Origin of the sequence: Mycobacterium kiyosense, assembly GCA_021654635.1 — a bacterium.
GTDB classification, from domain to species: domain Bacteria; phylum Actinomycetota; class Actinomycetes; order Mycobacteriales; family Mycobacteriaceae; genus Mycobacterium; species Mycobacterium kiyosense.
The window spans coordinates 4,084,869-4,200,211 of record AP025179.1; the positions used below are offsets into that span (position 1 = coordinate 4,084,869).

Here is a 115,343-nt window from a genome sequence, read left to right on the forward strand (position 1 = left end):
TAGATCCCGATCGCGATGACGGCCAGCCAGGCCAGTTCCCGCGTCGCCGAGCGCTTCTTGGCCTGCTCCGGCTCCGGTTTGGGATCCTCGGCCGGTGTGTCAGCGTCGCGGGCCGCAGTCGGCTCCGACTGAGCAGCCTCCGCAAGCAGAAACCTCCGCAGAAGAGTCTTCCGACGGAGAGTCTTCGGTGTCAGTCACGAGATCAGCGTAGCCAGCTCACGGGTTGCGTATGCGACACGGCCACGCGGGCCGCACGGCGCGCCCGCACCCGCTCCGGGATCAGCGCTTCTCCTTGATCTTGGCCTTCTTGCCACGGAGTTCACGCAGGTAGTAGAGCTTGGCGCGGCGCACATCGCCACGGGTCACCACCTCGATGTGGTCGATGTTCGGCGAGTGCACCGGGAAGGTCCGCTCGACGCCGACGCCGTAGCTCTCCTTGCGCACGGTGAACGTCTCGCGGACGCCACCACCGGACCGGCGGATCACCACACCCTTGAACACCTGGATGCGTTCCTTGGCGCCCTCGATAACCTTGACGTGCACGTTGATCGTGTCGCCCGGGTTGAAGGCGGGGATGTCGTCGCGCAGCGACGCCTGGTCGACGAAGTCCAGCCTGTTCATTGGAAAGACACTTCCTCAAGGTTCGCGGTCCGATAACCCCCGCACAGGACTGTGCGGCGGTCACCAAGCCGATGGGTACGGGCTCAAGAGTCGCATCTCGCAACAGGCGGCAGGCAGGAAGCCGGCCAACGACCGCTGGAGACAACCGCTCAATTGTGCCAGATGGTCCGCGTGCAGCGAAAATCACAGGAATCTGTGGTGGTTCACGCCCGCCCTAAACCGCCTGCAAGTGGTACATATGAACGGGGTTCGAACCGCCCCCGCACCCAACAGGCCGCGGCCTGCCCAGCGCCGAACCGGATGCCGGAAGGAGAGCCGATGCGAGCCCGACCGCTGACCATGCTCTCCGCGGTGGCCGCCGTGGCGATGGCGGTGGTCGCGGGTTGCGAGGCGACGGTGCACGCCAAGGCCACCAACCCCGCCGAGCAGCGGCCCGCCGAGCAGCAGCAACAGCCGCAGCCGCAGCTGGTCGAGTTGCTACTCCGGTCGATCACGCCGAACGGCGCCCCGATGCCCGTACCGACTCGGCAGGTCAGCAGCCTGGCCGGAGTGCAGGAGCGGGTCCAGCGGGCCACCGAGCAGGCCGCGGCGGCCGGCGCGACACTGGCGGTGGCCATCCTGGACCGCGCCACCCACCAACTGGTCTCCAACGGCAACAACCAGATCATCGCCACCGCATCGGTGGCGAAACTGTTCATCGCCGACGAACTGCTGCTGCGGGAGGCCGAGGGTCAGGCCGTGCTGTCCGCCGACGACCATCAGGCCCTCGACGTGATGCTGCAGTCGTCCGACGACGGCGCCGCCGAGCGATTCTGGGGTGAGGACGGCGGCGACGCGATCATCACGCGGGTCGCCGGCCGGTACGGGCTGACCTCGACCGCGCCCCCCAGCGACGGGCGGTGGTGGAACACCATCAGCTCAGCCGAAGACCTGATCCACTACTACGAGGGGCTGCTCGACGGATCGGGTGGTCTTCCCCGCGATCGTTCCCGCCTGATCGTCGACGACCTGGCGCAGTCCACCCCCACCGGGATCGACGGCTACCCGCAGCGGTTCGGCATCCCCGAGGGGCTCTACGCCGAACCCGTTGCGGTCAAACAGGGTTGGATGTGCTGCATCGGGGCTGACTGGATGCACCTGTCCACCGGCGTGATCGGCGCCGACCGCCGCTACATCATGGTCATCGAGTCGCTGCAGCCCTCCGACGACGCGACCGCGCGCGAGACCATCACCCAGGCCGTGCGGACCATCTTCCCCACCGGCCGCATCTGAGCTGTTACTGCAGCAGCTCCGGGCGGCGTTCCCGGGTGCGCTGCAGCGACACCTCGCGGCGCCACGCAGCGATCTTCGCGTGGTCACCCGACAACAGGACCTGCGGGACGTCCAGGCCACGCCAGCTCGCCGGCCGCGTGTAACTCGGCCCCTCCAGCAATCCGTCCAGGGCCGGTGAATGCGAATCATGTTGGTGTGACGCGGGATTGCCCAGCACACCGGTCAGCAGCCGCAACACCGCCTCGATCATCACCACCGCCGCGGACTCGCCGCCGGGCAACACGTAGTCGCCGATCGACACCTCCTCGACGCGCATCCGGCGCGCCGAGTCCTCGATCACCCGCTGGTCGATGCCCTCGTAGCGGCCGCAGGCGAACACCAGGTGACCTTCGGCGCTCCAGCGTCGCGCGGTGGCCTGGTCGAACAGCCGGCCCGCCGGCGTCGGAACCACCAATAATGTTTTGGCCGAACAGATCTCGTCGAGCGCGTCGCCCCACACCGGTGCCCGCATCACCATGCCCGGACCGCCCCCGTAGGGCGTGTCGTCCACCGAGTGGTGCACGTCGTGCGTCCACCGCCGCAGGTCGTGCACCTGCAAATCGACCAGACCGGAGGCAATCGCCTTGCCCGGCAACGATTGTCGCAACGGATCCAGAAAAGCCGGGAAGATCGTGATCACGTCTATCTTCATGGGCTGCGCACGGCTAACCGTCCAGATCCAACAGACCGTCGGGTGGCTCGATCAGCAGGGTGCCGTCGTCCAGCGACACCGAGGTGACGATTGCGCCGACGAACGGCACCAGTACCTCGCCGGAGTCGCCCTTGACGGCCAGCAACTCCCCGCCCGGAGTGTGCAGCACCTCGGTGACGACGCCGACCTGCCGGCCCGCCGTGGTCGATACCCTAAGTCCTTCCAACTGGTGGTCGTAATAGGTGTCCGGCTCGTCGATCGGGGGCAGCTCGTCGGAGTCGATCACGAACAGGGCGCCGCGCAGTGCGTCGGCGCCGTCCCGGTCGGTCACGCCGGTCAGCCGGACCAGCAGCCGGGCGCCGTGCGGGCGGACGCCCTCGACAACGTAGCTGCGCGCCGGGCTCCCGTCGCGCGGCTTGCGCGCGCGCAACGTGGCGCCCGGCGCGAACCGGGCGTCGGGGTCGTCGGTGCGGATGTCGACGACGAGTTCGCCGGCGATGCCGTGGGCCTTGGCCACCCGCCCGACGATCAGCTCCATGCGAGCGTTACTGGTCGGTGTCCACCACGTCGACGCGGATACCGCGGCCGCCGATGCCGGCGACCAGGGTGCGCAGCGCGGTGGCGGTGCGTCCCCCGCGACCGATGACCTTGCCCAGGTCGTCGGGGTGCACGTGTACCTCGACGGTCCGGCCGCGGCGGCTGGTCACCAGGTCGACCCGCACGTCGTCGGGATTGTCGACGATGCCCCGGACCAAGTGCTCGACGGCGTCGACCACAACGGTGCTCATGGTGCCCGTCAGCTTTCGGTCGACTCGGCGCCGCTTGCGGCGGCCTCGGCAGCGGGCTCAGCGGCCTGGGTGGCCTCGGCGGCGGCCTCTTCGGAGTCGCCCTTGGCCGCCTTCTTCGGTGCCGCCTTCTTCTTCGGCTTGGTGGCCTCGGTGGTGGGGCCGCCGTCGGCGGCAGCCAGCGCGGCGTTGAACAGTTCGAGCTTGCTGGGCTTGGCCGGCTTGACCTTCAGGCGGCCCTCGGCGCCGGGCAGGCCCTTGAATTTCTGCCAGTCGCCGGTGATCTTGAGCAGCTTGAGGACGGGCTCGGTGGGCTGGGCGCCCACCGACAGCCAGTACTGCGCGCGCTCGGAGTCGATCTCGATCAGGCTCGGGTCTTCCTTGGGGTGGTAGCGGCCGATGACCTCGATGGAGCGGCCGTCGCGGCGGGTGCGCGCGTCGGCGACGGCGATGCGGTACTGGGGATTGCGGATTTTGCCAAGCCGGGTGAGCTTGATCTTGACAGCCATAGTGGAACTCCTGTGTGTGTCACGCTGCAATTCAGCGACCGGGGCGGGATGCCCGGGTCCGGTTTTGCCTCGCGTGTGTGACCGACGGGCGATCGTGATCGCGGGCCGGACAGCGGCCCATTGTGCCAGATCGAGGCCCGGCGAACGAAATTCGCCCTTACGCCACAGGCCTCGAAATGGCGGTTGTGGGGGCGTTTTACCGTACATATGGGGCCGCTCGCGAGGGGAAAAGCCACCCGGCGCTCAGTCGTCGATATGTGCCGGCGGGTCGGCGAACGCGGGATCGCCCGGGCGCTGATCCGGACCCATCACGTCGCAGTGCTGATCGGGCATCACATAGGAACTGGCCCCGTTGGGCACCCACTTGGCGAAGGCCACGCAACGTTGCCAGGTGCCATCGGGCTGAACAGGCCCGTCGCACTTGCCGAGGATGCCGGGTCCGCCGTACACGCAGCCGGCGTGCGCCGGCGGTGCCACGGCGATGAGCCCGCCGGCCATCAGCACGGCAGCCGCGGCCGCCCCGGCGATGCGGTGCTTCATGAGCGTCCACGCTACCGCCGGTCGCCGCTGGTCTACATGACTTTCTGGAAGGTCTTGGTCTCCACCCGGCGGGTCATCCGCCAGCCGGCCGCGGTACGCACGAACTCGTCGTCGTACCAGAGCCCGCAGAACAGGATCTGTTCCTTGTCGCCGCCGAGCACCATCGGGTTGAAGCAGATCACCCGCGAGGATGCCGTGTCGCCGTCGACGCGGACCGAGAAGTTGCCCAGCATGTGCGCGTACACCGGGAAGTTCGGCAGCACCTCCGACAGCCACTTCTTGACGTCGGGATACTGACCGGCGATGCCGCCCAGCGCCGTGTAGTCGATGAAGGCGTCCGGGGTGAAGATCTGGTCCAGGTCATCGAACCGGCGCTGGTCGATCGCGGTCGAATAGTCGACGAGCAGCTGCTGGATCTCGAGGCGGTCGGAAATCTCTGCCAGGCTCAACATGCCTCGATTCAACACCGCAGCGGTATCGCGGAATAGCCGACCCGCAGGCTGCGGCGTTAAACTCTGCGCCCATGCGAAAGCTCATCGCCGCAGCCGCCGCGCTGCTCACGATCCCGCTGGTCGCGGCGCCCGGCGCGGCAGCCGACACCGATGTGCAGCAGGCGGCGGGATCGGTGCCGGTCCCGGACGGCCCGGCGCAGACCTGGATCGTCGCCGACATGGACACCGGACAGGTGCTGGCCGGCCGTGACCAGAACGTCGCGCATCCGCCCGCGAGCACCATCAAGGTGTTGCTGGCGCTGGTGGTGCTCGACGAGCTGGACCTGAATTCCTCGGTGGTCGCCGACGCCGCCGACACCGCCGTCGAATGTAACTGCGTCGGGGTCAAGGCGGGCCGCAGCTACACCGCGCGCCAACTGCTGGACGGCCTGCTGCTGGTGTCGGGCAACGACGCCGCCAACACCCTGGCCCACATGCTGGGCGGCCAGGGCGCCGCGGTGAGCAAGATGAACGCCAAGGCCGCCTCGCTGGGCGCGAACAACACCCACGCGTCGACCCCGTCCGGACTGGACGGGCCCGACGGCCCCGGTGCGTCGACGGCGCACGACCTTGCGGTCATCTTCCGCGCGGCGATGGCCAACCCGACGTTCGCCCACATCACCGCCGAGCCGTCGGCGATGTTTCCCGGCGACAACGGCGATCAACCGATCCTCAACCAGGACGAGTTGCTGTCCCGCTATCCGGGTGCGATCGGCGGCAAGACCGGCTTCACCGACGCCGCCCGCAAGACGTTCGTGGGAGCGGCTGCCCGAGGCGGCCGGCGGCTGGTGATCTCGATGATGTACGGCCTGGTCAGGGCGGGTGGCCCGACGTACTGGGACCAGGCGGGCAACTTGTTCGACTGGGGTTTCGCGCAGGGTTCGCAGCCGGGTATCGGCTCGCTCTAGGAATCGCGCGGCCACGCCGCGCCCAGCAATCCGGCCAGCACCGGAATGCGCCGCTCGGCGATCTCGGGCTGCGGCAGTACGCCTTCCACCACGGCGGCACCGTCGAAGACATTGGTCAGCAACGCCACCACGACCGGGAATGTGTCGTCGGGGAACGAATCCGCCCCGGGCATCTCCCGCGCGGCGTCGTACATCTTCGACCGGTATTGCCAAAGCTCGTGTTGCAGAGTGACTTTCAGCTTCTCATCGGTACGGGCGGCGATCAGCAGCTCGTAGAGCACGGCGTTGGCCGGGCCGGCGGTGATGTCCCGCAGAATCGTCAGCGCCGACTGCAGCGCGGGCCGGTCGGCGGGTATCTCGGCGACCTGCTTGGTGAACGTCTCGATCTGACGGCGCAACACCTCGGACGCGGTGGCGGCCATGAAGTCGCCCATGGTGTCGAAGTGGCGGAACAGCGCGCCCACCGACACCCCGGCGCGCTTGGTGATCACCGCCGCCGAAGCCCGCGCGTAGCCGACCTCGACGATGGTGTCGATGCAGGCCTGCAGGAGCCGCCCGACAGTCTCCTCGCGGCGCTGCTGCTGGGTCCTGGCCATCTCAGGCCGGCACGCTCACGGCGTGCCGGGCACCCGCGCGCAGGTAACGGCCGGACTTCACGGTCGAACCGTAGCCGTCGCGGAACTCGCCGCCGCGGAAGACCACGACACCGCCCACCCCGGTGGCGACCACCGTGGCGTCGTTGCGGTTGACCATGCGGCGCAGCCCGCCGTAGAAGGGCACCGCGGCTTCGTTGTAGCTGTCCACCGAGTCGTCTAGGTGCGCGGGGTCGATCACCACGAAGTCTGCCCGGTCACCCTCGCGCAGCGTGCCGGCGTCGATGCCGAACCACTCGGCCACCTCGGCGGTCAGCCGGTAGATCGCCCGCTGCACGCTCAGGAACGGGGCGCCTGCCCGTTCAGCGTCCCGGGTCCGCTTGAGCAGTCGCAGAGCGAAGTTGTAGAAGGCCATATTGCGCAGGTGCGCCCCGGCGTCGGAGAAGCCCATGTGCACGCTCGGGTCGGCGGCCAGTTTGTCCAGCAGCTTGGGCCGGTGGTTGGCGACGGTGGTGGTCCAGCGCACGTTGCGCTCGCCGTTCTCGACCAGGATGTCCAGGAACGCGTCCAGCGGGTGCAGCCCACGCTCGTCGGCGATGGCACCAAAGCTCTTGCCTACCAACGACTTATCCGGGCACTCCACGATAACCGCGTCGTGGAAATCGCGGTGCCACAAAGACGGGCCGAGCTTCTTGCGGTCGAATTGGCGCCGGAAGCGGCGGCGGTACGCCTCGTCGGCCAGCAGTTCGTTGCGCTGCAGCTGGTCACGCAGGTGCAGGGCCGCCGTGCCCGCACCGAACTCCTCGAACACCGGCAGATCGATTCCGTCGGAATACAACTCGAACGGAACCGGCAGGTGCTGGAACCGCACACTGGATGCGAGCACCTTGTTCAGCAGGCGGGTGCCGCGCCCGAACACGTGTACTGCCAACGGCATCGACTTGGCGTCCGCCGATACCAGCATGCTCATTCGAACACCCTTGCGGCGGTTCAGGATTCGACTACTGGTGAGGAAGAACATGAGGGGGGACAGCGGGCTGTTGACGTTGGGGGCGCTCTGCAGGATCCGGCCACGCTTGCGCAGCACCTCGATCAGCCGCCGGCGTTCGCGCCAGGTCGCGAAGGTCGACGGCAGCGCGCGCGAGCGGAAGCGCTCCCCGTCGAGCTTGTCGATCGGCGCGTCCATGCCGGACATGCCCAGCATTCCGGCTTCCAGTGCGTCGTCGAGTAGTCGCGCCATCTTTTCCAGCTCGGCGTCGCTGGGACGCACCGCGGCGTCGGTGGCGCGGTCGAGGCCCAGCACCGCGGTGCGCAGGTCCGAATGACCAAGCATCGAGCTGATATTCGGGCCGAGTGGCAGTGCGTCGATGGCCTCGATGTACTCCTGCGGTGTGGACCAGGTGCGGTTGTCTTCGAGTGCGCCGAGCACGAAGTTGCGCGGCACCGCCTCGACCCGGCTGAACAGGTCGGCGGCGTCCTGCGAGTCGGCGTAGACCGTCGACAGCGAGCAGTTGCCCAGCAGCAGCGTGGTGACGCCGTGCCGAACCGACTCGCGCAACCCCGGGTCGAGCAGGATCTCGGCGTCGTAGTGGGTGTGCACGTCGATGAAGCCGGGCGCGATCCACTTGCCGGCCGCGTCGATGACCTCGGGGCAGCCGGTCTCATCGAGCGGGCTGGCCGAGACGGTGGCCACCACCCCGTCCCGGATGCCCAGGGTGCGGGTCTGCGGTTGGGCGCCGGTGCCGTCGAACCACAGTCCGTCGCGGATGATCACGTCGTAGGTCACAGGTCCTCCAGGGTCGCGGGCTGACCGTGAACCTAACATAGATAGCGATCACTCGCAATCTTTCATCTGGCCCGGAGGTCAGCCGGGTCGGAACACCCTCCCGCGCAAAATCACCAGGTCGGGACGGTTCAGCACCGCCGGTCCGCGCCGCGGGTCCTCGGCGTAGCACAACAGGTCAGCCGACGCCCCATGGTCCAGACCCGGCCGGCCCAGCCACCGCCTGGCGTCCCAGCACGCCGCGCCCAGCGCTTCGTCGCCGGTCATGCCAATGCCCTTGAGGGCTTCGACCTCGTCGGCGATCCGCCCATGCGCGATCATGCCGCCGGCATCCGTGCCGGCGTACACCGGCACCCCGGCCTCATGCGCCGCCGCCACCCGCGGATAGGCGCGCTCGTACAGGTCGCGCATGTGCGCCGCGTAGGTCGGGTAACGCGTCGCCGCGTCGGCGATGCCCGGGAAGTTCTCCACGTTGATCAGCGTGGGCACCAGCGCGGTGCCGTGCTCGACCATGAGTGCGATGGTGTCGTCGGTCAGCCCGGTGCCGTGCTCGATGCAGTCGATGCCCGCCTTGATCAGGCCGGGCAGCGCGTCCTCGCCGAAGACGTGGGCGGTGACCCGGGCACCGTTGGCGTGCGCGGCGTCGATGGCGGCCTTGAGGACGTCGTCGGACCACAGCGGCGCGAGATCGCCTATCCCCCGATCGATCCAGTCGCCGACCAGCTTGACCCAGCCGTCGCCGCGGCGAGCCTGCTCGGCCACCGCATCCGGAAGTTGCGACTCGTCCTCGAGGTCCGCGGCCAACCCGGGGATGTAGCGCTTGGGCCTGGCCAGGTGCCGTCCGGCGCGGATGATCCGGGGCAGGTCCGCATGGTGGTCGAGGCTACGGGTGTCGATCGGCGAGCCGCAGTCCCGCAGCAGCAGCGCGCCGGCCTCCCGTTCGGCCTCGGCCTGGGCGATCGCCTCGTCGAGTTCGACGCCGCCGTCCTTACCGAGCCCGACGTGACAGTGCGCGTCGACCAGCCCGGGCAGAATCCAGCCCGTGTCGAAGACGGTGTCGGCGCCCGCCACCGGTTCGGTGCTGAGGCGGCCATCGACGATCCACAGGTCGGTGGCGACCTCACCGGGCAGGCTCAGCCCGCGCACGTGCAAACGCACGGCGCGGCTATTTCTGCCCGGGGAACTTGAGCTTGGACAGGTCGAAATCGGCCAGGCCGGGCGGCAATTCGTTGAGGCCCTCCGGCATCTGGGACAGATCCGGGAAGCCCGCCGGCATGCCCGGCATCCCGGCGCCGAACGGACTCCTGACCTTCGGCGGCGTCGGGCCGCGCGCCCCCTTCTTGCCCTTCTTTCCCTTGGCGCTCTTGGACTTCCGCGTCGCCGACTTGCGGCCCATCCCGGGGATGCCCATGCCGCCGAGCATCGACGACATCATCTTGCGGGCCTCGAAGAAGCGGTCCACCAGCTGGTTGACCTCGGAGACGGTGACGCCGGAGCCGTTGGCGATGCGCAACCGGCGGGAGGCGTTGATGATCTTCGGGTCGGCGCGCTCCTGCGGGGTCATGCCGCGGATGATGGCCTGGATCCGGTCCAGCGACTTGTCGTCGACCTCGGCCAGCGCGTCCTTCATCTGCGCGCCACCGGGCAGCATGCCCAGCAGGTTGCCGATCGGGCCCATCTTGCGCACCGCGAGCATCTGCTCGAGGAAGTCCTCCAGGGGTGAGCTCGCCGGCCCCGATCTTGGCGGCGGCCGCCTCGGCCTGCTGGGCGTCGAAGACCTGCTCGGCCTGTTCGATCAGGCTCAGCACGTCGCCCATGCCCAAAATGCGGCTGGCCATCCGGTCCGGGTGGAAGACGTCGAAGTCTTCGAACTTCTCCCCGGTGGAGGCGAAAAGGATTGGCACACCGGTGACTTCACGCACCGACAGCGCGGCGCCACCGCGGGCGTCGCCGTCCAGCTTGGTCAGTACCACGCCGGTGAAGCCGACGCCGTCGCCGAACGCCTGGGCGGTGGCGACCGCGTCCTGGCCGATCATCGCGTCCAGGACGAACAGCACTTCGTCGGGGTCGACGGCGTCGCGGATGGCGGCGGCCTGCGCCATCAGCTCCTCGTCGATGCCCAGGCGCCCCGCGGTGTCGACGATGACGAAGTCGAAGTGCTTGGCCTTGGCCTCGGCGATGCCGGCGGCCGCGACGGCGACCGGGTCGCCCGGGCCGGACTCTGGTGAGGCGCCGGGGTGCGGCGCGAACACCGGTACTCCGGCGCGCTGCCCAACGACCTGCAGCTGGTTGACCGCGGCCGGCCGCTGCAGGTCACAGGCCACCAGCAGCGGCGTGTGCCCCTGGTTCTTGAGCCGGTAGGCGAGCTTGCCGGCCAGCGTCGTCTTGCCGGAGCCCTGTAGGCCGGCGAGCATGATCACCGTCGGCGGGTTCTTGGCGTAGTGCAGCTCGCGGGTCTGCCCGCCGAGGATGCCGATCAGCTCCTCGTTGACGATCTTGACCACCTGCTGCGCGGGGTTTAGCGCGCCGGACACCTCGTGACCGCGGGCGCGTTCCTTGATACGGGCGACGAACGCCCGCACCACGGGCAGCGAGACGTCGGCTTCCAGCAGCGCGAGCCGGATTTCGCGGGTGGTGGCCTCGATATCGGCGTCGGTGAGGCGGCCCTTGCCGCGCAGCCCCGCCAGGGCACCGGTCAACCGGTCGGACAGCGATTCAAACACGTGGGCCAGCCTAATGGCTGCCGTGGGTCCGGCGCCGCCGGGCGCGATCTGCCGTCGCGAACTCGCAGCACCCAGCGCCGGCCGGGTTACACGGTTTTACGGCCGCGATCGTCCGCGACAGCCCAGCGCCCCGGTTGCAGATTCCCGGCATTGCGCGCCGCTGTTTCGTCACCGCCAGCAAGCAGCCGGATTTATCATTCGCAGATGCCGGACACGTCCGGGGTCGACCTGCACGCGCGGCCTCGCTGGATGCGGACGGGGTACCGGTACTTCCCGTATGCGGCGCGACAATCTGGGCAGTGGTGGGTGCTGCGAGTCAACTACGACTTTCCCGCACACGACCTCTACACGCTGTTCATCGACGGGACCGCCGTCGGCGACGTCACCGGCGATCCCGACCATCCGGCCCCGTTGATCGCCGGCATCGGCTCGCTGAAGTGGGCCGACAGGCTCGCCGACGAGCCGGCGCTCGATCCCGCCACCGCAGCAGCCGTCGTCGGCACCGTCGCGCAGTACGCCGATTACGGCAGCGAGCGCGGCGATCCCTGCATCTTCTGCGACGGCAACGACGGACTGGAAAAGAACGACGGACCGGCAAGCGATTGATAAAGGGAAGGGAAACGGACGCACCCTGATGCTGGAGATGATCGAGAAAGGCTCCCCGGACGCCCAGCCGCTGCTGTTCGTGCACGGCGGCTGGCACGGCGCGTGGTGCTGGGAGAATTTTCTGAACTACTTCGCCGATGCGGGCTACCGGGCCGTGGCGATGAGCTTGCGCGGACACGGCGCCAGCGCCACCGCCAAGCCACTGAACCGCTGCTCGATGGCCGACTACATCGACGACGTCGGGACGGCCGTGGACATCCTCGGTGGCCAGCCGGTACTGATCGGGCACTCCCTGGGCGGTTTCACCGTGCAGCGCTACCTGGAGACCCATCGCGCGCCGGGGGCGGTGCTGGTGGGGTCGGTGCCGCCGAAGGGCTATCTGCGGCTGGCCACGCGCGTCTGGCGCAAGCACCCGCTGATCGCGATCCGGGGCTTCACCGGTGGCACACTGCTGGAATTCGTCGACACCCCGCAACTGGCGCGCGACTACCTGTTCTGTGCCCAGACGCCAGCGGCGATCGTCGAATCGTGCCGATCGCAAGCCGGACCCGAGAGCCTGCGCGCGGCGGCCGTCGACCCGATGATTCGTGGCGTCAAGACCAAGCTGATTACGACGCCGATGCTGGTGCTCGGCGCCGAGCACGACGGCTTCGTCAGCACCGGGGACGTCCGGGCCACCGCGCGCGCCTACCGGACCGAGCCGGAATTCTTCGACATGGGCCACAACATGATGCTCGAACCCGGGTGGCCCGACGTCGCCGCACGTATCCGGTCTTGGCTCGAATCTCGCGACGCGCCGCGCTAAGCTGACCTCGCGAGCGCGCCCGAAAAGCGTTGCCATGCTATGTTTTACAGCCCAGCACCGACCACGCATGGTGCCTCAGCTCAGCCAGTTATGGGGGAACTGTTGTCGTTGCAGCCGGTCGGGCACTTCCCCGCTGACACGACGCGAGCATTGCGCGGCTGGCAGCGTCGCGCGTTGGTCAAGTACCTGGGCACCGAGCCACGCGACTTCCTGGCCGTCGCCACCCCCGGGTCGGGCAAGACGGCGTTCGCACTGCGCATCGCCGGTGAGCTGATCGCCCATCGGGCCGTCGAGCAACTCACCGTCGTCGTCCCCACCGAGCACCTGAAGATCCAGTGGGCGCAGGCCGCGTCCCGGCAGGGGCTGTCGCTGGACCCGAAGTTCTCCAACTCCAACCCGCAGACCTCGCCGGAGTTCCACGGGGTGGTCGTCACCTACGCGCAGGTGGCCGCGCACCCGACACTGCACCGGGTGCGCACCGAGCAGCGCAAGACGCTGGTCGTCTTCGACGAGATCCACCACGGCGGGGACGCCAAGACCTGGGGTGACGCCATCCGCGAGGCGTTCAGCGACGCCACCCGCCGGCTTGCGCTGACCGGCACGCCGTTCCGCAGCGACGACTGCCCCATTCCCTACGTCGAGTACGAGCCCGACGCCGAGGGCGTGCTGCGCTCGCGGGCCGACCATACCTACGGCTACGCCGAGGCGCTGGCCGACGGCGTGGTCCGCCCTGTGGTGTTCATGGCCTATTCCGGGCAGGCGCGGTGGCGGGACAGCGCGGGCGAAGAGCACGAGGCCCGGCTGGGTGAGCCGCTGTCGGCCGAGCAGACGGCCCGGGCGTGGCGCACCGCGCTGGATCCGGCCGGCGAGTGGATGCCGGCGGTCATCACCGCGGCCGATCGCCGGTTGCGCCAGCTGCGCGAGCACGTCCCGGACGCGGGCGGCATGATCATCGCCTCCGACCAGACCGCGGCCCGCGCCTACGCCGCGCTGCTGAAAAAGCTGACCGGTGAAGACCCGACCGTGGTGCTGTCCGACGACCCGAAATCGTCGGCCCGCATCAGCGAGTTCTCCGCCGGCACCAGCCGGTGGCTGGTCGCGGTGCGCATGGTCTCCGAGGGGGTGGACGTGCCGCGGCTCTCGGTCGGCATCTACGCCACCAGCGCGTCGACCCCGTTGTTCTTCGCCCAGGCCATCGGGCGGTTCGTGCGCTCCCGCCGGCCCGGGGAGACGGCCAGCATCTTCCTGCCGTCGGTGCCCAATCTGTTGCAGTTGGCCAGCGAGCTGGAGGCCCAGCGCGACCACGTGCTGGGCAAACCGCACCGCGAATCGCTCGAGGATCCGCTGCTCGACGATCCGGCCGTCAAGGAGCAGAACGAGCCGGGCGAACCCGACAAGGGTTTCGTCTCACTGGGCGCCGATGCCGAGCTGGATCAGGTCATCTTCGACGGTTCGTCGTTCGGCACCGCCACCCCCGCCGGCAGCGACGAAGAGGCCGACTACCTGGGCATCCCCGGATTGCTCGACGCCGAACAGATGCGGGCGCTGCTGCACCGCCGCCAGGACGAGCAGCTGCAGAAGCGAGCCGCGACCGGGCAGGGAGCGGCCGTGCCGATCACCACCCACGGGCAGCTGCGCGAGCTGCGCCGCGAGCTCAACGCGCTGGTGTCGATCGCGCATCACCGCACCGGCAAGCCGCACGGCTGGATCCACAACGAGCTGCGCCGCCGCTGCGGCGGCCCGCCGATCGCGGCCGCGACGCGAGATCAGCTCAAGGAGCGCATCGACGCGGTGCGGCGGCTCAACGCCGAGCAGTCCTGACCCCGCCCGACCGCGCCCCCAGTGTGAAACTGCCGACGCTCCACCGGGGCGTGTCCCGTCGTGAAGTCCACAGTCGGGGCGGGGCAAAGAGGGCCCCCACCGGCTCGTCGACCATCACCACAGCCGGGGCGCCCAACACCTCCAGCAGGTTCCTCTCCACCGCGGCGCGCGCATTGACCTCGGGCGGGACCGTCACGCAGAACACGTCGGCCGCCGTCGAGCCGAAGGTGTTGACCTTCGCCCAGACGATGTCGGTGTGCGCCCGCTCCAGCGCCCCGGTCAACAGTGCGAGCAGGCCCACCCGGTCCATCGCGCGCACTTCCAGGATCAGTTGGCCCGGGGTGTCGGTGTCCAGCCACAGGATGCGCGGCGGCGCCGTCGAGCGCGTCACCGGCACCCCGACCTGTACTTCACCGGCGCGGGCGGTCGCCGAACTGGTGGCCTCGACATCGCGTTTCTCCACCGCCGAGAGCACGTCGACGTCACCGCGCAGGGCACCCACAAAGGCTTGCCGCAACAGGTCTGCCGCCGGCGGCGAGCCGAACAGCGGCGACACCACGAACTCGGTGATCGCGACGCCTTCGTGCACATTGACCGACGCCGAATGCACGCGCAGCGAGTTCAGCGCCAGTACCGCAGCGGCCTTGGAGACCAGTCCGCGCTCGTCCGGCGCGACCATCACCGCGTGCAGGCGCTCGCCGTCCCCCGCGTTGATCTCGACATGCACGCCTCGCTGCGCCGCGAGCGAAAGGTATTGCGGCGCAGTCGGTTCGGCTTGCGGCAGCGGTTCGCCGGCCATCTCCAGCCGGCAGCGTCGCACCAGATCGGCGACCAGGGAGGCCTTCCAGTCGCTCCACACCCCGGGCCCGGTGGCCTTCGAGTCGGCCTCGGACAGGGCGTGCATCAGCTCGAGCAGTTGCGGATCCCCGCCCAGCGCCTCGGAGACGGCCGTGATGGTCTTGGGATCGTTCAGGTCGCTACGGGTAGCGGTGATGGGCAGCAGCAGGTGGTGCCGGACCATCTGGGACAAGGTGTTGATGTCGGCGGGCGGCAGGCCCAGCCGCTCGCCGATCGGGACCACCAAATCGGCGCCGAGCACACAGTGGTCCACGCCCCTGCCCTTGCCGATGTCGTGCAGCAGCGCGCCGAGCGCCAGCAGGTCCGGGCGGGCCACGTTGGTGGTCAGCGGCGCGGCATTGACCGCGCACTCCACCACGTGGCGGTCCACCGTCCACTTGTGCGACACGTCGCGCGGCGGCAGGTCCCGGATCGAATCCCACTCCGGGAGCAGCTGGCCCCACAACCCGGTGCGGTCGAGGGCTTCGATGGTCTGTAGGGCGGTGGGTCCGGCCAGCAGCACCACCAGCAGGTCGTCCAGCGCCTCGCGCGGCCACGGCGTCGGCAACGGGGGCGCGGTGTCGGCCAGCCGGCTCAGCGTCGCCGCGCCGATCGGCACGCCGGTGTCGGCCGAGGCCGCCGCCACCCGCAGCACCAGGCCGGGGTCGTGTTCGGGCTGGGCTTCGCGGGCCAGCACGATCTCACCGGCGTACTCGACCACACCCTCGTCCAGCGGTCGCCGCTTGGGCCGGCGCACCAGCGCGGCCAGCCCCCGCTTCGGCAGGGCGTTGGCGGCGGTGCGCAGGCCGGTGACAGCGTGGTAGGCGATGGTGCGGCCGGCGCTGGACAGCATGCGGGCCAGGTCGAAACGGTCGCCGACGCCCAGCGCGGCGCTGATCTCGTCGGCGAATTGCGCCAGCACCTGGTCGCGGCCGCGGCGCGACACCACATGCAGCTCGGTGCGCACGTCGAGCAGGGTCAGATAGGCGTCGTCCAGCGACCCGGCCGGGTTGTCGGCCCGCGACATGCTGTGTCTGTCGATGAGCTGGGCCAGCGCCAGCGCGTTGATCATCTGGACGTCGCGCAGGCCGCCGCGACCCGACTTCAGGTCCGGCTCGGCGCGATGCGCGATGCGGCCCAGGCGCAGCCAGCGGGCGTGCGTCATCTCCACGAGTTCGTCCATGCGGGAACGGATTCCGGTGCGCCACTGCCGTCGCACGCCGTCGATCAGTTCGGCCGACAACCGCTCCTCGCCGGCGATGTGGCGGGCCTCCAGCATGCCCAGGGCGGCCGTCATGTCGGCATTGGCGGTGCTCAGCGCCTCGCTGACGGTCCGCACGCTGTGGTCGAGCCGGACGTTGGCGTCCCACAGCGGGTACCAGAGCTTGTCAGCAACCGGGCCCAGCACGTCGGCAGGTTTGCCGTCGTGCAGCAACACCAGGTCCAGGTCCGAATACGGCAGCAGTTCACGCCGGCCCAGGCCGCCGACACCCACCAGCGCAAAGCCGCTGTCGCCGGTGATACCGATCTCGGCGGCTTTGCGGGTCAGCCAGGTTTCGTGCAGGTCCAGCACCGCTTTGCGCAGCTCGGCGGGCGCCATGCCGGTGAGGTCGCCAGACAGCAGTTCGCGCCGCGCGGCAGCCAGATCGACTGCCGCGACGGCGCTTCCTGCTTGCGTTACTTCCGATTCCGAGGTTCCCGGCGGGTCGGGTGTCACACCCGCCCGGCCCGTCTTGGCTGCATCGTCACAACGCGTCGGGACCGCGTTCGCCGGTGCGGACCCGCACGATGGTGTCCACCGGGCTGACCCAGACCTTGCCGTCGCCGATCTTGCCGGTCCGTGCGGCCCGGACGATGCTGTCCACGACCTTGTCGACGATGGAGTCGTCGACGACGACCTCGATCCGGACCTTCGGCACGAAGTCGACCGAGTACTCCGCACCCCGGTAGACCTCGGTGTGGCCCTTCTGTCGCCCGTAGCCCTGGATCTCGCTGACCGTCATGCCCAGGACACCGGCGTCCTCCAGGCTGGTCTTGACGTCGTCGAGGGTGAACGGCTTGACGATCGCGGTGATCAGCTTCATTTCTATTCCGCCTCCACTTTCTCGGCCAAACGCGCGTCGAGGCCGTTCGGGGTGTCCGGCAGGCTGGCGCGGGGCAGAACCGAACCGCTGGCAACTGCGAAGTCGTAGCCACTCTCAGCGTGCTCGGCCTCGTCGATGCCGGTCGATTCCTGCTCTGCACCCAAACGCAACCCGATGGTGTACTTCAGGATAAGGGCCAGGATCAGCGTGACGATGCCCGAGTAGGCCAGAACAGCAAACGCACCGACCGCCTGGCGTTCCAGCTGATCGAAACCACCGCCGTAGAACAGGCCCTTCGACACACCTGTGACGCCGTTGATCGCGACGCTCTCCGGCGCGGCCAGCAGGCCGACCATCAGCGTGCCGGCCAGACCGCCGACCAGGTGCACACCTACCACGTCGAGCGAGTCGTCGAAGCCGAGCTTGAACTTCAGCCCGACCGCCAGCGCGCACAGCACCCCGGCGACCACGCCGATCACCAGCGCTCCCAGCACGTTGACCGACGAGCAGGACGGCGTGATCGCGACCAGCCCGGCGACGATGCCCGACGCCGCGCCCAGCGTCGTCGCGTGCCCGTCGCGGATGCGCTCGGTGAGCAGCCAGCCCAGCATCGCCGCGGCCGTCGCGACCGTGGTGGCGATGAAGGTCGACCCGGCGGCACCGTTGGAGCTGGTGGCCGAACCGGCGTTGAACCCGTACCAGCCGAACCACAGCAGTCCGGCGCCGAGCATCACGAACGGCAGGTTGTGCGGGCGGAACAGCGTGGTGGGCCAGCCTTTGCGCTTGCCCAGCACGATCGCCAGCACCAGGCCGGCCACACCGGCGTTGATGTGCACCGCGGTGCCGCCGGCGAAGTCGATCGCATGAAGTTTGTTGGCGATCCAGCCACCCTTCTCCGAGGCGAAGCCGTCGAAGGCGAACACCCAGTGCGCGACCGGGAAGTAGACCAGGGTGGCCCACAGGCCGGAGAACACCATCCAGGCGCTGAACTTGAGGCGGTCGGCGACCGCGCCCGAGATCAGGGCGACGGTGATGATCGCGAACATCAGCTGGAAGGCGACGAAGACGGTGGCGGGCAGGGTGCCGGCCAGCGGGATATCCGTCGCCGAGACGGGCGGGGTCTTGGTCGGATCGGCCGCGACCGCATTGCCGCCGATGAGACCCTTCAGTCCCCAGTATTCGGTCGGGCTGCCGACGACGTTGCCGGTGTCGGTGCCGAATGCCATGGAGTAGCCGTAGAGCACCCACAGCACGGTGACGACGCCCATTGCGCTGATGCTCATCATGATCATGTTGAGCACGCTCTTGGCACGCACCATGCCGCCGTAGAAGAACGCCAAGCCCGGCGTCATCAACAAAACGAGCGCGGAACTCGCCAGCATCCAGGCGGTATCGCCCGTATTGGGCTGGCCCATCATCGGGAAACTCACTCGCTATCACCTCCAGTCAGCGTCGGGAGGGCCCCAGATGGATTGACTGGTGACCTGATCCAGAACCATGCGCATAAGTTGTTGCGCGGATGGGGCAGCGATGTTTCGTGGAAATTAACGTAGAAACTGGTGTGTAAGAAGTGCTAACCGAGCAGGGCGTCGACGAATGCGGCCGGCTCGAAGGGCGCCAGATCGTCGGGGCCCTCACCCAGTCCGACCAGCTTCACCGGTACCCCGAGTTCCTGTTGGACCCGGAACACGATGCCGCCCTTGGCCGTTCCGTCCAGCTTGGTCAGCACCGCGCCGGTGATGTCGACGACTTCGGCGAACACCTTGGCCTGGGCGAGTCCGTTCTGGCCGATCGTGGCGTCGAGCACCAGCAGCACCTCGTCCACGGCGGCGCGGCGGGTGACCACCCGCTTGACCTTGCCCAGCTCGTCCATCAGGCCAACCTTGGTGTGCAGCCGGCCGGCGGTGTCGATCAGGACGACGTCGGCGCCGGCGGCGATGCCCTTGTCGACGGCGTCGAACGCCACCGAGGCCGGGTCGGCGCCCTCGGCGCCGCGGACCACTTCCGCGCCGACCCGAGACGCCCAGGTTTGCAGCTGGTCGGCGGCCGCGGCCCGGAAGGTGTCGGCGGCCCCCAGTACCACGCGGCGGCCGTCGGCCACCAGCACCCGGGCCAGCTTGCCGACGGTGGTGGTCTTCCCGGTGCCGTTGACGCCGACGACCAGCAGCACCGACGGGTGGTCGGCGTGCGGTAGCGCACGGATGGAGCGGTCCATGTCCGGGTGCAGCTCTTTGATCAGCACGTCGCGCAGCACCGCGCGGGCGTCGGCCTCGGTGCGCACGTTGCCGCTGGCCAGCCGGGCGCGTAGCTGGGTGACCACCGACTCGGTAACCACCGGTCCCAGATCGGCGACCAGCAGGGTGTCCTCGACGTCCTGCCAGGAGTCCTCGTCCAGGTCGCCGCCGCCGAGCAGGCCCAGCATGCTGCGCCCGAGCGCGTTCTGCGAGCGGGCCAGCCGGCCGCGCAGGCGTTCCAGCCGTCCCTCGGTCGGCGCGATCTCCTCGACCGCGGGCGCCTCGGGCTGGGTTTGGGCCGCCTCGGGTTTCTCGGGCTTCTCGGGCTTCTCGGGCTTCTCGGGTTTCTCGGGCTGGGGCGGCTCGGGTGTCTCCGGCTCGAGGACCTCGAGGATGTCCAGGCCCTCGGGGGTGTCCGGCACCTCCGGCACCGCCGGCACCTCCGGCGGCGCGGTGGGCGGCACCTCGATGTCGGGCTCGACGGCGGGCAGCTGGACCTCGGAGATCGGCCGCTTGGGTGCGTCCCGCGGAATGGTCGCGTCGTCGCCGACGGCGGGCAGCCCGGTGGCGTCCAGGGTGGGTGTCTGGCTGAACGTGATGCCGGAGGAGGCGGTGTAACCGCCGGAGCGGTCGATGGCCTCGGTGTGCGGTTTGGCCAGGCTGATCTGGCGTCTGCGGTAGCGGACCAGTCCCACGACCAGCGCCACGATGATGAGCAGGGCGGCAACGACCGCGATGGCGATCCACAGACCTTCGGACACGCTGACAATCCTTCCAGCCGGGGGCATCCGGCACTCGGCGGGTTGAGGGGATCAGCGGGCGGGGTCAGCGACGGCTTGCCGGGACAGCGTCAGCGGGGATCGCCCATCGGCGCGCCTCTCCCGCGCATCCCGGACGACGAGCGTGCAGCCCGGCCGTTGAGTGTGAAACCTGGGCGTCGGCGGTGCAGTCCGGGCGGGAAAATCGTTGCAGTCCCGCCGCCGGTACACAGTCGACGCCCTGCCTTCACCCGCAACGCCCTCGGTTCACCCTCAAGGCCACCTTGTACCCGCGCAACGCCACCAGTACCCGCGGCGGGCCGAAGTGACTCAGCCCGCTGCCGCGCCCAGCCGATCCACCTGCTGGCCGCGGATGCGTTGCGAGATGACGGCGGTGATGCCGTCGCCCTGCATCGTCACGCCGTAGAGCGCGTCGGCAACCTCCATGGTGGGCTTTTGATGGGTGATGATGATCAGCTGCGAGCGATCCCGCAGCATCTCGAACAAGCTGATCAGCCGGCGCAGGTTGGTGTCGTCCAGCGCGGCTTCCACCTCGTCCATGATGTAGAACGGCGAGGGCCGGGCGCGGAAGATCGCGACCAGCATCGCCACCGCCGTCAGCGCCTTCTCGCCGCCAGACAGCAAAGAAAGCCGGGTGACCTTTTTGCCCGGCGGGCGCGCCTCCACCTCGATCCCGGTGGTGAGCATGTCGTCGGGCTGGGTCAGCCGCAACCGGCCTTCGCCGCCGGGGAACAGCGCGGTGAACACCGTCTGGAATTCGCGTTCCACGTCGAAAAATGCGTCGCTGAACACCTGCAGGATGCGCGCGTCGACCTCGGCGACGACGTCCAGCAGATCCTTGCGGGCGGCCTTGACGTCCTCGAGCTGGGTGGACAGGAAGTTGTAGCGTTCTTCCAGCGCAGCAAACTCTTCGAGGGCTAGCGGGTTAACCCGGCCGAGCTCGGCGAGTTCCCGCTCGGCCCGTTTCGCGCGCCGTTCCTGGGTGGTGCGATCGAACGGCATCGACGCGGGTGCGACCACCTGTTCACCCCGTTCGCGGGCCTGCTCGAACTCGGCGATCTCCAGGTCGGTGGGCGGCAGCGGGACGTCGGGGCCGTACTCGGCGATCAGGTCGGCCGGCGCCATCCCGAACTGCTCGAGCACCATCTGCTCGAGTTGTTCGATGCGCATCGCCGCCTGCGCGTTGGCAACCTCGTCGCGATGCAGCGAATCGGTGAGGGCGGCCACCCGCGCGCTCAAGGTGTTGGTCTCCTCGCGCACCGCGGCCAGCGCGACCGACCGCTGCTGACGTTCGGCCGGCTGATCGCGGCGGCGCGCCGCCGCATCCACCACCCCGTTGAGCCGCGCCGCCAGCAGCCGCCCGGATTCCGCGACCGCGGCGGCTATCCCGGCGGCGCGCACCCGGGCGGCGCGCGCCTGCTCGGCCCGCACCCGGGCCTCGCGTTCGGCCGCGGCGGCACGGCGCAGCGAATCGGCGCGCCCGCGCACCGCGTTGGCCCGCTCCTCGGCGGTGCGCACCGCCAGCCGGGCCTCCACCTCGAAGCTGCGCGCGTTGTCGGCCGCGGCGGCGATCGCCTGCCGGGCTTCGGCCGGGTTGGCCTCGGCCTCGCTGACCAGCTCGATCTGCTGCGCGTTGCGCAACCGGGTCTCGAGTTCGACGACTTCCGCCACGGTGCGGGCGCGCCCGGTCTCCAACTCCTCGCGCTGGCGCAGCAACTTGTTCCACTCGTCCTCGGCGGCCCGGGCGTCCTGGCCCAGCCGGCCGAGCTGGTCGTACATCGCCGAGATCGCAGTGTCGGACTCGTTGAGCGCGGCCAGTGCATGCTCGGCGGCGTCCTGGCGGGCGGTCTGCTCGGCCTGCGCGCCGGACAGTGCGGCGCTGAGCTGCGCGACCTGTTCCTCGGCGGCGGCGAGTTCGTCGCGCGCCTTGTCGATCTCGGACGCGACCTCCAGCGTGGACAACTTGCGGTCGGATCCTCCGCTGAGCCGACCGGCGCCCACCAGGTCGCCGTCCAGGGTGACCGCGCGCAGCTGCGGCCTATTGGCTACCAGGTCCAGCGCCGCACCCAGGTCGTCGACCACCACGACCCCGGACAGCATGGCGACCATCGCGCCGCGCAGCCGCGGCGGCGCCTCGATCAGGTCCAGCGCCCACGCCGCCCCGTCGGGCAGCGCGACCGGATGCGGCGCGTCAGCTGGCGCGGGCCAGTCGCTGAGCACCAGGGCGGCCCGGCCGCCGTCGGCGTGCTTGAGCGCGGCGACCGCGCTGCGGGCAGCACCCAGGCTGTCGGCGGCCAGCGCGTCGGCGGCCGAACCCAGCGCCGCGGCCAGCGCCGCCTCGTACCCGGAGCGCACCTTGACCAACTGCGCTACCGAACCCGAAATCCCTGCACCACTGTGATGTTCGGCGATCCAGGCCGCGCCGTCCTTGCGTTCCAGGCTCACCGACAGCGCATCGATGCGGGCCCGCAGCGACGCCACCTGACGTTCGGCGCCGCGTTCGGCGGCCTGCAGCTCGGCCAGCCGCGTCTCGGCCTGCCGCAACGCCGTCATCGTCCGTTCGTGATGCTCGTCGAGGCCGACCTCGCCCTGGTCGAGTTCGCCGACGCGGCTCTGCACGCCCTCGAACTCCGCGCGGGTCTGCTGGGCGCGGGCGGCGGCCTCTTCGATGCGCTCGGTGAGCCGCGCGACGCTGTCGTCGATCGACTCGACGCGCGCACGCATGGTCTCGACCTGCCCGGCCAGCCGCGCCAGCCCTTCGCGCCGGTCGGCTTCGGCCCGCACGGCCGCCAGGTGGGCCTTTTCGGCCTCGACGGCACGGCGTTCCCATTCGGCCAACTCGGCGCGGGCGGCATCCAGCCGGGTGCCCGCCTCCGCCAGTTCCTCGAGCAACTGACGCTCGAACGAGGCGATCTCGTCGGCCTCGGCCTCCAGCGCGTCGGGGTCGGTGTCGCTGGCGCGCAGCGGCTCGGTGTCGAGGTGCTGGGCACGTTCGGTGGCGATCCGCACCGTCGCGCCGACCCGCTCGGCCAGCGCCGACAGCCGAAACCAGGTCTGCTGGATCGCCTCGCCACGCTGCGAGAGCTCGGCCAGCGCCTGTTCGTGGACGGCCAGCTCCTCCGCGGCCACCGCCAGCCGGGCGGCGGCCTCGTCGTGGTCGCGGCGCATGGTGGTCTCGGCGTCGAAGATCGCCTGCCGCTCGGTACGACGGCTGACCAGGTCGTCGGCGGCCAGCCGCAGCCGGGCGTCGCGCAGGTCGGCCTGGATGGTCTGGGCACGACGCGCCACCTCGGCCTGGCGGCCCAGCGGTTTGAGCTGCCGGCGCAACTCGGTGGTCAGGTCGGTCAGCCGGGCCAGGTTGGCCGCCATCGCGTCGAGCTTGCGCAGCGCCTTTTCCTTGCGCTTGCGGTGCTTGAGCACGCCCGCGGCTTCCTCGATGAACGCGCGGCGGTCCTCGGGGCGCGACTGCAGGATCTCGTCGAGCTTGCCCTGCCCGACGATCACGTGCATCTCGCGGCCGATGCCCGAGTCGCTCAACAACTCCTGCACATCCATCAAACGGCAACTGCTGCCGTTGATTTCGTACTCGCTGGCACCGTCGCGGAACATCCGGCGGGTGATCGAGACCTCGGAGTAGTCGATCGGCAGCGCATTGTCGGAGTTGTCGATGGTGACGGTGACCTCGGCGCGGCCCAACGGCGCGCGCGAGGACGTGCCGGCGAAGATGACGTCCTCCATCTTGCCGCCCCGCAGCGTCTTGGCGCCCTGCTCGCCCATCACCCAGGCCAGGGCGTCGACCACGTTGGACTTACCCGATCCGTTGGGCCCGACGACGGCGGTGATGCCCGGTTCGAAGCGCAGAGTCGTCGGCGCGGCGAAGGACTTGAAGCCCTTCAGCGTCAGACTCTTGAGGTACACGAGGGGCCAGATTACCGCTCGACGAATCCGCTGAACTGCTCCGTGGGCTCGGACCAGTCGGCGACAACCTTATCCACCCGGCCCGGTGTGCCGCCGCCGCGCAGCAGCTCCAGCAGCCGCTCGGCTGCCGGCCGCGGACCGTGGGCGACCACCAGCACCCGCCCGTCGGCCTGGTTGGCCGCATATCCGGTCAGCCCCTGTTCCAGCGCCCGGCACCGGGTCCACCAGCGGAAACCGACACCCTGGACACGTCCGTGCACCCACGCGGTCAACCGCACCTGGTCAGGCGCCGACATCGGCGACCTCGAAGTTGACCGTGGTGCCCGATTTCAGCGTTCGACCGACCGTGCACACCGCGTCGACGGCCCGTTCCACGACGGTGAGCACGCGTTGCTTGTCCTGCGCGCTCAGGCCGGACAGGTCCAGTTCCAGCGTCTCCTCGAGCAGCGGATAGCGCTCCTGCTCGCGGTCGGCCACCCCGGACACCCGGACGGTCGCGCGGTATTCGTCGCCGAGCCGGCGGGCCAGCGGCTGGTCACTGGACATCCCGCTGCAGGCGGCCAGCGCGATCTTGAGCAACTCGCCCGGGGTGAACACGCCCTCGACGTCCTCGCTGCCGATCAGGACCTGCGCTCCCCGCGAGCTGTGTCCGGTGTAGCGCCGGGTGCCGGTGCGTTCGACCCAGAGTTCGGTCATGGTTCCCTTTCTATCGATCTACCGACGCGGCCGGGGCTGGCATTTCGGACAGTAGAACGACGACCGGTTCATGAACTTCTCGCGGCGCATCACCGTCCCGCAGCGACGACAGGGTTCGCCTTCGCGACCGTACGCGTCCAGCGACCGGTCGAAGTAACCCGACTCGCCGTTGACGTTGACATACAGCGAATCGAACGACGTGCCGCCCTTGGCCAGTGCTTCGCGCATCACCTCGGCGGCGGCGTCCAATACCGCGGTGAGCTGACGACGGGACAGCGTGTCGGCCACCCGCGCGCCGTTGACCCTGGCCCGCCACAGTGCCTCGTCGGCGTAGATGTTGCCGATGCCCGAGACCACCTGCTGGTCCAGTAGCTGGCGCTTGATCTCGGAATGCTTGCGCCGCAACACTTTCACCACCGATTCGGCGTCGAACCGAGGGTCCAGCGGATCACGCGCGAGATGCGCCACGGGCGCCGGCAGCACGCTGCCGTCCACCTCGACCAGGTCGGCCAGCAGCCACCCGCCGAAGGTCCGCTGGTCGGCGAAGCTGAGCACGGTGCCGTCGTCGAGCAGCGCCGAAATGCGCACGTGCTCGGCGCGCGGCACCTTGCCCAGCAACATCTGCCCGCTCATGCCGAGGTGGACGACCAGGGCCATGTCGGGGTCGGCGGGCTTGTCCAGCAGCAGCCACAGGTACTTGCCGCGCCGATCGGTCCCGGTGATCCGGGCGTCGAGCAACCGCGCGGTCAGATCGGCCGGGCCGGCCTCGTGGCGGCGCACCGCACGGGGATGGTGGACGCGGACCGCGGTGATCGCCTTGTCGACGACGTGCGCCTGCAGTCCGCGCCGCACCACCTCGACTTCGGGCAGCTCGGGCATTCAGCGGGCCCCCTTCAGTGCCGAGCGTGAAGCCTGCGACGCGACCCGCCGCACGGCAGGCGGAAAGTTCACAGTCGGCGGCGCGGCCGGGCCGGCGCCCGGCGGGGGCCGCGGGTCCAGCGGGTCATCAGGCGGTCGATTTCCCCGCCGAACCGAGCACCTCGGCCGCCTCGAGCGCCTTGTAGGCGGCCGATGCCGCCTTCTGCTCGGCTTCTTTCTTGGAACGGCCCATCCCCGACCCGTACTCGGTTTCCATCACCAGCACGACCGCGGTGAATTCCTTATCGTGATCCGGCCCGGTCGACGTGACCTGGTACGACGGCGTGCCCAGCGCGCGCGCCGCGGTGAGCTCCTGCAGACTGGTCTTCCAGTCCAGCCCCGCACCAAGGGTCGGGGCCGCGTCCAGCAACGGACCGAACAACCGCAGGATCGCCTCGCGCGCCACCTCGATGCCGTGATGCAGGTAGATCGCGCCCAGCAGCGATTCCATGCTGTCGGCCAGGATGCTGGCCTTGTCGGCACCGCCGGTGTTGGCCTCGCCGCGGCCCAGCAGCACGTAGACGCCCAGCCCTTGCTCCGTGAGGTTGCGGGCGACGTCGGCGAGCGCCTGGGTGTTGACCACGCTGGCCCGCAGTTTGGCCAGGTCCCCTTCGGAGCGGTCGGGATGGCGGTGGTAGAGCTCGTCGGTGATGGTCAGCCCCAGCACCGCGTCCCCCAGAAATTCCAGCCGTTCGTTGGTGGGCAGACCGCCGTTCTCGTAGGCGTAGCTGCGGTGGGTCAGCGCCAGCGAGAGCAGTTCGTCGGGCAAGTCGACACCGAGCGCATCGAGCAGCGGCTGCGGCGACGGACTCACCGTTGTTCGCCTTCCGGCGGGGGCAGCATCGCGGCCAGCTTGGCCCACCTCGGGTCGATCTGGTCGTGGTGGTGGCCGGGTTCGGCGGCCAGCGACACCCCACACTGCGGGCATAGACCCGGGCAGTCGGGCGAGCACACCGGAGAGAACGGCAGTTCCAGGCCTACCGCGTCGATGATCGGTTGCTCGAGGTCGATCCTCTGGTCGACGACGTGGCCCACCTCGTCTTCTTCAGTGGTCGCCTCGGTGGCACTGTCCGGGTAGGCGAACAGCTCGGTCAGCCCGACCTGCACCCGTCCTTCGATCGGCGACAGGCAGCGGGAGCACTCGCCGGCGGTCGGCGCGGCCACCGTCCCGGTCACCAGCACACCTTCGGACACCGATTCCAGCCGCAGATCCAGCTCGAGCGGTGCGCCGGACTGGATCGCGATCAGCTCCACACCGATGCGCAATGGACTGTCCACGGTCTGGCGCACCGTGAACGTGCCGCCGGGGCGTCGGCCCAACCGGGCGATATCGATCGCCATCGGCCCGGTTGCGGGTCGATGGGTGGTCTGGCTGTGCCGCTTGGCCATACCGGAATCCTACGGCTCCCGGCCGAGGGCTCCACGACATGCGTGGATGTACGCGGCCTACCGCGTCACGTAGTCGTGCGTGCCGGCCGCGGTGCGCAGTTGGTGACGACCGCGCCCGACCGAACGCAGGGTGCCGTTGAGGAACTCCTCGAATTCGGCGAGCTTGTTGTCGACGTAGATGTCGCATTCGCCGCGCAGCCGGTCGGCTTCGGCGTGCGCGGTGTCGATCAGACGGGTGGATTCGGCGTGCGCAGCCTGGACCACCTCATTCTGCGACACCAGGCGCTGCTGCTCCTTGATGCCTTCCTGCACGGCCTTCTCATAGGAGAGGTTGCCGTTCTCGATCAGCCGGTCGCATTCGGACTTCGCGCGGCTGATACTGGCCTCGTACTCGCGCTTGGCCGACGCGGCGATCCGGATGGCTTCCTCGCGCGCCTCCCCGACCATCCGCTCGCTGTGCTGGCGCGCTTCGCTGACCATCCGGTCGGCCTGGGCCTTGGCGTCGGACAGTAGCCGGTCGGCCTCGGCGCGGGCGTGGTTGATCATCGACTCGGCCTCGGTGGTGGCCGACGACACCATCGAGTCGGCATGCGACTTGGCGTCGTGCAGCATCGAATCGCGGGCGTCCAGCACGTCCTGGGCGTCGTCGAGTTCGCCGGGGATGGCGTCCTTGATGTCGTCGATCAGCTCCAGCACATCGCCGCGAGGCACCACGCAGCCCGCCGTCATCGGCACGCCACGGGCTTCTTCGACGATGGCGCTCAATTCGTCGAGCGCTTCAAAGACTCGGTACACGGCCACACCCTCCTGGCGTCCTGCAAACAATCCTGGTTGTTACCAGTGTGCCTGGTGTTACGTCTGTGACGGCGGTGGTGACGCCGGTGTGTCGGGCTCGAATTTCGGTTGCGGTCCCGCAGACCACTCGCAAGCACGTGGTTTGCTACCAGCCTATCGCCGCCGGCGTGTCGGCGGCGCATCGTCGACAAGCTCCACCCGCCGCGCAGCACGCGGGCGGGTGGACTGGGCAATGGCGCAGGCTGGAGCAAGCGCATCAGGGCTCGCTGATCCCCGTCGCGCGACTCTCACCCGGCCCGCTTGACCTATACCCCTATGGGGTATAGGTTGCTGATGTCCCGTTGCCGACCGGGCGGAGGTTCCCGCGATGGACAAGGTGTTATCGGCGGTCGGCCACGCGTTGGCGCTCACCGGTTCGATGACGTGGGAGATCCTCTGGGCGCTGATCCTCGGCTTCGCCCTCTCGGCGGTGGTCCAGGCGGTGGTGCGTCGTTCGACCATCGTGGCGCTGCTGGGCGACGACCGGCCGCGGACCCTGGCGGTGGCGGCCGGCCTGGGCGCAGCATCGTCGTCCTGCTCGTACGCCGCGGTCGCCCTGGCCCGATCGCTGTTCCGCAAGGGCGCGAACTTCACTGCCGCGATGGCCTTCGAGATCGGTTCGACGAACCTCGTGATTGAGCTGGGCATCATCCTGGCGCTGCTGATGGGCTGGCAGTTCACCGCCGCCGAGTTCGTGGGCGGACCGCTGATGATCCTCGTGCTCGCCGTGTTGTTTCGGATCTTCGTGCGCTCGCGGCTCGTCGAAGCCGCCCGCGAGCAGGCCGACAAGGGTATCGCCGGATCCATGGAAGGCCATGCGGCAATGGACATGTCGATCAAGGGTGAGGGTTCCTTCTGGCGCCGCCTGTTTTCGGGACAGGGGCTCACCTCGGTGTCGCACGTCTTCGTGATGGAGTGGCTCGCGATCCTGCGCGATCTGGTCATCGGTCTGTTCATTGCGGGCGCGATCGCGGCGTGGGTGCCCGAAACCTTTTGGCAGAACTTCTTTTTGACGAATCATCCGACCTGGTCAGCGATTTGGGGACCGCTCGTCGGGCCGTTCGTGGCGATCGTGTCGTTCGTCTGCTCGATTGGCAATGTGCCGTTGGCCGCGGTGCTGTGGAACGGCGGGATCAGCTTCGGCGGGGTCATCGCGTTCATCTTCGCCGACCTGCTGATCCTGCCGATCCTGAACATCTACCGTAAGTACTACGGCACCCGGATGATGCTGACCCTGCTGGCTACGTTCTACGCCGCGATGGTGGTGGCCGGTTACGTAGTCGAATTGGCTTTCGGCGCAGCCGGTCTCATACCGAGTCAGCGCAATGCGATGGTCATGTCGGCCGGGATCTCGTGGAACTACACGACGTGGTTGAACATCGCCTTTCTGGTTGTTGCGGCGGTGTTGGTTGTGCGGTTCTTCACCAGCGGTGGACTACCGATGCTGAAAATGATGGGCGGCTCCCCGGATGCCGAGCACAGTGGGCACGAGTGCTACTGACGGGGTACGGAAATTCTTGACCGTATAGCGGTCCCAAGGGATTAGACGCACCGAGGTCGCGTTGGGTTCCATTCTCGAAAGTTCTTGCCTGGCTTTGTCTTCGGCGTCCTTGCTGGCCCCGGGTTGTCGGTGGGTGTTCGTAGAATCCGAGGCATGACAGCCAGCACGCGTGCGGAGATCGTCGAGGTCCTCGACGCGTGCGATGCGGCCGTCGAGCGGTTGTGCGAGTCGAGCTTTGAGGTACTCACCACCCCGGAGCGGATGGCGATCCTGGAGCGCTTGGAGACGGTGGCGCGGCGGTTGCCGGTGCCGCAGCATCAGCTGCTCAACCAGTTGGGCACCGCCACCAAAGAGGAGCTGGGCGACACCCTGCGCAATACGCTGGCCGACCGGCTGCGCATCACCCGCGCCCAGGCCAGCCGGCGCATCGCCGACGCCGCCGACCTCGGTCCCCGGATGTCGCTGACGGGGGAGCCGCTGCCCCCGAAGCTGGAAGCCACCGCCGCCGCCCAACGCCGCGGCCGCATCGGCAGTGAGCACGTGGCGGAGATCCGCGACTTCTTCACACACCTGCCCGCCGACGTCGACGCCGGTACCCGCGAACACGCCGAAGCCGACCTGGCCGACCAAGCCGCCAGCACCCGCCCCGACGAGGTCGCCGACTACGCCACCGCACTACTGACCTACCTGCACCCCGACGGGGAATTCTCCGACGACGAACGCGCCCGCAAGCGCGGCCTGAGTCTGGGCAAACAAGACCCCGACGGCATGTCCAAACTCACCGGCTGGATCACCCCCGCGCTGCGCGCCGCCCTGCAAGCCGCCTGGGCCAAACTGGCCGCCCCCGGCATCGCCAACCCCGACGACCACCTGCCCCACATCGACGAGGGCGAGCCCGACCCCGAGGCGGTCCGCCGCGACACCCGCACCACGGCTCAGCGTCAGCACGATGGGCTGCAGGCCGGGCTGCTGGCGCTGCTGGCCTGCGGCAAACTCGGCCACCATAACGGGTTGCCGGTCACCCTGATCGTCACCACCACCCTGACCGAATTGGAAGCCGGCACCGGCACAGCCCGCACCGGCGGCGGCAGTTTAGTGCCGATGTCCGATGTGATCCGCTGGTCGGGCGCCGCGCACCCCTACCTCGCCCTGTTCGACGGCGCCACACCGCTGGCGCTCTACCACACCAAGCGGCTGGCCAACCCGGCACAGCGGCTGATCCTGTATGCCCGCGATCGCGGTTGCACCCGCCCCGGCTGCACCACCCCGGCCTACCACTGCCAGGTCCATCACCTCACCGCCTGGCAAACCTGCCACAGCACCCACATCACCAACCTCGCCCTGGCCTGCGGCATCCACAACCGCCTCGCCGAACACGGCTGGACCACCCACACCACCAGCCGCGGCCTCACCCAATGGCTACCCCCACCCACCTCGACCACGGCCAACCCCGCATCAACACCTTCCACCACCCCGAACGCCGCTACCCACCCGCCGAAGACGACGAGCCCGAGTAGCTTCAGCCCAGCACGCCCAACCGCTGCATCATCGCGAGGTTGTCGGCGATGCCCACCGTTCGGCGGTGGGCCGTTATATCCTGGCCAGCGAATTTTCCGCAACGGCCTTGCAGAAGGAGCTCCTAATCGCGAATACCGCGACGCCGAACGAGGCGGGCAGCTTCGCCCAGCGGCCCGCCGGCCCCCGCCGCCCGCCGACATCGGGCGGCTGCTGCTGCGCTGCGACGACCACCCCGGGATCATCGCCGCTGTCAGCACCTTCCTGACTCAGGCCGGCGCCAACATCATCTCCCTGGACCAGCATTCCACCGCCCCCGAAGACGGAACCTTCTTGCAGCGGGCCATCTTTCACCTGCCCGGGCTGACCGCCGCGCTCGACGGACTGGAAAACGAATTCGCCACTGCGGTCGCCGACAGGTTCGCCATGGACTACCGGTTCACCGAGGCCGCCAAACCCAAGCGGGTCGCCATCATGGCCTCCAAGGACGACCACTGCCTGTTGGACCTGTTGTGGCGCAATCGTCGCGGCGAACTGCAGATGTCGATCGCGATGGTCATCGCCAACCATCCCGACCTCGCCGAACGCGTCCGCCCGTTCGGAGTGCCGTTCATCCACATCCCCGCGACCCGCGACACCCGCGCCGAGGCCGAGCAACGTCAGCTCCAATTACTCACCGGCAACGTCGATTTGGTGGTACTGGCCCGCTACATGCAAATCCTCACCCCGGAGTTCCTCGACGCCGTCGGGTGCCCGCTGATCAACATCCACCACTCGTTCCTGCCGGCCTTCATCGGTGCGGCGCCCTACAAGCGGGCCCGCGAGCGCGGCGTGAAACTGATCGGTGCGACCGCCCACTACGTCACCGAGGTGCTCGACGAAGGCCCGATCATCGAGCAGGATGTGGTGCGCGTGAACCACACTCATACCGTCGACGACCTGGTGCGGCTCGGGGCCGACGTCGAACGCGCCGTGCTCTCGCGTGCGGTGCTATGGCACTGTCAGGACCGCGTCATCGTGCATGACAATCAGACAATCGTCTTCTGACTGACCCGACGAGCTATTCGGCGCCAGCCGTGTCGACCGCCACCTCACCGAACCTGGCTCGTAGCGCACCCCACACGTCCGCGTGCGTTCTGGGCGACTTGCGATATGCCCCTTGACGTTTGACGAACTGATGCGCCATGGGTGCGATGACCCGCCGCGGGTAGCGCATCCAGCCGGCCCGATCCCGTATCTCGGCGAGCATGTCGGGCCACGAATAGTGCTGGAATTTCAGCAACTGCTGCGCGCGGGCGGTGTCCATCCAGTCGTTGGGATACCAGTCGTCGTCGCTGTCCGGGTTCCCCGGCAGACCGGCCGGCATCGCGCCGGGCATTCCGTGTGCGGCCGCCAGGGCTGAGCCGATCCCGCCCTGCAGCAGCCGGTGCGAATCGTCGCCGGCGATCAACAGCGTCTCCCCAACCACATCGGCTTCCGTGGCCGCCGCGAAAGCGGTTGCCACGTCCCGGCTATCGATGCAATGCACCCGGCCGTCGGCTGGCATGGCGCTGCCGAAATACAGGGTGTCCTTGGTGAACGGGGTGGCCGAGAGGTCGACGCTGAGCACACCGCCGAGGCGCATCATCACCCAGTCCAGGTTCGACGCCCGCACCAGTTGTTCGGCTTCCAGTTTCTGACCGCCGTACAGCTCGCACGGACGCGTGGGCGTGTCCGCGGTGACCGGTTCGGGATGCCGATGAGGGTTTCGCGACCCGTACACCGAACCGCTGGACGCATGCACGAATCGCGGCGGATTCGGTAATCGTTCCGCGGCCTGCAGTAGTGCGGCGGTGGCGTCGACGTTCACCCGGCGGCCGAGGCGACCGTTGTAATAGATCAGCGGCGGGATGACTGCGGCGAGGTGAACGATGACGTCCGAGGAAACCTCGGCGACCACCCGTTGAACCTGGTCGGCGTCGGTCAGATCGACCTGCACGGGTTCCGCGCCGGCAGGCAGCGCGGCCACGGTGCGATGAGCGGTCGCAACCACCCGCCAACCGTCGAGCGCGAATCGCCGGACAACCTCGGAACCGACCAGGCCGAAGGCCCCGGTGATCAGCACGGTCTCCGCCACAGAGGGACCGTAACCCACGTGATGAAGACCGCGCTAGACCTCGAGCAGCGCCGCGACCGTCGGTTGCCACCTATCCGCGCGGTGAACACCCGCAACAGCGGCCTAACGATGTTGTGCGCCAACAGGTATCGGACCTGCGCGAGAGCGACGGTGTCGGTCCTAGGCCAGCCGAACCCAGGTGCGAAGATCGGTTCATGCAGGGTTACGACATCATCGGCGACATCCACGGCTGTGCCGGCCAATTGGAGCGGCTACTGGCCAAGCTCGACTATCGGGCCGGCGATGGCGCCTACCTGCATCCGGAGCGCCAGGCGATCTTCGTCGGCGACCTGGTCGATCGCGGGACCGAGCAACTGCGCGTGCTGCAGATCGTCAAGGCGATGGTCGAGGCCGGTAGCGCGCAGGTCGTGATGGGCAACCACGAGTTCAACGCGATCTGCTACTCCATCGAATATCCTTCCGGCAGCGGGAAATACTTACGCCCGCAGAACGAGAAGAACACCAACCAGCACCGGGAGTTTCTCGACCAGCTCACCGACGGGCAGCGCACCTACTACCTGGACTGGTTCGCCACGCTGCCGCTGTGGCTCGACCTCGGCGACATCCGGGTGGTTCACGCGTGCTGGCATGAAGTGTCCATGAAATACGTTGAAAGCCAACTAGGTTCGGATCGGTTCAACTCGCTGGATCAGTTCGTGCGATCCTCGACGCCCGGTGACGAACTGTTCACGGCGGTCGAGATCCTGCTCAAGGGTCCGGAGATCAGCCTGGTGAAACACGGCCAACCGCCGTTCAAAGACAAAGACGGCCATGTTCGCCGCCAAGCGAGGATCCGCTGGTGGGACGCCACTGCCGCGACACTGCGCGAAATAGCGGAAATGGCAACGGGTTTGACCACCGACACCGACGAGCCGTATCCCACGCTGCCCGACATAGAGGTGGCGGCCGACGAGCGTTCGTACGTCTACACCGACACCGTGCCGGTGTTCTTCGGCCACTACTGGCGCAAGGGTGACCCGAAGCAGCTGCGCGACTGGACCCAGCACTGCGCGTGCGTGGACTTCAGCGCGGCCAAGGATGGAAAACTGACCGCCTACCGATGGTCCGGCGAGGCCACCGTCGACCCGGACAACTACCTGCAGCTCACCGATTGATCCGCTCCCGCAGCCGGCGGTTCACCGGCTCGGGCAGCAGTGCGGTCACATCGCCACCGAGCATGGCGACCTCCTTGGCCAGCGACGACGACACGAACGAATACTCCGGTGCGGTCGCCACGAAGAACGTGTCGACGCCGGCGACGTGCTTGTTCATCTGCGCCATCTGCAGCTCGTACTCGAAGTCGGTGCCGGTGCGCAGACCCTTGACGATCGCGTTCATCCCCTGCGAGCGGACGAAGTCGACCACCAGGCCCTGACCGGCCTCGACCCGCAGGTTCGGCAGGTGGACCGTGGACTCCTCGATCATCGCGATCCGCTCGTCCAGGTCGAACATGCCCTTCTTGGCGGGATTGACCAGGATGGCCACCACCACCTCGTCGAACTGGGCCGCGGCGCGCTCGAAAACGTCGATGTGACCCAACGTGACCGGGTCGAACGACCCCGGGCATACCGCGCCACTCATGGGAGATGACGCTACACGCCGGCTCAGACCCGCTCGGCCAGCTCCAACCGGGTGTCGCCGTAAACCCGTTCCGGCCATACCGCCCAGCCCTCCGGCCAGGTCAGCGGCGCACTGCCGACGCCGCGTTCCACCACCGCCACCGTTCCCTCCCTGGTCCAGTCGTGCAGCGCCGACAACACGGCGTTGACGTCGGAGGTCTCCACTTCATAAGGCGGATCGGCAAGCACCAGGTCCACCGGCGACCGCGGCTCAGCCGCGAGCACGGCCGCCACCGCACCTCGACGCACCGTCGCACCGGGCAGGCCCACCGCGTCGATATTGCGCGCCAGCACGGCCGCGGTCCGGGCGTCGGCTTCCACGAACAGCCCCGACGCCGCGCCGCGCGACAAGGCTTCCAATCCGAGCGCACCCGATCCGGCGTAGAGGTCCAGCACCGCCAGACCGGTCAGGTCGATGCGTGCGGTCAGGATGTTGAACAGGGACTCGCGGACCCGGTCGGTGGTCGGTCTCGTCCCCCGCGGCGGCACGACCAGGCGTCTGCCCCGCGCTACGCCACCGATGATGCGGGTCAAGAGTCACCGACCGGACGAACTCAGCACCAGCAGCAGGTCGCCGCCCTCCACCTGCGCGGTGCTCGACACGGCCACCCGTTCCACCGTGCCGTCGTCGGGCGCGGTGATCGGCGCCTCCATCTTCATCGCCTCGATGGTGGCGATGGTCTCCCCCGCACTGACCTTGTCCCCTTCGGATACCGAGACGGTGACCACCCCGGCGAACGGAGCGGCGACGTGCCCGGCGTTGCCGCGATCGGCCTTCTCGGCGGCCGGCACCGCGCTGGCAATGCCGCGGTCGCGCACCAGCACCGGTCGCAGCTGGCCGTTGATGATGCACATCACCGTCCGCATGCCACGCTCGTCGGGTTCGGAGATGGCTTCCAGCCCGATCAGCAGCTCCACCCCGCGTTCCAGCTTCACCCGATGCTCTTCGCCCTGCCGCAGGCCGTAGAAGAACTGGTTGGCCGACAACTGGGAGGTGTCGCCATAGAGTTCCCGATGGTCTTCGAATTCCTTTGTCGGGCCGGGAAACAGAAGCCGGTTGAGGGTCGCCTGGCGGTCGGGGCCGGGCACCGACAGCGCGGCCCGGTCGTCGGCGGTCAACTCCGGGGCCGGCTTGGCCGACGCGCGCCCTTCCAGCGCCCGCGACCGCAGCGGCTCCGGCCACCCGCCTGCCGGGTCGCCCAGCTCACCGCGCAGAAAGCCCAGCACCGAATCCGGGATGTCGAATCGGGCTGGATCGGAGGCGAATTCGTCGGCCGTAAGCCCCGAGCCGACCAGCGCCAACGCCAGGTCGCCGACCACCTTCGACGACGGGGTGACCTTGATCAGTCGGCCCAGCACCCGGTCAGCGCCCGCGTAGGCCTCCTCGATCTCCTCGAACCGGTCACCGAGCCCCAGCGCGATCGCCTGCTGGCGCAGATTCGACAGCTGCCCGCCCGGGATCTCGTGACGATACACCCGCCCGGTCGGGCCGGGAAGCCCGGATTCGAAGGGCGCGTACACCTTTCGCAACGCCTCCCAGTACGGCTCCAGCGCGCATACCGCCGACAGCGACAGTCCGGTGTCGTAGTCGGTGTGCGCCGCGGCCGCCACGATCGAACTCAGCGCCGGCTGGCTGGTGGTCCCGGCCATCGGCGCCGCGGCCCCGTCGACCGCGTCGGCGCCGGCCTGCCAGGCGGCCACATAGCTGCCCAGTTGCCCGCCCGGGGTGTCGTGGGTGTGCACGTGGATAGGCAGGTCGAAGCGACTGCGCAACGCCGAAACCAGGGTGTGCGCCGCCGGCGCGCGCAGCAGCCCGGCCATGTCCTTGATCGCCAGCACGTGCGCACCGGCCGCCACTATCGACTCGGCCAACCGCAGGTAGTAGTCGAGCGTATAGAGCCGCTCGCCCGGGTCGGACAGGTCGCCGGTATAGCACATCGCGACTTCGGCTATCGCAGAACCGGTTTCGCGCACGGCGTCGATGGCCGGACGCATCGAGTCCAGGTTGTTGAGCGCGTCGAAAATCCGGAAGATGTCGATGCCGGTGGCCGTCGCCTCCTCGATGAACGACGACGTGACGATCTCCGGATACGGCGTGTAACCCACCGTGTTGCGGCCCCGCAGCAGCATCTGCAGGCAGATGTTGGGGATCGCCTCGCGCAGCGCGGCCAGCCGCTCCCACGGGTCCTCCTTCAGGAACCGCAGCGCCACATCGTAAGTCGCGCCGCCCCAGCACTCCACCGACAACAGCTGCGGCACCGTGCGCGCCAGGTGCGGCGCCACCATCATCAGCCCGCTGGTGCGCACCCGGGTCGCGAGCAACGACTGGTGGGCATCGCGGAACGTCGTGTCCGTCACGCCCACCGCTTTTGACTCGCGCAGCCAGCGCGCGAACCCCTCCGGACCCAGTTCCAGCAGCCGCTGTCGCGACCCGTGCGGCGGTTCGGCCTCCCGATCGATCTCGGGCAACTTGTTCTGCGGGTACACCTTCGACGGCCGGGCGCCGTGCGGCTGGTTGACGGTGACGTCGGCCAGATAGTTCAGGATCTTGGTGCCGCGGTCGGCCGACGTGCGGGCAGTCAGCAGCCGGGGCCGCTCGTCGATGAACGACGTGGTGATCCGGCCGGCCTGGAAATCGGGATCATCCCAGAACCGCTTGCAGGAACGGAATATTCGTCGATACCCCGCGAATCCTGAACTCCGCCATGGCCCGTCGGGCACGGTTGACCGCAGTCTTGAAATCGCGGCCACGACAGGTCAGCTTGACCAGCATGGAGTCGAAGTGCGCACTGATCTCCGCGCCCAGGTTGGTGCTGCCGTCCAACCGGATGCCGGCCCCGCCGGGGGGTGCGCAGCGCGCTGATCCGGCCGGTGTCGGGACGGAATCCGTTGGCCGGATCCTCGGTGGTGATGCGGCACTGCAGCGCCGCGCCGTGCGGACGGACGCCGTCCTGGGTCAGCCCCAGGTCCTGCAACGTCTCACCGGCCGCGATCCGCAACTGGCTGGATACCAGGTCGACGTCGGTGATCTCCTCGGTGACGGTGTGCTCCACCTGAATTCGCGGGTTCATCTCGATGAAGACGTACTCGCCGTTCTCGTCCAGCAGGAACTCGACCGTGCCCGCACAGCTGTATCCGATGTGCCGGGCGAACGCGACCGCGTCCGCGCACATCTTCGCGCGCAGCTCGTCCGGCAGGTTCGGCGCCGGCGCCAGCTCGATCACCTTCTGGTGGCGGCGCTGCACGCTGCAGTCGCGCTCGTAGAGATGGATCACGTTGCCCTGGGTGTCCGCCAGGATCTGCACCTCGATATGGCGCGGGCGCAGCACCGCCTGCTCCAGATAGACCGTCGGGTCGCCGAACGCCGACTCGGCTTCGCGGCTGGCGGCCTCGACCGCCTCTGGCAGCGCGGACTTTTCGGTCACCCGGCGCATCCCGCGGCCGCCGCCACCGGCAACCGCCTTGACGAACAAGGGAAATCGCATATCGTCGGCAGCCGCCACCAGATCGGCCACCGCGGCCGACGGCGCGCAGGACTGCAGTACCGGCAGGCCCGCCTCCCGCGCCGCCTCGATCGCCCGCGACTTGTTGCCCGTCAGCTTGAGCACCTCGGCGTCCGGCCCCACGAAGGTGATGCCCGCCGCTGCGCACGCAGCGGCCAATTGCGGGTTCTCCGAAAGGAATCCGTAACCGGGGTAGACCGCGTCCGCACCGCAACGCTGCGCTGTCTCGACGATCGCGTCGACCGACAGGTAGGCCCGCACCGGATGTCCCGGCTCGCCGATCTGATAGGACTCGTCAGCCTTCAAGCGGTGCAGCGAATTGCGGTCCTCGTAGGAGTAGACGGCGACGGTGCCGACACCCAGTTCGTAGGCGGCGCGGAAGGCGCGGATCGCGATTTCGCCGCGGTTGGCCACCAACACTTTGGAGATCACGCCCGACCCTAACTCAGATGAGCGTCGACCAATAATTCCAGAACCGGACCATGATCAGCAGGAACACGGCGGTGAACCAGAACGTCACCAGTGACCACCGCCAGCCGAAAAGCAACCGCGGCACGGCACCCGAGTCGGCGCGCGGACGCGCCAGGATCGACAGCACCACCACCAGCAACGTCACGGTGACCGCCCAGACCACCATGCAATAGGGGCACAGCGCCCCGATGCGGTACAGACTCTGGAAGATCAGCCAGTGCACCAGGCCCGTGCCGACCAGCAGCCCGGCCGCCAGTCCACTCCAATACCATTGCGGCAGCGATACTTTCGCGACGGCCAGTACCCCGGTAACCACTACGACGGTGAATCCCGCGATGCCCAGCAGCGGGTTGGGGAAACCCAGCAGCGAAGCCTGCGGTGTCACCATCACCGAACCGCACGACAGGATCGGGTTGATGTTGCAGGACGGCACGTACGAAGAATTGCGCAGCAGCTCGATCTTCTCGATCGTCAGCGTGACCGAGGCGATCAACCCGATCACACCGCCGATCAGCACCCACCACGCGCTGAGCACGGGCACGAAAAGCGCCGGCCCACCGGTTACCTCAGCTGGTGCGGCTGGTTCTTCGGACACGGTCCTCAGGATTTCGCCGCCGCGGCGACCTCGTCGATACCGGGAACGTTGCCGACGATTCCCTTGATCTTGTCGACCAGCGCCGCCGGCGTCGACCATTGGTACTCGGTGCCGTTGATCCTGACCGTCGGCGTTCCCTGAATGTTGTTGGCGGCCGCCAAACCGGTCACCTTGGAGATGTACTTGCCGCTGTTGATGCAGTCCGGCACCTTGCCCGACACGCCGGCCTGGCGGGCGATCTCGATCAACCGCGCGTTGTCGGGGAACTTCGTGCCCGTCTCGGACGGCTGGATGTCCTGGCTGTACAGCGCCTCATGGAACCGGCGGAACGCTTCGATGGACTCGTCGGCGACGCAGTAGCCGGCCGCGGCCGCCCGCGACGAATAGTTCTGGGTGTGCGCACTGTCCAGGATGGTGACCATGGTGTAGTCGGCGGCGATCGCGCCGATGTCAATCAGCTTGGAGACGGTGGGCCCGAAGCTGCGCTCGAAGTTGCCGCACGCCGGGCACAGGAAGTCTTCGAAAAACTGGATCTCGGCCTTGGGTTTGCCGTTGTCGGTGACCAGCTTGCTCGAGGTGACGACGACGGCGCCGTTGGCGTCGACCGGCCCGTTTTTGTGCTGCTTGGAGATGACGATGTAGGAGACCAGGGCCACCGCGAAGATCACCACGATCGCGGTGCCGGCGATCTGGATGAGGCGGCCGGATTTGCCGTCGGCGGACTTCAGGTCGAGTCGCGCGGGGCGCTTTGGTTTGTCGGCCACAGGTTCCTCACGTTCGTTGGCGGCACCCGCTGAGCGGGCGCTTCTAGAGTACCGACGCGGCTGCCGGCACAGGTCAGGACCGGCTCAGGTGTGCTCGCAGCGCCGAGATCAGTTCCGTCGTGGCCGCGGAACTGTCACCGCCGAGCTGGAACAGGTTGGCGAAGCCGTGCGTCAGCGAACCCAGGTAGCGCAGGTCCACCGGGGTTCCGGCGGCACGCAACGCGGCGGCGTAGTCCTGACCCTCGTCTCGCAGCGGGTCGAATCCGGCGACCGCGATCAACGCGGGCGCCAGCCCGGACAGCGACTCGGCCCGCGCCGGCGATACCCGCGGATCCGTCGGGTCGATGCCGGAGTTGCGCAGGTACTGCGCGGTGAACCAGTCGATGTCGCGTCTGGTCAGCAGGAAGCCGCGCGCGAACAGGCTCAGCGAGCGGGTCTGCGCGGTGAAATCGGTCCGCGGATAGATCAGCCACTGCAGCACCGGGGCAGGTTCGCCGTTGTCCCGGGCCAGCCGGGCTGACCACGGCGGCCAGATTGCCGCCGGCGCTGTCCCCGCCCACCGCCACCCGCCCGGGGATGGCGCCGAGTTGTTCGGCGTGCTCCCAGGCCCACCGGAACGCGGCGTAGACGTCGTCGATCGCGGCCGGCGCCGCATGCTCCGGTGCCAGCCGATAGTCGACCGACAGGACGTGGATGCCCGCGTCGCGACAGGTCAGCCGGCACAGGCCGTCGTGGGTGTCCAGGTCGCCGAGGGCGAAGCCACCGCCGTGGTAGAAGACCAGCAGCGGGGTCGGCGCGTCCGACGGCGGGCGGTAGTGCCGCGCCGGGATAGCCCCGGCCGGACCGGGCAGCGTGATGTCTTCGACCTCGACGTGAATCTGCGGACCCGGCATGTCGGCCATGCTTTGGCGCATGAATGCCCGCGAGGCAGCGACGTCGTCGTCGACCACGAGGCCGTCGACGCCGACGGCCCGCAACCCGGTCAGCATCAGCTGCAGGGTCGGGTCCAGGGTGTTGCCGTCGATGATGACCGAGCGACCGCGGGTCAGCAGCCGCTTGGCACCGACCGGAATCCACGGGATGACCTTGACGCCCGCGGCGGTGACGGTGTGCTGCACCCGACCTATCCAGCCGTTCTGTTCGCCGGTAGCTCCCGGATGGAGGTCCGGCGCGCCTGGCAGACTCTTGGTCATCGGCCACTCCCTCGAAAATTGGCTTACCCGCCCTCGGGTCCCGTACCCCGCGACAACTGTACGGACACGTAGCGACGCATTGGTTAGGTGGCGTATTCAACTCGGTAGTATGTGGTGCCCGAGTCGGCCACCAGTGCAACGCCGTCTTGGTCTAGATCTGAAAAACCGTCAATTTTCATAGGTTCGAATTCAATAGGTAGGTGATGACGTTGACTGGCGAGTCGGGCGCCGCTTCGATCCCCTCGATAGCCCTCAATGACGAGAACACCATGCCGGTGCTCGGTCTTGGTACCGCGGAGCTGTCGGAGGACGAGACCGAACGCGCGGTGTCCGCGGCGCTGGAGGTGGGCTGCCGGCTCATCGACACCGCGGCCGCCTACGGCAACGAGGCTGCGGTGGGCCGCGCGATCGCGGCCTCGGGCATTCCGCGCGCCGAGTTGTTCGTCACCACCAAGCTGGCCACCGCCGAACAGGGTTTCCAGAGCTCGCAGGACGCCTGCCTGCGCAGCCTGGAACGGCTCGGCCTGGACTACGTCGACCTCTACCTGATTCACTGGCCGGCCGCATCGCTGGGCAAATATGTGGACTCCTTCGGCGGGCTCATCCAGTCCCGCGGCAACGAGCACGCCCGCTCGATCGGGGTCTCCAACTTCACCGCCGAGCATTTGTCGATGGTCATCGACCTGACGTTCGTCACGCCGGCCGTCAACCAGATCGAGCTGCACCCGCTGCTCAACCAGCAGGAGCTGCGCGGCTCGAATGCCGAGCACGAGGTGGTGACGCAGTCCTACACGCCGCTGGCCCTGGGCAAGCTGAACGACAACCCGACGGTCACCTCGATCGCGGCCGAGTACGGCAAGACACCGTCTCAGGTGTTGTTGCGGTGGAACGTGCAGCTGGGCAATTCGGTTGTTTTCCGGTCGGCCAAGCCCGAGCACATCGCCAGCAATCTGGACGTGTTCGGATTCGAACTGGCCACCGAGCACATGGACGCGTTGAACGGGCTGGACGACGGCACCCGGTTCCGTCCGGACCCGGACACCTACGCCGGAGCCTGATTTTTTTCCGCCGATCTGTCCTCGCCGACGGTGAACGGCGCGACGCCCCACCGGCGCGTCACGTCGTTGAATTCACTCACGGCCGGACGGTCGGCCGGACGGGGGCCGGCCGGCGGGGTCAGCCGGCGGGGCAGGTGGCCGCGGCCTGACGCAACACCACGCTGGACGGCAGATCCACCGGCAACCCGTAACCGCGCAGTACCGCGATGAACTGCATGCCGTACTGGCACGCAAACGCCGCATTGGGCGGCATCCACTGCGCCGGCGGCGAATCGCCCTTGTCCTGATTGGCCTGCCCCTGCACGGCCAGGAGGTTGGCCGGGTCGTTGGCGAAGCGCTTACGCTCGGCGGCCGGCCACGCGTAGGCGCCCATGTCCCAGGCGTAGGACAGCGGGACGATGTGGTCGATCTGCACCGCTTCGCCCACTTTGGCGCCGCGCTGGAAGGCGACGACGGTGTTGGTGTACGGGTCGTGCAGGGTCCCGGTGGCCACCGCGTCGGGGCACCGCTTGGTGAACACATGGGTGATGTCCACCAGGTCGCGGTTGAGGATGTCGTCGCGGGTGTCGCAGCCGTTGTGGCCCAGCGGGGCGTCGTTGTCGTCGTCCCACGCCGGGCCGTATGCGACCCGCAGGTAGTCGTACCGGCGAACCCGCAACGGCACCACTGCGATGCCGGCCAGCACGTCCTCGCCGGGCTGCACGGTCGGCACGTCGGCGCGCGCGGCGAATTCGTCGGCGTGCCGGGACGCGGCGGATCCCAGCGTCTGGTACGCGACCACCAGCGCCAGCGCGGCCACCGCCGCCAGCCACAGCAGCACCTTGCGCGTCATGACTTGTCCAGGTACTCGATCTGATCGGTGTCGGTGAAACGCGCTGCCAGCGAGACCAGTCCGGCGTCGGCGGGGTTCGCGGCGTAGGCGGCGACGCAGAAGTCGCGGGCGGCCACGATGTAGGCCTCGTGCTCGGCCAGCGACAGCAGGCGCAGCGTGATCGGGCGACCGGACTGGTTGCGGCCCAGCACGTCTCCTTCCTTGCGTTCTTTGAGATCCAGGTTGGCCAGCTTGAATCCGTCCAGCGTGCCGGCTACGTCGTTGAGTCGTTGCGCCGCAACCGATCCCGGCGAGGTCCAGCTGGCCAGCAGGCACAGGCCGGCGTCCTTGCCGCGGCCGATGCGGCCGCGCAGCTGGTGCAGCTGGCTGATGCCGAACCGGTCGGCGTCGAGCACCAACATGACGGTGGCGTTGGGTACGTCCACGCCCACCTCGATCACCGTGGTGCACACCAGCACGTCGAGGTCGCCGGCGCGGAAGGCGGTCATGACGGCCTCCTTCTCGTCTGCCGAGAGCCGACCGTGCATGAGGCCCAGCCGCAACCCCGCCAACTCTGCGCGCTGCAGCCGCGCGAACATGCCTACGGCGGTTGTCGTCTGCCGGCCACCGTCTTCGGCTTGGAAGGACTCGTCGTCCTCGTCGATGCGGGGCGCCACCACGTAGGCCTGGTGCCCCGCGGCGACCTCTTCCCGGATCCGCTGCCAGGCCCGGTCCAGCCAGGCCGGCTTGTCCTTGACCAGGATCACCCGGGTGGTGATCGGCTGCCGCCCCCGGGGCAGCTCCCGCAGCGTCGCGATCTCCAGGTCGCCGTACACGGTGAGCGCGACGGTGCGCGGTATCGGCGTCGCGGTCATCACCAGCAGATGCGGGGTGATACCGGCAGGGGCTTTGGCGCGCAACTGATCTCGCTGCTCGACACCGAAGCGGTGCTGTTCGTCGACCACCACCATGCCCAGCTTGTGGAACTCCACCGATTCCTGCAGCAGCGCGTGAGTGCCGATGACGATGCCGGCCTGCCCGCTCGCGATCTCGGCCCGCGCCTGCTTCTTCTGCGCCGCCGTCATGGACCCGGTGAGCAGCGACACCCGGGTGGCGTTTTCCGCACCACCCAGCTGACCGCCCATCGCCAACGGCCCCAGCATTGCGCTGGTCGACAGAAGATGTTGTGCGGCAAGAACTTCCGTGGGAGCCAGCAGCGCGCACTGGTAGCCGGCGTCGACCATCTGCAACATGGCCAGCAACGCCACGATGGTCTTGCCCGACCCGACCTCGCCCTGCAGCAGCCGGTTCAGCGGGCGGGTGGACGCCATCTCACCGGACAGCACGTCCAGCACCTCCCGCTGCCCCGCGGTCAGCTCGAAAGGCAACCGTGCCAGTAACTCCGCTGCCAGGCCGTCGGCGCGAGGTGGTGCCGGCGGGCCCGATTCGGACAGCTCGCCGTGCCGGCGGGCCACCAGCGCCCACTGCAGCCCGACGGCCTCGTCGAAGGTCAACCGCTGCCGGGCACGCTCGCGCAGGGACTTGTCCTCGGAGAGATGAATCGCGCGCAACGCTTCGTCCTCGGAGATAAGCCCATGCGCGGCAAGCAGATCCGCGGGCAGCGGATCTGGCACCGGATCCAGCACGGCCAGCGCCTGGCGCACACAGCGGAAGATGTCCCAGGTCTGCAGTTTCGTGCTGGCCGGATAGATCGGGTAGAAGCTCCGCTCGAACTCCTCCATCGCCAACTCGCCGCTGACGGCCTGCGATGCGTCGGCGATGTTGCGCAGCGATCTGGTGCCGTGGTTCTTGCCGTCCGGCGAGTCGAGGATGAGGAAGGCCGGATGGGTGAGCTGCATGACCCCGTTGAAGTAGCCAACCTCGCCGGACAGCATCACCCTGGTCTTGGGAGTGAGCTGGGTGCTGATCCAGCCTGCGTTGAAGAATGTGGCCGTCACCTTGTTGCGGCCGGTACCGACGGTGATGCGATGAAATTTCTGCGGCTTGCGCTTCTGTCTCGGGTCGTCATTCTTCGTCTTGTTGTTCTTCATCTCCTTGGTCACCGCGTCCGAGATGACGTCGACGATGGTGATGTGCTGGCCGGCCTCGGGGCGTTCGTCCGCGGCGCCCCGCACCTGGGCGCCCTCCACGTAGCTGCGCGGGTAGTGCCGCAGCAGGTCGCCGACGGTGCGGATGCCGAACACCTCGTCGAGCCGATCGGCGGATTTGCCGCCGATGGCGAGGTCGAGACGATCGTCGAGGCAGACCACTACTCCACCCCGATCAGCAGCACGTCGCCGCGGTGGCCGGTGCGGTAGACCACCAGCTCACTGCCGGGGTGGTGGTCGTGCATGTGCCGTTCCAGCACCTCCTCGATGACAGCGGCCTGCTGGTCGCCGAGACCGGTGCCGACCAGCACGGTGATCAGATCCCCGCCGGACGCCATCAGCAGATCGAGCAGGCCGATCGCCGCCGCGGCGACGTCGCCGGCCACGATCAGCACCTCGTCCCCGGCGATGCCCAGCCCGTCCCCTGCCTTGCAGGGCCCGGCCCAGGTCAGCGCGTTCTCGGTGGCCAGCCGGACCGATCCGTGCCGGGCCGCCCCGGCGGCACGGGCCATGGTGTAGCCGTCGTCGACGGCTTGGCGGCCGGGATCGTGCACGGCCAGCGCGGCCAGCCCCTGCACCATCGAACCCGTGGGCACCGGCACCACGTCTACACCCCAGCCGATCGCCGCGGTACATCCCGCCACCAGCTCCTCGGCCGCTACGTAGCCGTTGGGCAGCACGATGACCTGCGCGGCGCCGCTGTCGACGACGGCGCGCACCAGTTGGTGGGCGCTGATGCCCGCACCGGGATCCTCCGGGGCCGGCCGCAGCACGCAGGCGCCCTCTCCGGCGAACAACGCCTCGGCCCCGTCGCCGTCGACGACGGCAACCACCGCACGTTCGCGGGTCCAGCTGCCTGCGGGTAGGCCGGTGGCCCCCGAACTGAGCGCCGAGACGACGATCCGGCTCAACTGGCCGGCGGCGATGCCGGCCTGGATGGCGGCGCCGGCGTCGTCGGTGTGGACGTGCACGGAGTGACTGTCCGGCGGCGCGGCGGCGATGGCCACCGAGTCACCCAACTCCGCCAGCCTCTCCCGCAGGGTGTCCGCCGCGGCCTCGTCGGCACCGGTCAGCTGGTACATCACCTCGAACTGCGGCGCCCGGCGGCGGACCGCCCCACCGACGGCCGCCGATCGCGGTGCCGGCTCGTAGACCGGCCGGGCGGGCGCTGCGCCGGTGATCGTCGAACACAGCGAATCCAGCAGGACCAACAGGCCCCGCCCCCCGGCGTCCACCACGCCGGCGTCGGCCAGGACGTCGAGTTGCTCGGTGGTCTTCTCCAGCGCCACCACCGCGGCGTCGCAGGCAGCGACGACGGTGCGACCCAGGCTTTCGCCGTCGGCGGCACGCTGGGTGGCCGCACCGGCGGCCGCCCGCAGCACCGAGACGATGGTGCCCGGCACCTCGTCGCCGCCCATGGAGGTGACCACCAGTTCGACGCCGCGCCACAGTGCGGCCGCCAGGGTCTCCGCGTCGATCGCCGCCAGTGCGCCCCCGGCGGCCGCGTGCGCCGTCGCGTCGGCCAGACCGCGCAGGATCTGCGACAGGATCACCCCCGAGTTGCCGCGGGCGCCGTTGAGCGCGCCCGCCGACAACGCGGCCGCCACCCGGTCCACGTCCCGGCTGCCGCGGCTGGCTTCGGCATCGGCCTCGGCCAGCGCGGAACGCATGGTGAACAGCATGTTTGCACCGGTGTCGGAGTCGGCGACGGGGAACACGTTGAGCCGGTTGATCTCGTCGATGTGGGTGATCAGGTCGCTCACCACGGTGTGCGCCCAGTCCCGCAGGGCCGGGCCGTCCAGCCGGCGGTCCCGGTCCCGATCCCGGCCCAGATCCTCGTTGACCAACCCGACCCCACCTCCTCCGCCGTGCTCGACTGGGCTTGACGGTGCTCAAGCGCGCTTGACCGGGCGATTTCCGAGGCCCCGATGCGCGCTAGCGTAACCTCGGGCCCGCCGGCCCGTGAGCCAGCCGAAAGCCTATCCAGCCGGGCCGACAGCACTGGTCACCGTCGGTCGAGGTGGCGCCGGCCGTTTTGGATAATGCCTACTGAAGTCGGTATTGTGGGACGGCCTGGGTCAGCCCGGGCTACTTCCGGCTCAGGCCGGCCGACCCGACGGGCGTCGCCGGACCCCAGCAACAGACTTGAGGAGTTAGAACCATGGCCGCTGTGTGCGATATCTGCGGGAAAGGCCCCGGCTTCGGTAAGTCGGTGTCGCACTCCCACCGGCGCACCAGCCGCCGGTGGGACCCCAACGTCCAGACCGTGCACGCCGTGACCCGCCCCGGCGGCAACAAGCAGCGGCTCAACGTCTGCACCTCGTGCATCAAGGCTGGCAAGGTCACCCGCGGCTGATCGCTTCTCAGCCGAATCGGCCTACGATCACAAACGGGCCAGAAATATAGCCATCCAACGGCTCTGATTCAGCTGTCGCTGAATTCGTCACCGGCACCTTGCCGACCGACTTGTACCGGCTGTCCCAGCCGGATTTCACAATTCCCGCCACGACCTTCCCGTGCGTGTTAACATTCGGAACCGATATTCGCATTCACATTAGGAAGGGCCAGTCGCTGGTTGTCGGACCGCGCCGCAAGCCAGCCTGAATATCAGTTATACGAACGTTTTTGGCCTTTGCACCGACACGCGTGCGGACTGGCCACCATGTTTACCCGAGGGGAAGCCGCGAATGGTCGGGGAAGCCGGGGAAGCGAAGTCCCAATTCCGCCCACCGCAGCAAGCGCGCAGTCGGGCCGCGCTGCAACGGCTACTCGCCTCCGCCGAAGAGGTGCTGGTCAACGAGGGATTCGAAGAGTTCACGATCGCCCGCGTCGCCGAACACGCCGGAGTCTCCGTCGGCGGCGTCTACCGGCGCTTCGCCGGCAAGGAAGATCTGATCGAAGCGATCCGCCGAGACCTCGCCGAACGACTCGAGCTGGCGGTGGCCGAAGGCCTGGACACCGCGCCGCCGTCCCTGCAGGGTGTCGTCAACGCGTTCGCTGCCGCACTGAGCGAAACTCTCGAGGAAAGTGGCCGAGTCATTCCCGCGGTGCTCGCCGGTGGTCACCGGGTCGATCCGCCGGAGGACGGCCTGCGCACCGTCAACGCGCTGCGGCGACGGTTCCTCGACGCCGCCGCCGCCCACCGCGAACAGATCCGCCACCCCGATCCAGATACGGCGCTGGACATCGCGTTCCGCAGCGTCATCGCGGCCGGGGCGCACCGCGCTGCCGCATCACCGTGGTGGCCCGACGGCCTGACCTGGCGGCAGTGGGCCGACGAGATCGCCCGGATGTGTTTGGCCTATCTCACCGCTGAGCATGAAATTGATTGATCTACACAGTGATCGGGACCAATCGAAACGAGGGTTCGCATGGCGAGGAAGCTCAGCCGGTACTGGCTGATGTGGGTGGTGCTGGTATCGCTCGCGATCGGAGTGTTCGTGGTCTACCGGATGCGCGGGGTTTTCGGATCCGACAACGAGATCACCCGCCAGGGATCGGGGATAGCCAACGACGCGAAGCCGTTCAACCCCAAGCGAGTGACCTACGAAGTGTTCGGGCCGGCCGGCTCGGTCGCCACGATCAATTACCTTGACCTGTCGGCGAATCCGCAAAGCATCAAACAGGCGCCCCTCCCCTGGACGCTCACGCTCACCACCACAGCGCCGGCTACCAGCCCAATCCTGTTGGCGCAGGGTAACTCCGAGACCATCACCTGTCGGATCACCGTCGACGACAAGGTCAAAGACGAGAAGACCGCTGAGGGCGTGGACGCGTTCACCTTCTGCCAGGTGAAGTCGGCATGAACGCAACCGGCGCCCGACCGCTCATTCCCCGCTTCATCCACCCGTGCGCGATTCCGCTGCTGCTGGGATGGGTGGCGCTGACCGTGCTGCTCAATGTGGCGGTGCCCTCCCTGGAGGAGGTGGGCCAGGAACACTCGGTGTCACTGAGCCCGGACGACGCGCCCTCGATGGCAGCCATGAAACACATCGGACACGTCTTTGCCGAGTCCAACTCCGACGCGTCGGCGATGATCGTGCTCGAAGGCGACCAACCGCTCGGCGACGAGGCGCACCGCTTCTACGCCGACCTGGTCGGCAAGCTCAAGGCCGACAAAGCCCACATCGAGCACGTGCAGGATTTCTGGGGAGACCCACTGACCGCGGCCGGAGCCCAAAGCGGCGACGGCAAAGCCACTTACGTACAACTCAACCTGGTCGGAAACCAAGGCGAGGCACGGGCCAACGACTCCATCGCGGCCGTCCGCAATATCATCGCCAGCACACCACCGCCGGCCGGCGTACACATCTACGTCACCGGCGCAACCGCGCTGACCGCCGACCAGCACAAGGTCGGGGACAAGAGTCTGAAGCTCGTCACGGCGATCACCATGGTGGTCATCCTGCTCAGCCTGTTCATGGTTTATCGCTCCGTCCGCACCGTATTGCTCGTCCTGGCGATGGTGGTCCTGGAAGTCGCCGTCGCACGGGGTGCAGTGGCCGCCCTCGGGCACTACAACGTGATCGGGCTGTCGACGTTCTCGGTGAACCTGCTGACCATGCTGGGTATCGCGGCCGGGACCGACTACGCGATCTTCGTCCTGGGCCGCTACCACGAGGCGCGCGGCGCCGGCGAAGACCGCGAAACCGCTTTCTACACAATGTATCGCGGCACCGCCCACGTCATCCTCGGCTCGGGACTGACGATCGCCGGCGCGACGTTCTGCCTGCACTTCACCCGGCTGCCCTATTTCCAGACGTTGGGCGTTCCTCTGGCGATCGGCATCACGGTGGCGGTGCTCGCCTCCCTGACCATGGCACCGGCGGCACTGGTGGTCGGCAGTCGATTCGGGCTCTTCGAGCCCAAACGTGCTGCTCGGACACGTGGTTGGCGTCGGGTAGGCACTGCCGTGGTCCGCTGGCCGGGTCCGATCCTGGCGGCGACCCTGGCGCTGGCGCTGATCGGATTGATCGCGCTGCCCGGCTACAAGACCAGCTACAACGACCGCAAGTACATGCCCAGAAGCATCCAGGCGATGCAGGGGTTCGACGCCGCCGACCGGCACTTCTCCCAGGCCCGGATGAATCCGGAAATCATGATGGTCCAGACCGATCAGGATCTGCGCAATTCCGCCAACATGCTGATCGTCGAACACATTGCCCGCAACGTCTTTCACACTCCGGGTATCGCCCGCGTCCAAACCATCACTCGTCCGCTGGGCACCCCGATCGACCACACCTCCATCCCCTATCAGATCGGCATGCAGAGCGTGGGCCAGCAGTTGACGCGCGACTACATGCAGTCGCAGATGGATCAGATGGTGGTGATGGCCGATCAGATGGCCACCATGATCACCACCATGGAGACCATGCTCGGGATCATGAAAGAGATGACCGGCGTCATGCACACCATGGTCGGACAGATGAAAACCATGGTGGCCGAGATGAACGACCTGCGCGACAAGATCGCCGACTTCGACGATTTCTTCCGGCCGATCCGTAGCTATTTCTATTGGGAGAAACACTGTTTCGACATCCCGGTGTGCGCGACGATGCGGTCGGTCTTCGATGCTCTGGACGGCATCGACCAGCTCAGCGAACAGATCGGCGACCTGATGCCGCAGATGGAAAAGCTCGACGTCATCATGCCCGAGATGCTGAAACTGATGACGCCGATGGTCGGGATGATGAAGTCGATGCACACCATGATGCTGTCGATGCACTCCACGATGGCCGGGATGCAGGACCAGCAGGCGGCCGCCGCGGGCAAGGGCGGCAACGCGATGGGTCAGGCTTTCGACACGTCCAAGAACGACGACTCGTTCTATCTGCCGCCGGAAGTGTTCGACAATCCCGACTTCAAACGCGGCATGGACATGTTCATCTCACCGGACGGAAAAGCGGTGCGCTTCATCATCTCTCACCTCGGTGACCCGGCCACCCCCGAAGGGATCGCCCATATCGACGCGATACGCAACGCCGCGTTCGAAGCCATCAAGGGAACGCCGCTGGAAAACGCCCGCATCTACATCGCGGGCACCGCGGCCACCGCCAAGGATATGAAAGAGGGCTCCACCTACGACCTGCTGATCGCCGGAATCGGTGCGCTGATCCTGATCTTCATCGTCATGCTGATCCTGACTCGCGCCGTCATTGCCGCGGCGGTCATCGTCGGGACGGTCCTGCTGTCACTCGGCGCGTCGTTCGGGCTATCGGTACTCATCTGGCAGTACATCCTGAGATTCGACTTGCACTGGATGATCATGGCGATGGCCGTCATCATCCTGCTGGCGGTCGGATCCGATTACAACCTGCTGCTGGTGTCCCGATTCAAGGAAGAGATCCACGCCGGAATCAAGACCGGCATCATCCGGTCGATGGCCGGCACCGGCGCGGTCGTCACCTCGGCCGGACTGGTGTTCGCCTTCACCATGATCTCGATGGGTGCCAGCGCGCTGGTGATGCTCGCACAGTTCGGCACCACCGTCGGGATGGGCCTGCTGTTCGACACGCTGATCGTGCGGTCGTTCATGACACCGGCGATCGCCGCGCTGCTGGGCCGCTGGTTCTGGTGGCCGCAACGGGTGCGCACCCGGCCGTTGCGAACCACTACCGCACCTCACCAGACACCGGACCGGCAGACCCTATCGGTATAGCGGCGGATGGCGCCGCGACTACGTGGTGTTGAGCAATGACCGTGCGCGATGTCGCTCCGAATTGGATTGCAGTGAAACTGCTTTCACTGCACGTCCAACGATGCCCGGCCACCAGAACCAGCGGCCGAGCAGGGCCACGATGGACGGCACCACGAACGCTCGTACCACCAAGGTGTCGATCAGTAGTCCGACCGCAACGGTGGTACCGATTTGGGCGATCGACAGCACACTGCTGGACAACAGCGCCAGCATGGTGATCCCGAAGACGATGCCCGCCGTGGTGACCACCCCACCGGTGCCGCCGAACGCGCGGATGATGCCCGTCTTCAGACCGGCCGGCGCCTCGTGCTTGACGCGCAGCGCCAACAGCAGGTTGTAGTCGGCCCCGACGGCGATCAGCGCGATGAACGCGATGGGCGCGACGGCCCAGTGCAGTGGCTGATGCAACAGGTACTGCCAGATCAGCACGCTGGCGCCCAGCGCCGATGCGAATGAGGCGACGACGGTGCCCACCACCACCAGACCGGCCACCGGGCTGCGCAGCATGGTCGTGACGATCAGGAAGATCAGCGCCAGCGCCGCCGCGACCAGCAGCGCGGTGTCGCGGCCCACCGCGCGCTGCAGATCGGAGGTCACCGGTCCGACACCGGCCAGGTCGATCCCGGTCGGAGTCAGCGTGCCCTCCTTGGTGGCCTGCTGGACCGCCGCTCGCACCTGCTGCGCCCGCGCAGCTCCGGGGGCGCCCCATTCGCCGCCGTCGCCGTACACCAACAGGAAGGTGGCATGGCCGTCCGGGGAGACCAGCCTGTTCAGCACCTCGCGGTATCGCGGGTCGGACAGCGCCCGCTGCGGCAGGAAGAAGCCCGCCGCAGCACTGCCCTGGAACTGGGTGTCGATCTCGTTGAGGTAGTCGGTCAGCTGTCGCAGCTGCGGCCCGATCGAGTCGCGCAGGCTGAGCAATTCGCGGGTGGCCGAACGGGCTTGTCCCAGCGCGTCGTTCATCGCGGCAACGGATTGCGGCAGCCCGGCCAGCGCGTCGGCTGCGGTGGTCGAGCCGCGGGTCAGCTTCGCCGCGCCGTCGCCGATGCGGGTCGACGTCTGCAGCAGTCCGTCAATGGGTTCCAGTACCCGGTCGACGGTCGCGCACAACGGGTTCGCGGCGCAGTCCGGGGTTCGCGCGACGAAGTCACGCAGCGGGTCGAGGTATCCGGACACCGTGGTCACGGTGCGTTGCACGCCGTCCACACCGGCCCGCATATCCGTTGCGGCCGAGGACATGTCGGCCAGGCCCGCGCTGCCGCCGCGCAGGCCGCCGCCGATGCGGTTCACCGCAGCCTGCGTCTGTGCCAGCGCTTGGTCCAGTTCGGAGACGCGGTCCAGCCGCGCGGTCAGCGAGTCGACCGCCTCGCCGAAGCGGCGGCCCAGTTCGCCGGCCTGGAAACTCAGCGTCGCCTGCTCGGGTACCTTGCCGTCGGGCCGGGTCGCGGACTGCACCGCCCGCACGCCGGGGATCGCCATGATCTGGCGGCTGATCCGCTCGACGGCGATCAGCGCGGCCGGGTTGCGCAGGTCGCGGTCGGCCTGGATGGTGACGACGTCGGGCAGCAGCGCGTCGGACGGGAAGTGCCGGCCGGCCGAAGCGTACCCGCGGCCCGAATCGGTGTCCGAGGGCGTGGCCGCGGGCTCGTCCCAGCCCACCTCGATACCCGCCAGTGGCAGCGCCGCCAGCATGGTCAACGTGCCCGCGGTGACCAGCACCGGTCCCGGCCAACGGGCCACCGATGTCCCGACACGGCGCCAGCGTCGTGCCGTCGCCGACGGCCGGGGCTCGAGGTATCCCCGCCGGATCGCCAGACCCATCAGCGCCGGCGTCAGCGTCAGCGCCGCCAGCATAGTCACCAGAATGCCTATGGCACAAGGTATTCCGGCACTTCGCAACATTCCCACCTGTGCGAAGGCCAGGCAGGACAGTGCCGCCGAAACCGTCAGCGCCGACCCGATCACCACCGGCGCGACGGCGCGATACGCCTGCAGCAGCGCGCGGGTGGCCGGGACGCCGCGGCGGCGGCCTTCGTGATAGCGGCCGATCAGGAAGATCGCGTAGTCGGTGCCCGCACCGAGTGTCATCGCGGCCATCAGCGCTACCGAGAACAACGAAACCTCAACGCTGTCAGACGAACCCAGGGCCGCGACGATGAACCGGGCAACCGCCAGCCCCAGCCCCACCGAGATCAGCGGGATAGCCGCTGCGGTCGGCGAGCGGTACACCACCAGCAGCAGCACCAGGATCAGAACGACGGTGGCGGCGGTGATTCCGAGCATCTGCCGGTCGATGGCGGCGAACTCGTCGACGATGGTGGCGCCGGGGCCGGTGACGTGGACGGTCAGGCCCGCCGGTGGTGACAGGGCGGTGGCGGCGGTACGCACCGAGTTCACCGAGTCACGCGCCTGGGAGGTGCCCAGCATCCCGGCCAATCGCACCATCAGGGTCACCGCGTGACCATCCGAACTCTGTGCGCCGGCGGCGGTGGCCGGCTGCGACCACAGGTCGGTCACCGAATAGACATGCCGCGCATCGGCTTTGAGGCTCGACGTCAGCGCGTCGTAGAAGCCGTGATCTTTCGGCGTCAGGGCGCCGCCTCGTTCCAGCACGACGTAGACGAAGTTGTTACTGGGGGTTTCCCCGAACAGCTGCGCGGCGCGGGCGGCGGCGACAGAGCTCGGCGCCGCAGCGGGCATGAACGGCCGGGAGTGATTGTCGATCACGCGTTCCAGTTGTGGCACAAGCAGGTTACCGGCGGCGGCGGCGACCACCCAGATTCCCACGATCAGCACGGCGGCCGGGCCGGTGAGCCGGTGCAGCAGCCGGTCGAGGATGCCGGGGTCGACGCCGTCGTCAGGCAACGGTCAGCCGATCGACCATCGACCCCAGGAAGAGGTCGACCACGCGTTGCTCGCCGCCGGCCAGCGCGCGCAGCCGCAGCGAGCGGCGGCCCGCGGCGTCGAGCAGCGCACGCAGCCCCGGCCGCGCGGCGGCCAGGTCGGCCCTGGCCTGCTCGGCCGAAATACCCTCGTAGTCGGCCTGATCCAATTTCGCCGACAGCGCCGTCACCCAGCGTTGCCGCAGCGACAACAGCAGGCCCTCCTCATCGCCGAACAGCCGGGCGACCTCGGCTGCGCGGTCGGGTTGGGCAAGCTGTGCCAATGCCGCTTCGGGATCGCTGGCGGCGAGGCCGATCAGTTCGTTCATCAGAGCCATGCGCTGGTGCAGAAGTGTCCATGTCATGACTCAAACGCTAGGAACGCCAACGCCGCCGCGCGTCGTGCCCGAGAACGGTCTTCGTCTCCTACCGCGGTAGGAGACCGGCACCGACCCCGGCATGATGTGGCCGACGCCCACCGTCTTCTACGATGGGACGAATGTTGGATGCCGCGGCGGGCTACGTGCGGGAGCAAATCCACCGGCGCAGCGAGTTGCTGCCGGTGGGCGTCACGTGGTCGTCGATCATCGTCATCGACACCCTCGTGGTGTGCGGGGCCGTGCTGTCCATGCTGCAGCGGCCGGCCGCGGACCTGCCCGTCGAACTGGCCGCTTTCGCCATCATGATGACCCCGGCCATCGTGTTCTTCTTCTTCAATCTTAAGCTCAGCCCGCTCTCGACGTGGGCGGCATGGACGTCGACGACCGCGATCATGCTGTTCGCCACGTCGACTCCGATCCGCGGTGATTTCGCACCGGGGCTGCTGATGGTGACGGTCGGCGCGGTGGGCACACTGAGCGCCGCGGTGGGCGGCCTGCTGGCCGCGCTGTCCTCCGCGGCGCTGCTGCTCACCGCCGCCGCCCTGCACCGACTCGACAACATCGCGCTATACCTGGGCTTCATCGCCGGGGCCTGGTTGATCGGCTTCCTGATGTACACCCACCGGCGGCTGCTGGCGGAGGTGCTCGAGGCGCGCGACGCACTGGCCGAGCACGCCGCGGCCGACGAGCGGCGCCGCATCGCCCGCGAAGTGCACGACGTGATCGCCCACTCGTTGTCGGTCACCCTGCTGCATGTGACGGGCGCGCGGCGGGCGCTGCAGCACGACCGCGACCCTGCCGAACTCGACGATGCGGTCGAAGCGCTCGAGCAGGCCGAGCGACTGGGCCGGCAGGCGATGGCCGATATCCGCCGCACCGTCGGGCTGCTCGACAGCGGGCCCGGCGCCCGGGCGGCGTACACCGCGCCGGAGCCCGGGGTGGACGACATCGGGGGCCTGGTCGCCGATTTCGCGCGGGCCGGCTTGCAGGTGACGCTGCGCGTCGAGGGCTCCCCCGACCACGTGTCGCCCGCGGTGGGTCTGGCGTTGTATCGAATCGCGCAGGAATCGCTGGCCAACATCGCCAAGCATGCTGCCGATTCCGAATCACTCGTCGCGCTGGATTTTTCGGATCACTCAGTACGGTTGACGGTGGACAGCCGGCTGCCGGTCAAGCTTGCGGCCCGGCGGACCGATGAGGGGCCGGCCGAAGGGCGGGGACTGCGCGGCATGCGCCAGCGCGTCGAATTGCTGGGCGGCGCAATCGATGTCGGCCCGACCGAGCGCGGCTGGTCGGTCAACGCCGAGATCCCGCTCGACGAGGGCAGCACCGGTTGGCGGCCGCGCTGGTGTCGGCTCTCATGATCGAAGAACCCCCCCGAGATCGGGGTGCTGCTCGTCGACGATCAGGATCTGGTGCGCTCCGGACTGCGCCGAATCCTGCGCCGCAAGGACGGTTTCGTGATTGTCGCCGAATGCGCCGACGGCGACGAGGTGCCCGACGCGGTGGCCCGGTACCGGCCCGACGTGGTGGTGATGGATCTGCGGATGCGCCGCGTCGACGGGATAGCGGCGACCCGGCGACTCGGCGGTACCCCGCCGGTGCTGGCGTTGACCACGTTCAACGAGGACGACCTGCTCTCCGGGGCGCTGCGCGCCGGTGCGGCCGGTTTCGTGCTCAAGGACTCCTCGGCCGAGGAGTTGATCCGCGCGGTGCGCGCCGTCGCGCGCGGCGACAGCTACCTGGATCCCGCGGTGACTTCCCGCGTGCTCAGCACCTACCGCAAGGCCGCAACCGGGCCGGTCGGCGGCGACATCAGCGAACTCACCGCACGCGAGCTCGACGTGCTGACCCTGATCGGAAAAGGGTTGTCCAATAACGAGATCGCCGACCAACTCTGCATCTCCGGCGTCACTGTGAAAAGTCACATCGGGCGGATCTTCGGCAAGCTCGACCTGCGTGACCGCGCCGCTGCGATCGTCTACGCCTACGACCACGGGCTCGTCTCCCCGCGCTGACGTCCTGGCGGCTCGGCCGGGTTGTCGGACCTCACTGCTTTGCTGGGGTCATGTCTTCGAGCGCATCGCCTGCCGTGGCGGTAACTCCTGCTGAGCGCCTGGATGGGTTGTTTGAGGAGTTGGCGGAGTTGACCGGTCAGCGTAATGCGATCGATGGTCGGATCGTGGCGATTGTCGCCGAGATCGAGCGCGACGAACTGTGGGGGTCCACCGGCGCACGGTCGGTCTCGGCGTTGGTGGCCTGGCGCACGGGGATGTCACCGGCCAACGCACACACCCTGGCGGCGGTCGCGCACCGCCTCGAGGAATTCCCGCAGTGTGCCGCCGGGCTGCGCGACGGTCGGCTCTCGCTGGATCAGGTCGGGGTGATCGCCGAACGCGCCGCCGAGGGCTCCGATGAGCACTACGCCGAGCTGGCCGCCGTGGCCACGGTCACCCAGCTGCGCACCGCGATCAAACTCGAACCCCGCCCCGAACCCGAGCCCCGCCCGGGTCCGCAGCGCGCGATCTCAAGACCTCCGACGAGCAAACGACACCTGGCGCATCACCCTGCCCCATGCTGAAGCCGCCATCGTCGATACCGCCCTGCAGGCGCACCTGGATGCGCTGGTAAGCGACTGGAAACGCGACCACGCCGACCGGGATGCGGGGCAGGCGCCACCGCTGCCGGACACCCTGGAGGCGTTCTTGAGTCTGGTGAAGGCCGACTGGGACACCGAAGCCACTGGGCGCCCGCACGCCCAGCACACCACCGTGATCGTGCACCTCGACCTCGACAAACCCGCCGCCGCCCTGCACCTTAGCCACCTTGTCGGCGGCCGAACGCCAATGGCCTGACCGCGATGCCACCTGGGAAGCCTGGCTTCAGCGTGCGCGACGGACAGCTCATCGGCACGGGCGGGAGACCCGCCAGAAGCCGCGGCTGCGCCGCGCCCTGGAACACCGCGACCGCTGCTGCGTGGTGCCCGGCTGCGGCGCCACCCGCGGCCTGCACGCCCACCACCTGCAGCACTGGGAGGACGGCGGGCCCACCGAGCTGCACAAGGTCATAAGTTGTTAAACTACCCTCATGTCTGTGAGGAAATCTGCTGGTCAGCGTGTTGGGGTGGGGTCGGCGGCGATTTATGCCCGGATTTCCTCGGATGTGGAGGGCACGGGTTAGGTGGCGCGGCAGTTGAGTGATTGCCGCAAGCTGCCGCGGATCGGGGTTGCCGGTCGGGGCCGAGTACGTCGACAACGATGTCGGCGTTTCCGGCAGCAAGCTTGCCGCCAGTACGCCCGGATGCTGGCTGATCTGGCATCAGGTGATCGTGATGCGGTGATCGTCTACAACTTGGATCGGCTGCATCGGTCCGGTGGAGCTGGAGGGAGGTTCGTCACGCTGTGCGAGTCGGTCGGTGTGCGCGATGTGGCGACGGTGACCGCCGACATCGACTTGGGTAATGATGACGGGCTGTTCATGGCCCGCATTTTCGCGGCGTTCGCCGCCAAGGAGTCCGGCCGCAAGTCGGCCCGTATCCGCCGCAAAATGTTGCAGAACGCCCAGGCCGGGTTGCCACACGGTTCAGCACGCCCGTTCGCAGCATGAGGCCACAAGATCACTGTGCGCGAATCAGAGGCCGCAGTGGTCCGTGAGATGGTGGACCGGTATCTGGCGGGCCAATCGCTGCGGTCGTTGACGATCTGGCTCAACGAGTCCTGTAACGCCGAGCGTGGCGGCATCGTGGCAGACCACCGCGGTGCGCCAAGTGTTGTCCTCGGGCCGTATCGCCGGGTTGCGCGAGCATCGCGGAGAAGTGATCGGTCAGGTGGTGGCCGGCGATCATCACTCCAGTAAGGGATCGGGCGGCTTGGCGCGGATGGCGGCACGCTCGGTGACCAAGACCCGCACCGCCCGCAGCCTTACCTGCTGTCGGGATGTTGCGCTGCGGACGACTGCGGGCAACCGACTGTATTCCCAAGCTCGCACAGCAATCCGCAGAATCGGATACGCCGCTATGTGTGTTTGAAGGGGCCGGATCATGGTGGTGGCTGGTTTGATTGCGTGGTCTGCCACCCGGTCATCGAGGAACTGCTGGCTGGAGGCGGTGCTGGCGCGGCTGGATTCACCGCAGTTGGCCGACGTGTTGACCGGCAGCCACCGCTGATGCTGATGTTTCCGCGTTGGCCGCCCAGGTCGATGCCGATCAGGAACGTCTTGATGAGTTGCCGGCTTGTTATGCCGATGGGGCGATCACGGCGCGGGAGTGGATTGCGGCGCGTGATCCGATCACCGAACGCATCACGACGGCACGCCGAGATATTGCTGCGGCGACTGACACGACGGCGGTGTTCGAGTTGGCCGGGACCGGCGGGGTGTTGCGCACCGACTGGGACGGAATGGATTTGGGTCGCCAGCAGGCGATCGTCAAAGCGGTGTTGGATCACGCCGTGATTGCACCGGGCACACCGGGTGCGCGCCGCCTGGACATCGACCGGGTGGCCCCGGTGTGGCGGGTCTGACCCGACGACGTCGGCGGGCGATCGGCCCCAAGGAGCGTGGCGATCCGGGCGATGACGGTCGGGTCGGTCACGGTGACCGGCACGTCGTGGCGTTCACACGATGCGGTCAGCCACGCGATGAACTCGGGCCGCTCATGAAGGGGCAGCACGCCGGAGTCACTACTGCTAGCGGCGTCTCCCGTCGCGTCACCGGGTGTGCTGGTCATTATCCGGCACCCGGCAGCATGGGCGGATTATCCCGTGTGGCGCAGCGGGATTCGGTGATACCAGCGATGCGGGCAGCGATGTGACGCAGGGCTGCGGAGACGACCAGCACCCGGTCGCCGGCGCTGGCGTGTCCAGCGTAGTCGAACTCCCAGAACACCTCATCGGAGTCGAGCGCCGCGTAAGGCCGCTGGTCGGGGCCGGTCACCGCGCCGCCGTTTGAAGTTCCGTTTCGTTGCGTTGCGTCTTTCGTTACTTGCTGGCGGGTCCAGGTGGCGCGGGCGGTCCGCAGGGCGCCCAAGGTGGTGGAGAAGTGCCGGGATTTGGTGGTGATGTGCCCGCGATACCCGAGGGTGTGCCGCCAGCGCCCGATCCCCGCCACCGCGCCACTACCGTGTTCGGCCAGCTCGGCGATGGTGGCCAAGATGGCCCGCACATGCTCACTGACATCCAAGCCGGTGATCGCTTCGGCGGACAGGCGTCGCGCGGTGATCCCGAAGTCGAGCAACGATTTGGTGACGTATTTCGCTGCCAGGGCGGCGACCCGGCGGTGAAAGCCGCGACGATGCGCCTGTTATCGGCCCCCGGTACGGTGGGGATCGTGTGCAGCCGTGCCTGTTTCGGATGCCAATGCTTGAATGTCGATTTGGGTGCCGAACCGCAAGCGTGCGCACGCCGTCCCGGCGGGGGTCACGCCGCCGGCGGGTATCTCTCGATGCGGACGCGATCGGCGGCTTGCGAATCAGAGCGGTCAGCTCGGTGGCGGTGATCGGGCATCGACTGCGCCCGGCATCCTGGCCGACTCTGGAACGGGGCTCCCACCACTCCCGAGGGGCGGCGGGGCCGTCACTGATGTGATCACCTGACGCGGTGGGCCGATCACCGGGTGGGTCGAGGCGGATCAGTGCGTGAATGTGCGGGATGGCACGCACTTGCAACTCCACCACCTTGACAAAACTAACCCGCACCGAATCCGTAGAAAAGCCAATGGCTTTCAGATGCGCGGTGATGGCGCGTCGTAGTGCGATGGTTAAGCGCCGCCACAGTTCGGGCAGATGCCACGTGAACAGCACATGCCCGAGATAGTCATAGCAGTCCGCGCACAGTGGCTGACCCACGACGGGATCATCAACGGCATGACTCGTGTTGCAGTGCAGCGGGTTTCCGTGTCGGCAGTGCTGTGTCGTGACGCGTGGTGTGCGTGCGTGGCAGGTGGTTCCGGTAGCGTTGTGCACGGCCCCGTAGCCGGGTGCGGTGAGCGTGGCGAACACCTGCGGACGATCGGCAACCTCAGCAGGTACGTCGTGGTGACCGCCGGCGGCGCCGGCGTGTACCAGCTGCCAGGTGTCGCGGGCATACAAATCTGCACACGACGGGCAGACGGTGGCGCGACGGTTGCTTTCGCAGCGTCCACACCGCATGTTGGCGCCCGGCCGTGTCGGCGCTGACCAGCCTGATCGGGTGGGCGCAGTAGCCGACCGATTCCACCCGCCACCACGACCCGAAACCGGGTGAGGAGCGGCGCGGCGGCACATCTGGCTGATCACCGCATCCGCATCGATAGTGGTGGGCAGGCCCGGCAGCACGATCACCGGGCCCGGCGTCGTCAAGCTGTTCACCGATTTCCATGTTCGCCGGGGCGCGGTACCCGAAAAGTACGGGCCAAAACGCTGATGTCGCGGTCGGTGACGTGAAAGGCCCGGACCCGTGCCGGGTCGGCGGTGCCGTCGATCATCACGTAGCCGATCCCCGGGGTGGCATCGGCGATCAGGTCGCATTCGGCGCCGGCATCGCGGGCTCCTTGTCCGAGCACCATCGCGGTCTGGGTGGCTTCGGTCATGCGCAGCCCGATGCGCACGGTGAACAGTTGGCGCACCGGCAGGGTGTCTTTGGCCGGGTCTTGCACCGCGGCCACCACCGAAATCCCGACCGCCCGCCCCTGCGATAACAGTGGTGCCTGAGTGTTCGATCTCGGCACGCAGCTTGCGGTCGCTGACATAGGGCGGTCAGCGCGGCAATCTCGTCGATGATCACCATATTAGCAGCGGCTCGCCGACAGTGGGGTTGTGCAGTCGGGTGTGCCCGCGCAGCCGGGCGTGGCGCGTGCGTGCATCAGCTCCACCAGTCGCTGCAGCAGCTCCACGGTGGGTTGCCCCGTGTGATAGCAGAACCGGGTGAACAGCGGTGCGCCGGCGCCGAGTTCCATGCCGCCTTTAACACCAGCCGCACCCGCCCGGTTTTCACTTGGGGTGCCAGCCCGGCGATCAGCGACCACAGCACCGAACCCTTGCCCGCTCCGGTGGCACCGGCAACCAGCAGGTGCTGCCCGAGCACCGGCAACGTCCACCAGCGCCGTGATTCGGTGACCGACCCGCACCGCGCCCAGATCGACCTCAGTGGCCGGGGTTGGCATCGGTACCGCGATCGGCTGGCCGAGCACATCACCGCGGCCGATGATGATCCGCAGCTGCCCCGGCGCCGTGGCGCGGATCGTCAACCGCTGCGCACCCCAGGTCGCCGCCAGCGCGGGGGCGCGTTTTTGCCAGTCAGCAATCGACTGGCCGGTCACCACGCGCAAGCACAGTACGTCGGCGTGGCGGCCGATCCGCACCGACTCCACGGCGGGCACCAGCGTGCGCTCACCCAGTTTGGCGGTCAGCCCGTGCAGGGCGCACACCGATGCCCAGTTGCGGTGATACCGCCACCACGCCCAGAACCGCTGCCGCAGCGGGTTGGTCACCCACCGGCTAAACGATGACGGCTCGCATACCGACCAGCCGACATATGCCGCGATCTCCGCGATGGCGGTCAACACGCCGGCCCGCGCCCCGTGGCTGACGGTGACCCAGAGCGCCACGATGACCGGGACGCTCAGGACGGGAAACAGGATCGCCCACCACAGTAGCTGTCCGGCGGCTTTGACTGCCGCCACGATCAGCTCACCGATCCAGTCATCATCGGGTGATGGATTGTTGTTGTGGGGCTTATTGTTTGGGGTATTCGACATGACGGCCTGCTTTCACTGACGACGGAAAAAAGGGAAGGAGTGGGGGTGCCAGCCCGGCAGCCCCGACGCGCTGGTGTGCGCAACTGCCGGGCCGGCATCTTGCTGGCCGGGCCTGCTGGCCCGTCTTGACGGTCGCCGTGGCGGGGCTGCGGCGGCGGTGATGGATTCGGCGCGATACGATGCCTGAGCGGTCGTCTTGCGACCACGGCAACGCCACCAGACTCCGCTACCGCCACCGGCTGGCCGATGCCAGACTTCTGGTTCAATCAACAGCGCATCGCCAGCACTTCGCCGCCGGTGGCGTCCAGGGCGATCAACTGCACCTGCCACAGCGCTTGCCCGGTGGCCTTGTCGACGCGTGGTGCCCCGGTGTCGAAATTGGTGCGCTGCTCAGGAACCCGCGTGCACAAGAACGTCACGCCGCTCGTGTCGATTCTCAGTTTCATGCCGGTGCTGTCCTTCCTCGTTGTTTTCCCGCGGGTGTGTTCACCCGCCAGACAATGAAGCGCCATCCCGCGATGCGCCAGGAAGTGATAGGCAGTGATAGCAGTGATGACCGCAAACGCGCACAGGTTGCTGACCTGCGCTGATATATGCGGCATGATCGAAGTCATGGCCGCAGCCGACCCGATCCGCGCACTCAACGCGCAGCGGCTCAGCGCTGCCCGCAAGCGCTACGGCTACAGCCTGCGCGAGTTGGCGATCGAGGTCGAAAACGTCCGCACGCTACGCGGGGATGCCGACCTGCCCACCCAGGAGTCCCTGCGGCAGAAAATCGCCCAGATCGAGCGGACCGGAATGCTCGGCCCGATGTGGCGCGAAGACCTCGCCGCGGTGTTCGGCGTCGAACCCGACGAGATCTTCAGCGTGCCGATCACCACCGACCTGCCGCACCCGCTGCTGCTGCAAGTGCCCGTCGACCGAGACGTAGTGGCCGTCATCGCCGCCCAGCAACATGCCCACATCCGAGCTGAGCACACCTTCGGCCCCCAGCACGCCCGCCCGCTGGTGGAATCTGATCTGCTCACCATCGAATCCTTGATCGTCCACGCGCCATCACAGGTCAAAGCGGAAATGCGGCATGCTGCCGGGACTACCGCCGAGGTCGCCGGGTGGATCGCCCAAGATGTCGGAGATCACGCCGCCGCGGAACGATCACCCCACACCGCCGCCTTGCACCTGCGTACGGCCGGCCCGGCATTCAACGCCATGATCTTGATGCGCCAATCCAACATTCTCACCCGCACCAACCCCGACCTGGCCGCCGCGTTGGCCGCTGATGCCGCCGAACTCATCGACGGCCACGACGTGGGCCGTCTGGCCGCCAGCATCGCCCGCCAACAGGCCCTCGCTGAGCTGGCCAACAAGAATGAGCGGGCCTTTCACCGCCACGCCGCCGCAGCCCTCGAACTCGGTGACCTGCAACCCCACCCGCACGATCATGCGATCTACGCCCACGGCGCCTACGTCGCCAGCGAAATCGCCTCCGGCTACCTACGCATCGGTGACCCCGACAAAGCAGTAGCGCTGCTCGCCGGGCACCATCACGCCTGGACATCACAACAGCATCGCGACCAGACCGTGGCCGACATGCGACTCCTGCACGCCTGGATCGCCACCGGCGAATACCAAAAAGCACTCGCACTGACCGGCACGGCGATCCCGGGCTACCTGGCCGCGCCTTCCCAGCGAGCCAGACGTCATCTGGCCCAGGCAGGCACCATCGTGCGGGAGCGCCGGCGACGAAACAAAGACTCGATCCTGCAACAGCTCGCCGGCCGCATCAAAAACGCCACCCAAGGAGTCCTCCCGTGAGCCGTCGAGTCATTCCCGACAGCACCAGCACAGACCCCGCAACCGCCCGCCCCGTCGCGGTGCTGCCGGTCGGCTCATTCGAACAGCACGGCCCCTTACCTGCCGCTGGGCACCGACACCCTCATCGCCAGTGCCATCGCATCATCAATCAATCAGCACCACAGCGTATTTCAGTTACCACCAGTCATGCCATATTCGGCTTTTGCTCGCATGAACATGCGTCGCCCGGCACCATCAGCATCAGCGCCACCACCCTGGCCGCGATCGTCGCTGACATCATCGAATCGCTGGCACGCCAGAACATCGCCGGGCTGATCGTCGTCAACGGCCACGGCGGCAACGCCGTGCTGACCAACGTCGTCCAACAAGCCAACCACCCTGAAGAACCCCGTCAAGGTTGGGCTCTCGCTCCCAGCCGCGAAGACTGGGCCGAAGCCCGCCGCCGCCGGAATCCACAGCAGCAACCACGACGACATGCACGCCGGCGAACTGGAAACCTCCATCCTGCTCGCCGCCCACGCCGACTACCTGCGCGAGGGATGGCAGACCAGCGACCACACCGCCAACGACCGCCGCTACCTGACCAGCCTCGGCATCCACGCCTACACGCCCACCGGCGTCATCGGCCCCCCATCCCAGGCCAGCGTCGCCAAAGGCAGCAGTGTCCTCGCCCACCTCGGCCGCAACGCCGACACCCTGATCGGGCTGCTCACCACACGTTGACCAGCAGAACAGACAACTCGGCGGCTACCTCCGGGCTGCGCTGCGCTCCCTTCGCTTCCGTCCGCTGGCGCTCCCGTCCGCGCCGGTCGCTCCACTGCGCCCTGCGTCCGCCGCCGAGCACCAGTGCCACCAGCCAGTGAATACACCCGCAGCGTTCGTGCCAGCTGCCACCAGGCCAACGACGCTTGCGCCTATCGCTCCGCGGCCAGCACCTTCACCGCGACCCCGCGTCGGGTTCACCCGCCCGCACGCTGCCGAACACAGTCCCCAACCTCGCGCGTGAGGAATTTCTGGCTGGTATCGAGTCACACCCCAATAACGCTGTAACGCTCGGCTTCGCCCTGGCACTCATCTTCCGGTAACTGGTCGACGCACCGTCGGCCCTCGAACAGTCAGGGAGAGGGCGCATGCCTTTCCGCAAACAATGACACCGTCGATAGGACGTCACTCGACGCAACCCTCACCCGCATCGGAAGCGCGGTCGCTCGCTACGGACTAGCGCTCGTGATCGGGTGGATAGGCGTTCTGAAATTCACCGCCTACGAGGCGCAAGGGATCGAGCCGCTCGTCGCCAACAGTCCCTTCATGAGTTGGTTGTACGAGTTCTTCTCGGTGACGACATTCTCATCGTTACTCGGTGTCGTCGAGGTCACGGCCGCGGTTCTACTGGTGGTGAAGCCCTGGCTACCGAAGGTCTCCGCCGTCGGTAGCATCGTTTCGATCGGCCTCTTTACGGCCACGATCAGCTTCCTGTTCACGACCCCCGGAGCCATGGAGTCCGCAGAAGGCGGCTTCCCGTGGTTGAGCATGACCGGTCAGTTCTTGATCAAGGATGTCGCTCTGCTGGGGATTGCGTTGTGGACGCTGGGCGATGCACTCAGCAGCGCGAAAGTTCGTGACCGTGTCTGACCCAACGCTGGACTTCATCGGACTACGGGCATTGTTCATCAACTGCACTCTCACGCGGACGCCGGGGGTCAGCAACACTCAGGGGCTCGTCGACGCATCGGCGGGCATCATGGCCAAACATGGTGTGGCCGTTGATGTCGTGCGGGCCATCGATCACGACATCGCAGTTGGGGTTTGGCCCGACATGCGAGACCACGGGTGGTCGGTAGATGAATGGCCGAGCATCTTCGAGAAGGTGCTTGCCGCACATATCCTCGTGCTCGCAGGGCCAATCTGGCTGGGCGACAACAGTTCTATCATGAAGAAGGTTCACGAACGTCTGTACGGCGGTCGCAACCCAACCAATGACGCCGGTCAATCCCTGTACTACGGCCGGGTCGGCGGTTGCCTCATCACTGGCAATGAGGACGGAGTGAAGCACTGTGCGCAGAACGTTCTGTACACCCTCCAGCACATTGGTTACACGATCCCACCGCAGGCTGACGCCGGATGGATCGGAGAAGCCGGACCGGGACCCTCATACCTCGACCCCGGTTCCGGCGGTCCGGACAATGATTTCACCAACAGGAATACGACGTTCATGACATGGAATCTGCTGCACTTCGCGCGAATGCTGCGCGACGAGGGCGGCGTGCCCGCCCACGGCAACGACCGACGCGGGTGGGAGGCGGGGAGCCGATTCGACTTCGCGAACCCAGAGTACCGATAGAGTACCGTCGTTAAGCGACCATGATCGCAACGACGGCTTCGGAAGACGAGGGCACCTTGATCGCCGCGCTTCGTGCGGGCGACGAGGGCGCCTTCGCCCGTCTGGTCGACTGGCACACACCGGCTATGCTGCGGGTGGCGCGTGGGTACGTGCCGAGTCGAGAGCATGCCGAGGACGTCGTGCAGGAGACGTGGATCGCGCTCCTCAAGGGCTTGGAAAAGTTCGAGGGACGGTCATCCTTGCGTACCTGGCTTTTCACGGTTCTGGTCAACATTGCCAAGTCCAGGGGTCTCAACGAGCGCAGGCACGTTGACACTCAGATCAAGGCATTCACGGGCGGCACGGTCGACCCCGAGCGATTCCGTGCTGCCGGCGGCGAGTTGGCCGGGCACTGGAAGGCGACAGAGACGCCGACGCCTTTCCCGGACACTCCCGAAGGCTCGGCTCTGGGCAGCGAACTCACCGCCATCGCTCAGAGTGGCCTCGATACCCTGCCCGAGCGCCAGCGCATCGTGGTGACGCTGCGCGACATGCTTGGTCTCGATTCCGACGAGGTGTGTGCACTACTCGATATCAGCGCTGCCAACCAGCGGGTGCTGCTGCATCGCGGCCGTGCGGTGATTCGGCAGACCCTCGAAGATTATCTGAGGGAAGCGTCGTGAAGCCACTGGACTGCAACGAACTCGTCGAGATGATCACCGCCTATCTCGACGGGTCACTGATTCGAAACGCGGGCCTGGTTCGACGGAGCGTCTGCTCGATCGGCGATGGTGCGACAACTACCTGCAGCAGTTTCGGGTCACCATCGGCAGGGTCGGCCGGATCCGTGAGGTCGAGCTGGCGCCGGAGTTCCGCGCGCAGTTGCTCGACGCCTTCAAAGACTGGCGCTGACAGCCCGTTCGAGCACAACGTGACGACATCCGGTCTGGCGAACCGATCTGTGCGCGCCCAATGAGTGTCGATGACCACGTCGGCTGCTTGTAACGCCTACGCCACCCGCCGACACCACTAGGCATCGACGCAGAAGTCGTCGCGAGGGAGGAACAGGCCAATGAGGCATATCGTGATCCATGGCGTCTCCATTACCGCCGGATTCCGGCCGGCGTACCGTCGTGTCTCCGACGTGCTGAACACCCTCGGCTGGTTGCCGAATCTGGTGCTGCGACTCACCATCGGCTTCATGTTCTTCAGCGGTGCCATCGGCAAGCTCGGCGATCTCACGACGTTCACGCAGATGTTCGCCAACTTGGGCATCCCCGCAGCTGGATTTCTCGCTCCCCTCACCGCGGTGGTGGAATTGGTTGGCGGTGCGGCATTGATGTTGGGCCTCGGCACCCGCGTCGTGTCACTGGTGCTGGCCGGGGACATGGTCGGCGCGTTGATCACGGACATCGGCCCGGACCTCGCGCACAAGCACCCGGGTTGGTGGGATTTCCTGAGCAACTTGTTTTATGCACCGGAGTGGCTCCTGGTGGGCCTGCTGACGTGGCTGACATGCGTTGGATCCGGCAAGGCCGGCCTGGACGAGCTGGTTAACCGATGCGCGCCGCGTACTGCGGACTGACCGCCGGTGTGGCCCGATCTGGCGGCCCGGGAGAAGCGCTGCGCAGGCGACTGCGCCGGGCGCGATACGGAAGTTCGGGGTGGCGCAACGGCCGCCGCTCGTCGCTCGCTTACCGTAGAGGTCATGGCCACCGATCCCGAACCCGCGCCGCCGCGCGCGACGGTGGCGACCACCGAGCGGGGCCAACGCACCCGGGCAGCCATCATCGACGTGGCGGCCACGCTCATGTACCAGAACGGCGTCTCCGGAACCTCTGTCGACGACATCCTTGGCCGCAATGGGCACCGGCGCAAATGCAGCTCTACCACTACTTCAGCGACAAATCGGAATTGGTCGCGGCGGTGGTCGAACGCCAACTGGAGCGAGTGCTGGCAGCCCAACCGGGCCTAGCTCACGTCGACTCCATGAAGGGCATTGAGCGCTGGGCACGTGAGGTGGTCAGCCTGCACCGGCAACCCGGTGGCCCGTTCGCCTGTCCCCTCGGTTCGACCGCTGCGGAGTTGAAGAATGACCCGGCGTTTCGCCCAGCCCTAGCCGCGGCGTTCCGCCGGTGGGAGCAACCGCTCGCCGAGGGCCTACGCACGATGCGTGCTCGCGGCGAATTGGGCCGACGGGAGAACCCGGACCGGCTGGCAGCCAGCCTGATCGCCGCCCTGCAGGGCGGCATGTTACTGGCACGGATCAACGGGGACCTCACGACGCTGCGCGACACTTTGAACGCGGCGGTGGACAACATTCGCCGTCGCACCGTGCCGCCAAGCTGACCGCGGTTCATGCCGGACGACTCCGGCCGACAGCCGCCGCACGCTGACCTGCATTCCCAGCAGCAAACTGTACTTGACAGTACAATAACGTTCGGGCATGGTGATGATGCGCGTCATCTGAGCACCCATACGGACGGAGCAGCTTTGCAGATTCTTCGCACGCCTGACCAGTGTTTCGCTGACCTTCCGGACTATCCGTTCCAGCCCCACTACATCGATGTGGCCAGCGGCGATGGCAACACCATCCTGCGAGTGCACTACGTCGACGAGGGACCTGCCGACGCGCCGCCGGTACTGCTGCTGCACGGTGAGCCGTCGTGGTGGTTCCTTTACCGCAAGATGATTCCGGTGATTACCAGCGCAGGTTTGCGCGCAGTGGCGATCGACTTGGTCGGCTTCGGCCGCAGCGACAAGCCGGCCAGTCGGGACGACTACACCTACCAGGCTCACGTCGACTGGACCCGCGCTGCCATCGAGGCGATCGGACTCACCGATATCACCCTGGTTTGCCAAGACTGGGGTGGGCTGATCGGGTTGCGCCTAGTGGGTGAAGATCCCGATCGCTTTGCCCGCGTCGTTGCCGCCAACACGTTCTTGCCTACGGGAGACCGACGTCTCGGCAAGGCTTTCCTAGCTTGGCAGAAATACAGTCAGGAGACGCCCAACTTCGACGTCGGCAAGATCGTCAGTGGCGGCTGCTCGACAGCGCTCACACACGACGAGATCGCCGCCTATGACGCCCCGTTTCCTGATGACACCTACAAGGCCGGCGCCCGGCAATTCCCGATGCTGGTGCCGACCAGCCCGGACGACGCTGCCGCCGCGGCGAATCGGGCAGCATGGGACGCGCTGGGACGCTACGACAAGCCGTTTCTGTGCGCATTCTCCTGACCTGACATCACCGGTGGCGCCGACGGGCGCTGCGCCTGTTGACTCCTTCTGGTGCGCACGCCTACGAACCCGTCACGATAACCGGGGCTGGACACTTCCTCCAGGAGGACAACGGCCGTGAACTCGCCTCCGCGGTAGCCACTTTCATCGCTGCTACGTCGCGATGAAGCCCGACAGAAGCGAAATCCCTCGTGCGCGTACTGGGCGGTCGGTCATCTGGTGATGTATCGCAACGCAGGCGACGACGGGCAGCTGCAAACGCCAGACAAGCAGCGAGCTTCGCCGATCGCTGAACCGCAGCGCTTGCCGGCAACGTTGTCGCGGCAGTCGAGTCGCGGAGTCGACCACCGCGCGCAACTGCGTCTCGCCGTATTCGCGGCTCATGCTCTGGTGTTTTCGTCGTGGGTGGCCCACATCTCTCACGTTAAAGGCGACTTGGGACTTTCCGACGGCGAGCTGGGCGATGCTCTGCTGGGTGCTCCTTTGGGTGCTTTGCTGGCGACGACGCTGTGCGTCTGGGTGTTGGCCACGCTGGGAAGTCACCATTCTCATCCTTGGTCATTGTGGCCGGCTACGCGGCGTCTGGGCTTCCTTCTGGTCTGCCAGTCCGAGATGGAGCTTTTTCTGGCGCTGACGTGTGTGGGTTTCTTTTTAGGCGGACTGGACGTCGCGATGAACGTTCAAGCCGCTGCGGTTGAGCGTCTCGCTGCGAGCCCGATCATGTGTCGCTTCCACGGGGTGCGCAGCGTCGCCGTGTTGCTGGGGTCTTTGATCGGCGCGGCCTGCGTGAGCGCGGACGTGGACCTGGCTGCCCAGCTGACCGTCATCGGCGCCATGGTCATTGTCGTAGTCCTGCCGCTTTCCCGCGGCTTGCCCAGCGACCCGGCACCCACCGCCGGTAAGCGAACCGAACGGCCTCCGCGGATCTGGAGAAGTCCGACCGTAATGATCTTGTCGGCCGTCGCGTTCGCGTCTTTTCTGTGTGAAGGATCCGCATCCGACTGGTCGGGCGAGTATCTTGGCCGCGTCGTCGGCGCGGCGCCTGCCGTGGCCGCGCTCAGCTACGTGCCATTCACTTGGTGATGTAATGTGACGCGTTTGGCGGCCGCCGGCTGTACAGGCGCATATCCATCCGCCGGCTGCTGCCGACATTGGCGCTGTTCGCCGCCGGGGGTCTGTGCGTAACACTGGTAACCGCCGATCTTACGGCGACTTTTGTGGGGTTTGCGGCTTTAGGCGCGGGAGTGGCGCTGCTGGTGCCCGCTGCGATGACGGCCGCATACTCCCCGAGCGACGCGGGAACCGCAATTGCCTTGGTCGCCGCCATCGGCTGGGTCGGCTATCTCATTGGTCCACCGTTGATCGGCCAACTGGCCCAGCGGGCCGGGCTGTCCGTGGCGCTGGTCACCGTCCCGGTCATGATGACGCTGGTTGCGATCGCGATCCGATTCACCGACGCTTTCGACGCGGCAGACGCATTCCCTGCGGACAACGTCAACCATGACGGCGAACGCCGGGGGCCGAATTGAGTCGAATATCTCGGAGCTTTCAGCGCAGCCTGGTGAGCCGCAACCAGGGTGCGCCCGAGCAACCGGACGCACTGCCGGTGGCGCACAGCGGTGGTTGGGACCTCGAGGGAAAGCCGCTATGACACATTCTGTTGCACCCCAGCTGGATCAGGACCGCCTGCCCGTTACCGAGCTGGCCGATTCGGCGGCGGCGGCGCACTACATCACTCGCGGGTGTTTCACCGATGGCCGGTCGGGGCGGGTCGGTCTGGAGGTCGAGGCGCACTGCTTCGACCCGGGTGCCCCCGCCCGCCGACCGGGCTGGGAAGAGATCACTGACGTTCTCGACGCGCTTCCCCCGCTACCGGGCGGCAGCGCGTTCAGCGTGGAACCTGGTGGCGCGGTCGAGCTGTCCGGGCCACCCGCCGAGGGCGTACTTCCTGCCGTAGGCGCGATGGCAACCGACCAGGCGGTGCTTCGATCGGCTTTCGGCAATGCCGGGCTGGGTCTGGTGTTGTTGGGCACCGAACCGCTACGCGAACCCGAGCGCGTCAATCCGGGCGCACGCTACCGCGCCATGGAACGATTCTTCGTCGCCGGCAATACCGCTGCCGCTGGTGCGGCGATGATGACATCGACGGCATCCATCCAAATCAACCTCGACGCGGGACCGCAGGCCAGGTGGGCGGCACGACTACGGCTGGCACACGCGTTGGGTCCGACGATGATCGCGATCACCGCCAACTCGCCGTTATTGCGCGGGAAGTTCTCCGGCTGGGTGTCGACCCGGCAACAGGTGTGGGGCCGCCTCGGCTCCGCACGTTGCGGACCCATCCAGCAGGCCGACTGCGAGGATCCGGCCAGCTCCTGGGCGCGCTACGCGCTCAATGCCCCGGTGATGCTGGTACACGCCCCCGACGCCGTCGCGGTGCGGCGGCGTGTATCTTTCGCCGATTGGGCCGACGGCCGGGTGCTGCTGGGCGGGCGTCGCCCCAACACCGCCGACCTCGACTACCACCTGACCACTCTGTTTCCGCCGGTGCGCCCCCGCGGCCGACTCGAGATCCGCTACCTCGACAGCGTTCCCGACGTGCTCTGGCCGGCCGAGGTGTTCACGCTGGTGACTCTGCTCGACGACCCGGTTGCCGCCGAGGCCGCGGCCGAGGCCGTCGAACCGGTCGCCGCGGGCTGGGAGACCGCCGCCCGGATCGGCCTAGCTGACCGGCGGCTGCGCGCGGCCGCCGAGCGGTGCGTGGCCATTGCCGCCGAACGAGTACCCGCTGAACTCGAAGATGCGATGAGCAGGTTGATCCGCAACGTCGAGCGCGGCCGTTGTCCGGCCCACGACCTGACCGACCGGGTGATGGAGCGTGGCATCACAGCCACGGTCGCTGAGCTGGCGCACGAAGGATGGTGACTCTCCAACCGCCGCGCCCCGTGGCACGGCCGGTCTGGTACCGGAAAGGACTGCTATGACGGTAACCCTGTCGAACCACCTGGCCGTGGACTCCGCCTACGAGGCATTGCGTGATGTCTTCCGTGGACTACAAAAGACACCGAAAGAACTGCCGCCCAAGTGGTTTTACGATTCAGTAGGCAGCAGATTGTTTGATCGGATCACCCGGCTGCCCGAGTACTATCCGGCTCGCGCGGAGACACAGATCCTGTCGGCACGTTCCGCCGAGGTTGCCGGCGCTAGTGCCGCGGACTCCTGGTCGAATTAGGCACCGACGAAACCGCGCTGGTTGAAACGACGGTTGTAAAGATGCCGGCACGCTACGCCGGTACGTGCCGTTCGACGTCGACGCGAGCACGCTCTCGGCGTCAGTAGCTAAGATCCGCCACGACTATCCGAACATCGAGATCCATGCGGTCTGTGGTGATTTCGAGAAATACCTAAGCGAGATCCCCGTTAAAGGGCGGCGACTCTCGTGTTCCGGCTCAACGACCAGCACCGCCCCGAGCCACGCGCCGAATTCTCGCGGCACTGGCCGCCGCGATGCGATCGCGGACAGCTTGCTGCTGGGCACCGACCCGTGAAAGACCCAGGCCGGCTGGTGCGAGCGTACGACGATGCCGCCGGGGTGACCGCCCGGCCTCAACCGCAATGTGCTCGCGGTGATCAATCGGGAGCTCGACGCCAATTTCGACCTCAGCGGCTACGCGCGCATGTCGCCCGGTGGAATGTCCGGGCCGAACGCAGAGATGTGGCTGCGGGCCGTCGGCCCCCAGCGGTACACGTCGCCTTGACCTGACGGTCGAGTTCACCGCCGGCGAGGAGATGCTCACCGAAGTTGCGCAAGTTCCGATCCGGAAGCGGTGGTCGCCGAACTCGCCGCGTCGGGCTGGAGCGCACCCGGTGGTGGGATCGACGGACGCCGGCGATTCGGTCTCGGTACCGCGCGAAAAGCGGTAGACGCCAGGCAAGAAAAAGTCGAGAAACCGGATGATGATGAATTACCAAGGCATTACGCCGCTCTCGCGAGTCCGATCCCGGTCGCGTTCGGCGCTGGCCCCCTCCCGAGGACTGCCGTCCATTTCCGGAGGAACCACTTTTTCGGAGAGTCTTTGACGGCGTGGCCAGTTGTGGTTGTCGCGGCTGCGCCAGGTATCGGGACCTTCGGAAGTTGGCGCAACTACTCACTACGCGGGAGAAGACTCATCGGCGCGGCTGATGATTGCCGCCACCTCCCGTAGATCGCTGGCGACGATCTCCGGCTGCGGCAGGCCGGAGATCGGCAGCGGGGCGTTGCCGGCGTGGGTAATCAGCTCGCCGCCGAGCCCGACCGATTGCGCGCCGGTGGTGTCCCAGACGTGGGCGGCGACCATCATGCATTCCCGCCGCTGCCACGCCAAGCTCGGGTCGCAGCGCGCAGATACACGTCGGCGCGGGTTTGAACACTCGGTGTGAGGCGACGTGCTGAGCTGGCGCTCGAAAACGGTGCCCCAGTCCGCGTAGCGTTCCAGCGGGCTGGCACCGCCCGGATTGGGCGGTAGAGTTTGTCAGCGTCACGAGGCGAAACCGTTGTTACGTAGGACTGTCAATCCATCGGCGACGTCGGGATGTGCAGGAATGGTCAGCATCCCGTGGTCATGTCCGTTCGTCCGCCTTCGGCGATGCTGATGACGAGGCGGCATCTGCGCACCCCAGCCCGTGAAGAAGTCGACGTAGTGGTCCGAGAGCGTCGCCGTCATCGAGTAGGTGACCAGCCGATCGAACCACGCCCGCAAGCCTCGCTAAGGTCGATCGCCGAAGGGTCGCTCGAAAAACGGTGCGATGGAATCGATGTCGATCAAAGTCTCGTTGACATCGAACACGAGAACAGATGGAGCTGCGATCATCGCCATCATCTACGGTGTGGTCGTCGATAAAGCCCCGCGTATTTGCGACGGGTGTTTACAATGGCGGTAATCCACCGCAGGGGGAATGTCGTGTCCTTGTCCGCGTTCATTGGCGGAACGGGGGCCATGGAAGCGGCGTTCGGCTTCGGCAATGGGGAGGTCTTTGATGCTCGCTTCTCGGCGGCGCATGAGTCCGTCGTCGTCGAATTCCCATAACTCGTTGCCGTAACTGCGGTACCACTGATGGCTGGCGTCGCGCCATTCATATTGGAAGCGCACGGCGATGCGGTTCCCGCGGAATCCCCACAGGCTTTTGCGCAGCACGTAGTCGAGTTCGTGTTCCCATTTTCTGGTGAGGAACTCGATCACGATTGCGGGGCGGCCGGATAGGAATTGGTCGCGGTTGCGCCATACGGAGTGGGGTGTAGGCCAGGCTGACGTGGCGGGGGTCGCGGGTATTCCAGGCGTCTTCGGCGGCTGGACTTTCTTGCAGTGCTGTGACGGTGTCGAACGGTGGGGGAAGCGTCGTTGCTCAGGCACGTTGGCGCGGATCCTCGTTGGTGGTTGTTCGTGATCGTGCATGGTAACTGACGACTCTTAGTTCTGGTGGTGGTTCAGGGGCGACGACGTGCGCCAGTCGTTGTCGACATGAGCCAAGACGTTGAAGTAGTTGGTCAGGCCGTTGAGCGCCAAGGCGACGACCGTCGATCCTTCCTTCGGTAGCGCCGGCTCTGCGGCGCAGCCTTGACTTCGGTTTGTCAACGCCGCCGGCGTTGGCGGCGATGGTGTTGACAGTTTGAGCAGCGCGGCCACGTGGGCGTCCTTCGAGTCACCGCCCTCTCGCGCCTTGAAGCGAAGGCTGTCGGAGTCCAGCTTGCGATGCTGGCGCTGTGATGTGGAGTGCGCGCGGGACAGGCAGTACCGCATCCAGCCCAGTTCTGCGGTGGCGATCGCGAGCCGCTCGCGCACCGCTGGGCTCAACACGCCGCCGGCGACCGCGCCCGACAGCGCCAGGTAAGCCTGCAGCAGAGTAGGACTGCTGGCCATCACCTTGGTCATGTTGGGGGTCAGTCCCAGCGATTTGTGTACTTGGGCGAGCAGCTCGGCAGCCCGGCCGGTGGCGGCCTCGGGCTCGACGGGAACAAAGTTAGCCATTGCGGGTCTCTTTCTTTCCGCCATCACCTAATGGATGAATATGAGTTCTCTCCATTAGCAATCTACCACTGCCTTCTAACGGGTGCAAGGCTTTCTACCCGTGAGAATGTCGGTGTGTGACGACGGGAACACCCGCGTGGCTCCCGCCCGCCGAGCCGGCGCCGGTTCGCCTGACGTCCACCATCTGGGCCGGCCCAGCCGCAGTCAACATGCGAGCCGGTGACGCCCCCGGATGTGTGCTTTACGAACACATTTGTGACCGGTGTGACGCTCAAAGTCGATGGCGGCCAGCATCTGACTTAATCCACCAACGACGATCGGGCCGCCGACGACGACGGGTCAGATTCGCCGGTTCGTCTCAGCTGCGGACGTTCGGTGACGCCGTACTTTGGCGCGGTTGCCGCAGATTGCCATGGAACACCAGCGTCGGCGGTGGGCTTTGGTGCGGTCGTAGAAAATGACGGTGCAGCCAGGGCATTGCCGGATCAGGGTCGGGTCGCCCTCGACGAGCAGGTGCGCCCAGGCTTGTGCGGATAGGACCAGAAGCTGTGTGGGCTGTTCCCAGTGCCGCCGCTCATGCAGCAAGAGAGTGTCATGGTCGGGGTTGAGCTGGGTGTGGGGCGCTCGATCCTGCGCCAGCAGCGCATTCAGCTCGTCAACCAGCATCAATCAAACTGGCACCGACTTTCGCCCGCCCAGTCCAACAGAATCGGCCGCAGCTTCTCCCGAAGAGTACGGGCATCCCCAGTGGCGCCGTCGAGTTGACCAGCGCTGAACAGATCTTCGAGCACTGCGCGGTCGTCGTCGTCGATGAGTCCCGTGCGTGCGAGCCACCGTACATAATTCGCCCCGTCTCCGATCAATTCGATTGGCTCTGAACCTGGGGAAGGCGTGGCCCGGCTGTTCAGTAGTTCCAGGGCCGGGTCTCCCGCGAGGCCGACGATGACATCGAGCGGCTGCATCGGCCTCACCTTCCCGGGCGGATCACCGCCGCACTGGTAACCGCTCAACTACATGTTGACAGGTTAGCAAGCGCGGGTGTAACCTTTGAAACATCTTTTCAGAAGTTACACGGGTGGACTGGGAGCGAGGGTTGCGATGGGTGTCATTAAGCACAAGAAGATCGACGTCGATGGGAACGCCGGATCCGAACCGGTTGCGGCATCGGGCTCGGAATCCGAAGCAACGAGTGCGACCTACCGGGCGCCCTTGGAGATCGTCAAAGAACTCTACGCAAAATTGACCGCCGGCGATTCAAGCGGCGCGCTGGCCCTGATGTCTGACGACATCGAGTGGATCACCATGATGGACTACAAGGTCGCCGGCCGTGGCCCGCAGAAAGTCCTTGAGGGCATGCTGATGCCGGCAATGGAAGAGTGGGAGCCATACACGCTGACGCCGCACGAATTCATCTGTGACGGCGATAAAGTCGTATCGGTGGGGCGGTTCGAAGGAACGAACCGCGCGACCGGCAAGCACGTGGAGGTCGACTACTCTCACATCTGGGAAGTGAGAGGTCACAAGATAGTGCGACACCGTCAATTCATCGACACGGGCAAGATTGAGCCAGCGCGCCATCTCGGCTGAGGCCGCCGGGGGACATGAGGACCAACCTGCGTTTCGTATGATGCCAATCCTCCTCACAGGCCCAGCGTTCTGTGAATTTGACATCCCAACTGCGAGAGTCCGCTGATGCAAGAGTTTGATGACGAACTGTTCCGAACAGACACCAGGGCACTCAGGGTCGGCCCGTGCACGGGGACGGCTTGACCAGCTGGAAGAAGAACTCGACGAAATCGCCACGCGCACCGACAAACTGATGACCACCACCTTTGGAGCGGAATCCCGATGACAACCGAGCCAACCTTTGTCTTGGTCCACGCGGCGTGGGCCGACAGCTCCAGCTGGGCACCTGTCATCCATCGACTACAGCAGCGCGGCCACAACGTCATCGCCGCACCGCTACCGCTGACATCGTTCGACGACGACACCGCAGCGCTGAACCGAGTTCTCGAGCGTATCGAGGGACGCGTCGTTCTCGGCGGTCATGCTTACGCCGGCGCGGTCATCGGAGCGGCAAATACCGACTCGGTGACGGCGAATTATGTCGCCGCGATCGCGGTATTCCGGACGAAGGTGAAACAGTCGCCAGTCTGTTTCACCGCGCCCCTGCGCATCGTCTCGCACCCGCCCTAGAACCGGATCGTCACGGCTTAATTTGGCTGCCGCACAGCGCTTTCGCAGCAGCATTCGCACAAAACGCAACCTCCGAACAACACGCCATGCTCGCCGCAGTCCAGCGCCCCCTCTCACCGACGTGCATCACCGCACCCGCCCCACGGCCCGCCTGGAAAGATCGCACAAGCTGGTTCCTCATCGCCGAAAACGACCGCATGATCGCCGCGGAAACCCAGCACTTCGTCGCCACACGGATGAACGCCACCATCCGTGTCACCGATGCCGACCACCTGCCAATGGTGACCCAACCCGACAGCTACCGAGATATCGTCGCCGCGGCCAATTGCCCGATTGCTGCGTGATAGCGCCACCTGACCCGGCCTGTGCGCTCATCGTCGGTTCAACATGACTGACCAAATACACCCGACCCACCCGACGAGACGTCCACCGCGTAGTGAGTAATTCCGACGGCTGTCGGAGGTCCCGATATCCGGCGCAGCCTCGACGCCTACGATCCGCCACGCCGTCATCGACTCACCGGTCGGGTCAGTGACGCTACTGCGCGACGACGCCGACCGCAACACCACCGACGGGGTGTGTTGGTCAGAGCGCACCACAAGCGCCACCGTGTCGGCTCGAGAAACGCATGGCATGAGGTAGCTGTCGCGTTCGGCATCCTCAAGGTAGGCGTCGCGGTGGTCGACTCGGCCGGAGACAAGACGCAATCCATACGTGCCGCGCCGCTTTCGCGATGATAAATGAGATCCTGCCACCGCAGAGCGTCCAGTAACGTCTGCGCGGGCGACACGTCGATAGTTTGATCGGTTGGACTGCCAGCGTACTGAAACGGTGAGCATGCCATGCCCAGGGCATTGACTCCCTGGAGCCAAAATGCACGATGGCTGGGGGCGCCAGTGCATTAGCGCTAGGGCGCGGGACTTCGTCCATCAACGGCGTTATCCGCAGCAATAGAGGTGGGTTTCATCCGGTTGGGAAAGATATGGCCACAGGTCGAGTCGGCCCGCGCTGGTGCTATGGTGCAGCAGGACTTCCATCCCGGGCGACAGCTTAAGCATGTCATCAAGATATGCCGAATTAGCTCGACTCTTCGTCAGATAGATAAGCAGCCCCGATGCGTCGGTTGTCCTCGCAACCTCTAAAGCCATGGAGCGTATGGCCGTGATACCTATGCCTCCGGCGATGTAGAGATAGGCGCGTGAGGGCGCCAATTGGAATGTGTTTCGAGGCGGCGAAATGACCAGCCGGTCACCGCGTTTGGTCTGATCGATAAGATCGACTGATCCTCCCCGTCCGGTCGTGTCACGATATACCGTGATGGCATAGCGGTTATGACAACCTGGGGGGTCCGTCAGTGAGTAGCTGCGTACCGAACCGTTGGGTGTACGAACGGTGATATGTGCTCCCGCCGTGAAAGGTGGGAGAGCTTGCAGTCCCTCTGGTATGAGCTCGAAACGCCAAATCGATTCTGTCAACCGCGTCTTTGCCGCGATCACCACAGAGGTCTCGGATTGATTCATTAAGCTTCACCGTTGCCAGCGTAGGGATTGACCTTGACTGGGTCACCTTGCCGCATAGTCGCGCCGTTAATGACCTCAGCCCAAATCCCAAGGTTGGCATCACCGTAATGTTCTACGAGGAGCCTGGGCACCGCCAGATCGCGAACGGCGGTCGATGGATTGACTTCAGTCGCTGCGCACCGAGGAATGGCCGCTAGCCCGCGTAGCAAGACGTCACCGATAGAAAACTCTTTACCAACTAGCTCTGCTTCAGCAAAGGGTGGTGTGCCTTGGATATAGATGTTTGCCCGAAATCGGCGGTGGTCGATCACGCGTTCGCTCCTGCGTGAGAGGTCGCGGATCGAATCGAGGTTGATGATCGACACGGCGTTCATCAAGGTGTCCGATTTGATTGCCGCGTCGGTGAACCGACGCCCGGGTTCTCGCGCCAGGATCGGCTCTGCTTCATCTGGACAATCGAGTATTCGCGCGAAGAAGCGCTCGACCGCTCGTACACCTGCCCGCGTCGCCAGGTCTTCGTAAGACGACGCTGGCGTACCTGACCTCCAAACCCGGCTGTGAACATCGAGATTGGTTAGATCCCGGCAAGTCGATCCTCTTGGAGCAGGACGAAGAAGTCGCTCTTGTGGATCGCTTTCCCATTGCCAGGACGGTATTCGCCGCCAGGTCGGGCCAACGCCCATTCGCGATCGTAGGGAAAACCGCGGCCGGTCTTCAACGCAACTGATGCCACGGTTTGAGGGGAGAGTCCTTTGATGGGGTAAGACGCGAGCTCATAGACAGTAGCCGCAGCCCCGTGGAATTCGGCGGTCATGATGCTGTGTCAAGGATGTGTTCCAGTTCCGGCGTGGGTGCCAGCAACCGGTGGATGGCTTTGGCGAGAACTTCGGGTTGGTCGTCGGAGATGAATGCACGTGTGTGCGGGATCAGCTCGACTCGCGCGCCGGTGAGCCGTTTTTGCAGTCGGCGGGCGTGCCGACGGAGGAATATGACGTTGCCCGACGCGCTCCAGGCGATGAGCGTTCGGCCCGAGAATCGGTGCAATTGCCGTACGGCGGCGATGGCGGCGCGGGGCCGCGCTACCACCACGATTTTCCTGTCCTGCAACGTGTTACTCATCGTCAGCTTCTCCTCGGGTCTGGATGCCGGAGCGGCTGGCGGGTATCGGGGCTCCCAGTCCGTTCAGCCGCCCGTGCCAGCTGCGGTGGTCAGGTGAAGGCCTTCCTCATTAGCTCGTGAATGTGCTCGGTGATGGTGTCGGCTTCTTCTTCGAGGGCGAAGTGGCCGGTGTCGAGCAGCACTACGGTCGCGTCGGGCACGTCGTTTTTATAGGCCTGGGCGCCGGCGGGGATGAAGAACGGGTCGTTTTGCCCCCAGATCGCAAGCAAGGCGGGTTGGCGTTCCCGCAGCCAGGCCTGCCAGTGGGGGTAGCGGGGCGGGTTGTTCTGGTAGTCCCACAGCAGGGCTTTCATGTAGTCGGCACGCCCGGGCAGGTCCAACACGCGCTGGTCGTCAAAGGCGTGTGCGGGGTCGATGTGCTCGGGATCGCGGGCACCGGCCTGCCATTGCATCTGGGTGCCGGGCAGGCTGACGAACTCGTCGACGGCGGGCTGGCCGGCGTCGCGGTCTTCCCACCAGTTGGCGAGCGCGGCGACGCCGGGTCCGAAGCCGTCGGTGTAGGCGTTGGCGTTTTGGGTGATGATCGCGCTGCCACCCCGCCGGGTCATGCCGAGGGCGATGCGGAAGCCGTGACCGGGGCGCCAGTCGAACATGTAGATGGCGTAGTCTCCAATGGCGAGCGCGTCGATCGTCTTACCGGGTGACCTCGGCGAGCCGGTCGAACGTGGGGATTGGGGCAAAGCGGGTCTGACTGCCCGGAAGCCGGGTAGTCGATGGCCACGCAGTGCCATTGCTCGGCGAGTCGGTCGATCAGGCGGACGTAGGCGCGGGTACTCGACGGGTAGCCGGGCAGCAGCACCAGCGTCGGCCGGTCGCGGTCGCCGGCTTCGCGGACGAAGACATGCAGATGGTCGATGGTCAGGCTGTGGTGACGGATGGCGGGCATGAAAACGATACTCCTCAACGGTGGTTGCGGGTGGATGGGAACTGGGCGAGGTCAGCGGCGCGGCGACGGACGAAGACGAACAGAATCACGGCGATCGGCAATCCGACCAGCAGCGCGGATTCGACGAGCGCGCCAGGTAGTAGCCAATTAACGCGTTTCGCCGGCTGCGTGGCCTAACGGCGCAAGACCACGGTGTTCATGAACACCCAGATCGCTGCACCGTAGGCCGCTCCAATGGCGGTGGCTATCGGCAGGGTGTGCACCCGGGGTGCGATGACCAGCGCGTAGAAGAAAGTGAACACTGCCGCCAGCGCCAGGTGGATGGCGAACCCCAGCGCCGCGACGCCGATCCCGGCGCGGCCGGTGGTGAATGCGGACTCGCCGAGCAGGCCGCTGGCGATGTACTGCAACAGTGTCTCGAAGTTGAACCGGCGGGCGATCAGCACGTACGCGATGAACGCGAACGCGGCATCGCCGACCGCGGCGACCAGCGTGGCCGCCACGACGCCAGGCCAGGTCCACCCCCGAGCGCGGGTAACGAATGGTGGGTCGACGGTCATGACAGGACTCCTCAACGGTCGGTGATCAGCAGACCATGCTAATGCATAGCTCGAAGGGTAGCGCATTAGGTCATTGAAGGCAACCGTGGTCATCGGGCTCTCAACAGGTATTCCGCATGATCAGAGAGCAACGGTTGCGCGTCGCCACACGCTTAAAATGGCGACGTGAGGATCCAGACGGGACCGACAGAGGCGCTGCAACAGGCGGGTCGGGCGGCGAACCGTCGCTATCGGTCGACCTCGCCGATACACTGGTCACGGTCACCCAACCGGCCACCGACTTGTTGTCCGATCCCGACCAGCTGCGCCGGTGGTGGCAGCTGCAGGAGTCGCGACTGCCTCCCGGTGCGCCTATCCCCGATCCCACCGCCACCCGCCGGCTACGCCACGCCGTTCGCGACGCGTTCGACGCCCACCTTGAGCACCGCGTGCCGCCAACCGAGTCGCTGGATGACATCAACGCCGCCGCCGCGGCGGCACCCGTTAGCACACGGTTGGACCTAATCGCCACCGAGCTGCAGCGCAGCGTGCGTTGGCATGTCGAATACGGCGGAAACCCCGCGCTCGCGGCCACCGCCACCGACGCCATAACCGTACTCACCGATCCCCGCTACCGCGACCAGTTGCGACGCTGCGCCAACCCGGATTGCTCCATGCTCTTTCTGGCCACCAATCCGCGCCGCAGCTGCTGCACCGCCAACATCTGCGGCAACCGGGCCCGCGTCGCTCGCCACTACCACCGCCGCACCCACACCACCGGCTAGCCCGGCGGTCTAACCTTCGTGGCGGAAGACCGCCAGTAAGAGGGTAGATTCTCAACTTGCGAGCAATCTGGCCCTGGTCTGCCCCTACCACCACCGCGCACATCACCGCGGCCTGACACCCTCACCGGCCCTGCCGGACCAACTCACCGTCACCGACAGCAACGGCCGACCCCTGCCTACCGGATCACTGGCCCGACCCCCACCACCGCACCCCCTGACGTCAAACCCTGCACGCCCTGACCGGCGAATTACCGCCAATGGTGGTGGTACACACCCTTCGAGCCGTCGGACAATCCGAGCCGCGGATCGAAACTCAAACAGGGCAAAACCTAGACGCTATGTGGCCAGGTTTGCCAGCAGCAGCGCCTCGGCTATCGCCGCACGCTCCAGCACCCCCAGGTGCAGGCTCTCGTTGATGCTGTGCGCCTGCGTCCCGGGATCCTCCACCCCGGTGACCAAGATCTTCGCCTGCGGGAACGCCTCGGCGAACTCGGCGATGAACGGGATCGATCCGCCCATGCCCATGTCGATCGGCTCGGTCCCCCACGCCTGGCGGAACGCTGCCCGCGCCGCGTCGTAGACCGGACCGCTGGCCTCGATCGCATACGGTTGGCCGACTTCACCGCGGATGACTTCGAGGTGGGCACCCCATGGGACGTGGCGGCGCAGGTGGGCTTCGACGGCGTCCAGGTGCCGTGCCGCATCCCCGCCGGGCGCCACCCGGATGCTGATCTTGGCCCGCGCCCGCGGGATCAGCGTATTCGATGCCGCTGCCACGGAAGTGGTGTCGATGCCGATCACCGTGATGGCCGGCTTGGCCCACAGCCGCTGGGGCACCGAACCCGACCCGATTTCGCTCACGCCATCCAGCAGCCCGGAGTCGGTGCGCGCCCGCTCGGGTGGATAGTCGGGGTAGTTCAGGCCGGCGATATCGGACTCGTGCAGGCCCGGCACGGCCACGTTGCCGTCGTCGTCGTGCAGGCTGGCCAGCAGCCGCACCAGCACAGTCAACGCATCGGGCACCACGCCGCCCCACAAACCGGAGTGCAAGCCGTGATCGAGGGTGGCGACCTCCACCACGCAGTCGGCCATCCCCCGCAGCGACACCGTCAGCGCCGGTATCTCCGTGCTCCAGTTGTCGGAGTCGGCGATCACGATCACGTCGGCGGCCAGTGCGTCGCGGTGCGCAGCCAGCAACCGTCCCAGCGACGGCGACCCCGACTCCTCTTCGCCTTCGACGAACACCGTCACACCCACCGGCGGCTGCCCGTCGTGCGCCAGGAACGCGGCCAAATGTGTTGCGATGCCTGCCTTGTCGTCGGCGGTGCCGCGACCGTAGAGCCGCCCGTCCCGTTCGGTCGGCTCGAACGGCGGCGAGTGCCACTGGCCGCGGTCGCCCTCGGGTTGCACGTCGTGGTGGGCGTAGAGCAGCACGGTCGGCGCGCCGGGTGGTGCCGGGTGGTGCGCGATCACCGCTGGAGCCCCGCCCTCGCTGACGATCTTCGCGTCGTGAAAACCGGCCTGAGTCAACAGGTCTGCAACCCTTTTGCGCGCTGCGGTGCACCTGATCGCGCCGGGCCGGATCGGCCCACACCGAATCGATGCGCACCAGATCCTCGAGATCACGCCGCACCGACGGCAACACCGCACGCACCCGCTCCACCAGATCAGTCATGGTTCCGAGGCTAGCCAGAGCCGTAACCGGCGAATCACCCGCCAACAGTTCCTGACGCGGCGCGACTGATTGAGGCCCGCGGTCCGCTCTAAGCTGACCGGGTGACCACCGAAGGTCCCGATCCCACCACACCGCTGTGGCGGGCCGCGCAACTGTTCCGGCTGTTGAGCTGCCTGTACGCGCTGGGTTTCCACATCGCAGTCAGCGCGGATCTGCGCCATCCCGCGCTGGGTTGGACGCTATTCGCGGTGCTGATCGGGTGGAGCGTGGCATGTGCGGTCGCCTACCTGCGCGGGTTCGGCCGCCGCCCGGCCTGGGTGATCGCCGAACTCGTAGTGGTCGTGTTGCTGATGTTGTCCACCGAAGTCGTCGCGTCCGGCCAGTGGGCGCACAACAACCAGACCTGGCCCACGACATTGTGGGCCAGCAACGCCACTATCTCGGCGGCCCTGCAGTTCGGGCCGGCCGGCGGGCTGCTGACGGGCGCAGCCGTCACCGCCACCAGCGAATACGTCAAGGGCTATCTCAATGTCAACCTGGGGCGCAACGCCACCGTCATCGTCGAGTTGGCCGTCGGTCTGGCGGTGGGCATCGCCGCCAGTACCGCGCGGCGCGCACATGCCGAACTGCAGCGTGCCGCCCGGTTGACGGCAGCGGTCGAGGAACGTGAGCGGCTATCCCGGCAGGTGCACGACGGCGTCATACAAGTGCTGGCCCTGGTGGCCCGCCGCGGCAATGAAATAGGCGGTGCCACAGCCGAACTCGCGAAGCTGGCCGGGGAACAGGAACGCGCGCTGCGCAAGTGGGTCACCTCGACGGACATGGAGACCGATCAGCATGACGCCACGATCGACCTGAGGGCGCTGCTGCGTCGCCGGGAATCCGATCGGGTGTCGATGAGCCTGCCCGGAACTGCGGTGCCTCTGCAGATCGACGTCGCCACCGAATTGGACGCCGCGGTGGGCAATGCGCTGGACAACGTCCGCCTGCACGCCGGACCGAACGCCCACGCATTCGTGCTCCTGGAGGACCTCGGCGACGCGGTCACGGTCAGCGTCCGCGACGACGGCGTCGGGATCGCGCCCGGCCGGCTCGAGCAGGCCGCCGACCAGGGACACGTGGGTGTTTCGAAGTCGATTGTGGGACGGTTGAGCTCATTGGGCGGCAGCGCCGTACTGACCACCGGCGAGGGCGAGGGCACCGAATGGGAGTTGCAGGTGCCACGAGGTAAGGGGGCATCGTGACCGAGCAATCCGAGCCGACGGTGATGGTGGTCGACGATCACCCCATCTGGCGGGACGCCGTCGCCCGAGACCTCGCCGACGACGGGTTCCACGTGGTCGCCACGGCCGAAGGTGTCGCGGCCGCGCGCCGGCGGGCGGCCGTGGTCAAACCGGACGTGGTGGTGATGGATATGCGCCTGTCCGACGGCGACGGTGTGCAGGCGACGATGGAAGTCCTCGAGGTCTCACCCGACAGCCGGATACTGGTGCTTTCGGCATCAGACGAACGTGACGACGTGTTGGAGGCGGTCAAAGCCGGCGCGACGGGATACCTGGTCAAAAGCGCGTCGAAAGCCGAACTGGCCGACGCCGTGCGGGCCACCGCGGCCGGACGGGCGGTCTTCACTCCGAGCCTGGCCGGGCTGGTGCTGGGTGAATACCGGCGCATCGCCCAGAACCCGAGCCCGGGCCCGGCAACCCCCAGCCTCACCGAGCGTGAGACCGAGGTGTTGCGCTACGTCGCAAAGGGTATGTCCGCCAAGCAGATCGCCGAGAAGCTGTCGCTGAGCCACCGCACTGTCGAGAACCATGTGCAGGCGACGTTCCGCAAGCTGCAGGTGGCCAATCGGGTCGAGTTGACCCGCTACGCCATCGAGCACGGGCTGGACGAATGACGGACTTCGGGTAGTCCTACTCATCCATCACCCGCATCTCACCCGGCAGGGTGGACCACTATGACCCAATCCCACCAGCCGGACCGTGCTGTCCTGACGCGGCTGACCCAAGAATTCGACGCGTTGGCCCGTCAGATGTCTCGGGTATCCGGCGAGCTCAGCCAACTGGACCGACTCTTCACCGCTACCGCCGCGACCGCTGCGACTACGGCGCCGGTCACGCCACCAGGAGCGCCGGGCCAGCACGCCGCGCCACCACAGCCTGTTCCGCAGCAGCCAGTGCCGTACTGGCAGAACTACTGGCAGTACTGGACGCCCGCCTCGGCGACCCCGCAGCCGCCGCGGCCGCCACGCCAACGGGCGCCGCGTCCCGCGCCGGTACCGTCAGTGCGGCCGCATCCCACTCCCCCAGCGCCGCATCCCGCTCCCCCAGCGCCGCCGGCACCGACCGAATCCCGTTGGATCGGCAAGCTTCTCGCCGTCGCGGGCGTGGCCGTGACGCTGATCGGCGTGGTGCTGCTGCTGGTGCTCGCCGCAAAGGCCGGGCTGCTCCGGCCGGAGATCCGGGTGGCGGGCGGTGGCGCGCTGTCGGCCGGCCTGGTGGCGGTGGCCACTCGGTTGCGTGGCCGCCCGGGCGGACACGTTGGCGCAATCGCGCTGGCCGCCACCGGTATTGCCGCCGCGTACCTGGATGTCATCGCGGTCGTGACCATCTACGAATGGATCCCGGCGCCATTTGGTTTGGCGCTGGCTGCCGCGGTAGGCGGCGCGGGCCTGGCTTTGGCCCCGCCGATGGGATTCCGAACACCTGGCGTTGTTGGTGCTGGTGCCTCTGATCGGACTGGCACCCGCGCTGACCCACGGCGTGGACCTGCTGCTCGTCAGCTTCATGCTGGCGTTGTCGGCGGCCGCCTTGCCGGTACAACTCGGCAAAGACTGGATCTGGATGCACGCTGCCCGGATCGCCGCGCCGACGCTGCCACTGCTGTTCGCGTTGATTGCGATCAGCGATCACGACAACGCCTGGTTGCTCGGTGGTGCTTGCGGGGTGGCGGCGATCCTGTCCATCGCCGGCGGTCTGATCCTGCTGCCGACCACGACCGATAAGGGCGCGCTTGCGCTGCTGACCGTCGCCGGTACGGTACCCATTCTGGTCAGCGCGATCGGAGTCAATCACGCTCTGGCAGCAGCTCTTTCGGCCGCATTGGCCGCAGCCATGCTGGCGGTCGCGCTGGTCGGTAAGCACCCCCGGACCGTCGCCCGCATCTGGTCGTCATGGTCGGCGACCTCGGCGCTGGTTGCGCTCACCGTCGCGTTCGACGGCTATGTCGAAGGTCCCCTACTACTTGCGCTGGCGATCGTGGTGGCCTTCGCCGGGCGGCGCGACATCGTAGCGCGCTGGGCCGCAGCCGGATTCGGTGTCGTCGGCACCGGCTTGTTCATCAGGTACGCCCCGCTGCATGCACTGGTGCGGGCGACCACGGTGCCGACGTCGGTTGCCGTGTCCACGTTGGCGGCCAGCCTGCTCATCATCGCGCTTGCGGTCGTCGTGACGCGGACTTGGACGGGCGTCGCCAAGCAGAACCCCGACCTGGTCCGCTTCTGGTTCGCCGCGGCGGGCGCCCTGGTGACCTACGCGGTCACCGCGTTCACGGTGACAACCGGAGTCCTGATCGCCGGCACCGGCGGCGGCTTCCTGGCCGGCCAGATGGCGGCCACCATCATCTGGATCGGCGTGGCGGCGGCACTGTTCGTCTATGCGCTGCGGGTGGCCGGGCAGGAGCGCCACCAGGCGATCACCGCCGGGCTGGCTCTCACTGCGGCCGCGACCGCCAAGCTGTTCCTGTTCGACCTCGCGACGCTGGACGGCATATTCCGGGTGGCGGCGTTCATCGTGGTGGGGCTGGTGCTGCTGGGCATGGGCGCGGGGTATGCCCGCAGCCTGGCCTCCGGAGATCAACGCAGCTGAAACTGACGGGGCCCCGCCGAACAGAGCGCAGTTCGGCGGGGTCTGTCGCACCTACGTGAGCGAAGCCTTCCCGTCGCGGCACGGCTCCCTCAGCGAGACTTTCGCAGTACGGCGATCAATCGACGCTCCGCCGCATGCCGGGCCGCCGAGAGCGCCGCGTCCTGCGCCGGCGGATCAGCCACAAGCAAGCTGCCGCCGCCGGGAGTTCCGGCCGAGCCCAGCTTGTTCATCTTCTTCGGCACTGGCGCACCTTGATATTCCAGCGGGAGGGGCCCCAACGGCTGGTGCAATTCGACGTAGGCGCCGTGCGGCAGACGCTTGATGATGCCGGTCTCCACACCGTGCTCGAGCACCGCGCGGTCGCTGCGCTGCAGCCCGACGGCCCACCGGTAGGTGATGAAGTAGACCAGCGGCGGCAGGACCACCATGCCGATGCGGCCGATCCAGGTGGTGGCGTTGAGCGAGATGTGGAACTTGAACGCGATGATGTCGTTCATCGCGGCCAAAGTCAGCACCGCATAGAACGAAATCGCCATGGCGCCAACGGAAGTGCGCACCGGCACGTCACGCGGCCGCTGCAGCAGGTTGTGGTGGGCGTAGTCGCCGGTGAACCGCTTCTCCAGGAACGGATAGATGATCAGCAGGATGAAGACCAGCCCCATGATCAGTGCGACACCGACGGTGGCCGGCACCGTGTGATGGCCGAGGTAGATCTCCCAGGCCGGCCACAGCCGCTGCAGGCCATCCGGCCACATCATGTAGAAGTCGGGCTGCGAGCCGGCCGACACCTGAGAGGGCTTGTAAGGGCCCAGGTTCCAGATCGGGTTGATCTGCAACAGCCCGCCCATCAGGCCCAGCACACCGACGATGCAGGCGAAGTAAGCGCCGGACTTCACCGCGAAGCCCGGCATCACCCGAACACCTACCACGTTGTGCTCGGTGCGACGCGGACCAGGGAATTGCGTGTGCTTCTGGAACCACACCAGCGCCACATGCACACCGATCAGCGCCAGGATGACGCCCGGCAGCAACAGCACGTGCAGCGCATACAGGCGAGGAATAAGCACGGTGCCGGGGAAGTCGCCGCCGAACAGCGCCCAGTGCAGCCAGGTCCCGATCACCGGTAGCCCCAACGTGATTGACGACAGTGCGGCGCGCAGCCCGATACCGGAGAGCAGGTCGTCGGGCAGCGAGTAACCGAAATAGCCCTCGAACATCGACAGGATCAGCAGCAGCGACCCGATCACCCAGTTCGCCTCACGCGGCCGGCGGAACGCGCCGGTGAAAAAACACCCGCGCCAGATGCACCATGATCGACGCGGAGAACATCAGCGCCGCCCAGTGGTGAACCTGGCGCACGAACAGGCCGCCGCGCACCTCGAAGGAGATGTTGAGCGCCGTCTCGTAGGCCCGCGACATCTCCACCCCGCGCAGCGGCTGGTAGACGCCGTTGTAGGTGACCTCGGCCATCGACGGGTCGAAGAACAGGGTCAGATACACACCGGTGAGCAGCAGCACAATGAAGCTGTACAGCGCGATCTCACCGAGCAGGAACGACCAGTGCGTCGGGAACACCTTGTTGAGCTGGCGACGCACCGCGGCCGACGGGTGATACCGGGCGTCGACCTCAATCGCTTGTCGCGCAACGGTATTCGTCAAATTCAGGTCCACGGCGACCATCCCCCTCACGCCCGGCCCGCGCCGTTGCGAGTCGGTAGTTCGCCACGTATTACTACGCGACGTAGTACCACCGAATGTAGTACTTATCCGTGCCGATGTAAACGAATCTTTTGACGCGCAGCGCTAACCACAGCGCGCACCGCTCGAAAGGTGTTCCGCGCCAGCGTGATACGGATATCAGAGTGGGCTAGGACGTCTCCAGGATCGCCACGGCTGCGGCGGTGTCCGCCTCATGAGTGAGCGAGACGTGAATCGTCACGTCGGCCAGATGCTTGGCGATCTCGCCACTGAGCCGGACCCTCGGGCGACCCCACATGTCGGTGACCACCTCGATGTCGCGGTGAATGTCCTCCGGCAACACCGGGCGCTGTGCGAAGCGTGATCCCGACCAGGCCTTGATTACCGCCTCCTTGGCCGCCCATCGGGCAGCCAGGTGCCGTGCCGCCGAGGAACTCTTGTCGGAGGCGTCGCGGCGCTCGCCGGGGGTGAAAGTTTCGGCGAACACCGTGCCCGGTTGATCGACCTGCTCGGCGAAATCCGGGATGGAGACAAGGTCGATCCCGATTCCGACGATGCCCATGGGTGGCCAGGTTAACCGATCGTCCGGATCAGCCCGCAGACACCTGGTCGGCCCGGTAGGTGTCGCCGTCGCCCAGCCGGGAGTCGGGGTTCAGCAGCATCCTCGCCTCCTGCGGCTTCTCCGGCCCGTCGTGGTCGAAGCGACGATCCGGCGGCCGCTGGTACATCGGCTCGCCGCCGGCGATCGCCGACATCAACCGGCGCTGACCGGCCAGCAGGCGAGCGTCCGCGCGGCGCTGGTAGTCCGCGCGCTGCGCGGGGTCCAGCGCAGCGATGAACGCTTGGGGATGCACCAGCGCTACCAGACCCGACACGTGACCGAACCCGAGACTGGTCAACATGCCGGCCTTCAGCGGGAACCTGCCGCTCAAGCGCAGCGTGTCGCGCAGCCAGACGAAGTGCGAGGAATTGGCCAGCTCGTCGTCGACACAATCCAGGCTGCGGTTGGGCGGAATGACCCCGTCGCGGAGTATCTGGCACAGACCCATCATCTGGAACACCGCCGCACCACCCTTGGCGTGACCGGTCAGGCTCTTCTGCGACACCACGAACAGCGGGGCGCCCTCGGAGCGACCCAGCGAGTCGGCGAGCCGCTCGTGCAGTTCGGTCTCGTTGGGATCGTTGGCCAGCGTCGACGTGTCGTGCTTGGAGATCACCGCGATGTCGTCGGCGGTGACGCCCAGCTTGGCCAGCGCGCGCGCCAGCGCAGAGTCCTTACCCCCGCGGCCCGCACCCAACGCGCCCAGCCCGGGGGCCGGGATCGAGGTGTGCACCCCGTCACCGAAGGACTGCGCGTAGGCGACCACCGCCAGCACCGGCAACCCCATCCGCAGGGCCAGGTCGCCGCGGGCCAGCAGGATGGTGCCGCCGCCCTGGGCCTCGACGAAGCCCAGCCGGCGCCGGTCGTTGGGCCGCGAGAACTTCGCGTCGTCGATGCCCCGACCGCGCATCATCGAGGTGTCCGCGGTGGCGGCCATGTCACCGAAGCCGATGATGGCCTCCAGCGTGAGGTCGTCCAGACCACCGGCCACTACCAGCTCCGCTTTGCCCAGCCGGATCTTGTCGACGCCCTCCTCGACCGAGACCGCCGCCGTCGCGCACGCGGCGACCGGGTGGATCATCGAGCCGTAGCTGCCCACGTAGGACTGAATCACGTGCGCGGCAACGACATTCGGCAGAACTTCCTGCAAGATGTCGTTCGGCTTGTTACGGCCGAGCAGGTTGCCGTGGTACATGGTCTGCATCGAGGTCATGCCGCCCATCCCGGTGCCCTGCGTGCTGGCCACCAGGCTCGGGTGCACGTAACGCATCACCTCGGCCGGCGAGAACCCGGCGGACAGGAACGCGTCGACGGTGGTGACGATGTTCCACAGCGCCACGCGGTCGATCGAGTTGGCCATATCCGGGCTGATGCCCCACACCGTCGGGTCGAATCCGGTCGGGATCTGCGCCCCGACTACCCGGGACAGCTTGGTCTTACGAGGCACCCGGACCTCGGTACCGGCTCTGCGGGTGACCTGCCAGTCACCCGAGTCGGGCGCCGGCCGGATGACCGTGTGCTCGGGATCGAACTCGGCGAACGACCGCGCCTCGGCCTCGGAGGACACCACGAAGGTGAAGTCCTTGTCCAGGAAGACCGACACCAACAACGGCGACGCGTGGTCGGGGTCGATCGCACCGTCGTCGACGAACTCCCGAATCCCACAGCGCTGGACGACCGCGTCGTGGTAACGCTCGACGAGCTCGGATTCGTCCACCAGATCACCGGATTGCGTGTCATACCAACCCGGTTGGGGGTCGTCCTCCCAGCGGACCAGCCCGGTGGTCCAAGCCAGCTCGAGCACGCCGGCGGCCGACAGTTCGTTCTCGACCTCCATCTCGAAGCGGGTACGTGACGAGCCGTACGGCCCGATTTCGGCACCGCCGACGATCACCACCAGGTCGGCCGGGTCGACATCCAGGTCGTCCCATTCCGGCGGCGGCGCGGGCGTGTAGCCGCGGGGCGGCGACGGCAACGCCGCGATGGTGCCTTCGGCCGGAGTGTCATCCTCGTCCGCCGCCTCGGACGTCATCTCCGCGCGGGCCTTGGCGGCCAGCTCGGCCATGTCCAGTTCGACGTCGGCCAATCCACCGGTGAAGTCGGCCTTGATCGGCGAACTCGACGCGGCCACTTTGGATTCCACGTCGCACAGGCCCAGCAGCATCGCCGCCATCTCGTCGGTCGAGTAGGTCCTGACACCGGCTTCCTCGACGGCGGTGACGATGGCGTCGTTGTGACCCATCAGCCCCGTCCCGCGGGTCCAGCCGATCAGCGCGTGCGCCAAGCTGACTCGTTCCGCCCACGAGGATTCGGCGTGCCAACGACTGACCACCGCGTCCAGCGCCGACTTCGCCTCCCGTTAGGCGCCGTCACCGCCGAACATGCCGCGGTTGGGCGAGCGGGGCAGCACCACGTGCAGCCGTGAGGCGATGTCGCGCTCAGCGCCGATCTTCGACAGCCCGCTGATCAGCCGTTGCGCGGCCCACAGCAGTACCTTCATCTCCATCTCGGCGCGCGCCCCGACTTCGGACATGTCGCCGACCACCCGCGGTGCGGCGAACGGGAACAACAGCGTTGGGGTCTGCGCGTCCTTGATGTGAATCGATTGCGGCCCAAGGCTCTCGCTCTGCTCGGAACCGACCCAGTCGACCAGGGCGTCGATGTCGGAGTAGGACGCCATGTTGGCCGGCACCACCCACAACGCCGCACCGAAGCGGGCGTGATCGCGGTAGAGCTCGCGGTAGAACGCCAGTCGCTCGTCATTGAGCTTGGAGGTGGTGGCGACGACGGTGGCGCCGCCGTCGAGCAGGCGCGCGACCACCGATGCGGCAATGGAGCCCTTGGAAGCACCTGTCACGACCGCGATTTCGGCGCTGTAGGGGCCGGGGTCGGGGTTCTCGGCGCCGGCGGCGATCCGGCCGTACAGGGCGGCGTGGATCTGCCGGCCCGCGGCCAGCGACTTGCCCTGCCACCAGGTGGCCTGCGTGGCGACGACGTGGCCGGCCCCCTCGAACCGCTCCGAGACCCGCAGCCAGTCGGCGTCGATGTCACCTTCGTCGGCCAGCCACAGCTTGACCAGGTCCTCGCGGGCGCTGGCCCAGCGGTCGTCGAAGACGACAGCCTTCTTGCCGTCGAACACCGGCGCCACCAAACGCGGCCAGTCCGAGCCCAATTCGGCAGTCACCAGGTCGATGAGCTCTGCGTCGGTGGCCGCCGGCGGCACGCTCGCGGGTTCGTCGAGGCCCAGCTGACCCAGCACCAGGCGGGCGGCCGAGGCCAACACGCCGTCGCGGCCGGTGATCTGGTCGGTGAATTCACTGAGCGCGGCCGCGTCGACGGTCGCGCCGCCACCGCCACCGGCCGAGGGCAGCGACACCGAAACCCCATGGCGCGCAGCCACCGCGGCGACAGCGCCATCGATCACCTTGTCGACCGACGCGGCGTCGGCCAGGGCGCCCTCGTGCAGATGACCCATTGCGCCACCACGGACGCTGGTGCCCTCCCGGGTGCCCAGCGCCACCTCGACGGTGACGTGCTTGACCCAACCCTCGCCGAGTTCCCAGGTCTTCGTCACCCGCTCGGCGATGGCAGCGGGCCGCTTGCCGGACGGGCCGAACACCGTACGCAACTGGTCGTTGATCGCATCGGAAAGCACCGGACCGTAAGGCTTGTAGGTGCGGGCCAGTTTGGTCACCTGCGCGCGCAGCCCGGCCAGGTCGGCCTCGGCGGCGCCGTCGATGGCACCCAGGTTCAGCTCCGAGCCCAGGTCGACCAACAACTGGTTGCGCCGCGAGGAGGCGCCGTCGGTGATCGACTCGATGGAGTCCAACGGCTCGATCTGGTCCAGGCGCATCTTCGCCGAGATCGCGATCAGGGCCAGCGTGGCATCGGCGGCGTCGAACGGGATGTCGTCGGGACGCGGACCACCTGAGGGCGCGGCCGCGGGAACCGGCGCGGGAGCGGCGGCGGCTTGCGGTTCAGCGGCGGAATCAGCAACCGGCTCTTCGACTTCCGGTTCCGGCTCGGGATCGGTGTCGGTGGCGAACAACACCGCGGCATCGCGCTCGGCGTTGAGCACCTCCACCGTGCTGTGCGCGTATTCGGGCAGTTTGAGAGTGTTGGTGGCCAGGCCCGCGACCGTCGGTGCCGTCTTCACGCCGATCTCGACGAACCGCTCCACCCCCAGGCCGCCGGCGGCCTCCTCGATGAACAGCAGGTCCTGCGTCTCGATCCAGCGCACCGGGCTGGCGAACTGCCAGGCCAACAGCTCGATCAGGATCTTGCGTGCCAGGTCGCGTGGCCGTTCGTTGAGCCAGGTGTCGTAGTCGGCCAGCACCTCGTCGAGCGGTTCGGCGGGCACCAGGTCCCGGATCTCCTGGATGAAGTCACGGTCCAGCGTGAAAGGCCGCGGCACCAGGTTCGGGATGTAGCGCCCCAGGATCAGTTCGGGGTCCTTGTCGCGCGGCATCAGTCGTTCCAGCGAGCGACGGAACTCGGCGACGCCGACCCGCAGCACCCGGGAGTGGAACGGCACGTCGATGCCCGGCACCAGGATGAAAGAGCGCTTGCCGCCGGTGATCTCGCGACGCCGCTCGACTTCTTCCTCCAAAGCCTCCAGACCGCGCACCGTGCCGGCGATCGCGTACTGCGACCCACGCAGGTTGAAGTTCACGATCTCCAGGAATTCACCGGTGCGCTCGGCGATGCCGGCCACGAAGTCGGTGACTTCCTCGTCGGGCAAGTCGATTTGGGAGGGTCGGATGGCGGCCAGCCGGTAGTTGGAGCGGCCCAGCTCGTCGCGCGGCACGATGTCGTGCATGTTGGAGCCACGGTGGAACACGGCTTCGAGCAGTGCGTCGAGCTCGAAAACCCCACTCACACAAGCCAATGCGGTGTATTCACCCACCGAGTGGCCGCAGGTGATGGCATTTTCGACGAAGGCGCCCTGCTCGCGCATCTCGGCGACCTGCGCGGCCGCCACCGTGGCCATCGCGACCTGGGTGAACTGGGTGAGGAACAGCACACCGTCGGGGTGGTGGTAGTGCACTCCGCTGGCGATGATGCTGGTCGGGTTGTCGCGGACCACGTGCAGCACCGAGAAGCCCAGGGTGTCCCTGGTGAACCTGTCCGCCTCGTCCCACACCTTGCGGGCCGCCTTCGAGCGGGCCCGCACATCCATGCCCATACCCTTGTGCTGGATGCCCTGACCGGGGAAGGCGTAGACCGTCTTGGGCGAGGCCAACCGAGCGGTCGCCGACATGACCAGGTCGGTGCCGATCTTGGCGGTCACCTCCAAAACCTCTGCGCCCTGGTCTATTCCGACCCGTTCGACCCGGAAGTCGACCTCGTCGCCGGGCAGCACCATGCCGAGGAATCGTGCGGTCCAGCCGACCAGTCGCGCCGGTGGGCGGGCTTGGCCGTCGGTGGCGGTAACCGCGTGCTGGGCGGCCGCCGACAGCCACATGCCGTGCACGATCGGCGATCCCAGCCCGGCCAGCAGGGCCGCGGCCTTGTCGGTGTGGATGGGGTTGTGGTCGCCGGACACCACGGCGAACGGTCGCATGTCCACCGGCGCAGCGATTTTGACGTCGCGGCGGCGCCGCCGCGGGGTGTCGGTGGCGTTCTCGGAGACCGCACCGCCGGCCCGGACCGGGTCGGCAAGTTCGGCCGTACCGGTGCGGCCCAGGATCGCGAACCGCTCTTCCAGGGTCGCGACGAGGGACCCGGTCTGCGAGGTCACCGTGACCGTGACGGGAACGACGCGGCCCATGTCGGTATCGGTTGCCCCGGTAGCCGTTGCGACGACGGTCAATTCGGTCGGCACCGTGGGCAGCTGCTCGGCTAGCCGGACGGCGTGGTCTAAGTGCACCAGGCTGAGCAGGCCCTCCACCACCGGCACCCCGGTGTCGGTGACCGCTGCACCGATCGCGGCGAAAACCGCGGGCCAGCAATGCCCGACGAGCGCGTCGGGCACCGTGGTCAGGCTCGGTGCCAGCGACTCACCGAAAGTCGCCGTGACCCCGGTGTGGTCGGCAACCCGCTCGGGATCCCATGCCACCGTCACCCTGGCGGAGCCGTCCGTGACCGTCGGCAGCGACTCCGGCCCGTCCACACCGGCGGCGATGGCCAGCACGGAACGCATTGCCGTGGTGGCGTTTTCAGTGGTGACCACCGGGACGCCGCCGTCGGCGGTGTTGGCGGGCAGGCTGAACGGTATGTCGATCCAGGTTCCCGACACCGGCACGCTGAGCACCACCTCGCCCTGCGGGGTGACCTGCAGCCGCGCCCCGGTGGAGGTGTGCGTGGCGGTGCGGTTTTCGTGTACCTGCCAGTCGGCGGGCTCGGCGATCCGGTGCACCGGGTTGGTGGTGGTCCGGCCCGCCCACACCACGTCGGGCGCATCCAGCACCACGGCGAGCGGCCCGCGCACGTCGGCGCGGCCCAACCGGCGGCACGTAACGTCGGCGGGCTCGGCGCCGGCGCCGATCACCTCGTCGATGGCGGCCTGCTCGAACCGGTCCAGCAGTTCCCCGACCGGTTCGTCCAGTCGGGTGATGCCGGCCACCGCGGCGGGGCCGGGGATGATGCACACCTGGTCGGCGTCGTAGCGGGCGTCGTGCGCCTGCCACAGGGAGTCGCTGCGCCACCAGCGCCGCACGTCCTTGTCGATCACCGGCACGAAGTTCACCGGCTTGCCCGGCGTCTTGCACAGGCTCACGAAGAACGGCACGTCGGCGGGATGCAGCTGCACCGTCTCGGCATCCGGGTAGCCACCCAGCAGCAACTCGATCGCAGCGGCCGGATCCTCCAGCAGTGCCGCGTCGTTGAACAGGGTGTCGATCGGCCCGAAATCCTTTGCATGCAAACGGGCTTCGGTGCGCTTGAGCATCTGCTCGAACCGTTCCCGCCAGGTGTCGGCCAGCCACGGGCTACCCGGCGCGGCGGTGTCTGCGGTCGAGTCGCCATCTCCGATGGCCAATTCCACGTAGCGGCGCAGCCACTGCAGGTAGGTCATCTCCGCGACGTCGCCGAAGTAGGGCTTGGCGGTCCTGGCCATCGCGGCGATGATCTCGTCGCGACGCTCCGCCACGGCGTCGGCGTCACCGGCCACCTCGTCGAGCAGCTGCCCGCACCGGGAGGCGCTGTTGTCGATCTCGTGGATGTCGGCGCCCAGCTGGCTACGGCTGGAAGCCATGCCGCCCTGGGCTTTTCCGGCGCCGATCCAGCCATCGGTGCCCTGGGTGTCGACCAGCAGCTGCTTGACCGACGGCGACGTGGTGGCTTCCAGCGTCGCCATCGCGGCGGTGCCGACCAGGATGCCGTCGATCGGCATCAACGGGAAGCCGTAGGCCTGTGCCCAGCGACCGGACAGGTACTCCGCGGCACGCTCGGGGGTGCCGATCCCGCCACCGACGCAGACCGTGATGTTGGGTCGAGAGCGCAGCTCGGAGTAGGTGGCCAGGAGCAGGTCGTCGAGGTCTTCCCAGGAGTGGTGACCGCCGGCGCGGCCGCCTTCGATGTGCATGATCACCGGCTTGGTGGGCGCCTCGGTGGCGATGCGGATCACCGAGCGGATCTGCTCGATGGTGCCCGGCTTGAACACCACGTGGCTGATCCCGACGTCGTTGAGCTCGTCGATCAGCTCGACGGCCTCTTCGAGTTCCGGGATGCCGGCACTGACCACCACGCCGTCGATCGCCGCGCCGGACTGCCGGGCCTTCTGGACCAGACGCTTACCGCCCAGTTGCAGCTTCCACAGGTAGGGGTCCAGGAACAGCGCGTTGAACTGGTAGGTGCGGCCGGGCTCGAGCAGCCCGGCCAATTCCTTGACGCGGGCCGCGAAGATCTCCTCGGTGACCTGTCCGCCGCCGGCCAACTCGGCCCAGTGCCCGGCGTTGGCCGCGGCCGCCACGATCTTGGCGTCGACGGTGGTCGGGGTCATGCCGGCGAGCAGGATCGGCGACCGCCCGGTCAGCCGGGTGAACTTGGTCGACAGCTTGACCCTGCCGTCGGGCAGGCGGACCACCGTCGGTGCGTAGCTGGACCACGCGCGGGCCACCTCCGGGGTGGCCCCGACGGTGAACAGGTTGCGCTGGCCGCCGCGGGTGGCCGCCGGCACGATGCCGATGCCCAGACCTCGGATGACCGGCGCGGTCAGCCGGGTCAGGATGTCACCGGGACCCAGGTCGAGGATCCACCGGGCTCCGGCCTCGTTGACCCGGGTGATCTCGTCGACCCAGTCGACTTTGCGGACCAGAATGGCCTCGGCCAGGTCGCGGGCCAGCGCGACGTCCAGGCCCACCTGCTCGGCCCAGCGACCGACGATGTCGACGCCGTCGGACAGCCGCGGGGTATGGAACCCGACCTCGACCCGCACCGGGTCGAAGACCGGCGCGAAGACATCGCCGCCGCGCAGCTTGTTCTTGCGCTCGGCCTCTTCCTTCTCCGAGATCTGGTTGCAGTACAGCTCGAAGCGGGACAGTTGCTCGGGAGTGCCGGTGATGACCACCGAGCGACGCCCGTTGCGGATGGACAGCACCGGCGGCAACACGGTGCGCACGTCCTGGGCGAACTCGTCGAGCAGTTGCCCGATGCGCTGCGGGTCGGCGTTGGTGACCGACACCATCGGCGGCCGGTCGCCCAGCACAGAGATGCCGCGGCGGCGCGCCACCAGCGTGCCGGCCGCGCCGATCAGCTGTGCCAGCGCCAGTAATTGCACGTCACGCGATCCGCCGGCTTTGAGGGCCTCGACCGCGAGCAGGCCCTGCGAGTGTCCGGCCAGTGCCACCGGCGGGGTCTCGATCAGGTCCATGCCCTGGCGGGCCAATGCGCGAATGGCGGCGATCTGCGTCAGCAGTACACCGGGAAGTGAGACGGCGGCCGAGGTCAGGTGCTTGTCGGACGGCACGGTGTCCTCGGCGGCCAGCGCGCGCACCCACTGCAACGGCTCGAAACCGATCGGGCGCACCACGATCAGCTCCCGCGCGACGGGCTCGAGCAGCAGATCGGCCTCGCCGACCAGGGTCGCCAGCTCGGATTCGATCCCGGCCCCGGACACCAGCTCTTCCAGGGTCTCCAACCACGCGCTGCCCTGGCCCCCGAACGCGACCGCGTAGGGCTCGCCTGCGGTCAGCCGGTCCACCAGTGCATGCGCGCTGTGCGGTCCACTGCCGTCGCGATCTGCGGACAACCTGTCGTGCTCGTGGATCGTCACCTTGGTATCTCCCTCAAGCGTCGCTATGCATCTATGCGTCTCGGTTCGTTCGGCCGGCCCCGCAGCCCCGGGGCGGTCCGGCGTCCTGCCGGTGCCGCTCCGGGCGATTCCGCATCGAATCGCGGCCGATAATCGTCTGACCGGTGCTTTGTCGGGCAGCCGGAACGTCGTCGAGCGGCGCCCTGTACTGCAGCGGTCCCAATAAGAGTGTCATGAGGATCTCCTCGAATTCTTGGAGGTGATTGGTTACTGGCGAGTTCTACGCACCGGTAACCGTGTCGTGGGTAACACCGCCGGAAACCGCGGGCGCGGGCGCCGCTGACAAACGTCCTGCATGCAGGTGGTTACGGTCGAGTAGCTATAACTTCGCTGATCAAAGCAGTATTGTTACCAAATCGTTATGTTAAAAATTTCGCCTCCCGCGGCCGCGTATCGTCACGCCTGCCACATACGCAACGATTCATCAATGTCGTCGACGGAGGCGACTGAGCGAACGAGTGTTTGCTGGAACGAGACGCAGATTCTTAGAAAGCGGGCGAGGTCACGCCCACTGCCCGTACTGCGGCTTGAGGATTTCGTTGACGTCGACCCCGACGCCCCCCACCTGTCGCTTGTCGATCTCGACTTGATGCAGATTCGCGGCCGGGTGCGTATACCCCTTCGGCGAGCCCCAATTGTGCTGCCAGAAGTAGGACCCGAGACCGTCGTTCACCGCCCAGTCGATGGTCTTGGAGTTGGCGTACACGCCGGTGCGCTGGTGACCGACCACCGACTCCCAAGACCGCAGGTACGGGACGATTTGATTCTTGTACTGGTCGTGCGAGGGGTCGTCGTCGATCGAGGCGTAGATGGGAGCACTGGCCGGGCCGCCGGCCGCGGCATGCAGTTCCATTCCCCGCTTGGCGTGCTGGATGCCGGCGGCGGCACCGCCCAGCCAGTCCGAGGTACTGCCTTTTCCGAACTGATAGCACGAGACGATCTTCAGACCGCTTCCGTGCAGGTCCTGCGCCTCGGCGAGCTGGATGGGCTTGCCGAGCATCCACGCTCCCCCGGGCCGCCGATCCGAGACATACCGGATCGCCCCCACCGCGCCGGCCGCTCTGATCTGGCTGGCCGGGATGACGCCGGCCGCGTAGTCGAGCAGGGTGCCGAGCGACGCGGACGCCGCCGGCGCAGTCAGCGAAGCCGTCGCGGCACCCAGGCCCACCAGGGCCGGTGCCACCGCGGCGAATTTCAGCACGTCACGTCGGGAAACGGACATGAGTCAGAGGGTACGACAGGAATCCCATGAAGATCATCAGACACAGCAGTCACATCTGCATCACTTCGCCGCAACACCAGTTCGGGTCGACAGATCCGTAGCCGATCGATCTTTGGTCGATTCTTCTTGTCACTATAAAGTTAGTAAAGTTAGGCTCGGGATGCGGCAGCCCCGCAGCAGCCGCTGAGGGGACCGCACGCGATGCGATGGGGGTTGTGATGGATCACGACCAGCTGATCGATCTGACGCGGCGCGCTTTGAAACTGGCGCGCGACAAGACAACTGACCTCGCACCACACACCCACCAGGTTGACGCGGCCGCCTACACCTCTCTCGAGCGGCACGCCAGAGACCGGGCTATGGTGCTGGGCTGCCCGCAGCTGGTCGGCTACGCCTCCGAACTGCCCCGGCCCGGGTCCTACTGCACCAAGACGGTGATGGGCCGATCGATCTTGCTGACACGCACCGCCGACGGCTCGGTCAAGGCATTTGACAATGTCTGCTTGCACCGGCAGGCGCAGGTGGCATCGGGATGTGGTGTGGCCAAACGGTTCACCTGTCCCTACCACGCTTGGACATATGACAACAACGGCCGGCTGACTGCGGTGCCGGGCCGCGAGGGCTTCCCGGACACCACCCCGCGCTCGGACGGGTTGACCGAGCTCCCTGCCGCCGAATTCGCCGGATTTCTCTGGGTGGCAATGCAACCCGTGAAAAGCGGGACGACCTTGGATGTGGCGGACCACCTGGGGCCGCTGGCCGCAGAACTCGACTCCTGGGGCATCGGCCGATGGGCGCCGTTGGGCGAGAAGGTGCTGGACTCGCCCATCAACTGGAAGCTGGCGGTGGACACCTTCGCCGAGAACTACCACTTCGCCACCGTGCACGAAAACACGTTCGCCACCATCGCCCGCAGCAACTGCACGGTCTTCGACGCCTTCGGGCCGCACCACCGATTGATCTTCCCGCTCAATACGATCCTGGATCTGGAGAACGTTCCCGAGGACCAGTGGGTGCCGCTGAACAACCTGGTGGTCATCTACGCGCTGTTCCCCAACATCGTGATCTCGGCGACGATCGCCAACGGCGAACTGTTCCGTGTCTACCCGGGCGACCGACCGGGCCGGTCGGTCACGGTGCACCAGAACTCCACCCCGCTGGATATGTCCGATGAATCCGTCGCCGCCGGCGCGCAGGCGGTGTTCGAATACGCCCACGCCACGGTGCGCGACGAGGACTACCGGCTAGTCCAGGGGTTGCAGGCGAACCTGGAATCCGGAGCGCGGGAGAAACTTCTGTTCGGCCGCAACGAGCCGGGCTTGCAGCACCGCCACCTCGCCTGGGAGCGGGCGCTAACCTGACAGTGCGGTGATCAGGTCGTCCAAAATTGTTGCCAGGAACTCTGTTTGATCGGTGCGCAGCTCTGCGGCCAGTTGTAACGCCGCGTCTGCGGCGCCGTCGTGCACCAGTTTCGCGAGCCGGTCCACGGCGGCGTGTAGCTCGGCGTCAGCGGTTTCGGCGGCTGTGGTGGCCAGCACCTGGACCAGCTCCCAGTCCCGATAGAGCGCCAGTGATCGCTCGTTGAACGCAAACGCCGTCACCGGCCGGCCGGCCAGAGTTCCGCGGTAGCGATACGGCCCTTCCATGTATTCGATCGGCAGACCGTGGGCCGGGGCAGCCACCAAAGGTTCCCCCACGATGTCCAATTGTAGTGCGGCGCAGGTGATCCGATGCCGGTCGGGCAGGTAGCGCGCCTTGGCGGGGGGACGGATCAGCGATCGGATCGATTCGGGCCACCGGACGTAGCTGCTGATCGTGACGTCGAAGTCTTCGACGCACTCCGACGGCCTGGCGTCGGGGTAGCTGGTGGTGATACCGGTAAACGGTTGCAGCGCATTACCTTCGGTGCGCAGAAACTGCCGCCAGATGCTCATGTCGACGCCGTTGTCGAAGTTGATGGTGCGCCACTCATGCGACCTGGTTCGCGGCGGCTCGCCGCTCCCGCCGCCCGCGTACTTGGGAAACCATTGCCGGTCGACGTGCCCGCTGCTCCCACTGACCCGCTCGGTCGCCTCGCCCCAGCGCAGCGCGCCGGTCATCACCATCCCGGTCTGGAAGTAGGAGTAGGTGTCGTCCTGACCGAAGCAGGCGATCTTGCCGTTGTACGCCGAGGCGCCCAACGCGGTAGGCGCGCGGGTGGGGGTGACGGCAAGTTCCAACCGCATGGGCTGCCCGTGCTGGTCGGTACCCACCAAGTCGACGTCATAGGTGTAGGGCACCGGATTGCCGCCGGCGTCGGTACGGGCGGTCCATCGCGCGGTGCCGTCGCCGGTGTCGTACTCGAGGTCCAATAGCCCCACGGCACTGGACAATCGAGGGATGGCGCCCGGCTCCATGCTGGCCGGCGGCATGTCGTAGTCGGTGTAAGTGCCGTATTCCCCGGTATCCAGATCGAACAGTGCCATGGTGTAGAAGTCGGCGACGATCGATCCACCCGGCCGGTTCCGGTTGAAGATGGTCAGGAATGCGAACGACCGGCCGGTCTCCGGTGCGTCGAGTTCACCGGCGATGAACCAGGTGTCGGACTCCTGGTCGGCGTGCTGGCCCTCGGCGGCGGGAAAGTTCAATTGGCTGTCGCCGGGTACCAATTCGAACGGGTAACTGCGCCAGTCGTTCGCCACTGCTGCCTCGCCTTGGGAGAATTTTTGCTATGTTAGCATCAATAGCGAAATTACCGTCGCCCTGAGGTGGTGCCCCGATGACGGCAACCCGTTCGTACGACCGGCTTTTCATCGGCGGCCGATGGTGCGAGCCGGCCACGTCGCAGCGCCTCACCGTCATCTCTCCGCACACCGAGGAACCGATCGCCGAGGTACCTGCCGCCGATCAGCGCGACCTCGATGACGCCGTGTCCACGGCCCGGCGCGCCTTCGACGACGGCCCCTGGCCGCGACTCCCCCCGGCTGAGCGGATGCGCAAAGTCTCCGAACTGGCCGCCGTCTACGGGCGCCACATCGACGAGATGGCCGACCTGATCACCGCGCAGATGGGCTCCCCGCGCAGCTTCAGCCGACTCGGCCAAGCCGCCGGGGCCGCCTCGATGATCCACCTCACACTGGCCGCCGCCCGCGACTTCCCGTGGGTGGAACGCCGCCAGGGCGTGCTCGGCGAGGCGCACCTGAACCGGGCACCGGTCGGCGTGGTCGGGGCGATCGTGCCGTGGAACGTGCCGCAGTGCCTGATCATGCCCAAGCTGATTCCGGCGCTGATCGCCGGCTGCACCGTGATCGTCAAGCCGGCTCCCGAAACCCCTTTGGACGCTTTGTGGTTGGCCGAGATGATCGAGCAGCTCGACCTGCCCGAAGGCGTGGTGTCGGTGCTTCCGGGCGGACCGCAGCTCGGTGAGGCGCTGGTGCGACACCCCGGCGTGGACAAGATCGCCTTCACCGGATCCAGCGCCACCGGCCGTCGTATCGCAGCACTGTGTGGCGAACAACTCAAGCGGGTGAGCCTGGAACTGGGTGGCAAGTCGGCGGCGATCGTGCTCGACGACGCCGACATCGTCAAGACGGTCGCGGGATTGAAGTCGGCCAGTCTGATGAACAACGGTCAGGCTTGCGTCGCGCAGACCCGTATTCTGGTCAGCCGCCGCCGGCACGACGAATTCGTCGAGGCGCTGGCCGACATGATGTCGGGGCTTAGCGTCGGCGACCCCGCCGACGAGAAGACCGACATCGGACCCCTTGTCGCACAACGACAACAGGCGCGGGTCCAAGATCTCATCCGATCCGGACAGCAGCAAGGCGCCCGGCTGGTACTCGGCGGCGCCGACAGCCCGGAACCACGCGGCTGGTACGTGCGGCCCACCCTGTTCACCGATGCCAACAACGAGATGCGCATCGCCCGCGAGGAGATTTTCGGCCCGGTGCTGACGGTGCTCCGGTACGACGACGAGGACGACGCGGTACGGATCGCCAACGACAGCGACTACGGCCTGGCCGGCTCGGTGTGGACGGCCGACGTCGCGCACGGCCTGGACATCGCCGGGCGGGTGCGCACCGGTACCTACGGCATCAACATGTACATGCTCGACATCAGCACCCCGTTCGGCGGCTTCAAGCATTCGGGCATCGGGCGCGAGTTCGGCCCCGAGGGCCTGCACGAATACGTCGAACTGCAGTCGGTGGCCTGCAACGGAAAGCTGCCGCCGCTGTGAGATCTCGCTAACGCCACAACGGGTCGCGGCCAAGCTGTGCGAGCAGCTTCGTCTGCACATCCGCGTCGTCGGGCACGCACACCGGGCGTCCGAACATGCCCGATGCGCTCAGATCTTGCCAATCCGCCGCTGTTTGAGCGTAACTAAGCTCACACCAGCCGGGATCCAGCCGATCGTCGGCCCCCACCGCACGTGCGAGGTCCCAGGTGTGGATCAGGACGTCGCGGGTCAATTTGGGAATCACCTCGAACGCTTGCCGAAGTGTCGGCGGCTCGGGTCCCGCGCCATTCGAAAAGGCAAGCGTCAGCGCGTCGTAGGTCAACAACCAACGCGCCTGCGGATCGTCGCGGGGTCGGTCGGGTTTGCGCGATAAGGGCCGCAACACCAGTACGTCGTGGAAGCCGATCACGTGCTCAAGCACTCCGCGGGCAGTCCAGGCGTCGCACGGTGACGGCCGCTCCCACCTGCCGGCCGCCGCGGCCACCGCCGCGCCGAAGCGCCGGCACACCGCCAGATGAAATTCGGCCGCCTCATGCACTGCCGTCAGGCCCGGAATCCGGTAGCTGCAGGGTGATCTGCACCGGACAGCACAGTGCACCGTGCTGGTTGAGGACCCGGATCTCCACGTCGACCAGGTGGCGCGGTGGGTCGGCGGTGGTGTCGATGCGTTTGCCGACCGCACGGCCGCGGCCGACCATGGTGTCGCCGGCATAGATCGAACCCACCAGCCGCATCGAGCGGCGCACCACCCGACTTCGTGGTCCCGCCCAATCGGTCGCAACCCGGTCGGCGAATCCCGCCAGGTGCATGGTGTTCACGAAAATCGTTGGATTACCCTGGCTTTGGGCATAAGCGGGGTCGAAATGGCCCGGGAAATAATCCCAGGTGGCACCCGCGTTCTCGATGACCCGCTGGTAGGTGATCTCGTCGACGATCTCGGGCAGCTCCGTCGGAACGATGATGTCGTGCCAATCCAGATCGGTCACGTCGCCGGCTCTGGGGTGAAGCGGAACAACGTATTGCGCGATCTGGCAACGACAGTGCCGTCCTGGCGGCGGTAAGTCTCCAGGGTTTCGACGAAATGGCCGACGCCAAGCCGGGTTCGCTTCTCCGGCGACACCGACACCAGCTGTTCGACCGCGGTCAGCAGGTCACCCGCCACGATGGGTTCCAGAAACTCGACGTCGTTGGCCGCGTTGATGAACGTGGTGCCCGGCAGCGGAACTCGCAGCGCAAGCGCCGCGGTCGGCCGGGCCGCACCGGACGTCTGGCCGGGCAGCCACGGCGGCGGTATCAGCCACCCCATCAACAACGCGGGTGGCGCCAGCAGGCCGCCCCACTGGTCGCCGGCGAACTCGTCGTCCCAGTAGGAGCGGTTGGCGTCGCGGACCATCGCGGCGAACAGCTGGATGCGCGCGCCGCCGACCGGATGGGCCGCGGTGCGGGCTTCGGTTGTGCTGCCCACCATCTGCAACGCGTCTTCGTAAGTGCCGAAGACCATTTGGTAGCTCAGGCGGCCGGAGGGATTCTGGTCCACGGGATCACATGACGAGCTGGCGACTCGGCACCGCGTCCCATCTGAGTTCGCGGGAAGTGAAATACCAGCCGCCGCGCTCGTAGATGAGTTCGTCGCGGTAGGTGCCGGTGGCCCGCAAAGTGGTGGTGCCGAGCACGGTGGCGAACAGGATTGCCACACAGTGCTGCGTCGCGTTGACACCGTCGACGTGGATTTCATGGTCGACGGTCACCAGCCGCTGCCCCTCGCCGCCGTCGAAGGCCGCGCGCAGATCGCTGAACGACTCGCCGTCTCGACGGTACGTTGCCCCCGAATGGCGGAACGTCGCGATCCACGCGTTCCGGTTGCCATCGGAGTAGGCCCGGTTGTGTCTGGCGGTCAGATCCTGGATCGCTCCGCGGCCGGTCGCGCCCTGCAGCAGTTGCTGTTCCTGGTAGGTCAGTGGCATGTCTGTTCCTTCGCTCTCCCATTCACCGGCGCACGGTGTATCCGTGGCTTTCACGGTCCCACGCCCCCGCCGTCAACCCGCGAGCGCGTAGTAAGTCTTTACGTATCCGTCCGATCGCGTTCTTGGGCAGTTCATCAAGCTCTTCGATGTAACGCGGCACGCAGAAGTAGGGCATCCGGGCGGCGCAGAAGTCCAACAGCTCGGCGTGATCGATTGCCGTTCCGGGCCGTAACACGACCGCCAGCAGGATGTCGTCCTCGCCCAGGTCGCTGGGGACCGCCACCGCGGCGGCTTCGGCGACGGCCGGGTGGCCCAGCACCACCGCCTCCACTTCCACCGACGAGACGTTCTCGCCGCGCCGGCGCAACGAGTCCTTGGCGCGGTCGACGTAGGTGAGGTTGCGGTCGCTGTCGAACCTGCCCAGGTCGCCGGTGCGAAACCAGTCCGGATGCGGCTGCACCCGCAGTTGGCGGGGCTCCCCCGCGACCACGTAGCCTTCGCTCATCACATGCGGGAAGCGGGGCCGGCAGGCGATCTCGCCCACCACCCCGGCGGGCAGCTCGTTGCCCTCGGTATCGACGACACGCACCTCGAAGTTGGGGTTGGGCTGACCCGAGGTGCCCGGAACTCCGTGGTCGGCAACGCCCTTCACCGCAAGCGGAAACGCCTCGGTCAGGCCGTACATGGTGACCACGCGGCAGCCGTAGCGTTGCTCGATCGACCGATAGCAGCCGGCATCGATCGGCGCCGCCGAGATGAACCGCAGCGGCAGCTGCGCATCCCGCGGATCGGCAGGCAGGTTGTACAGCATGGACACCATGGCTCCGGCGCCTACGAAACCTACCGCGCTGGGCACACGCACGTCGTCCCACACCTGGCCGGGATGAAAGGCGCCTGCCAGCACCGTTTTCCCGCCGACCAGCAGCGGAGCCAGCACACTGGGCGCCGCGCTCAGGTGAAACAGCGGCATCGCCGTCCACAACGCCTCCCCCGCGGCGAACTGCCACGCAGCGGCGGCAGTGGCGGCCACCGTGAACAGGTACTGCCAGGACGTGGCAACGGCTTTGGACGGCCCGGTGGTGCCCGAGGTGAAGAACAGTGCCGCGGTGTCGCCCGGGGCGGCGGGACTGTCGGGTACCGTGCCACCGCCGTTCAGCGCCACCGCCAGCGAATCACCTTGCACCACAACGTCGCTCACCAAGTCCAGCCGGCCGGCCACCTCGTCGACACGGGAGCGCCGGTCGGTGTCGGTGAAAACGACCTTGGCCCGCGACAGCGCAAGGTTGTGCAGCAGGAAGTCGCCCTTGTTAGCGGCATTGACCGCGGCGCTGACCGCGCCGATCCGCGCCGTGCCCAACCAGAAGTAGATCCATTCCGGGCACGTGGCGCTGAACAATGCCACGCAATCACCTTGTCGCACACCAAGATCAGTCAATAGTCGGGCCGCCGCGCGGGACCGTTGCCGCAGCTGCGCGAAGGTGATGTCGACACCGGCAACCGTCAGCACCACCCGGTCGGGGAACTGCTCGGCGCGACGATCCAGTACCGCCGGAACGGTGAATTCGTCGACGCCGAAATCGGCGGGCCCCAGCGACACGGTCCGGGTCAGGCCGGCGCCGCCGCCGGGTCCGGCGCACCGTCGGCGGTGTAGCCGAAGTCGGTGGGCGACGGTTCGGCGCCCGGGTAGAAGCGGTGCGCCCAGCGACGCAGGGCCGCATAGTCGCGTGCCTCTTCCGGCGCCAGGTTCGGCTTCTCCAGATACTTCATGTTCTCCCAGGTGAAGAAGTCTTGCTTGATGACTTCCTGTTGCAGCGCAAGGAATTTGGCGGCGCGGCCGGTGGGAACGTCGCCGGTGTCGCCGGGCTCGCGGATGGAGGCCTGGGTGTAGAAGTAGTCGGTGTAGTCCTCGTCGACCGGAGTCTGACCGGTGACCTGGACGGTGTTCACCAGATCGCTGGGGAATCGCACGATGCCCAGGCCCAGCGAATAGTTGTCGTAGATGATTTTCGCGTCGACCGGTCCGTTGGGCGTCAACCAGGTCTTGGCCCGGCCCCCACCGAAGTGCGCGTTCACCGTCGCGTGCAGGTGGTAACCGGATACCTGGAACGAGGCGGTGTTGGCCGGGTTGGCGGCCTTGTGCACATACTGCACGTGATACGGGTCGGCGGCGTTTTCGATGATCATCTGCGCGTGCACTTTGACCCGGTTCACCATCCGGGTGTGGGGGTGCAACGGGTAGTACTCGTCGGTCTCGAGTTCGGGCAGCACCGGCGGCTGCCAGTACGGTGGCCGGCCATGGCGCTCGTGCCAGACGAGGATGAATCCGTACCACTCGGTGACGGGGTAGGCGCGGATGCGGACGTTGTTCTTGCACCCGATCTTGCTGTACGGGATGAGCGCATTGGTGCCGTCACCGCGCCACTGCCAGCCGTGCCAGGGGCACACGATGTGCTCGCCCTCCACCGTGCCGCCGACGCCCATGTTGGCGCCCAGGTGCTGACAGTAGGCGTCGAGCACGTGCACCTTGCCCGACTTGGTGCGGAAGAGCACCAGTTCCTCGCCGAAGTAGTGCACCCGCTTGACCTCGCCGGGGGCCAGCTCGGAGGCGAAGGAGACGATGAACCAGCCGGTGGGGAAGCGGTAGGTCGACAGCGCGATGCCCGAGGGACCGAACTCCCGTTCCGAGGGATCCGAGTCCGACGCCAGGTCGGTGAAAGTGTCCGTCACGAGTTCTCCGTTTCCCACGCGGGCTGCGCGGCTTGGATACGGCATGTTGCCGCCCACGCTGCACCGCGGTTCGACGACTATGTCTATTTTTACTATTTTAAGCATTGAACGTCAACGAGTGCGCCTGCGCCCGGTCCCGCTCCTGTCGATTGGCACCCGCCGAGCGGCGGTCGATGCGGCTTGCCCACGCGCAGTGCATCATTGGCCGATACGCCGGGGCGGATCGGCGGGCCGGCGGCCTGGCGCCTGGACCGGCGCCGAGCGCCGAGCGCCGAGCGCCGCACTGGCGTGACGTTCGGCGCCGAGCGCTGCACCAGCGTGACGTCCGCGAGAAAGCAACAGGCGCAAGGCGCGCGAGCGCCCAGCGATTCAGTCGACGATCTTCAGCGCCGCCCGGGGACATTGATCCACCGCGGCGCGCACGTCGATCTCCCGGTCGGGCGGTACCGGGCCGTCGGCGATCTGCACCACGTCCTCGTCGCCCAACTCGAAAATGTCCGCCGCGATCGACTCACAGAAGCCGTTGGCCTCGCACATGTCGGCATCGACGATCACTCGCATCGGATGCTCCTTCCCTACTCAGAGCCCCACCGGTCGGGTCCCGATCACCCCGTCGGCAGCAAGGCGGGCGAGTTCTCCCTCGGCGAGCCCGCACTGACCGCGCAGGACTTCTTCATTGTGCTCGCCCAACGTCGGCGGCGGGCGCAGCAGCCACTTGTGTTGCCCGGCGAGGCGGGCGAACGGCGGCGTGGGGTAAAGGCCGGATCCGGTCCGCGGGTGGTCCAGCGACTCGAAAAACCCCCGCGCCAGTAGCTGCGGATTATGCGTGACCAGCGACGGCGAGACCACCGGCGCCGCCGGAATCCCCGCCGCCACCAGCCGATCGACCGTGCTATCCCGCGGCTGACCGGCGAACCAGGCCCGTAACCGGTCGTCGAGGTCGTCGGCCCGCTCGCGCCGGCCCGCGCCGGTGGCAAGTCCCTGGTCCGCCCAGCAGGGCCGGCCCAGCACGTCGACCAGGGCCGCCCACTGCCCGTCGTCGCACACACTGACCGCGATCCATTCGTCGTCGCCGGCGCACTGGTAGAGGTTCTGGATCGCCCCGCCGTGTCCGCGGTTGCCCCGCCTGCTCAGGGTTTTGCCGAACACCTCGTACTCGATCGGCTGAATGGCCGTGGTGTTCAACACCGTTTCGATCATCGGCAGCTCGACCTGTTGACCCTGTCCGGTACGTGCGGCGAACTGCAGCGCGGCCAGCACCGCGAATGCGGCATGCACGCCGGCCAGCGGGTCGCAGGCCCCGCGTGGGGTCACCGGCGGCGTTTCCGGCAGGCCGGTAACCCACGCCAACCCGGCGATCTGTTCCATGGTGGGTGCGAACCCGACCCGATCGCGCCACGGCCCGTCCAGCCCGAACGCCGGCATCCGCGCAACGACGAGCTTGGGGTTGATCCGCAGCAGCACCTCGGCGGTGAGCCCGAAGTGGTCCATCACCCGCGGTGAGAAATTCTCGATCACCACGTTTGCCTCGGCGACCAGCGTGCGAAAGTGCTCCCGGCCTTGTTCGGAGCCCAAATCCAGTGTGACCGAACGCTTATTGGTGTTCATCGCGTGGAATACCCAGCCGTATTCCCACCAGTCGTCGATATCGGTGCGCATGCCGCCCGAATAGCGGATGCCGTCGGGACGCTGAATCGACTCCACCTTGATCACGTCGGCGCCGAACGCGGCCAGCAGATGGGTGGCGGCCGGGCCGGCCCAGAACGCGGTCAGGTCGACGATCCGCACCCCCTGCAGCGGCAGCCCGCCGTCCACCGGCGCACTACCGGATTCTCTTCTGGGCCAGGGTGATTCACTGTTGCCCGCGCCGATCCCGGCCGTTTCGGCGGGTGCTGCCGGGGCACACCCCGACATCAGCCACGGCGCGCGCGGCTGGTGGAATCCGGCCCGGTTCTGCACGAACACCCCGCGCTGCGTCATGTAGTCCATGTCGCGGACCGTGGCGCCGTTGCCCAGCGGCGCGATCGGCAACCGGAACAGCTGACCCAGTTCGACGATCTCGGCGACGGTTCGCTCGGCGAACCACGGACCGATCGACTCGTAGATGAAGTCGCGGTACTCCCAGCGGCCGATCTGGAAACGCAGCTGCGGAATCTCTTCGAACGCAGGGCATTCCACCATGGCCGCGAAGTCCAGCCACTGCTGCCCGGTGACCATGGTGATGCCGACGTAGCCGTCCTTGGCGGTGATGATCGAGGGAACTTCCAGAGTGCGCCGGATGGGGGGCACCTGCAGCAACTGGGAGTGCAGCCATTCGCTGCTCTGCATCGCGGTGATCGCCTCGAGCATGGACAGGTCCAGATGCTCACCGGCGCCGCCCCGCACCACGCGGCGGCGCACGGCCAGCGCACCGAACGCGGCGTAAACACCGCCCATGTACTCGCCGAGGTCGCCGCCGATGGAGATGGGTGGTCCGGCGGGATCGCCCCGGAACCCGGTGCAGCCGGACCAGGCCTGCAGGGTGAACTCGGTGGCCGGCCGGTCGGCGAACGGACCGCTCCAACCGAAGTCGGAGATGGTGACGACGACCGTGCGTGGGGACTGCCGCAGCAACAGCTGCGGGTCGACGCCCAGCGCGGCGGCGCCGGTCCGTCCCGCGGTCACGACGACGACGTCGGCGCCGGCGAGTTCGGCGCGGTACTGATCCGAATCCGGCGACACGCTCAGGCTGCTCTTGCCGGCGTTGAGGTAGCAGTAGAGCGGACCGGCCACACCGTCCGGTACCGCCGAGCCGGTGGCCGAGTACTGCCGCAACGGATCTCCCTGCGGCGGTTCGATTTTGCGGACCTGCGCACCCGCATCCACCAACAGCTTCCCGCAATAGCTGCCGGCCAGGCGGTCACTGATCTCGACGACTCGCAGTCCGTCGAGCGGCGTCGGCCGGTGATCGGCCTCGTGACTCACGCGGCTATTTATACCATTACTGCTAAAATAGCTAAGCCAATGGAGTTCGCGGGCCAGCGACCGTGCGCTCTTTCCTGCTGTAGGTTGCGAGGACTCGGATGAGCGCCCCTCTGGGAATCGGACCCGACGCCCGTCGCCGGTTGTCGGCGCCGAGGATCGCCGAAATCGTAGCCGACGAGCTGCGCCGTCAGATCATCGACGGTGAGCTTGCCGACGGCGACCTGTTGCCCCGCCAGGAAGTTCTCGTCGACCAGTTCAAGGTCAGCCTGGTCTCGTTGCGCGAAGCGCTGCGGATTCTGGAGACCGAGGGCCTGGTCTCGGTGCGGCGCGGCAACCGCGGCGGCGCGGTGGTGCACGCTCCGGCCAAGACCAGTGCCGCCTACATGCTGGGTCTGTTGCTGCAGAGCGAGTCCGTCGTGATCAGCGACCTCGGTGCGGCGTTGCAGGAACTCGAACCCGCCTGCGCGGCGCTGGCCGCCCAGCGCCCCGACCGCGCCGACACGCTGGTGCCAGAACTCAAGCGTACCAACGAGGCGATGGCCGAAAACCTGGAAGACGGACGGCAATTCACCGAAATCGGGCGCCAGTTCCACAATCTCATCGTGCGCGGTTGCGGCAACCACACCATCATCGCGGTCGTCGGCAGCCTGGAAACGCTGTGGTCCAGCCACGAGCAGCAGTGGGCCGACGAAAGTGCGGCCAGCGGCACCTACCCGTCGCTGGCCAGGCGGCGTGCGGCGCTCAACACCCACATCAAGCTGACCGAGACGATCGCCGAGGGCGATGTCGACCGGGCACGGCGGATCGCGGGCCGGCACTTGGCCGATACCCAGACCTACGTGCTGTCCGGCCGTGCCGAGCAGCGGATCTACGCGTTGTCTCCGCAGGCATTGTCCCGCCCGCGCGACATCCGGCGACCGTAGCGGCCGCAGGTGGGCACTCCCAGAACCGCGTTGGTCACCGGTGGCAGCGGTGGTATCGGCAAGGCCTGCGCGGCCAAGTTGTGCGAGCTGGGCTACGACGTGCTGGTGATGGCGCGCCGGGAGGGCCCGCTGCGGGCGGTAGCAGAGCAGATCGGCGCACGGGCCGTCGTCGCCGACGCCTCCGATCCGGACGGGTTCGCCGCTGCGATAAGCCCTTTCGAGCGTATCGACCTGGTCGTGCACGCTTCCGGCGCGCTCGGCGGGACCTATGCGCGCAAGCAGACTTTCGCCCAGTGGCGCGCCGTCATCTCGGCCAACCTGGACTCGTGTTTCGTGGTCACCTCGGCGGTGCTGCCCCGGATGCGGCCCGGCTCGCGGCTGATCTTCATCTCGTCTTCGGCCGCCCACGAACCGATGATGGCGCGCACCGCATACTCCGCGTCCAAGGCCGGCATGAACGCCTTCGCCCGGGCGCTGGCCATGGAGGTCGACCGCGACGGCATCGCCGTGCACCTCATCACCCCCGGGCCGGTGGAAACCGAGATGCTGCAGGATGTTCCGTTCGAGATGTACGCGATCCAGGTTTCCGACATCGCCAACACGGTCGCCTGGCTGGACACCGTCGACCCGTCGGTCGACCTGCCCGAGATCCGGCTCAGCGCGGTGCAGCGGGGACCCTACGCCCGGCCGCCGGTGGTACCCACCGAGGCGCGCCGGCGCGCGACGGCGGTCAAGCAGCAGGACGCGGAAAGTTCTTGATCACCGTTTCGCCGAACTCGCTCACCGACTGCGGGGCGGCGAAATCGGCGAACCAGACGTAGCTACGTGCCACCCGCTGGGCCGCCAGGCCGGCGAAATGCCCGATCAGCTCGTCGGCGTCGCCGCAGACCAGACCCGAACCGAGATGACCGAACCGCCGGGTGCTGACC

General features: G+C 67.4%; 96 protein-coding genes and 17 pseudogenes (2 of these 113 cut by a window edge). 46 read left to right on the forward strand and 67 right to left on the reverse strand.

The features are described from left to right. Together lepB and rplS are read right to left on the reverse strand one after the other, a co-directional pair. Positions 1-198: pseudogene (gene lepB / locus L6444_RS19195) on the reverse strand (signal peptidase I); it reaches 656 nt to the left of the window's first position. 81 nt (positions 199-279) lie between these two features. Beyond that, positions 280-621 (reverse strand): 50S ribosomal protein L19, encoded by a 342-nt coding sequence (gene rplS, locus L6444_RS19200; protein ID WP_236976590.1) that lies wholly within the window; start codon positions 619-621, stop codon positions 280-282. 318 nt (positions 622-939) lie between these two features. Between rplS and L6444_RS19205 the strand changes: the two genes are divergently transcribed. After that, positions 940-1,893 carry a serine hydrolase gene (locus tag L6444_RS19205; RefSeq protein WP_236976592.1) on the forward strand — a complete coding sequence of 318 codons (954 nt, stop codon included), beginning with the start codon at positions 940-942 and terminating at the stop codon, positions 1,891-1,893. A gap of 4 nt (positions 1,894-1,897) precedes the next feature. On the opposite strand, the gene trmD is transcribed toward L6444_RS19205, so the two are convergent. The 6 genes from trmD to L6444_RS19235 all read right to left on the reverse strand — a co-directional run bounded on the left by trmD (position 1,898) and on the right by L6444_RS19235 (position 4,870). Continuing rightward, the gene (trmD, locus tag L6444_RS19210) at positions 1,898-2,584 is read right to left on the reverse strand and encodes a tRNA (guanosine(37)-N1)-methyltransferase TrmD (RefSeq protein ID WP_236976594.1); all 687 of its coding nucleotides are present in this window, start codon (positions 2,582-2,584) and stop codon (positions 1,898-1,900) included. A 13-nt stretch (positions 2,585-2,597) separates the two neighbouring features. Then, the gene (rimM, locus tag L6444_RS19215; protein WP_236976596.1) at positions 2,598-3,122 is read right to left on the reverse strand and encodes a ribosome maturation factor RimM; all 525 of its coding nucleotides are present in this window, start codon (positions 3,120-3,122) and stop codon (positions 2,598-2,600) included. Positions 3,123-3,129: 7 nt separating this feature from the next. After that, positions 3,130-3,372, reverse strand: coding sequence for an RNA-binding protein (locus L6444_RS19220; RefSeq protein WP_036354608.1), 243 nt, complete (start codon positions 3,370-3,372; stop codon positions 3,130-3,132). Positions 3,373-3,380: 8 nt separating this feature from the next. Continuing rightward, positions 3,381-3,878, reverse strand: coding sequence for a 30S ribosomal protein S16 (gene rpsP / locus L6444_RS19225; RefSeq protein WP_236976599.1), 498 nt, complete (start codon positions 3,876-3,878; stop codon positions 3,381-3,383). Positions 3,879-4,121: 243 nt separating this feature from the next. Then, complete coding sequence (locus L6444_RS19230) at positions 4,122-4,418, reverse strand: CDGP domain-containing protein (RefSeq protein WP_236976602.1); 297 nt, start codon at positions 4,416-4,418, stop codon at positions 4,122-4,124. Positions 4,419-4,450: 32 nt separating this feature from the next. Next, on the reverse strand, positions 4,451-4,870 hold the full coding sequence (locus L6444_RS19235) for a nuclear transport factor 2 family protein (RefSeq protein WP_236976603.1): 420 nt from the start codon (positions 4,868-4,870) through the stop codon (positions 4,451-4,453). Between the two features lie 71 nt (positions 4,871-4,941). Between L6444_RS19235 and L6444_RS19240 the strand changes: the two genes are divergently transcribed. Then, positions 4,942-5,817 carry a D-alanyl-D-alanine carboxypeptidase family protein gene (locus L6444_RS19240; RefSeq protein ID WP_236976604.1) on the forward strand — a complete coding sequence of 292 codons (876 nt, stop codon included), beginning with the start codon at positions 4,942-4,944 and terminating at the stop codon, positions 5,815-5,817. Here the strand turns inward: L6444_RS19240 and L6444_RS19245 are convergent. The 4 genes and pseudogenes from L6444_RS19245 to ffh all read right to left on the reverse strand — a co-directional run bounded on the left by L6444_RS19245 (position 5,814) and on the right by ffh (position 10,916). Continuing rightward, positions 5,814-6,413 (reverse strand): TetR/AcrR family transcriptional regulator, encoded by a 600-nt coding sequence (locus L6444_RS19245; RefSeq protein ID WP_236976605.1) that lies wholly within the window; start codon positions 6,411-6,413, stop codon positions 5,814-5,816. The genes L6444_RS19240 and L6444_RS19245 overlap by 4 nt on opposite strands. Before the next feature lies 1 nt (position 6,414). Further along, entirely contained in the window at positions 6,415-8,235 is a 1,821-nt protein-coding gene (locus tag L6444_RS19250) for an N-acyl-D-amino-acid deacylase family protein (RefSeq protein ID WP_238305683.1), read from the reverse strand. Positions 8,236-8,274: 39 nt separating this feature from the next. Next, positions 8,275-9,399, reverse strand: a complete 1,125-nt coding sequence (locus L6444_RS19255; RefSeq protein WP_236984263.1) for a metal-dependent hydrolase family protein — start codon at positions 9,397-9,399, stop codon at positions 8,275-8,277. Continuing rightward, a pseudogene (gene ffh, locus L6444_RS19260) lies at positions 9,359-10,916 on the reverse strand (signal recognition particle protein). The gene L6444_RS19255 and the pseudogene ffh overlap by 41 nt, the downstream one beginning before the upstream one ends. Positions 10,917-11,120: 204 nt before the next feature. Here ffh and L6444_RS19265 point away from each other — a divergent pair. The 3 genes from L6444_RS19265 to L6444_RS19275 all read left to right on the forward strand — a co-directional run bounded on the left by L6444_RS19265 (position 11,121) and on the right by L6444_RS19275 (position 14,148). Beyond that, entirely contained in the window at positions 11,121-11,522 is a 402-nt protein-coding gene (locus tag L6444_RS19265; RefSeq protein ID WP_236976607.1) for a hypothetical protein, read from the forward strand. Positions 11,523-11,550: 28 nt separating this feature from the next. Next, positions 11,551-12,327: an alpha/beta hydrolase gene (locus L6444_RS19270; RefSeq protein ID WP_236976608.1), complete on the forward strand. Its 777-nt coding sequence runs from the start codon at positions 11,551-11,553 to the stop codon at positions 12,325-12,327. 90 nt (positions 12,328-12,417) lie between these two features. After that, positions 12,418-14,148, forward strand: coding sequence for a DEAD/DEAH box helicase (locus L6444_RS19275; protein ID WP_236976610.1), 1,731 nt, complete (start codon positions 12,418-12,420; stop codon positions 14,146-14,148). 94 nt (positions 14,149-14,242) lie between these two features. Here L6444_RS19275 and L6444_RS19280 read toward each other — a convergent pair. The 11 genes and pseudogenes from L6444_RS19280 to sepIVA form a co-directional block, all read right to left on the reverse strand. Continuing rightward, positions 14,243-16,702: pseudogene (locus L6444_RS19280) on the reverse strand ([protein-PII] uridylyltransferase); the annotation flags it as partial. A 28-nt stretch (positions 16,703-16,730) separates the two neighbouring features. Further along, positions 16,731-17,069: a nitrogen regulatory protein P-II gene (gene glnB, locus L6444_RS19285; protein WP_036354580.1), complete on the reverse strand. Its 339-nt coding sequence runs from the start codon at positions 17,067-17,069 to the stop codon at positions 16,731-16,733. 2 nt (positions 17,070-17,071) lie between these two features. Continuing rightward, the gene (locus L6444_RS19290; protein ID WP_236984265.1) at positions 17,072-18,487 is read right to left on the reverse strand and encodes an ammonium transporter; all 1,416 of its coding nucleotides are present in this window, start codon (positions 18,485-18,487) and stop codon (positions 17,072-17,074) included. A gap of 155 nt (positions 18,488-18,642) precedes the next feature. Continuing rightward, complete coding sequence (gene ftsY, locus L6444_RS19295) at positions 18,643-20,064, reverse strand: signal recognition particle-docking protein FtsY (RefSeq protein WP_236976612.1); 1,422 nt, start codon at positions 20,062-20,064, stop codon at positions 18,643-18,645. A 327-nt stretch (positions 20,065-20,391) separates the two neighbouring features. Then, positions 20,392-24,000, reverse strand: coding sequence for a chromosome segregation protein SMC (gene smc / locus L6444_RS19300; protein ID WP_236976613.1), 3,609 nt, complete (start codon positions 23,998-24,000; stop codon positions 20,392-20,394). 11 nt (positions 24,001-24,011) lie between these two features. Then, positions 24,012-24,296, reverse strand: coding sequence for an acylphosphatase (locus L6444_RS19305; protein WP_236976614.1), 285 nt, complete (start codon positions 24,294-24,296; stop codon positions 24,012-24,014). Further along, positions 24,283-24,696, reverse strand: a complete 414-nt coding sequence (locus L6444_RS19310) for an OsmC family protein (protein WP_236976615.1) — start codon at positions 24,694-24,696, stop codon at positions 24,283-24,285. Before L6444_RS19310 ends, L6444_RS19305 begins: the two co-directional genes overlap by 14 nt. Positions 24,697-24,714: 18 nt before the next feature. Then, positions 24,715-25,575 (reverse strand): DNA-formamidopyrimidine glycosylase, encoded by an 861-nt coding sequence (mutM, locus tag L6444_RS19315; protein WP_236976616.1) that lies wholly within the window; start codon positions 25,573-25,575, stop codon positions 24,715-24,717. A 127-nt stretch (positions 25,576-25,702) separates the two neighbouring features. Then, positions 25,703-26,428 (reverse strand): ribonuclease III, encoded by a 726-nt coding sequence (rnc, locus tag L6444_RS19320; RefSeq protein ID WP_236976617.1) that lies wholly within the window; start codon positions 26,426-26,428, stop codon positions 25,703-25,705. Beyond that, a complete protein-coding gene (locus tag L6444_RS19325; RefSeq protein ID WP_236976618.1) occupies positions 26,425-27,003 on the reverse strand; it encodes a YceD family protein in 579 nt (192 codons plus the stop codon). Before L6444_RS19325 ends, rnc begins: the two co-directional genes overlap by 4 nt. Before the next feature lie 57 nt (positions 27,004-27,060). Continuing rightward, positions 27,061-27,798, reverse strand: a complete 738-nt coding sequence (sepIVA, locus tag L6444_RS19330) for a cell division protein SepIVA (RefSeq protein ID WP_236976619.1) — start codon at positions 27,796-27,798, stop codon at positions 27,061-27,063. 367 nt (positions 27,799-28,165) lie between these two features. Here sepIVA and L6444_RS19335 point away from each other — a divergent pair, with 367 nt between their 5' ends. The 3 genes and pseudogenes from L6444_RS19335 (at position 28,166) to purU (ending at position 31,900) form a co-directional block, all read left to right on the forward strand. Continuing rightward, on the forward strand, positions 28,166-29,338 hold the full coding sequence (locus L6444_RS19335; protein WP_236976621.1) for a permease: 1,173 nt from the start codon (positions 28,166-28,168) through the stop codon (positions 29,336-29,338). 153 nt (positions 29,339-29,491) lie between these two features. Continuing rightward, positions 29,492-30,855 (forward strand): annotated as a pseudogene (locus tag L6444_RS19340) (HNH endonuclease signature motif containing protein). 199 nt (positions 30,856-31,054) lie between these two features. Further along, positions 31,055-31,900 carry a formyltetrahydrofolate deformylase gene (purU, locus tag L6444_RS19345; RefSeq protein WP_236984267.1) on the forward strand — a complete coding sequence of 282 codons (846 nt, stop codon included), beginning with the start codon at positions 31,055-31,057 and terminating at the stop codon, positions 31,898-31,900. Between the two features lie 13 nt (positions 31,901-31,913). Here the strand turns inward: purU and L6444_RS19350 are convergent, their stop codons facing one another. Further along, entirely contained in the window at positions 31,914-32,969 is a 1,056-nt protein-coding gene (locus tag L6444_RS19350) for an NAD-dependent epimerase/dehydratase family protein (RefSeq protein WP_236976623.1), read from the reverse strand. Positions 32,970-33,163: 194 nt separating this feature from the next. On the opposite strand from L6444_RS19350, the gene L6444_RS19355 reads away from it, so the two are divergent. Next, on the forward strand, positions 33,164-34,123 hold the full coding sequence (locus L6444_RS19355; RefSeq protein ID WP_236976625.1) for a metallophosphoesterase: 960 nt from the start codon (positions 33,164-33,166) through the stop codon (positions 34,121-34,123). Here the strand turns inward: L6444_RS19355 and coaD are convergent. The 6 genes and pseudogenes from coaD to L6444_RS19385 all read right to left on the reverse strand — a co-directional run bounded on the left by coaD (position 34,113) and on the right by L6444_RS19385 (position 41,153). Then, entirely contained in the window at positions 34,113-34,589 is a 477-nt protein-coding gene (gene coaD / locus L6444_RS19360; RefSeq protein ID WP_236976626.1) for a pantetheine-phosphate adenylyltransferase, read from the reverse strand. The two genes, L6444_RS19355 and coaD, sit on opposite strands and share 11 nt — an antisense overlap. 23 nt (positions 34,590-34,612) lie before the next feature. Continuing rightward, the gene (rsmD, locus tag L6444_RS19365; RefSeq protein ID WP_236976627.1) at positions 34,613-35,161 is read right to left on the reverse strand and encodes a 16S rRNA (guanine(966)-N(2))-methyltransferase RsmD; all 549 of its coding nucleotides are present in this window, start codon (positions 35,159-35,161) and stop codon (positions 34,613-34,615) included. A gap of 3 nt (positions 35,162-35,164) precedes the next feature. Further along, positions 35,165-38,562: pseudogene (locus tag L6444_RS19370) on the reverse strand (pyruvate carboxylase). Positions 38,563-38,575: 13 nt separating this feature from the next. Continuing rightward, positions 38,576-39,196: a vitamin K epoxide reductase family protein gene (locus L6444_RS19375; RefSeq protein WP_236976628.1), complete on the reverse strand. Its 621-nt coding sequence runs from the start codon at positions 39,194-39,196 to the stop codon at positions 38,576-38,578. A 5-nt stretch (positions 39,197-39,201) separates the two neighbouring features. Beyond that, positions 39,202-39,960, reverse strand: a complete 759-nt coding sequence (locus tag L6444_RS19380) for a DsbA family protein (protein WP_236976629.1) — start codon at positions 39,958-39,960, stop codon at positions 39,202-39,204. 73 nt (positions 39,961-40,033) lie between these two features. After that, a pseudogene (locus tag L6444_RS19385) lies at positions 40,034-41,153 on the reverse strand (alpha/beta hydrolase). Between the two features lie 209 nt (positions 41,154-41,362). Between L6444_RS19385 and L6444_RS19390 the strand changes: the two are divergent. Continuing rightward, the gene (locus L6444_RS19390; RefSeq protein ID WP_236984269.1) at positions 41,363-42,211 is read left to right on the forward strand and encodes an aldo/keto reductase; all 849 of its coding nucleotides are present in this window, start codon (positions 41,363-41,365) and stop codon (positions 42,209-42,211) included. A 118-nt stretch (positions 42,212-42,329) separates the two neighbouring features. On the opposite strand, the gene L6444_RS19395 is transcribed toward L6444_RS19390, so the two are convergent. The 3 genes from L6444_RS19395 to L6444_RS19405 are packed head-to-tail and all read right to left on the reverse strand — an operon-like array spanning position 42,330 to position 46,932. After that, complete coding sequence (locus tag L6444_RS19395; RefSeq protein ID WP_236976630.1) at positions 42,330-43,043, reverse strand: HNH endonuclease family protein; 714 nt, start codon at positions 43,041-43,043, stop codon at positions 42,330-42,332. Then, positions 43,040-45,292, reverse strand: coding sequence for an ATP-dependent DNA helicase RecG (recG, locus tag L6444_RS19400; RefSeq protein ID WP_236976631.1), 2,253 nt, complete (start codon positions 45,290-45,292; stop codon positions 43,040-43,042). The genes L6444_RS19395 and recG overlap by 4 nt, the downstream gene beginning before the upstream one ends. Continuing rightward, positions 45,292-46,932: a DAK2 domain-containing protein gene (locus L6444_RS19405; RefSeq protein WP_236984271.1), complete on the reverse strand. Its 1,641-nt coding sequence runs from the start codon at positions 46,930-46,932 to the stop codon at positions 45,292-45,294. The genes recG and L6444_RS19405 overlap by 1 nt, the downstream gene beginning before the upstream one ends. A 359-nt stretch (positions 46,933-47,291) precedes the next feature. Here L6444_RS19405 and rpmB point away from each other — a divergent pair, with 359 nt between their 5' ends. From rpmB to L6444_RS19425, 4 genes are all read left to right on the forward strand, one after another. Further along, positions 47,292-47,486: a 50S ribosomal protein L28 gene (gene rpmB, locus L6444_RS19410; RefSeq protein WP_236976632.1), complete on the forward strand. Its 195-nt coding sequence runs from the start codon at positions 47,292-47,294 to the stop codon at positions 47,484-47,486. A gap of 331 nt (positions 47,487-47,817) precedes the next feature. Next, positions 47,818-48,462, forward strand: coding sequence for a TetR/AcrR family transcriptional regulator (locus L6444_RS19415; RefSeq protein ID WP_236976633.1), 645 nt, complete (start codon positions 47,818-47,820; stop codon positions 48,460-48,462). Between the two features lie 39 nt (positions 48,463-48,501). Further along, positions 48,502-48,936: an MmpS family transport accessory protein gene (locus L6444_RS19420; protein ID WP_236976635.1), complete on the forward strand. Its 435-nt coding sequence runs from the start codon at positions 48,502-48,504 to the stop codon at positions 48,934-48,936. Beyond that, on the forward strand, positions 48,933-51,788 hold the full coding sequence (locus tag L6444_RS19425; RefSeq protein WP_236976637.1) for an MMPL/RND family transporter: 2,856 nt from the start codon (positions 48,933-48,935) through the stop codon (positions 51,786-51,788). The genes L6444_RS19420 and L6444_RS19425 overlap by 4 nt, the downstream gene beginning before the upstream one ends. Before the next feature lie 18 nt (positions 51,789-51,806). On the opposite strand, the gene L6444_RS19430 is transcribed toward L6444_RS19425, so the two are convergent. Then, positions 51,807-54,665 carry an MMPL/RND family transporter gene (locus tag L6444_RS19430; protein WP_309297867.1) on the reverse strand — a complete coding sequence of 953 codons (2,859 nt, stop codon included), beginning with the start codon at positions 54,663-54,665 and terminating at the stop codon, positions 51,807-51,809. Positions 54,666-54,684: 19 nt separating this feature from the next. Then, on the reverse strand, positions 54,685-55,074 hold the full coding sequence (locus L6444_RS19435; protein WP_236976639.1) for a hypothetical protein: 390 nt from the start codon (positions 55,072-55,074) through the stop codon (positions 54,685-54,687). 134 nt (positions 55,075-55,208) lie between these two features. Between L6444_RS19435 and L6444_RS19440 the strand changes: the two genes are divergently transcribed. From L6444_RS19440 to L6444_RS19460, 6 genes and pseudogenes are all read left to right on the forward strand, one after another. Next, positions 55,209-56,453, forward strand: coding sequence for a sensor histidine kinase (locus L6444_RS19440; RefSeq protein WP_236976641.1), 1,245 nt, complete (start codon positions 55,209-55,211; stop codon positions 56,451-56,453). Between the two features lie 18 nt (positions 56,454-56,471). Beyond that, on the forward strand, positions 56,472-57,107 hold the full coding sequence (locus L6444_RS19445) for a response regulator transcription factor (protein WP_236984273.1): 636 nt from the start codon (positions 56,472-56,474) through the stop codon (positions 57,105-57,107). Positions 57,108-57,157: 50 nt separating this feature from the next. Next, positions 57,158-58,158: pseudogene (locus L6444_RS19450) on the forward strand (HNH endonuclease signature motif containing protein); the annotation flags it as partial. 231 nt (positions 58,159-58,389) lie between these two features. Continuing rightward, a complete protein-coding gene (locus tag L6444_RS19455; protein ID WP_236976642.1) occupies positions 58,390-58,695 on the forward strand; it encodes a recombinase family protein in 306 nt (101 codons plus the stop codon). Between the two features lie 433 nt (positions 58,696-59,128). Beyond that, positions 59,129-59,254: a hypothetical protein gene (locus L6444_RS30185; RefSeq protein WP_255730731.1), complete on the forward strand. Its 126-nt coding sequence runs from the start codon at positions 59,129-59,131 to the stop codon at positions 59,252-59,254. Between the two features lie 16 nt (positions 59,255-59,270). Next, complete coding sequence (locus tag L6444_RS19460; RefSeq protein WP_236976644.1) at positions 59,271-59,609, forward strand: hypothetical protein; 339 nt, start codon at positions 59,271-59,273, stop codon at positions 59,607-59,609. A gap of 205 nt (positions 59,610-59,814) precedes the next feature. Here L6444_RS19460 and L6444_RS31220 read toward each other — a convergent pair whose 3' ends face one another. From L6444_RS31220 to L6444_RS31225, 4 genes and pseudogenes are all read right to left on the reverse strand, one after another. Next, the gene (locus L6444_RS31220) at positions 59,815-60,321 is read right to left on the reverse strand and encodes a replication initiator (RefSeq protein ID WP_459561246.1); all 507 of its coding nucleotides are present in this window, start codon (positions 60,319-60,321) and stop codon (positions 59,815-59,817) included. Continuing rightward, complete coding sequence (locus L6444_RS19465) at positions 60,254-61,348, reverse strand: replication initiator (RefSeq protein WP_459561289.1); 1,095 nt, start codon at positions 61,346-61,348, stop codon at positions 60,254-60,256. Before L6444_RS19465 ends, L6444_RS31220 begins: the two co-directional genes overlap by 68 nt. An 80-nt stretch (positions 61,349-61,428) precedes the next feature. Further along, positions 61,429-62,820, reverse strand: a pseudogene (locus L6444_RS19470) (FtsK/SpoIIIE domain-containing protein). Positions 62,821-63,086: 266 nt separating this feature from the next. After that, entirely contained in the window at positions 63,087-63,434 is a 348-nt protein-coding gene (locus L6444_RS31225; RefSeq protein WP_236976646.1) for a hypothetical protein, read from the reverse strand. Here L6444_RS31225 and L6444_RS19480 point away from each other — a divergent pair. The 6 genes and pseudogenes from L6444_RS19480 to L6444_RS19500 all read left to right on the forward strand — a co-directional run bounded on the left by L6444_RS19480 (position 63,433) and on the right by L6444_RS19500 (position 67,638). After that, positions 63,433-64,635, forward strand: a complete 1,203-nt coding sequence (locus L6444_RS19480) for a hypothetical protein (protein WP_236976648.1) — start codon at positions 63,433-63,435, stop codon at positions 64,633-64,635. The genes L6444_RS31225 and L6444_RS19480 overlap by 2 nt on opposite strands. 59 nt (positions 64,636-64,694) lie before the next feature. Further along, positions 64,695-65,009 (forward strand): annotated as a pseudogene (locus L6444_RS30730) (creatininase family protein); the annotation flags it as partial. Positions 65,010-65,109: 100 nt separating this feature from the next. Continuing rightward, positions 65,110-65,358, forward strand: a complete 249-nt coding sequence (locus L6444_RS30195; protein WP_255730736.1) for a creatininase family protein — start codon at positions 65,110-65,112, stop codon at positions 65,356-65,358. 465 nt (positions 65,359-65,823) lie between these two features. Then, a pseudogene (locus L6444_RS19490) lies at positions 65,824-66,267 on the forward strand (YkgB family protein); the annotation flags it as partial. Further along, positions 66,230-66,976: a flavodoxin family protein gene (locus L6444_RS19495; protein ID WP_236976650.1), complete on the forward strand. Its 747-nt coding sequence runs from the start codon at positions 66,230-66,232 to the stop codon at positions 66,974-66,976. The pseudogene L6444_RS19490 and the gene L6444_RS19495, both read left to right, overlap by 38 nt. Before the next feature lie 20 nt (positions 66,977-66,996). Then, positions 66,997-67,638: an RNA polymerase sigma factor gene (locus tag L6444_RS19500; protein ID WP_044544027.1), complete on the forward strand. Its 642-nt coding sequence runs from the start codon at positions 66,997-66,999 to the stop codon at positions 67,636-67,638. A 40-nt stretch (positions 67,639-67,678) separates the two neighbouring features. Here L6444_RS19500 and L6444_RS19505 read toward each other — a convergent pair whose 3' ends face one another. Next, complete coding sequence (locus tag L6444_RS19505) at positions 67,679-67,945, reverse strand: hypothetical protein (RefSeq protein ID WP_236976652.1); 267 nt, start codon at positions 67,943-67,945, stop codon at positions 67,679-67,681. Between the two features lie 154 nt (positions 67,946-68,099). Here L6444_RS19505 and L6444_RS19510 point away from each other — a divergent pair, with 154 nt between their 5' ends. The 9 genes and pseudogenes from L6444_RS19510 (at position 68,100) to L6444_RS30210 (ending at position 73,953) form a co-directional block, all read left to right on the forward strand. Further along, positions 68,100-68,540 (forward strand): DoxX family protein, encoded by a 441-nt coding sequence (locus L6444_RS19510; RefSeq protein ID WP_236976654.1) that lies wholly within the window; start codon positions 68,100-68,102, stop codon positions 68,538-68,540. Positions 68,541-68,663: 123 nt separating this feature from the next. After that, a pseudogene (locus tag L6444_RS19515) lies at positions 68,664-69,304 on the forward strand (TetR/AcrR family transcriptional regulator). Positions 69,305-69,448: 144 nt separating this feature from the next. Next, positions 69,449-70,362 (forward strand): annotated as a pseudogene (locus L6444_RS19520) (haloalkane dehalogenase). Positions 70,363-70,417: 55 nt separating this feature from the next. Next, positions 70,418-71,278, forward strand: coding sequence for an MFS transporter (locus L6444_RS19525; protein WP_236976658.1), 861 nt, complete (start codon positions 70,418-70,420; stop codon positions 71,276-71,278). A gap of 68 nt (positions 71,279-71,346) precedes the next feature. Further along, complete coding sequence (locus tag L6444_RS19530) at positions 71,347-71,724, forward strand: hypothetical protein (RefSeq protein ID WP_236976660.1); 378 nt, start codon at positions 71,347-71,349, stop codon at positions 71,722-71,724. A gap of 118 nt (positions 71,725-71,842) precedes the next feature. Next, on the forward strand, positions 71,843-73,120 hold the full coding sequence (gene egtA / locus L6444_RS19535; protein ID WP_236976663.1) for an ergothioneine biosynthesis glutamate--cysteine ligase EgtA: 1,278 nt from the start codon (positions 71,843-71,845) through the stop codon (positions 73,118-73,120). Positions 73,121-73,175: 55 nt separating this feature from the next. Then, positions 73,176-73,427 (forward strand): L-histidine N(alpha)-methyltransferase, encoded by a 252-nt coding sequence (locus tag L6444_RS30200; RefSeq protein ID WP_255730737.1) that lies wholly within the window; start codon positions 73,176-73,178, stop codon positions 73,425-73,427. Positions 73,428-73,491: 64 nt separating this feature from the next. Then, the gene (locus tag L6444_RS30205) at positions 73,492-73,743 is read left to right on the forward strand and encodes an L-histidine N(alpha)-methyltransferase (RefSeq protein ID WP_255730738.1); all 252 of its coding nucleotides are present in this window, start codon (positions 73,492-73,494) and stop codon (positions 73,741-73,743) included. Positions 73,744-73,821: 78 nt separating this feature from the next. After that, on the forward strand, positions 73,822-73,953 hold the full coding sequence (locus L6444_RS30210) for a hypothetical protein (protein ID WP_255730739.1): 132 nt from the start codon (positions 73,822-73,824) through the stop codon (positions 73,951-73,953). A gap of 393 nt (positions 73,954-74,346) precedes the next feature. Here L6444_RS30210 and L6444_RS19545 read toward each other — a convergent pair whose 3' ends face one another. From L6444_RS19545 to L6444_RS19570, 6 genes and pseudogenes are all read right to left on the reverse strand, one after another. After that, complete coding sequence (locus L6444_RS19545) at positions 74,347-74,535, reverse strand: HAD family hydrolase (RefSeq protein ID WP_236976665.1); 189 nt, start codon at positions 74,533-74,535, stop codon at positions 74,347-74,349. 177 nt (positions 74,536-74,712) lie between these two features. Further along, the gene (locus tag L6444_RS19550) at positions 74,713-74,934 is read right to left on the reverse strand and encodes an HAD family hydrolase (RefSeq protein ID WP_236976667.1); all 222 of its coding nucleotides are present in this window, start codon (positions 74,932-74,934) and stop codon (positions 74,713-74,715) included. Positions 74,935-75,126: 192 nt separating this feature from the next. After that, a pseudogene (locus L6444_RS19555) lies at positions 75,127-75,538 on the reverse strand (nuclear transport factor 2 family protein); the annotation flags it as partial. Between the two features lie 104 nt (positions 75,539-75,642). Beyond that, positions 75,643-76,200: a carboxymuconolactone decarboxylase family protein gene (locus tag L6444_RS19560; RefSeq protein ID WP_236976669.1), complete on the reverse strand. Its 558-nt coding sequence runs from the start codon at positions 76,198-76,200 to the stop codon at positions 75,643-75,645. Between the two features lie 339 nt (positions 76,201-76,539). Next, a complete protein-coding gene (locus tag L6444_RS19565) occupies positions 76,540-76,866 on the reverse strand; it encodes a CGNR zinc finger domain-containing protein (protein WP_236976670.1) in 327 nt (108 codons plus the stop codon). Continuing rightward, a complete protein-coding gene (locus L6444_RS19570) occupies positions 76,866-77,162 on the reverse strand; it encodes an ABATE domain-containing protein (protein ID WP_236976671.1) in 297 nt (98 codons plus the stop codon). The genes L6444_RS19565 and L6444_RS19570 overlap by 1 nt, the downstream gene beginning before the upstream one ends. Before the next feature lie 136 nt (positions 77,163-77,298). Here L6444_RS19570 and L6444_RS19575 point away from each other — a divergent pair, with 136 nt between their 5' ends. The 3 genes from L6444_RS19575 to L6444_RS19585 all read left to right on the forward strand — a co-directional run bounded on the left by L6444_RS19575 (position 77,299) and on the right by L6444_RS19585 (position 78,740). Beyond that, complete coding sequence (locus L6444_RS19575) at positions 77,299-77,787, forward strand: nuclear transport factor 2 family protein (RefSeq protein WP_236976672.1); 489 nt, start codon at positions 77,299-77,301, stop codon at positions 77,785-77,787. 261 nt (positions 77,788-78,048) lie between these two features. Then, a complete protein-coding gene (locus L6444_RS19580; RefSeq protein ID WP_236976673.1) occupies positions 78,049-78,396 on the forward strand; it encodes an alpha/beta fold hydrolase in 348 nt (115 codons plus the stop codon). 26 nt (positions 78,397-78,422) lie between these two features. Next, complete coding sequence (locus L6444_RS19585; RefSeq protein WP_459551937.1) at positions 78,423-78,740, forward strand: alpha/beta fold hydrolase; 318 nt, start codon at positions 78,423-78,425, stop codon at positions 78,738-78,740. Positions 78,741-79,334: 594 nt separating this feature from the next. On the opposite strand, the gene L6444_RS19590 is transcribed toward L6444_RS19585, so the two are convergent. The 6 genes from L6444_RS19590 to L6444_RS19615 all read right to left on the reverse strand — a co-directional run bounded on the left by L6444_RS19590 (position 79,335) and on the right by L6444_RS19615 (position 82,541). Beyond that, positions 79,335-79,916 carry a ferredoxin reductase gene (locus tag L6444_RS19590; RefSeq protein WP_236976675.1) on the reverse strand — a complete coding sequence of 194 codons (582 nt, stop codon included), beginning with the start codon at positions 79,914-79,916 and terminating at the stop codon, positions 79,335-79,337. After that, positions 79,916-80,290: an MOSC domain-containing protein gene (locus tag L6444_RS19595; protein ID WP_236976677.1), complete on the reverse strand. Its 375-nt coding sequence runs from the start codon at positions 80,288-80,290 to the stop codon at positions 79,916-79,918. The genes L6444_RS19590 and L6444_RS19595 overlap by 1 nt, the downstream gene beginning before the upstream one ends. A 200-nt stretch (positions 80,291-80,490) precedes the next feature. Further along, positions 80,491-80,730: an MOSC N-terminal beta barrel domain-containing protein gene (locus L6444_RS19600; protein WP_236976679.1), complete on the reverse strand. Its 240-nt coding sequence runs from the start codon at positions 80,728-80,730 to the stop codon at positions 80,491-80,493. Then, positions 80,727-81,035 (reverse strand): alpha/beta hydrolase family protein, encoded by a 309-nt coding sequence (locus L6444_RS19605; protein ID WP_236976681.1) that lies wholly within the window; start codon positions 81,033-81,035, stop codon positions 80,727-80,729. Before L6444_RS19605 ends, L6444_RS19600 begins: the two co-directional genes overlap by 4 nt. A gap of 89 nt (positions 81,036-81,124) precedes the next feature. Next, positions 81,125-81,688 (reverse strand): alpha/beta fold hydrolase, encoded by a 564-nt coding sequence (locus L6444_RS19610; RefSeq protein WP_236976683.1) that lies wholly within the window; start codon positions 81,686-81,688, stop codon positions 81,125-81,127. Between the two features lie 466 nt (positions 81,689-82,154). After that, entirely contained in the window at positions 82,155-82,541 is a 387-nt protein-coding gene (locus L6444_RS19615) for a hypothetical protein (protein ID WP_236976685.1), read from the reverse strand. A 116-nt stretch (positions 82,542-82,657) separates the two neighbouring features. Here L6444_RS19615 and L6444_RS19620 point away from each other — a divergent pair, with 116 nt between their 5' ends. Then, the gene (locus L6444_RS19620) at positions 82,658-83,305 is read left to right on the forward strand and encodes a CGNR zinc finger domain-containing protein (RefSeq protein ID WP_236976687.1); all 648 of its coding nucleotides are present in this window, start codon (positions 82,658-82,660) and stop codon (positions 83,303-83,305) included. A 336-nt stretch (positions 83,306-83,641) separates the two neighbouring features. Here L6444_RS19620 and L6444_RS19630 read toward each other — a convergent pair. Beyond that, positions 83,642-84,980, reverse strand: a pseudogene (locus L6444_RS19630) (M20/M25/M40 family metallo-hydrolase). 101 nt (positions 84,981-85,081) lie between these two features. Here L6444_RS19630 and macS point away from each other — a divergent pair. The 3 genes and pseudogenes from macS to L6444_RS19645 all read left to right on the forward strand — a co-directional run bounded on the left by macS (position 85,082) and on the right by L6444_RS19645 (position 88,846). After that, positions 85,082-86,224, forward strand: coding sequence for a MacS family sensor histidine kinase (gene macS, locus L6444_RS19635; RefSeq protein ID WP_236976688.1), 1,143 nt, complete (start codon positions 85,082-85,084; stop codon positions 86,222-86,224). 23 nt (positions 86,225-86,247) lie between these two features. Continuing rightward, positions 86,248-86,877 carry a response regulator gene (locus L6444_RS19640; RefSeq protein ID WP_370653194.1) on the forward strand — a complete coding sequence of 210 codons (630 nt, stop codon included), beginning with the start codon at positions 86,248-86,250 and terminating at the stop codon, positions 86,875-86,877. 60 nt (positions 86,878-86,937) lie between these two features. Next, positions 86,938-88,846 (forward strand): annotated as a pseudogene (locus L6444_RS19645) (DUF2339 domain-containing protein). Between the two features lie 89 nt (positions 88,847-88,935). Here the strand turns inward: L6444_RS19645 and qcrB are convergent. From qcrB to L6444_RS19665, 4 genes and pseudogenes are all read right to left on the reverse strand, one after another. Continuing rightward, positions 88,936-90,526 (reverse strand): annotated as a pseudogene (gene qcrB, locus L6444_RS19650) (cytochrome bc1 complex cytochrome b subunit). Positions 90,527-90,713: 187 nt separating this feature from the next. Next, entirely contained in the window at positions 90,714-91,106 is a 393-nt protein-coding gene (acpS, locus tag L6444_RS19655) for a holo-ACP synthase AcpS (RefSeq protein ID WP_055577800.1), read from the reverse strand. Positions 91,107-91,134: 28 nt separating this feature from the next. Further along, positions 91,135-100,359: pseudogene (locus tag L6444_RS19660) on the reverse strand (fatty acid synthase subunit beta domain-containing protein). Positions 100,360-100,900: 541 nt separating this feature from the next. Further along, the gene (locus tag L6444_RS19665; RefSeq protein ID WP_236976690.1) at positions 100,901-101,620 is read right to left on the reverse strand and encodes a glycoside hydrolase domain-containing protein; all 720 of its coding nucleotides are present in this window, start codon (positions 101,618-101,620) and stop codon (positions 100,901-100,903) included. Between the two features lie 218 nt (positions 101,621-101,838). Here L6444_RS19665 and L6444_RS19670 point away from each other — a divergent pair, with 218 nt between their 5' ends. Beyond that, on the forward strand, positions 101,839-102,981 hold the full coding sequence (locus L6444_RS19670; protein ID WP_236976691.1) for an aromatic ring-hydroxylating oxygenase subunit alpha: 1,143 nt from the start codon (positions 101,839-101,841) through the stop codon (positions 102,979-102,981). Here the strand turns inward: L6444_RS19670 and L6444_RS19675 are convergent. After that, on the reverse strand, positions 102,973-104,301 hold the full coding sequence (locus L6444_RS19675) for a lipocalin-like domain-containing protein (RefSeq protein ID WP_236976692.1): 1,329 nt from the start codon (positions 104,299-104,301) through the stop codon (positions 102,973-102,975). The two genes, L6444_RS19670 and L6444_RS19675, sit on opposite strands and share 9 nt — an antisense overlap. A 77-nt stretch (positions 104,302-104,378) precedes the next feature. On the opposite strand from L6444_RS19675, the gene L6444_RS19680 reads away from it, so the two are divergent. Beyond that, positions 104,379-105,836: an aldehyde dehydrogenase gene (locus L6444_RS19680; RefSeq protein WP_236976693.1), complete on the forward strand. Its 1,458-nt coding sequence runs from the start codon at positions 104,379-104,381 to the stop codon at positions 105,834-105,836. A gap of 7 nt (positions 105,837-105,843) precedes the next feature. Here L6444_RS19680 and L6444_RS19685 read toward each other — a convergent pair whose 3' ends face one another. From L6444_RS19685 to L6444_RS19720, 8 genes are all read right to left on the reverse strand, one after another. Further along, entirely contained in the window at positions 105,844-106,374 is a 531-nt protein-coding gene (locus tag L6444_RS19685; protein WP_236976694.1) for a maleylpyruvate isomerase family mycothiol-dependent enzyme, read from the reverse strand. Next, the gene (locus tag L6444_RS19690) at positions 106,367-106,822 is read right to left on the reverse strand and encodes a MaoC/PaaZ C-terminal domain-containing protein (protein ID WP_236976695.1); all 456 of its coding nucleotides are present in this window, start codon (positions 106,820-106,822) and stop codon (positions 106,367-106,369) included. The genes L6444_RS19685 and L6444_RS19690 overlap by 8 nt, the downstream gene beginning before the upstream one ends. Then, positions 106,819-107,373 (reverse strand): MaoC family dehydratase, encoded by a 555-nt coding sequence (locus tag L6444_RS19695; RefSeq protein WP_236976696.1) that lies wholly within the window; start codon positions 107,371-107,373, stop codon positions 106,819-106,821. Before L6444_RS19695 ends, L6444_RS19690 begins: the two co-directional genes overlap by 4 nt. 4 nt (positions 107,374-107,377) lie before the next feature. Next, on the reverse strand, positions 107,378-107,800 hold the full coding sequence (locus L6444_RS19700) for a nuclear transport factor 2 family protein (RefSeq protein ID WP_236976697.1): 423 nt from the start codon (positions 107,798-107,800) through the stop codon (positions 107,378-107,380). A 22-nt stretch (positions 107,801-107,822) separates the two neighbouring features. Next, entirely contained in the window at positions 107,823-109,397 is a 1,575-nt protein-coding gene (locus tag L6444_RS19705) for an AMP-binding protein (protein WP_236976698.1), read from the reverse strand. An 8-nt stretch (positions 109,398-109,405) separates the two neighbouring features. Then, positions 109,406-110,572, reverse strand: coding sequence for an aromatic ring-hydroxylating oxygenase subunit alpha (locus tag L6444_RS19710; protein ID WP_370652916.1), 1,167 nt, complete (start codon positions 110,570-110,572; stop codon positions 109,406-109,408). 324 nt (positions 110,573-110,896) lie between these two features. Further along, on the reverse strand, positions 110,897-111,088 hold the full coding sequence (locus L6444_RS19715; protein ID WP_236976700.1) for a ferredoxin: 192 nt from the start codon (positions 111,086-111,088) through the stop codon (positions 110,897-110,899). Positions 111,089-111,106: 18 nt separating this feature from the next. Further along, on the reverse strand, positions 111,107-113,503 hold the full coding sequence (locus tag L6444_RS19720; RefSeq protein WP_236984278.1) for a CaiB/BaiF CoA-transferase family protein: 2,397 nt from the start codon (positions 113,501-113,503) through the stop codon (positions 111,107-111,109). 86 nt (positions 113,504-113,589) lie between these two features. Here L6444_RS19720 and L6444_RS19725 point away from each other — a divergent pair, with 86 nt between their 5' ends. Together L6444_RS19725 and L6444_RS19730 are read left to right on the forward strand one after the other, a co-directional pair. Continuing rightward, the gene (locus L6444_RS19725) at positions 113,590-114,414 is read left to right on the forward strand and encodes a FadR/GntR family transcriptional regulator (protein ID WP_236976701.1); all 825 of its coding nucleotides are present in this window, start codon (positions 113,590-113,592) and stop codon (positions 114,412-114,414) included. 9 nt (positions 114,415-114,423) lie between these two features. Then, positions 114,424-115,173, forward strand: coding sequence for an SDR family oxidoreductase (locus L6444_RS19730; RefSeq protein ID WP_236976702.1), 750 nt, complete (start codon positions 114,424-114,426; stop codon positions 115,171-115,173). Here the strand turns inward: L6444_RS19730 and L6444_RS19735 are convergent. Next, positions 115,145-115,343: the end of an LLM class flavin-dependent oxidoreductase gene (locus L6444_RS19735; RefSeq protein WP_236976704.1), read on the reverse strand. 641 nt of this gene lie beyond the right edge of the window; the window shows 199 of its 840 coding nt (coding positions 642-840); the start codon falls outside the window, past its right edge — the gene reads right to left on this strand; it ends in the stop codon at positions 115,145-115,147. The two genes, L6444_RS19730 and L6444_RS19735, sit on opposite strands and share 29 nt — an antisense overlap.

Excerpts from the sequence above, each read along its gene's own strand:
- rplS (WP_236976590.1), bottom strand. The coding sequence starts at position 621 with ATGAACAGGCTGGACTTCGTCGACCAGGCGTCGCTGCGCGACGACATC.
- L6444_RS19205 (WP_236976592.1), top strand. The coding sequence starts at position 940 with ATGCGAGCCCGACCGCTGACCATGCTCTCCGCGGTGGCCGCCGTGGCG.
- trmD (WP_236976594.1), bottom strand. The coding sequence starts at position 2,584 with ATGAAGATAGACGTGATCACGATCTTCCCGGCTTTTCTGGATCCGTTG.
- rimM (WP_236976596.1), bottom strand. The coding sequence starts at position 3,122 with ATGGAGCTGATCGTCGGGCGGGTGGCCAAGGCCCACGGCATCGCCGGC.
- L6444_RS19220 (WP_036354608.1), bottom strand. The coding sequence starts at position 3,372 with ATGAGCACCGTTGTGGTCGACGCCGTCGAGCACTTGGTCCGGGGCATC.
- rpsP (WP_236976599.1), bottom strand. The coding sequence starts at position 3,878 with ATGGCTGTCAAGATCAAGCTCACCCGGCTTGGCAAAATCCGCAATCCC.
- L6444_RS19230 (WP_236976602.1), bottom strand. The coding sequence starts at position 4,418 with ATGAAGCACCGCATCGCCGGGGCGGCCGCGGCTGCCGTGCTGATGGCC.
- L6444_RS19235 (WP_236976603.1), bottom strand. The coding sequence starts at position 4,870 with ATGTTGAGCCTGGCAGAGATTTCCGACCGCCTCGAGATCCAGCAGCTG.
- L6444_RS19240 (WP_236976604.1), top strand. The coding sequence starts at position 4,942 with ATGCGAAAGCTCATCGCCGCAGCCGCCGCGCTGCTCACGATCCCGCTG.
- L6444_RS19245 (WP_236976605.1), bottom strand. The coding sequence starts at position 6,413 with ATGGCCAGGACCCAGCAGCAGCGCCGCGAGGAGACTGTCGGGCGGCTC.
- L6444_RS19250 (WP_238305683.1), bottom strand. The coding sequence starts at position 8,235 with ATGTTAGGTTCACGGTCAGCCCGCGACCCTGGAGGACCTGTGACCTAC.
- L6444_RS19265 (WP_236976607.1), top strand. The coding sequence starts at position 11,121 with ATGCCGGACACGTCCGGGGTCGACCTGCACGCGCGGCCTCGCTGGATG.
- L6444_RS19270 (WP_236976608.1), top strand. The coding sequence starts at position 11,551 with ATGCTGGAGATGATCGAGAAAGGCTCCCCGGACGCCCAGCCGCTGCTG.
- L6444_RS19275 (WP_236976610.1), top strand. The coding sequence starts at position 12,418 with ATGGGGGAACTGTTGTCGTTGCAGCCGGTCGGGCACTTCCCCGCTGAC.
- glnB (WP_036354580.1), bottom strand. The coding sequence starts at position 17,069 with ATGAAGCTGATCACCGCGATCGTCAAGCCGTTCACCCTCGACGACGTC.
- L6444_RS19290 (WP_236984265.1), bottom strand. The coding sequence starts at position 18,487 with ATGATGGGCCAGCCCAATACGGGCGATACCGCCTGGATGCTGGCGAGT.
- L6444_RS19305 (WP_236976614.1), bottom strand. The coding sequence starts at position 24,296 with ATGTCGGCGCCTGACCAGGTGCGGTTGACCGCGTGGGTGCACGGACGT.
- L6444_RS19310 (WP_236976615.1), bottom strand. The coding sequence starts at position 24,696 with ATGACCGAACTCTGGGTCGAACGCACCGGCACCCGGCGCTACACCGGA.
- mutM (WP_236976616.1), bottom strand. The coding sequence starts at position 25,575 with ATGCCCGAGCTGCCCGAAGTCGAGGTGGTGCGGCGCGGACTGCAGGCG.
- L6444_RS19325 (WP_236976618.1), bottom strand. The coding sequence starts at position 27,003 with ATGGCCAAGCGGCACAGCCAGACCACCCATCGACCCGCAACCGGGCCG.
- L6444_RS19335 (WP_236976621.1), top strand. The coding sequence starts at position 28,166 with ATGGACAAGGTGTTATCGGCGGTCGGCCACGCGTTGGCGCTCACCGGT.
- L6444_RS19355 (WP_236976625.1), top strand. The coding sequence starts at position 33,164 with ATGCAGGGTTACGACATCATCGGCGACATCCACGGCTGTGCCGGCCAA.
- coaD (WP_236976626.1), bottom strand. The coding sequence starts at position 34,589 with ATGAGTGGCGCGGTATGCCCGGGGTCGTTCGACCCGGTCACGTTGGGT.
- L6444_RS19395 (WP_236976630.1), bottom strand. The coding sequence starts at position 43,043 with ATGACGCGCAAGGTGCTGCTGTGGCTGGCGGCGGTGGCCGCGCTGGCG.
- rpmB (WP_236976632.1), top strand. The coding sequence starts at position 47,292 with ATGGCCGCTGTGTGCGATATCTGCGGGAAAGGCCCCGGCTTCGGTAAG.
- L6444_RS19415 (WP_236976633.1), top strand. The coding sequence starts at position 47,818 with ATGGTCGGGGAAGCCGGGGAAGCGAAGTCCCAATTCCGCCCACCGCAG.
- L6444_RS19420 (WP_236976635.1), top strand. The coding sequence starts at position 48,502 with ATGGCGAGGAAGCTCAGCCGGTACTGGCTGATGTGGGTGGTGCTGGTA.
- L6444_RS19425 (WP_236976637.1), top strand. The coding sequence starts at position 48,933 with ATGAACGCAACCGGCGCCCGACCGCTCATTCCCCGCTTCATCCACCCG.
- L6444_RS19435 (WP_236976639.1), bottom strand. The coding sequence starts at position 55,074 with ATGACATGGACACTTCTGCACCAGCGCATGGCTCTGATGAACGAACTG.
- L6444_RS19440 (WP_236976641.1), top strand. The coding sequence starts at position 55,209 with ATGTTGGATGCCGCGGCGGGCTACGTGCGGGAGCAAATCCACCGGCGC.
- L6444_RS19455 (WP_236976642.1), top strand. The coding sequence starts at position 58,390 with ATGCTGGCTGATCTGGCATCAGGTGATCGTGATGCGGTGATCGTCTAC.
- L6444_RS30185 (WP_255730731.1), top strand. The coding sequence starts at position 59,129 with ATGGTGGTGGCTGGTTTGATTGCGTGGTCTGCCACCCGGTCATCGAGG.
- L6444_RS19465 (WP_459561289.1), bottom strand. The coding sequence starts at position 61,348 with ATGTGCCGCCGCGCCGCTCCTCACCCGGTTTCGGGTCGTGGTGGCGGG.
- L6444_RS19480 (WP_236976648.1), top strand. The coding sequence starts at position 63,433 with ATGGCCGCAGCCGACCCGATCCGCGCACTCAACGCGCAGCGGCTCAGC.
- L6444_RS31225 (WP_236976646.1), bottom strand. The coding sequence starts at position 63,434 with ATGACTTCGATCATGCCGCATATATCAGCGCAGGTCAGCAACCTGTGC.
- L6444_RS30195 (WP_255730736.1), top strand. The coding sequence starts at position 65,110 with ATGCACGCCGGCGAACTGGAAACCTCCATCCTGCTCGCCGCCCACGCC.
- L6444_RS19495 (WP_236976650.1), top strand. The coding sequence starts at position 66,230 with ATGCACTCAGCAGCGCGAAAGTTCGTGACCGTGTCTGACCCAACGCTG.
- L6444_RS19500 (WP_044544027.1), top strand. The coding sequence starts at position 66,997 with ATGATCGCAACGACGGCTTCGGAAGACGAGGGCACCTTGATCGCCGCG.
- L6444_RS19525 (WP_236976658.1), top strand. The coding sequence starts at position 70,418 with ATGTATCGCAACGCAGGCGACGACGGGCAGCTGCAAACGCCAGACAAG.
- egtA (WP_236976663.1), top strand. The coding sequence starts at position 71,843 with ATGACACATTCTGTTGCACCCCAGCTGGATCAGGACCGCCTGCCCGTT.
- L6444_RS30200 (WP_255730737.1), top strand. The coding sequence starts at position 73,176 with ATGACGGTAACCCTGTCGAACCACCTGGCCGTGGACTCCGCCTACGAG.
- L6444_RS19545 (WP_236976665.1), bottom strand. The coding sequence starts at position 74,535 with ATGATGGTCGCCGCCCACGTCTGGGACACCACCGGCGCGCAATCGGTC.
- L6444_RS19560 (WP_236976669.1), bottom strand. The coding sequence starts at position 76,200 with ATGGCTAACTTTGTTCCCGTCGAGCCCGAGGCCGCCACCGGCCGGGCT.
- L6444_RS19565 (WP_236976670.1), bottom strand. The coding sequence starts at position 76,866 with ATGCTGGTTGACGAGCTGAATGCGCTGCTGGCGCAGGATCGAGCGCCC.
- L6444_RS19570 (WP_236976671.1), bottom strand. The coding sequence starts at position 77,162 with ATGCAGCCGCTCGATGTCATCGTCGGCCTCGCGGGAGACCCGGCCCTG.
- L6444_RS19575 (WP_236976672.1), top strand. The coding sequence starts at position 77,299 with ATGGGTGTCATTAAGCACAAGAAGATCGACGTCGATGGGAACGCCGGA.
- L6444_RS19580 (WP_236976673.1), top strand. The coding sequence starts at position 78,049 with ATGACAACCGAGCCAACCTTTGTCTTGGTCCACGCGGCGTGGGCCGAC.
- L6444_RS19590 (WP_236976675.1), bottom strand. The coding sequence starts at position 79,916 with ATGAATCAATCCGAGACCTCTGTGGTGATCGCGGCAAAGACGCGGTTG.
- L6444_RS19595 (WP_236976677.1), bottom strand. The coding sequence starts at position 80,290 with ATGAACGCCGTGTCGATCATCAACCTCGATTCGATCCGCGACCTCTCA.
- L6444_RS19600 (WP_236976679.1), bottom strand. The coding sequence starts at position 80,730 with ATGACCGCCGAATTCCACGGGGCTGCGGCTACTGTCTATGAGCTCGCG.
- L6444_RS19605 (WP_236976681.1), bottom strand. The coding sequence starts at position 81,035 with ATGAGTAACACGTTGCAGGACAGGAAAATCGTGGTGGTAGCGCGGCCC.
- L6444_RS19610 (WP_236976683.1), bottom strand. The coding sequence starts at position 81,688 with ATGTTCGACTGGCGCCCCGGTCACGGCTTCCGCATCGCCCTCGGCATG.
- L6444_RS19615 (WP_236976685.1), bottom strand. The coding sequence starts at position 82,541 with ATGACCGTCGACCCACCATTCGTTACCCGCGCTCGGGGGTGGACCTGG.
- L6444_RS19620 (WP_236976687.1), top strand. The coding sequence starts at position 82,658 with ATGATCAGAGAGCAACGGTTGCGCGTCGCCACACGCTTAAAATGGCGA.
- L6444_RS19640 (WP_370653194.1), top strand. The coding sequence starts at position 86,248 with ATGGTGGTCGACGATCACCCCATCTGGCGGGACGCCGTCGCCCGAGAC.
- acpS (WP_055577800.1), bottom strand. The coding sequence starts at position 91,106 with ATGGGCATCGTCGGAATCGGGATCGACCTTGTCTCCATCCCGGATTTC.
- L6444_RS19665 (WP_236976690.1), bottom strand. The coding sequence starts at position 101,620 with ATGTCCGTTTCCCGACGTGACGTGCTGAAATTCGCCGCGGTGGCACCG.
- L6444_RS19670 (WP_236976691.1), top strand. The coding sequence starts at position 101,839 with ATGGATCACGACCAGCTGATCGATCTGACGCGGCGCGCTTTGAAACTG.
- L6444_RS19680 (WP_236976693.1), top strand. The coding sequence starts at position 104,379 with ATGACGGCAACCCGTTCGTACGACCGGCTTTTCATCGGCGGCCGATGG.
- L6444_RS19700 (WP_236976697.1), bottom strand. The coding sequence starts at position 107,800 with ATGCCACTGACCTACCAGGAACAGCAACTGCTGCAGGGCGCGACCGGC.
- L6444_RS19710 (WP_370652916.1), bottom strand. The coding sequence starts at position 110,572 with ATGCCGTATCCAAGCCGCGCAGCCCGCGTGGGAAACGGAGAACTCGTG.
- L6444_RS19715 (WP_236976700.1), bottom strand. The coding sequence starts at position 111,088 with ATGCGAGTGATCGTCGATGCCGACATGTGCGAGGCCAACGGCTTCTGT.
- L6444_RS19725 (WP_236976701.1), top strand. The coding sequence starts at position 113,590 with ATGAGCGCCCCTCTGGGAATCGGACCCGACGCCCGTCGCCGGTTGTCG.